General features: G+C 71.1%; 95 protein-coding genes and 4 pseudogenes (1 of these 99 cut by a window edge). 42 read left to right on the top strand and 57 right to left on the bottom strand.

What is annotated here, in order from left to right; translation table 11 throughout:
* The 9 genes and pseudogenes from AB0J06_RS01725 to deoC all read right to left on the bottom strand — a co-directional run.
* Positions 1-1,322: pseudogene (locus AB0J06_RS01725) on the bottom strand (transposase); the annotation flags it as partial.
* A 38-nt stretch (positions 1,323-1,360) separates the two neighbouring features.
* Positions 1,361-2,296: a DNA primase gene (locus AB0J06_RS01720; protein WP_357423440.1), complete on the bottom strand. Its 936-nt coding sequence runs from the start codon at positions 2,294-2,296 to the stop codon at positions 1,361-1,363.
* Between the two features lie 126 nt (positions 2,297-2,422).
* Positions 2,423-4,180 (bottom strand): annotated as a pseudogene (cydC, locus tag AB0J06_RS01715) (thiol reductant ABC exporter subunit CydC); the annotation flags it as partial.
* A 5-nt stretch (positions 4,181-4,185) separates the two neighbouring features.
* The gene (gene cydD / locus AB0J06_RS01710) at positions 4,186-5,856 is read right to left on the bottom strand and encodes a thiol reductant ABC exporter subunit CydD (protein WP_357423438.1); all 1,671 of its coding nucleotides are present in this window, start codon (positions 5,854-5,856) and stop codon (positions 4,186-4,188) included.
* 136 nt (positions 5,857-5,992) lie between these two features.
* Positions 5,993-6,913 carry a M48 family metalloprotease gene (locus AB0J06_RS01705; RefSeq protein ID WP_357423436.1) on the bottom strand — a complete coding sequence of 307 codons (921 nt, stop codon included), beginning with the start codon at positions 6,911-6,913 and terminating at the stop codon, positions 5,993-5,995.
* Positions 6,914-6,916: 3 nt separating this feature from the next.
* Complete coding sequence (locus AB0J06_RS01700; protein WP_357423434.1) at positions 6,917-7,324, bottom strand: BlaI/MecI/CopY family transcriptional regulator; 408 nt, start codon at positions 7,322-7,324, stop codon at positions 6,917-6,919.
* Between the two features lie 170 nt (positions 7,325-7,494).
* Positions 7,495-8,313: an aldehyde dehydrogenase family protein gene (locus tag AB0J06_RS01695; protein ID WP_357423432.1), complete on the bottom strand. Its 819-nt coding sequence runs from the start codon at positions 8,311-8,313 to the stop codon at positions 7,495-7,497.
* On the bottom strand, positions 8,306-9,736 hold the full coding sequence (locus AB0J06_RS01690; protein ID WP_357423483.1) for an aldehyde dehydrogenase family protein: 1,431 nt from the start codon (positions 9,734-9,736) through the stop codon (positions 8,306-8,308). Before AB0J06_RS01690 ends, AB0J06_RS01695 begins: the two co-directional genes overlap by 8 nt.
* 13 nt (positions 9,737-9,749) lie before the next feature.
* Complete coding sequence (deoC, locus tag AB0J06_RS01685; RefSeq protein ID WP_357423430.1) at positions 9,750-10,709, bottom strand: deoxyribose-phosphate aldolase; 960 nt, start codon at positions 10,707-10,709, stop codon at positions 9,750-9,752.
* A gap of 120 nt (positions 10,710-10,829) precedes the next feature.
* Between deoC and upp the strand changes: the two genes are divergently transcribed.
* On the top strand, positions 10,830-11,462 hold the full coding sequence (upp, locus tag AB0J06_RS01680; protein ID WP_357423428.1) for a uracil phosphoribosyltransferase: 633 nt from the start codon (positions 10,830-10,832) through the stop codon (positions 11,460-11,462).
* A 7-nt stretch (positions 11,463-11,469) separates the two neighbouring features.
* On the opposite strand, the gene AB0J06_RS01675 is transcribed toward upp, so the two are convergent.
* A complete protein-coding gene (locus tag AB0J06_RS01675) occupies positions 11,470-11,958 on the bottom strand; it encodes an 8-oxo-dGTP diphosphatase (RefSeq protein WP_357423426.1) in 489 nt (162 codons plus the stop codon).
* Positions 11,959-12,037: 79 nt separating this feature from the next.
* On the opposite strand from AB0J06_RS01675, the gene AB0J06_RS01670 reads away from it, so the two are divergent.
* On the top strand, positions 12,038-12,715 hold the full coding sequence (locus AB0J06_RS01670) for a GPP34 family phosphoprotein (RefSeq protein WP_357423424.1): 678 nt from the start codon (positions 12,038-12,040) through the stop codon (positions 12,713-12,715).
* Positions 12,716-12,724: 9 nt separating this feature from the next.
* Here AB0J06_RS01670 and AB0J06_RS01665 read toward each other — a convergent pair whose 3' ends face one another.
* Both AB0J06_RS01665 and AB0J06_RS01660 read right to left on the bottom strand, forming a co-directional pair.
* A complete protein-coding gene (locus AB0J06_RS01665; RefSeq protein ID WP_357423422.1) occupies positions 12,725-14,392 on the bottom strand; it encodes a phospho-sugar mutase in 1,668 nt (555 codons plus the stop codon).
* Positions 14,393-14,441: 49 nt separating this feature from the next.
* Entirely contained in the window at positions 14,442-16,379 is a 1,938-nt protein-coding gene (locus AB0J06_RS01660; RefSeq protein ID WP_357423420.1) for a serine/threonine-protein kinase, read from the bottom strand.
* A gap of 204 nt (positions 16,380-16,583) precedes the next feature.
* Between AB0J06_RS01660 and AB0J06_RS01655 the strand changes: the two genes are divergently transcribed.
* Positions 16,584-18,167, top strand: coding sequence for a methylmalonyl-CoA mutase family protein (locus AB0J06_RS01655; protein ID WP_357423418.1), 1,584 nt, complete (start codon positions 16,584-16,586; stop codon positions 18,165-18,167).
* Positions 18,168-18,630: 463 nt separating this feature from the next.
* Positions 18,631-19,893, top strand: a complete 1,263-nt coding sequence (locus AB0J06_RS01650; protein ID WP_357423416.1) for an amidohydrolase — start codon at positions 18,631-18,633, stop codon at positions 19,891-19,893.
* Between the two features lie 3 nt (positions 19,894-19,896).
* On the opposite strand, the gene AB0J06_RS01645 is transcribed toward AB0J06_RS01650, so the two are convergent.
* Positions 19,897-20,799, bottom strand: coding sequence for a DUF4349 domain-containing protein (locus AB0J06_RS01645; protein WP_357423414.1), 903 nt, complete (start codon positions 20,797-20,799; stop codon positions 19,897-19,899).
* A gap of 139 nt (positions 20,800-20,938) precedes the next feature.
* Here AB0J06_RS01645 and AB0J06_RS01640 point away from each other — a divergent pair, with 139 nt between their 5' ends.
* The 3 genes from AB0J06_RS01640 to AB0J06_RS01630 are packed head-to-tail and all read left to right on the top strand — an operon-like array spanning position 20,939 to position 23,335.
* Positions 20,939-21,568 (top strand): MBL fold metallo-hydrolase, encoded by a 630-nt coding sequence (locus tag AB0J06_RS01640; RefSeq protein ID WP_357423412.1) that lies wholly within the window; start codon positions 20,939-20,941, stop codon positions 21,566-21,568.
* A 19-nt stretch (positions 21,569-21,587) separates the two neighbouring features.
* Entirely contained in the window at positions 21,588-22,556 is a 969-nt protein-coding gene (locus AB0J06_RS01635) for a hypothetical protein (RefSeq protein ID WP_357423410.1), read from the top strand.
* Between the two features lie 17 nt (positions 22,557-22,573).
* Positions 22,574-23,335 carry a hypothetical protein gene (locus tag AB0J06_RS01630; protein ID WP_357423408.1) on the top strand — a complete coding sequence of 254 codons (762 nt, stop codon included), beginning with the start codon at positions 22,574-22,576 and terminating at the stop codon, positions 23,333-23,335.
* Between the two features lie 48 nt (positions 23,336-23,383).
* Here AB0J06_RS01630 and AB0J06_RS01625 read toward each other — a convergent pair whose 3' ends face one another.
* Complete coding sequence (locus AB0J06_RS01625) at positions 23,384-23,836, bottom strand: gamma-glutamylcyclotransferase family protein (RefSeq protein WP_357423406.1); 453 nt, start codon at positions 23,834-23,836, stop codon at positions 23,384-23,386.
* A gap of 133 nt (positions 23,837-23,969) precedes the next feature.
* Here AB0J06_RS01625 and AB0J06_RS01620 point away from each other — a divergent pair, with 133 nt between their 5' ends.
* A complete protein-coding gene (locus AB0J06_RS01620) occupies positions 23,970-25,373 on the top strand; it encodes an NAD(P)H-quinone dehydrogenase (protein WP_357423404.1) in 1,404 nt (467 codons plus the stop codon).
* Between the two features lie 374 nt (positions 25,374-25,747).
* Here the strand turns inward: AB0J06_RS01620 and AB0J06_RS01615 are convergent, their stop codons facing one another.
* From AB0J06_RS01615 to AB0J06_RS01595, 5 genes are all read right to left on the bottom strand, one after another.
* The gene (locus AB0J06_RS01615) at positions 25,748-26,575 is read right to left on the bottom strand and encodes an ABC transporter permease (RefSeq protein ID WP_357423402.1); all 828 of its coding nucleotides are present in this window, start codon (positions 26,573-26,575) and stop codon (positions 25,748-25,750) included.
* Positions 26,572-27,588 (bottom strand): ABC transporter ATP-binding protein, encoded by a 1,017-nt coding sequence (locus tag AB0J06_RS01610; protein WP_357423400.1) that lies wholly within the window; start codon positions 27,586-27,588, stop codon positions 26,572-26,574. The genes AB0J06_RS01615 and AB0J06_RS01610 overlap by 4 nt, the downstream gene beginning before the upstream one ends.
* A complete protein-coding gene (locus tag AB0J06_RS01605; RefSeq protein WP_357423398.1) occupies positions 27,572-28,036 on the bottom strand; it encodes a MarR family winged helix-turn-helix transcriptional regulator in 465 nt (154 codons plus the stop codon). The genes AB0J06_RS01610 and AB0J06_RS01605 overlap by 17 nt, the downstream gene beginning before the upstream one ends.
* Positions 28,037-28,100: 64 nt before the next feature.
* Positions 28,101-29,540, bottom strand: coding sequence for a GuaB1 family IMP dehydrogenase-related protein (locus AB0J06_RS01600; RefSeq protein WP_357423396.1), 1,440 nt, complete (start codon positions 29,538-29,540; stop codon positions 28,101-28,103).
* Positions 29,541-29,688: 148 nt separating this feature from the next.
* Positions 29,689-31,446, bottom strand: a complete 1,758-nt coding sequence (locus AB0J06_RS01595) for a biotin carboxylase N-terminal domain-containing protein (protein WP_357423394.1) — start codon at positions 31,444-31,446, stop codon at positions 29,689-29,691.
* A 190-nt stretch (positions 31,447-31,636) separates the two neighbouring features.
* On the opposite strand from AB0J06_RS01595, the gene AB0J06_RS01590 reads away from it, so the two are divergent.
* The 4 genes from AB0J06_RS01590 to AB0J06_RS01575 all read left to right on the top strand — a co-directional run bounded on the left by AB0J06_RS01590 (position 31,637) and on the right by AB0J06_RS01575 (position 35,404).
* The gene (locus tag AB0J06_RS01590; protein ID WP_357423481.1) at positions 31,637-32,254 is read left to right on the top strand and encodes a PadR family transcriptional regulator; all 618 of its coding nucleotides are present in this window, start codon (positions 31,637-31,639) and stop codon (positions 32,252-32,254) included.
* A 130-nt stretch (positions 32,255-32,384) separates the two neighbouring features.
* Entirely contained in the window at positions 32,385-33,344 is a 960-nt protein-coding gene (locus AB0J06_RS01585) for an ATP-binding cassette domain-containing protein (RefSeq protein ID WP_357423392.1), read from the top strand.
* Positions 33,345-33,358: 14 nt separating this feature from the next.
* Complete coding sequence (locus AB0J06_RS01580) at positions 33,359-34,123, top strand: ABC transporter permease (RefSeq protein ID WP_357423390.1); 765 nt, start codon at positions 33,359-33,361, stop codon at positions 34,121-34,123.
* Between the two features lie 51 nt (positions 34,124-34,174).
* A complete protein-coding gene (locus tag AB0J06_RS01575) occupies positions 34,175-35,404 on the top strand; it encodes an MFS transporter (protein WP_357423388.1) in 1,230 nt (409 codons plus the stop codon).
* A gap of 9 nt (positions 35,405-35,413) precedes the next feature.
* On the opposite strand, the gene AB0J06_RS01570 is transcribed toward AB0J06_RS01575, so the two are convergent.
* The 6 genes from AB0J06_RS01570 to AB0J06_RS01545 all read right to left on the bottom strand — a co-directional run bounded on the left by AB0J06_RS01570 (position 35,414) and on the right by AB0J06_RS01545 (position 40,026).
* The gene (locus tag AB0J06_RS01570; protein ID WP_357423386.1) at positions 35,414-36,067 is read right to left on the bottom strand and encodes a class I SAM-dependent methyltransferase; all 654 of its coding nucleotides are present in this window, start codon (positions 36,065-36,067) and stop codon (positions 35,414-35,416) included.
* A gap of 9 nt (positions 36,068-36,076) precedes the next feature.
* Positions 36,077-36,718 (bottom strand): nucleoside triphosphate pyrophosphatase, encoded by a 642-nt coding sequence (locus AB0J06_RS01565; RefSeq protein ID WP_357423384.1) that lies wholly within the window; start codon positions 36,716-36,718, stop codon positions 36,077-36,079.
* A 29-nt stretch (positions 36,719-36,747) separates the two neighbouring features.
* Positions 36,748-37,878, bottom strand: a complete 1,131-nt coding sequence (gene mycP, locus AB0J06_RS01560) for a type VII secretion-associated serine protease mycosin (RefSeq protein ID WP_357423382.1) — start codon at positions 37,876-37,878, stop codon at positions 36,748-36,750.
* Positions 37,875-39,260 (bottom strand): hypothetical protein, encoded by a 1,386-nt coding sequence (locus tag AB0J06_RS01555; RefSeq protein WP_357423380.1) that lies wholly within the window; start codon positions 39,258-39,260, stop codon positions 37,875-37,877. The genes mycP and AB0J06_RS01555 overlap by 4 nt, the downstream gene beginning before the upstream one ends.
* On the bottom strand, positions 39,260-39,730 hold the full coding sequence (locus tag AB0J06_RS01550; protein ID WP_357423378.1) for a hypothetical protein: 471 nt from the start codon (positions 39,728-39,730) through the stop codon (positions 39,260-39,262). The genes AB0J06_RS01555 and AB0J06_RS01550 overlap by 1 nt, the downstream gene beginning before the upstream one ends.
* Before the next feature lie 80 nt (positions 39,731-39,810).
* Positions 39,811-40,026 (bottom strand): acyl-CoA carboxylase subunit epsilon, encoded by a 216-nt coding sequence (locus tag AB0J06_RS01545; protein ID WP_357423376.1) that lies wholly within the window; start codon positions 40,024-40,026, stop codon positions 39,811-39,813.
* Between the two features lie 132 nt (positions 40,027-40,158).
* Here AB0J06_RS01545 and AB0J06_RS01540 point away from each other — a divergent pair, with 132 nt between their 5' ends.
* Together AB0J06_RS01540 and AB0J06_RS01535 are read left to right on the top strand one after the other, a co-directional pair.
* Entirely contained in the window at positions 40,159-42,372 is a 2,214-nt protein-coding gene (locus AB0J06_RS01540; RefSeq protein WP_357423374.1) for a protein kinase, read from the top strand.
* A 51-nt stretch (positions 42,373-42,423) separates the two neighbouring features.
* Positions 42,424-42,663: a hypothetical protein gene (locus AB0J06_RS01535; protein ID WP_357423372.1), complete on the top strand. Its 240-nt coding sequence runs from the start codon at positions 42,424-42,426 to the stop codon at positions 42,661-42,663.
* 57 nt (positions 42,664-42,720) lie between these two features.
* Here the strand turns inward: AB0J06_RS01535 and AB0J06_RS01530 are convergent, their stop codons facing one another.
* On the bottom strand, positions 42,721-42,960 hold the full coding sequence (locus tag AB0J06_RS01530; protein WP_357423370.1) for a hypothetical protein: 240 nt from the start codon (positions 42,958-42,960) through the stop codon (positions 42,721-42,723).
* Positions 42,961-42,972: 12 nt separating this feature from the next.
* Positions 42,973-43,176 carry a hypothetical protein gene (locus tag AB0J06_RS01525; protein WP_357423368.1) on the bottom strand — a complete coding sequence of 68 codons (204 nt, stop codon included), beginning with the start codon at positions 43,174-43,176 and terminating at the stop codon, positions 42,973-42,975.
* Between the two features lie 228 nt (positions 43,177-43,404).
* On the opposite strand from AB0J06_RS01525, the gene AB0J06_RS01520 reads away from it, so the two are divergent.
* The 3 genes from AB0J06_RS01520 to sigJ all read left to right on the top strand — a co-directional run bounded on the left by AB0J06_RS01520 (position 43,405) and on the right by sigJ (position 45,426).
* Entirely contained in the window at positions 43,405-43,626 is a 222-nt protein-coding gene (locus AB0J06_RS01520; protein WP_357423366.1) for a winged helix-turn-helix domain-containing protein, read from the top strand.
* Positions 43,627-43,718: 92 nt separating this feature from the next.
* Entirely contained in the window at positions 43,719-44,468 is a 750-nt protein-coding gene (locus AB0J06_RS01515) for a M50 family metallopeptidase (RefSeq protein ID WP_357423364.1), read from the top strand.
* Positions 44,469-44,484: 16 nt separating this feature from the next.
* Entirely contained in the window at positions 44,485-45,426 is a 942-nt protein-coding gene (sigJ, locus tag AB0J06_RS01510) for an RNA polymerase sigma factor SigJ (protein WP_357423362.1), read from the top strand.
* Here the strand turns inward: sigJ and AB0J06_RS01505 are convergent.
* Positions 45,380-45,997 carry a carboxymuconolactone decarboxylase family protein gene (locus AB0J06_RS01505; protein ID WP_357423360.1) on the bottom strand — a complete coding sequence of 206 codons (618 nt, stop codon included), beginning with the start codon at positions 45,995-45,997 and terminating at the stop codon, positions 45,380-45,382. The genes sigJ and AB0J06_RS01505 overlap by 47 nt on opposite strands.
* Positions 45,998-46,056: 59 nt before the next feature.
* A complete protein-coding gene (locus tag AB0J06_RS01500) occupies positions 46,057-47,649 on the bottom strand; it encodes an acyl-CoA carboxylase subunit beta (RefSeq protein WP_357423358.1) in 1,593 nt (530 codons plus the stop codon).
* Between the two features lie 86 nt (positions 47,650-47,735).
* On the opposite strand from AB0J06_RS01500, the gene AB0J06_RS01495 reads away from it, so the two are divergent.
* Complete coding sequence (locus AB0J06_RS01495; RefSeq protein ID WP_357423356.1) at positions 47,736-48,602, top strand: biotin--[acetyl-CoA-carboxylase] ligase; 867 nt, start codon at positions 47,736-47,738, stop codon at positions 48,600-48,602.
* Positions 48,603-48,774: 172 nt separating this feature from the next.
* Positions 48,775-49,344 (top strand): PH domain-containing protein, encoded by a 570-nt coding sequence (locus tag AB0J06_RS01490; RefSeq protein ID WP_357423353.1) that lies wholly within the window; start codon positions 48,775-48,777, stop codon positions 49,342-49,344.
* A gap of 9 nt (positions 49,345-49,353) precedes the next feature.
* On the opposite strand, the gene AB0J06_RS01485 is transcribed toward AB0J06_RS01490, so the two are convergent.
* The 4 genes from AB0J06_RS01485 to AB0J06_RS01470 form a co-directional block, all read right to left on the bottom strand.
* A complete protein-coding gene (locus AB0J06_RS01485; RefSeq protein WP_357423351.1) occupies positions 49,354-49,848 on the bottom strand; it encodes a MaoC/PaaZ C-terminal domain-containing protein in 495 nt (164 codons plus the stop codon).
* Positions 49,849-49,858: 10 nt separating this feature from the next.
* On the bottom strand, positions 49,859-50,548 hold the full coding sequence (locus AB0J06_RS01480) for a GtrA family protein (RefSeq protein ID WP_357423349.1): 690 nt from the start codon (positions 50,546-50,548) through the stop codon (positions 49,859-49,861).
* A gap of 70 nt (positions 50,549-50,618) precedes the next feature.
* The gene (locus tag AB0J06_RS01475) at positions 50,619-51,155 is read right to left on the bottom strand and encodes a GtrA family protein (protein WP_357423347.1); all 537 of its coding nucleotides are present in this window, start codon (positions 51,153-51,155) and stop codon (positions 50,619-50,621) included.
* A gap of 77 nt (positions 51,156-51,232) precedes the next feature.
* Entirely contained in the window at positions 51,233-51,859 is a 627-nt protein-coding gene (locus AB0J06_RS01470; protein ID WP_357423345.1) for a sigma-70 family RNA polymerase sigma factor, read from the bottom strand.
* 386 nt (positions 51,860-52,245) lie between these two features.
* On the opposite strand from AB0J06_RS01470, the gene AB0J06_RS01465 reads away from it, so the two are divergent.
* The 4 genes and pseudogenes from AB0J06_RS01465 to AB0J06_RS01450 all read left to right on the top strand — a co-directional run bounded on the left by AB0J06_RS01465 (position 52,246) and on the right by AB0J06_RS01450 (position 56,055).
* Positions 52,246-54,081, top strand: coding sequence for a phosphoenolpyruvate carboxykinase (GTP) (locus AB0J06_RS01465; protein ID WP_357423343.1), 1,836 nt, complete (start codon positions 52,246-52,248; stop codon positions 54,079-54,081).
* Positions 54,082-54,164: 83 nt separating this feature from the next.
* Positions 54,165-55,058 (top strand): hypothetical protein, encoded by an 894-nt coding sequence (locus AB0J06_RS01460; protein ID WP_357423341.1) that lies wholly within the window; start codon positions 54,165-54,167, stop codon positions 55,056-55,058.
* A gap of 56 nt (positions 55,059-55,114) precedes the next feature.
* Positions 55,115-55,249, top strand: a pseudogene (locus AB0J06_RS01455) (geranylgeranyl reductase); the annotation flags it as partial.
* 35 nt (positions 55,250-55,284) lie between these two features.
* Positions 55,285-56,055, top strand: coding sequence for an isoprenyl transferase (locus AB0J06_RS01450; protein ID WP_357423340.1), 771 nt, complete (start codon positions 55,285-55,287; stop codon positions 56,053-56,055).
* Positions 56,056-56,155: 100 nt separating this feature from the next.
* Here the strand turns inward: AB0J06_RS01450 and otsB are convergent, their stop codons facing one another.
* From otsB to AB0J06_RS01435, 3 genes are all read right to left on the bottom strand, one after another.
* Positions 56,156-56,980 carry a trehalose-phosphatase gene (gene otsB / locus AB0J06_RS01445; RefSeq protein ID WP_357423337.1) on the bottom strand — a complete coding sequence of 275 codons (825 nt, stop codon included), beginning with the start codon at positions 56,978-56,980 and terminating at the stop codon, positions 56,156-56,158.
* A gap of 52 nt (positions 56,981-57,032) precedes the next feature.
* The gene (locus AB0J06_RS01440) at positions 57,033-57,401 is read right to left on the bottom strand and encodes a hypothetical protein (protein ID WP_357423335.1); all 369 of its coding nucleotides are present in this window, start codon (positions 57,399-57,401) and stop codon (positions 57,033-57,035) included.
* 163 nt (positions 57,402-57,564) lie between these two features.
* Positions 57,565-58,005, bottom strand: a complete 441-nt coding sequence (locus AB0J06_RS01435; protein WP_357423333.1) for a helix-turn-helix transcriptional regulator — start codon at positions 58,003-58,005, stop codon at positions 57,565-57,567.
* Between the two features lie 264 nt (positions 58,006-58,269).
* Between AB0J06_RS01435 and AB0J06_RS01430 the strand changes: the two genes are divergently transcribed.
* The 7 genes from AB0J06_RS01430 (at position 58,270) to AB0J06_RS01400 (ending at position 65,349) form a co-directional block, all read left to right on the top strand.
* A complete protein-coding gene (locus AB0J06_RS01430; RefSeq protein ID WP_357423331.1) occupies positions 58,270-58,614 on the top strand; it encodes a hypothetical protein in 345 nt (114 codons plus the stop codon).
* Between the two features lie 54 nt (positions 58,615-58,668).
* The gene (locus AB0J06_RS01425) at positions 58,669-58,995 is read left to right on the top strand and encodes a hypothetical protein (protein ID WP_357423329.1); all 327 of its coding nucleotides are present in this window, start codon (positions 58,669-58,671) and stop codon (positions 58,993-58,995) included.
* 416 nt (positions 58,996-59,411) lie between these two features.
* A complete protein-coding gene (locus AB0J06_RS01420; protein WP_357423327.1) occupies positions 59,412-60,827 on the top strand; it encodes a PhoH family protein in 1,416 nt (471 codons plus the stop codon).
* A gap of 296 nt (positions 60,828-61,123) precedes the next feature.
* Complete coding sequence (locus AB0J06_RS01415) at positions 61,124-61,804, top strand: lytic transglycosylase domain-containing protein (protein WP_357423325.1); 681 nt, start codon at positions 61,124-61,126, stop codon at positions 61,802-61,804.
* 129 nt (positions 61,805-61,933) lie between these two features.
* Positions 61,934-62,593, top strand: a complete 660-nt coding sequence (locus AB0J06_RS01410; RefSeq protein WP_357423323.1) for a rhomboid family intramembrane serine protease — start codon at positions 61,934-61,936, stop codon at positions 62,591-62,593.
* Positions 62,594-62,716: 123 nt separating this feature from the next.
* Positions 62,717-63,685, top strand: a complete 969-nt coding sequence (locus AB0J06_RS01405) for an NAD(P)/FAD-dependent oxidoreductase (protein WP_357423321.1) — start codon at positions 62,717-62,719, stop codon at positions 63,683-63,685.
* Positions 63,686-63,756: 71 nt separating this feature from the next.
* Positions 63,757-65,349, top strand: a complete 1,593-nt coding sequence (locus tag AB0J06_RS01400; protein ID WP_357423319.1) for a hypothetical protein — start codon at positions 63,757-63,759, stop codon at positions 65,347-65,349.
* Positions 65,350-65,355: 6 nt separating this feature from the next.
* Here the strand turns inward: AB0J06_RS01400 and AB0J06_RS01395 are convergent, their stop codons facing one another.
* On the bottom strand, positions 65,356-66,339 hold the full coding sequence (locus AB0J06_RS01395; RefSeq protein WP_357423317.1) for a DMT family transporter: 984 nt from the start codon (positions 66,337-66,339) through the stop codon (positions 65,356-65,358).
* Complete coding sequence (gene glpX, locus AB0J06_RS01390) at positions 66,336-67,367, bottom strand: class II fructose-bisphosphatase (RefSeq protein WP_357423315.1); 1,032 nt, start codon at positions 67,365-67,367, stop codon at positions 66,336-66,338. Before glpX ends, AB0J06_RS01395 begins: the two co-directional genes overlap by 4 nt.
* Before the next feature lie 137 nt (positions 67,368-67,504).
* On the opposite strand from glpX, the gene AB0J06_RS01385 reads away from it, so the two are divergent.
* Positions 67,505-68,116: a DUF4245 domain-containing protein gene (locus tag AB0J06_RS01385; protein WP_357423313.1), complete on the top strand. Its 612-nt coding sequence runs from the start codon at positions 67,505-67,507 to the stop codon at positions 68,114-68,116.
* Positions 68,117-68,261: 145 nt separating this feature from the next.
* Positions 68,262-69,071 (top strand): hypothetical protein, encoded by an 810-nt coding sequence (locus AB0J06_RS01380; protein WP_357423312.1) that lies wholly within the window; start codon positions 68,262-68,264, stop codon positions 69,069-69,071.
* A gap of 49 nt (positions 69,072-69,120) precedes the next feature.
* On the opposite strand, the gene AB0J06_RS01375 is transcribed toward AB0J06_RS01380, so the two are convergent.
* Both AB0J06_RS01375 and xseA read right to left on the bottom strand, forming a co-directional pair.
* Complete coding sequence (locus AB0J06_RS01375; protein WP_357423310.1) at positions 69,121-69,360, bottom strand: exodeoxyribonuclease VII small subunit; 240 nt, start codon at positions 69,358-69,360, stop codon at positions 69,121-69,123.
* Positions 69,361-69,396: 36 nt separating this feature from the next.
* On the bottom strand, positions 69,397-70,617 hold the full coding sequence (gene xseA / locus AB0J06_RS01370) for an exodeoxyribonuclease VII large subunit (protein ID WP_357423308.1): 1,221 nt from the start codon (positions 70,615-70,617) through the stop codon (positions 69,397-69,399).
* Positions 70,618-70,864: 247 nt separating this feature from the next.
* On the opposite strand from xseA, the gene AB0J06_RS01365 reads away from it, so the two are divergent.
* Together AB0J06_RS01365 and AB0J06_RS01360 are read left to right on the top strand one after the other, a co-directional pair.
* Positions 70,865-71,887, top strand: coding sequence for a 4-hydroxy-3-methylbut-2-enyl diphosphate reductase (locus tag AB0J06_RS01365; RefSeq protein ID WP_357423306.1), 1,023 nt, complete (start codon positions 70,865-70,867; stop codon positions 71,885-71,887).
* A 77-nt stretch (positions 71,888-71,964) separates the two neighbouring features.
* Positions 71,965-72,357: a hypothetical protein gene (locus AB0J06_RS01360; protein ID WP_357423304.1), complete on the top strand. Its 393-nt coding sequence runs from the start codon at positions 71,965-71,967 to the stop codon at positions 72,355-72,357.
* A 96-nt stretch (positions 72,358-72,453) separates the two neighbouring features.
* Here the strand turns inward: AB0J06_RS01360 and AB0J06_RS01355 are convergent, their stop codons facing one another.
* A complete protein-coding gene (locus AB0J06_RS01355; RefSeq protein ID WP_357423302.1) occupies positions 72,454-75,714 on the bottom strand; it encodes a S8 family serine peptidase in 3,261 nt (1,086 codons plus the stop codon).
* A gap of 258 nt (positions 75,715-75,972) precedes the next feature.
* Positions 75,973-77,184 carry a DNA recombination protein RmuC gene (locus tag AB0J06_RS01350; protein ID WP_357423480.1) on the bottom strand — a complete coding sequence of 404 codons (1,212 nt, stop codon included), beginning with the start codon at positions 77,182-77,184 and terminating at the stop codon, positions 75,973-75,975.
* A gap of 79 nt (positions 77,185-77,263) precedes the next feature.
* On the opposite strand from AB0J06_RS01350, the gene AB0J06_RS01345 reads away from it, so the two are divergent.
* Positions 77,264-78,061: a hypothetical protein gene (locus AB0J06_RS01345; RefSeq protein ID WP_357423300.1), complete on the top strand. Its 798-nt coding sequence runs from the start codon at positions 77,264-77,266 to the stop codon at positions 78,059-78,061.
* 226 nt (positions 78,062-78,287) lie between these two features.
* Here the strand turns inward: AB0J06_RS01345 and AB0J06_RS01340 are convergent, their stop codons facing one another.
* The 7 genes and pseudogenes from AB0J06_RS01340 to AB0J06_RS01310 form a co-directional block, all read right to left on the bottom strand.
* A complete protein-coding gene (locus AB0J06_RS01340; RefSeq protein ID WP_357423298.1) occupies positions 78,288-79,229 on the bottom strand; it encodes a hypothetical protein in 942 nt (313 codons plus the stop codon).
* Between the two features lie 171 nt (positions 79,230-79,400).
* Positions 79,401-81,989: a valine--tRNA ligase gene (gene valS, locus AB0J06_RS01335; protein ID WP_357423296.1), complete on the bottom strand. Its 2,589-nt coding sequence runs from the start codon at positions 81,987-81,989 to the stop codon at positions 79,401-79,403.
* Positions 81,990-82,087: 98 nt separating this feature from the next.
* The gene (locus AB0J06_RS01330; RefSeq protein ID WP_357423293.1) at positions 82,088-83,953 is read right to left on the bottom strand and encodes an ABC transporter ATP-binding protein; all 1,866 of its coding nucleotides are present in this window, start codon (positions 83,951-83,953) and stop codon (positions 82,088-82,090) included.
* Positions 83,950-85,761, bottom strand: coding sequence for an ABC transporter ATP-binding protein (locus tag AB0J06_RS01325; RefSeq protein WP_357423291.1), 1,812 nt, complete (start codon positions 85,759-85,761; stop codon positions 83,950-83,952). Before AB0J06_RS01325 ends, AB0J06_RS01330 begins: the two co-directional genes overlap by 4 nt.
* 37 nt (positions 85,762-85,798) lie before the next feature.
* Positions 85,799-86,290: a methylated-DNA--[protein]-cysteine S-methyltransferase gene (locus AB0J06_RS01320; RefSeq protein ID WP_357423289.1), complete on the bottom strand. Its 492-nt coding sequence runs from the start codon at positions 86,288-86,290 to the stop codon at positions 85,799-85,801.
* A 134-nt stretch (positions 86,291-86,424) separates the two neighbouring features.
* Positions 86,425-87,882, bottom strand: a pseudogene (locus tag AB0J06_RS01315) (AlkA N-terminal domain-containing protein); the annotation flags it as partial.
* A gap of 78 nt (positions 87,883-87,960) precedes the next feature.
* The gene (locus tag AB0J06_RS01310; RefSeq protein WP_357423287.1) at positions 87,961-88,485 is read right to left on the bottom strand and encodes a helix-turn-helix domain-containing protein; all 525 of its coding nucleotides are present in this window, start codon (positions 88,483-88,485) and stop codon (positions 87,961-87,963) included.
* Positions 88,486-88,564: 79 nt separating this feature from the next.
* Here AB0J06_RS01310 and AB0J06_RS01305 point away from each other — a divergent pair, with 79 nt between their 5' ends.
* The 3 genes from AB0J06_RS01305 to AB0J06_RS01295 are packed head-to-tail and all read left to right on the top strand — an operon-like array spanning position 88,565 to position 90,875.
* Complete coding sequence (locus tag AB0J06_RS01305; RefSeq protein WP_357423285.1) at positions 88,565-88,903, top strand: hypothetical protein; 339 nt, start codon at positions 88,565-88,567, stop codon at positions 88,901-88,903.
* A 42-nt stretch (positions 88,904-88,945) separates the two neighbouring features.
* Positions 88,946-89,878, top strand: a complete 933-nt coding sequence (locus AB0J06_RS01300; protein ID WP_357423283.1) for an alpha/beta fold hydrolase — start codon at positions 88,946-88,948, stop codon at positions 89,876-89,878.
* 25 nt (positions 89,879-89,903) lie between these two features.
* Entirely contained in the window at positions 89,904-90,875 is a 972-nt protein-coding gene (locus AB0J06_RS01295; RefSeq protein WP_357423281.1) for an ADP-ribosylglycohydrolase family protein, read from the top strand.
* A 190-nt stretch (positions 90,876-91,065) separates the two neighbouring features.
* On the opposite strand, the gene AB0J06_RS01290 is transcribed toward AB0J06_RS01295, so the two are convergent.
* Positions 91,066-91,983 carry an EamA family transporter gene (locus AB0J06_RS01290; RefSeq protein ID WP_357423279.1) on the bottom strand — a complete coding sequence of 306 codons (918 nt, stop codon included), beginning with the start codon at positions 91,981-91,983 and terminating at the stop codon, positions 91,066-91,068.
* Between the two features lie 96 nt (positions 91,984-92,079).
* On the opposite strand from AB0J06_RS01290, the gene AB0J06_RS01285 reads away from it, so the two are divergent.
* From AB0J06_RS01285 to AB0J06_RS01275, 3 genes are all read left to right on the top strand, one after another.
* Positions 92,080-92,589: a MarR family transcriptional regulator gene (locus AB0J06_RS01285; RefSeq protein ID WP_357423277.1), complete on the top strand. Its 510-nt coding sequence runs from the start codon at positions 92,080-92,082 to the stop codon at positions 92,587-92,589.
* A gap of 73 nt (positions 92,590-92,662) precedes the next feature.
* The gene (gene ychF / locus AB0J06_RS01280) at positions 92,663-93,748 is read left to right on the top strand and encodes a redox-regulated ATPase YchF (RefSeq protein WP_357423275.1); all 1,086 of its coding nucleotides are present in this window, start codon (positions 92,663-92,665) and stop codon (positions 93,746-93,748) included.
* A 17-nt stretch (positions 93,749-93,765) separates the two neighbouring features.
* Positions 93,766-94,410: a pentapeptide repeat-containing protein gene (locus AB0J06_RS01275; protein ID WP_357423273.1), complete on the top strand. Its 645-nt coding sequence runs from the start codon at positions 93,766-93,768 to the stop codon at positions 94,408-94,410.
* Positions 94,411-94,427: 17 nt separating this feature from the next.
* Here the strand turns inward: AB0J06_RS01275 and AB0J06_RS01270 are convergent, their stop codons facing one another.
* Together AB0J06_RS01270 and AB0J06_RS01265 are read right to left on the bottom strand one after the other, a co-directional pair.
* A complete protein-coding gene (locus AB0J06_RS01270) occupies positions 94,428-94,790 on the bottom strand; it encodes a PH domain-containing protein (RefSeq protein WP_357423271.1) in 363 nt (120 codons plus the stop codon).
* 153 nt (positions 94,791-94,943) lie between these two features.
* Complete coding sequence (locus AB0J06_RS01265; RefSeq protein WP_357423269.1) at positions 94,944-95,255, bottom strand: 4a-hydroxytetrahydrobiopterin dehydratase; 312 nt, start codon at positions 95,253-95,255, stop codon at positions 94,944-94,946.
* A 184-nt stretch (positions 95,256-95,439) separates the two neighbouring features.
* Here AB0J06_RS01265 and AB0J06_RS01260 point away from each other — a divergent pair, with 184 nt between their 5' ends.
* A complete protein-coding gene (locus AB0J06_RS01260; protein WP_357423268.1) occupies positions 95,440-95,856 on the top strand; it encodes a (deoxy)nucleoside triphosphate pyrophosphohydrolase in 417 nt (138 codons plus the stop codon).
* Positions 95,857-95,924: 68 nt separating this feature from the next.
* On the opposite strand, the gene AB0J06_RS01255 is transcribed toward AB0J06_RS01260, so the two are convergent.
* The 5 genes from AB0J06_RS01255 to AB0J06_RS01235 form a co-directional block, all read right to left on the bottom strand.
* Complete coding sequence (locus AB0J06_RS01255) at positions 95,925-96,956, bottom strand: succinate dehydrogenase/fumarate reductase iron-sulfur subunit (protein WP_357423266.1); 1,032 nt, start codon at positions 96,954-96,956, stop codon at positions 95,925-95,927.
* A complete protein-coding gene (locus AB0J06_RS01250) occupies positions 96,956-98,890 on the bottom strand; it encodes a fumarate reductase/succinate dehydrogenase flavoprotein subunit (RefSeq protein ID WP_357423478.1) in 1,935 nt (644 codons plus the stop codon). Before AB0J06_RS01250 ends, AB0J06_RS01255 begins: the two co-directional genes overlap by 1 nt.
* Before the next feature lie 5 nt (positions 98,891-98,895).
* On the bottom strand, positions 98,896-99,702 hold the full coding sequence (locus AB0J06_RS01245) for a hypothetical protein (protein WP_357423264.1): 807 nt from the start codon (positions 99,700-99,702) through the stop codon (positions 98,896-98,898).
* A gap of 239 nt (positions 99,703-99,941) precedes the next feature.
* Positions 99,942-100,607, bottom strand: coding sequence for a hypothetical protein (locus AB0J06_RS01240; protein WP_357423262.1), 666 nt, complete (start codon positions 100,605-100,607; stop codon positions 99,942-99,944).
* A gap of 101 nt (positions 100,608-100,708) precedes the next feature.
* Positions 100,709-101,965, bottom strand: the 3' portion of a protein-coding gene (locus tag AB0J06_RS01235) for a metallopeptidase TldD-related protein (RefSeq protein ID WP_357423260.1). It continues 135 nt past the right edge of the window; the window shows 1,257 of its 1,392 coding nt (coding positions 136-1,392); its start codon lies off the right edge, out of view; it ends in the stop codon at positions 100,709-100,711.

Below are 101,965 nucleotides of genomic sequence, written 5' to 3'. Positions count from 1 at the left end.
GGCCAGATCTCGTCCGCCGGGACGCCCCGGTTCTCCAGCCCGAACGCGACGTCGTCGCCGGAGCGGGCCATCACCAGCTGCGTCGCGGGAGCCGGCGGCGCCGCGAGCGTCGACGGGCCCGAGACCGGCTCGAGCGACGCGGCGGGGGCGACCGGCCTGGGTGCCACCGGCGGCGGCGCTATGGGCGCGGGCGCGACCGGTGGCGCCGTCATCGGCTGCGGAACGACCGGTTCGTTGGTCGGGGCGGCCGGCTCCGGGCGGGCCCGACGTCCGACCGTCGGCACCCGGGGCGGGGCCGGCTCGGCGATCGGTGAACGCACCGAGTGCAGACCACCGACGGGCGGTGCGGAGATGGGGGTCGAGGTGCCGCCGGGTCCCGAGCGTCGTACGGCGCGGCGGCCGGCGACCGGTGGCGGGGTGGTGACTCGCGCGGCCAAGGTGGCCATCAGGGCGTCACAGCCCGCGTCACAGGCCCGTACGGCGGCGACGGCGTGCCGCACGGTTTCGGCGGTGGCTGAGGTCAGGGCCTTCGTGGTGCCCCGGCGGGGCGTCTCCGCGATGGCGACGCGTAGCGCCGTCACCGCGTCGGCGATCGTGTCGGCGTCGGCGACTCCGTCCGCGGCCAACTGCGCGGCCACCGCGTCCGCCGCCACGGCGCTGTCGCGACCACGGCCGCCGACACCGAGCATGCCGGGTTCGGGCAGCGCGTCGAGCACCGCGAGTGACAACGGCTCGGCCGGATCGGGGTAGGCGCGCAACGCCGCCGGGTAGAGCTCGCGAAGCACCTCGCGCAGCGCGACCGCAGCCGCGTGCCGGCCGTTTGCCAGCGCCGCGTGGGCGGCGAGGACCGGCTTGAAGGGAGCGAGGTCCCGTGGCGCCGGGAGGGCCACCGCGGAGAGCGCACCGGCCTGCAGCGCGCGGGCCAGGCCGACGGCACGCCGCTCGGCGGGCGGCGACTCCATCTCCTCCAACGACTCGTCGTCGGCGAACCGCTCGGCGTAGTCGTCGACGGCGTCATCGTCGGCGATCGCGAGAGGACGGCCGGCCGCCGTCAGCAGCGACGTCACGACGTGATCATCGCTGTCTGCGGCAGTTGCCGCACCGCTCGGCCCGCTCGATCGTTCTACAAGTAGCGCGCCGAGCCTGGCATAGCCAGCAGGGTCGTCACTGATCTCGCAGACGTCGAGCAGCCGGCCTGCGTCGTCGACCACGGCGGCCGTCAGCACCGATCCGACCGAAGTCGATCGTGCTGTCGAATCCGCCGACGCCAGACCGCAGTACACCCGCACGAGCGCCACGGCGTCGTCCTCCCTCCGGGACACGAGTCGTGTGCCAAGGACTGATGCTCCCTGGTAAGGGGTCAGTCGCGCCAGTCCACAGCAGCAGAGATCTTGCCGATAATCGTCCGCCAGCCAAGACTTGCGGTTTGTGCCCCGATTTTCTTGAGTCGACGGCGTCCCATGAAACCACCGATGCCGCCGTCGACGGTCGACCGGAGCGCCTCGTCGAGGTCATCGAGGCTGGACCCGGCGGAGAGCATGTCGAGCACCGAGGGGAGTCGGAGGGCGTACGCGAGGTCGCGTGCCACCTCGCCGGCCTCGATCAGCAGCGGCGCGTCCCAGGTGTCGTGCCCGCCGCGCAGGTTTTCCACCACGAGGTCGAGCTCGTAGGAGTCCTCGTCCAGCGGCGTCACGTCCGCCGGCTGGATCCGCTCCGTGAGGTCGGCCCAGGTGTCGAGCTGAGCCAGATCGTTGGGGGCGCCCGAGCGGACGAAGCCCACCAGCGATTCGGGGGTCTTGAAGAGCAGCAGCCTGCCGCGGTGGGTGAGGAAGACGGGCACCTCTTCGGTGTCGACCTCGTCCTCGTCCGCTCGGGCGTCCGCGTCCGTCTCGTCCTCGTCGTCGCGGGCGTGCTTGCCGGGCCGTTCGCCCCGATCCGTCTCGTCGTCCTCGGCCGCCGCGAGGAACTCCTCGTCGAGGATCACGACGGTCTCGTCGTCGTCGTCCTCCTCCGCCGCCACCGCGTGCCGCGACTTCGCGGCGAACAGGTCGTCGTCCTCGCGCTCGGCGATGTCGGTGGGGGTCACCTCGTTGGCCGGGCGGTATGCGCGGAGGGTGAAGCCGGCGCCGGCGGGGAGGGCGATCTCGACGGGATCGATTCGCACGTCCTCCCACAGCCCACGGTCGCCGCTGGCGGCGGGGGCTTCGTCGACGGCCTCCTCACCCGGGCCGGCGAGATCGTCGGTCTCGGCCGCGGGCTTGTCGGCGTCGGGCCGTTGGGGCGACTGGCGGGCCACGCTGACCTCCGTGTGGACTCAAGATGCGGCGCCGACCCGGCGAGGGCTGCCGGGTCGGTGACTCTGCGCACACCCTAGTCGGCGACGGCCGGGTGGGAACGCCCGCACCCCGGTGAAGCTCCGGGCTCAGGGTGCGAGCGCGAGATAACCCCGCTCGGCGGCCTCCTGCATCTGCCACTGGTCCCGGTACCAGCCCGGAGAGCCTGCCAGTTCCACGGCGGATCCGCGCTGCGCGATCCGGCCGCCGTCGAGGACCAGGATCTCGTCGAACGCGTCGAGGCCACGTAGCCGATGGGTCACCAGCACCAGTGAGCGGTCCGGCGCCAGGCTGGCCAGGACCGCGACGAGGACCCGGTCGGCGGCTGCCGGGTCGAGGCCCTCGGTCGGTTCGTCGAGGACCAGCACGCCGGGGGCGGCGAGCAGGGCGCGGGCGAGCGCCAGCCGTTGCCGCTGACCGCCGGAGAGCTGCGCGCCGTCCTCGCCGACGATCGTGTCCCATCCCGCCGGCTGTTCCCGCACCCAGCCGTCGAGTCCGGCGGTGGCGGTCGCCGCCGTGAGCTCCTCCGCGGTGGCGTCGGCGCGGCCGAGCAGGAGGTTGTCCCGGACCGTGGCGTGGAAGACGTACGCCTCGGCGAGCAGCCCGCCGACGAGGGCGGCCCGCTGCTCCGGCTCGTACGCCCAGAGCGGCACCCCGTCGAGGATGGCAGTGCCGGCGGTCGGTCGGAGCGCCCCGGTGAGCACACCGAGCAGCGTGCTCTTGCCGGCGCCGCTCGGCCCCACGATCGCGAGTCGACGTCCGGCGGGGAGATCGAGGCTGACACCGTCGAGCGCGGGTGCCGCGTCGTCGCGGTACCGCACCTCCACCGCGTCGATCTCGCACGTGTGCCCCGGGTGTTCCACCGCGGAACGGTCCGGATCGGCTGCCACGACCGCGGGATCGGTGGCGGGCGGGTCGGGCAGCAGGAGCGCGGTGACCCGGTGCAGGGCGGCCCGGAGCTGGCTCCACTGGCGCGCCGCGCCGACCAGGGCCAGGGTGGCCTCCACCGCGGTCAGTGTGCCGACCGCGAGCACCGCGACGAGTACACCGTCGACGTCGGCGCGGAGTGCGGTGATGACCACCGCTGCCGCCGTCGCGCCCGCGACGAGCGTTCCGCACCCGTCCAGCGCCCAGCCGGCGACGGCCAGCCGCCGCTCCAGCCGCGCCAGCTCCCGCGCCCGCCCGGCGGCCCGGTCGAGCGCGGACGCGGTGGCCCCGAATGCCGCGAGCTCGGCGGCGCCCTGGGTCAGGTCGACGGCGTCGGTGGCGAGCGCCCCGCGCAGCGGCGCGATCCGGTCCGCGGTGTGCCGGGTGAGCGCGGTCGCCGCGGCCGGAAGCAGCACGCCGGCGACGAGCAGCCCCACGGCGAGCGGGAGAGCCGCCGCGGGGGAGATGGTCGCGGTGCCCGCGATCGCGAGCAGCGCCACGGCCGTGGCGCCCGTCGCCGGCACCAGCACCCGCAGCAGCAGATCCTGCACGGCCTCGACATCGGAGACCAGCCGGCTCAGCGCGTCACCCGAGCGGTGGTCGGCGGGTGGGGTGGGTCGGCCGATGAGCGTGCCGAAGACCCGGGCCCGTACGTCGGTGATGATGCGTAGCACCGCGTCGTGCCCGGCGAGCCGCTCGGTGTATCGCAGGACGCCCCGGCTGATGGCGAGCGCCCGTACGGCGACGATGGCGACGGTGAGCGCGTCCAGCGGCGGTCGCTGCGCGGCGGTGACGAGCAGCCAGGTCGCGGTCGCCATCAGGGCGAGGCCGGCGAGTTCGGTGCCGGCGGCGAGCAGGCCGGCGCCGACCAGCCGACCCAGATAGGGACGGGCCAGCCGGAGGACGGTCCGTTCGGGGGCGGGTGTCATATCGCCGCCGCCGCCGGGACGGACGTGAGCTCGGTGACCCGGCCGCCGTCGACCCGCAGCACCCGGTCCGCGTCGCGCAGCAGTGCCGGCCGGTGTGCGACGAGCAGCGCGGTCCGGCCCGCGACGAGTCGTCGGGTGGCGTCGAGAACGGCGGCCTCGGCGGCGCCGTCGAGCCGGGCGGTGGGTTCGTCGAGCAGAACGATCGGGGCGTCCCGCAGGAAGGCGCGGGCGAGGGCGACGCGTTGGCGCTGGCCGCTGGAGAGACCGTGCCCGCGTTCGCCGAGCAGTGTGTCGAGCCCTTCGGGCAGCTGCCGGACGACGTCGTCGAGGGCGGCGGTCCGGAGCGCCGCGTGGACTGCCGCGAGCGGCGCGTCGGGCCGACCGAGGCGGATGTTGTCGGTGAGCGAGGCGGCGAAGAGGTGCGCCCGCTGGGGCACCCAGGCCAGCTCCCGCCGCCACGCGTCCAGCTCGACCGTGGCGAGGTCGACGCCGTCGACGAGGACCCGGCCCTGGGTCGGGGTGACGAAACCGAGCAGGAGCCCGAGCAGGGTGCTCTTGCCGGCGCCGCTCGGGCCGATCACGGCGATCCGCTCACCGGCGCGGATCGTCAGTGAGACGTCCCGCAGCGCGACGGTGCGGTCGTACTCGACGGTCACGGCGTCGAACCGCAGCTCCGACGGCGCGGACGGGGGGATCCGCCGGGCCGGGGCGGGCGCGGACGCCGGCGCGGTCACCGTGAACGCCTCGTCGAGCGCGGTCAGCCCTTCCATGCTGGCGTGGAACCGGCTGCCGGCCGCGCGCAGCGGCAGGTAGGCCTCGGGGGCCAGGAGGAGCACCAGGAGCGCGGTCTGCAGGGTGAGGCCGCCGCCGAGCAGCCGCAGGCCGACCGGGACCGCGACCAGCGCCACGGAGAGCGTGCCGACCAGTTCGAGGACGAGCGCGGAGAGGAACGCGATGCGCAGGGTGCGCATGGTGGCGACCCGGTGGCCGTCGGCCATCCTGCGCACCACCTCGACCTGGGCGCGGGCCCGGCCGAACGCGCGCAGCGTCGGGAGGCCGGCGACCATGTCCAGGAAATGGCCGCCGAGCAGGGAGAGACGACGCCACTGGCGTTCCGTCGCGGCCTGCGCCTGCCACCCGAGGAGCGCCCCGAAGATCGGGATGAGCGGCAGGGTCACGCCGACGATGAGCGCGGTGCTCCAGTCGGCGAAGGTGAGTCGGGCCAGCACGGCGACCGGCACGGTCACGCTGAGCACGAGTTGGGGCAGATAGCCGGTGAAGTAGGCGTCGAGCGCGTCCAGCCCGCGCCCGGCGAGCGTGGCGATCTGCCCGGCCCGCTGTCCCGAGAGCCAGGCGGGTCCGCGCGTGCCGACCGCGCCGAGCAGTTCGGTGCGGAGCGTGGCCTTGACGGTGGCGGCGGTGCGGGCCGCCACGACCCCCTGCGCCCAGAGCAGCAGCGCCCGGGCGGCCACGGTGGCGACGAAGGCGGCGAGCGCGGGTCGGTCCAGGCGCCCGCCGGCGGCGGCGGCGAGGAGCGTCGCCAGCGCGGTGGCCTGCGTGATGATCAGGGCGGCGGCGATCACCCCGAGCGATCCGAGCGCGAGGAGTTGGCGCCGGGTCGCGGGGACCCGGCGCAGCAGTCGCGGGTCGAAGGGGCGGCGGCTCACCGGCGCACCGGTGCCCTGCCGTCGACCCGCCCGCGGAACACCCACCAGCACATGAGCTGGAAGCCTAGTGGTGCCGGCAGCAGGGGGGCCACGAGCGGAATGGTACTACGAGAGGTAGTAGACCGTCGGTGAGTGGTCAGCCCAGGAAGAGCGAGACCGGCAGGGTCACCAGGAGCGCGGCCATGCCGAGCGCCGCCGCGACCCGCAACCGCGGCGGCCGGCTGGTCACCAGCAGCCGCTGCACCCGCGCGTCCAGGTGGCTGTCGGCGATGCCGAGCGCGCCCGCGGGAGTCACCCGGGCCGGCGCCGTGGCGAAGCGCAGCAGCGCCGCCGCGAGCGGGGCGTCGGCGTGCAGCCGGCGCGCCCGGTCGTCGGCCCGCATCTCCACCAGCAGGGCGACCCGCTCGTACGCCGTGTGCACCCAGGCGGCCCGGGGCAGCGCCCGGCAGAGCGCGGTGAAGGGGAGCAGCACGAGATCGTGGCGCTCGTCCGCGTGGGCCCGCTCGTGGCTGAGTACGGCGGCGAGTTCGGCGCCGTCGAGCAGGCTCAGCGTCCCGGCGCTCACCACCACCTGCGGTCGCACGCCGGGCAGGCAGTACGCGGCCGCGCTGGGGTGGTCGAGGACCAGCGCGCCGGGGGCCGCCGGGTCGTTCCGGGCGACCAGGTTGAGCAGGTCACGATGGCGACGCTGGGCGCGGACGGTGCTGAGCACGCTGCGCGTGGTGGCGCCGAGCAGCAGCGTGGCGACGGTCGCGCCGATCGCGATCAGCGCCAGGTGGAACGTGCCCAGGGACGCGGGAAGCTCACCGGCGATCAGATCGCGGGCGAGGCGGCGCAGGGCGGTGCCGGTGGGGGCGTCGTAGGGCGCGAGCCCCAGCGACAGCGGCAGGCCGATCGCGGAGAGCCCGAGGGCCAGTCCCACCGCCTGCCAGCAGACGATTGCCACCCGGGGGCTCTGCCACGCCCACGCCTGCCCCCGCCAGCCGGGATGGGTCAGGACCCGGGCGGTGAGATAGCACGCCAGCGCCGTCGCGGCGAAGTGGGCGGCGTACACCATGGGTCAGCCCTGCCGGTCCGGCGCCTCGTCGGAGAGCGCGGCCCGGAGCACCTCGGCCTCCGTGCCGGTCACCGACCGGGCGAAGCGGACCAGGGCGGCGTCCCGGCCGAGGCTCCGGCGGGCGCGTCCGTCCGGTTCGGAGCTGCCGGCGAGGTCGAGCGCGTCGAGCATCAACTGCGCGACGTACGCCTCGCGGGTCGCGGCCGGCCGGTAGCGCCAGGCGCGCCCCTCACGCTCCCGCTCGACCATGCCCTTGCCGGCGAGCCGGTCGAGCACGGTCATCACGGTGGTGTACGCGAGGTCGCGTTCCTCGAGCGCCTCGGCGACCTCGCGGACGGTGACGCCGCCGCCGGGGGACCGGTCCCACAGCACGTCCATCACCGCACGTTCGAGATCACCCAGTCGCATCACGGGGCCAATCCTACCCCGCGTAGTAGACCCTTCCGAGGGCAGCGCCACTGAGCTGACCATCCCCGCGGACCAGGCTGGGGACGGTTTTCCGGGGGAGCCCGCCCGCGGAGGGATCAAGCCTGACCGCCCGGAGCGGGTGGCTCCCCCGGAAAACCCCAGAGCAGGCCCCGTCACACCCCCTTGGGGTGCCAGACCGTCTTGGTCTCCAGGAACGCCGTCATCCGACGGATGCCGGGGTCCGCGGTCCAGTCCGGCGTCGATGGACGCAGGACCCGCTTGAGGTTGCCCGCCGCGGTCTCCTCCAACTGGCGCGCCAACTCGGTGTCGGCGACCCCCGTCAGGTCGAGCGCGTTGACATCCATGTGCGCGGCGAGCCACGAGGCGGTCTCGGCGATCCGACCGGTCAGCAGGTTGACCACCCCGCCGGGCAGGTCGGAGGTGGCCAGCACCTCGGCCAGCGTGACCGGGGCCAGCGGACGCTCCTCGGAGGCGAGCGCCACGACGGTGTTGCCGGTGACGATCGCCGGCGCGACGACGCTGACCAGACCGAGCAGCGACGGCTCGGCCGGCGCGATCACGCCGACCACACCGGTCGGCTCGGGCGCGGACAGGTTGAAGTAGGGGCCGGCCACCGGGTTCGCCCCGCCGTACACCTGGGACAGCTTGTCGGACCAGCCCGCGTACCAGACCCAACGGTCGATCGCCGCGTCCACCTCGGCGGCCGGCTCGCCCAGGGCGATGAACTGGTCGCGCCGTCCCTCGAGCATCTCGGCGACCCGGTAGAGGATCTGGCCGCGGTTGTAGGCGGTCGTCCCGGACCAGCCCTTGACCGCCGCCCGGGCCGCGACGACCGCGTCCCGGACGTCCTTGCGGGAGGCGAGTGCCACGTTGGAGTTCTGCACCGGATACGACCGCCCCGACTCGCTACGCGGGAACTTCCCGCCGATGAAGAGCTTGTAGGTCTTGCGTACCGCCACGCGCTCAGACATTGAGGTACGCCTCCAACCCGTGCCGGCCGCCCTCGCGGCCGTAACCCGACTCCTTGTAGCCACCGAACGGCGAGGTCGGGTCGAACTTGTTGAACGTGTTGGCCCACACCACGCCGGCGCGGAGCCGGTCGGCCATCCAGAGGATCCGTGAGCCCTTGTCGGTCCAGACTCCGGCCGACAGCCCGTACGGCGTGTTGTTGGCCTTCTCGATAGCCTCCGCCGGCGTGCGGAAGGTCAGCACGGAGAGCACCGGCCCGAAGATCTCCTCGCGGGCGATCCGGTGCGCCTGGCTGACGCCGGTGAAGATCGTCGGGGCGAACCAGAAGCCGCGGTCGGGCAGGTCGCACGGGGGCGACCAGCGCTCCGCGCCCTCCTGTGCGCCGATGTCGGTCAGCGTCCGGATGCGGTCGAGCTGAGCGGCGGAGTTGATCGCGCCGATGTCGGTGTTCTTGTCGAGCGGGTCGCCGACGCGCAGCCGGGCCATCCGCCGCTTCAGCGCCTCCAGCACCGGCTCGTAGACCGACTCCTGCACGAGCAGCCGGGAGCCGGCGCAGCACACGTGGCCCTGGTTGAAGAAGATGCCGTTGACAATCCCCTCCACCGCTTCGTCGATCGGAGCGTCGTCGAAGACGATGTTCGCGGCCTTCCCGCCGAGCTCCAGGGTGAGCTTCTTGCCGGTGCCGGCGATCGCCTTGGCGATGCCCCGGCCGACGCCGGTCGAGCCGGTGAAGGCCACCTTGTCCACGCCCGCGTGTTCGACCAGTGCGCGGCCGGTCCCGCCGGCGCCGGTGACGATGTTGACCACGCCCGGCGGCAGCTCCGCCTGCTGGCAGATCTCGGCGAAGAGGAGCGCGGTGAGCGGCGTGGTCTCGGCCGGCTTGAGCACGACGGTGTTGCCGGCGGCGAGCGCGGGGGCGATCTTCCAGGCCAGCATCAGCAGCGGGAAGTTCCACGGGATGACCTGTCCGGCGACGCCGAGCGGCTTCGGGTCGGGCCCGAAACCGGCGTAGGGGAGTTTGTCGGCCCAGCCGGCGTAGTAGAAGAAGTATCCGGCGACGAGCGGGATGTCCACGTCGCGCGACTCGCGGATCGGCTTGCCGTTGTCGAGCGACTCCAGCACCGCCAGCTCGCGGCCGCGTTCCTGGATGAGCCGCGCGATCCGGTACAGGTACTTCGCCCGGTCGCGGCCGGGCATCGGGCCCCACACCTTCTCGTACGCCTTCCGCGCGGCGCGTACCGCCCGGTCGACGTCCTGCGGGCCGGCCTCGGCCACCTCGGCCAGCACCTCTTCCGAGGCGGGGTTGATCGACTTCAGTGCGCCGCCGTCGGTCGGGTCGACGAATTCGCCGTTGATGAACAGGCCGTACGACGGCTTGATGTCCACCACCGACCGGGATTCGGGCGCGGGAGCGTACTCGAACAGAGCCATCGTGAGATCAGTCCAGCGTGAAGTAGTCGGGACCGGCGTAGACGCCGGTAGTGAGCTTGGTGCGCTGCATCAGCAGGTCGTTCAGGAGGGTGGAGGCGCCGAAGCGGAACCAGTCCGGGTCGAGCCAGTCCTCCCCGGCGGTCTCGTTGACCGTCACCAGGAACTTGATCGCGTCCTTGGTGGTGCGGATGCCGCCGGCCGGCTTGACCCCGACCTGGCGGCCGGTCGCCGCGCGGAAGTCGCGCACCGCCTCCAGCATGACCAGCGTCACCGGCAGCGTGGCCGCGATCGGCACTTTGCCGGTGGAGGTCTTGATGAAGTCGCCGCCGGCCAGCATGGCCAGCCAGGAGGCGCGTCGCACGTTGTCGTACGTGACGAGTTCGCCGGTTTCCAGGATCACCTTGAGGTGCGCGTCGCCGCAGGCCTGCTTGACCGCGACGATCTCCTCGTAGACCTCGGAGTAGCGGCCGGAGAGGAACGCGCCCCGGTTGATCACCATGTCGATCTCGTCGGCGCCGGCGGCCACCGCCGCCCTGGTGTCGGCGAGCTTGACCTCCAGCGGTGCCTGCCCGGACGGGAAGGCGGTCGCCACGCTGGCGAGGTGCACGCCGGAACCGGCGAGCGCGGCCGCCGCGAAGGGCACCATCGAGGGGTAGACGCAGACCGCGGCCACGGTGGGGCAGGTCGGGTCCGCGGGGTCGGGGCGCTGGGCCTTGGCGCAGATCGCCCGCACCTTGCCCGGGGTGTCCGCGCCTTCGAGGGTGGTCAGGTCGACCATCCGGATCGCCAGGTCGATCGCCCAGGCCTTGGCGGTGGTCTTGATCGACCGGGTGGAGAGCATGGCCGCGCGCTGTTCCGCGCCGACCTGGTCCACGCCGGGCAGCCCGTGCAGGAAGGTCCGCAGCGTGGCCTCGGAGCGTGCCACATCGGACAGGCCGGACCGCGCCGACGTCGTTGTCGCCGTCATGCCTGCGAGTCTACGCACGCCACCCGCGGGTGATCTTGACCACGCCACCGAGCCGCCCGCGACATCCGTACCCCTGGGGGCGGGCCCGGCCGCGGCGGGGTGCGAGTAGGTTGGGCGACCGTGGACGTACTCGTCGTTGATCATCCCCTCGCCCAGTCGCGGCTGACCGCCATGCGCGACGCCCGGACCGACTCGTCATCGTTCCGCGCCGCGCTGCACGAGATCACCACGATGCTGGTGTACGAGGCAGCGCGCTCCTTCCCCATCGAGCGCTACCCGGTGCAGACGCCGGTGGTCGCCACGGAGGGCACCCGGCTGGCCAACCCGCCGCTGCTGGTGCCGGTGCTCCGGGCCGGGCTGGGCATGGCCAACGCCGCGCTCGGGCTGCTTCCCGAGTCGTCGATGGGCTTCGTCGGGCTCGCCCGCGACGAGCGCACCTTCGAGCCGCGCGCGTACATGGAGTCGCTTCCGGCCAATCTGTCCGGCATCCCGGTCCTGGTGCTCGACCCGATGCTCGCCACCGGCGGCTCGCTCGAACACTGCTGCCGACTGCTCGCTGACCGCGGTTGCACCGACATCACGGTCCTCTGCGTCCTGGCAGCGCCGGCCGGCATCGAGCGGTTGGAGCGCTCCGGCCTCCCGCTGCGCCTGGTGATCGCTTCGATCGACCAGGGCCTCAACGACGAGATGTTCATCGTGCCGGGGCTCGGAGACGCGGGCGACCGTCAGTTCGGCGGCATGCCCCGCTTCTAGCGCCGGTTCACGCGACGGTGTAGCTCCAGCCGACGGCGCGGCCGCCGGCGAAGGGCATCGCGCCGTGGAAGACCCGGGGCTCGGCGGCGAAGACCAGCGGCAGGAAGTGCCGGTCGCTCTCCCACATCGGCACCCGCCCCGCGAGGATGTCGGTAAGGTCGGTCCAGACCAGCGTCCCCTCCGGACAGGTCTGCCGCGGCTCGCCCGTCCAGGCCGGCACGCGGAACAGGAAGCCGAACCAGTTCTCGCCGTCGCGCCCGAAGCCGGGCCACGAGACGGTGCCGGCCAACTCCACGGCCGCGCATTCCAGGCCGGCCTCCTCGCGGATCTCCCGCCGCATCCCGGCCACCACGTCCTCGCCGGGCTCCACCTTGCCGCCGAGGCCGTTGTAGTAGCCGAAGTGGAGGTCGTCGGGGCGGGCGTCCCGACGGATCATCAGCACCTGGCTGCCGTCGGGGGAGAGGACGTAGCCCAGCGTCGCGAGAATGGCCTGCATCGGCGACACCTTAATCGGCCGGCCGACCGCCCCCGGGAGCGGATGCGTGACATGCGGGGACCCGCTACCGTTCCGGGCCATGACGTCTGTTGCTCTCGCGGAAGAGCTGCTGCTGTTGGCGTACGACGACGAGTCCGGCAAGGCGACCGGGTCACGGATCGGGCTGGACCTGGGCATGGCGGCCGCCGTGCTGGTCGACCTGGCGCTGGCGGGTCGGATCGCCTACTCCGACGGCTCGATCGTGGCCGCGGACCCGACGCCGACCGGTCAGCCGATCGCCGACGAGGTCCTCGCCCGCATCGTCGCGGACACCCCGCACACCCCGGCGTCCTGGCTGCAGCGGCTGCGCCACGGCCTGCGGGGCCGAATCCTCGCCGATCTGGTCGCCCGGGGGGTGGTGCGCGACGTCGACGAGACCGCACTGGGCTTCATCCACGTGCACCGCTACCCCCTCGTCGACCCGACGCTGGAGGCGGAGTGCCGCTCGCGGCTCGCGTCCGCACTGACCGGGGACGCCGCCCCGGACGAGCGGACCGCCGCGCTCGCCACACTGGTGGCGGGCGTGCGGATGGAGCCCACGCTCGGGCTGACCGGCCCCGCCGTGGAGGAGGCGCACCAGCGGCTGGAGCAGATCGCCGGCGGAGCCGGCTTCTCCGGCACGGTCAGCCTCGAGGAGTCGACCGTCCGCCCGTCCGTGGCCCTGGTGATCGCCGCCCTGAGCCGGGCGATCGACGCCGCGTTGGGCGCCCGCGCCTGAGCCGCGCCGCTACCAGATGCCGAGCGCCGCGGCGGTCTCGGTGCGGAGGGCCTGCAGCGAGGCGGCCGCCCGCTCACGCGCCGCGGCGACGTCGCCGTCGACCACCGGCTCCACCACCTCCAGGTACGCCTTGAGCTTCGGCTCGGTGCCGGAGGGGCGGACCACCACCCGGGCTGTCGCGGTGCGCAGGATCACCACGTCGGCCTCCGGGAGCAGGTCGTCGGCCGAGGTGACCGGCTCGTCGAGGAGCGAGCCGGGCGTCTTCGACCGCAGGTGACTCATCGCGGCGGCGATCTCGGCGAGGTCGTCCACCCGGACGGAGAGCTGGTCGGTGAGGTAGACGCCGAACTCGGCGGCCAGTTCGTCGAGCCGGTCGGTGAGGGTGCGCAGTTGCGCCTTGAGCCCGGCGGCGAGCTCGGCCAGGATCAACGCCGCCGAGATGCCGTCCTTGTCCCGTACGAGGTCCGGCGCGACGCAGTAGCCGAGCGCCTCCTCGTAGCCGAAGACGAGCGGCTCGCGTCCCGCGCCCGCACGCATGATCCACTTGAAGCCGGTGAGCGTCTCGTCGTACGGCAGGCCACGCGCGGCGCACATCGCCCGCAGCAGCGACGACGACACGATCGTGGTCGCGTAGAGGCCCCGCACACCGCGGCGCATCAGGTGGTCGGCGAGGAGCACGCCGAGTTCGTCGCCGCGGAGCATCCGCCAGCCGCGTACGGGATCGGGAACGGCGACCGCGCAGCGGTCGGCGTCGGGGTCGTTGGCGATGGCGAGGTCGGCCCCGGTCGCCTCGGCGAGCGCGATCACCCGGTCGATCGCCCCGGGTTCCTCCGGGTTGGGGAAGGCGACGGTCGGGAACTCCGGATCCGGCTCCGCCTGCTCGGCGACGACCGCCGGGGCGGGAAAACCGGCGCGGGCGAACGCGGCGGTGAGCACGGACGCGCCCACTCCGTGCAGCGGCGTGTACGCGGTCGCCAGGTCGCGGGGCCCGTCGGGATCCACGACCCGCGCCGCGCTCTGCACGTAGGAGGTCACGATCTCCTCGCCGAGCATCTCACCGGGGGCGCCGAGGGGCACCGCGGAGAGCGGTCCGACCGCGCGGATCGCCGCCTCGATCTCGGCGTCGGCCGGCGGGACGATCTGCGCGCCGGCGCCCAGCGGACCGCCGAGCTCCGTACCGAGGTAGACCTTGTAGCCGTTGTCCTGGGGCGGGTTGTGGCTGGCGGTCACCATGACGCCCGCCGCCGCGTCGAGGGCTCGGACGGCGTACGCCAGCACCGGGGTGGGGAGCGGGCGGGGAAGGAGCACCGCGGCGCGGCCCGCTCCGGTGGCGACCCGCGCGGTCTGCTCGGCGAAGGCCTTTGAGCCGTGCCGGGCGTCGTACCCGATGACGAGCGGTCCGGACGCGGCCCGCTCGGCGAGCCAGCCGACCAGCCCGGCGGCGGCCTGCGTGACGACGGCGAGGTTCATGCCGTTGGGGCCGGCCCGTAACGGACCGCGCAGCCCGGCGGTGCCGAAGGTCAGTGGTCCGGCGAAACGGTCGGCCAGCTCGGCAGTGCTGTCGGGCAGCCGGTCGAGGACCGCGCGCAGCTCATCGCGGCTCGCCGGGTCCGGGTCGTCATCGAGCCAGCGTCGGGCGCGCTCGTTCAGGTCGTTGATCTCGGTGTCGGCCGCCATGCCGTTTTTGATAGCACGGCGGGGCGGCCGGCACCGACCCGACCCGGCTTCAGCCGGCCGCGGTCAGCTGGAAGGACCGCACCATCTCGTCGAAGACGGGCTTGCTCTCGGCGAATTTGCTGTCCGGCGTGGAGAGGTAGAACGAGTAGGCCCGGCCGCCCTGCACGACGGCGCGCCAGATGCCGTGCCGCTTGGCGTCGCCCTCGCCGCAGGTGTATTCGAGCTCGGCGGCGGGCTTGCCCCCCGCCTCGACGTCTCTGAGCCCGACCTGCTGGTACGGCTTGGCGCAGGACTTCGAATCCTTCTTCTTCAGACCGCTCTCGGCGACCTGCAGGAAACGCTTCGGCTCGGCGGTGGCGTTCTCGACCAGGATCCGCACCCGCCGGCCGCCGTCCTGTGGGTCGACGTAGTCCGTGAAGACCCCGCCGGAGGTCTTCTTCTCCCAGTCCTGCGGCACGTTGACCGAGACGCCCTTGCCGGCGTGCGACTGCACCGCGAACGCGGGCCCCGCCGGGGCGGTGGCGGGCGGGGCGGCGATCCGGGGGCCGGGGGTGGACGAGTCGGACGTGCTGAGCAGCACCGTGCCGAGGAGCAGCACGGCGGCGATGCCGGCCGCGGCGCCGATCTGCACGTTGCGCGGCCAGCCCTTGACGGTGTCGACGATCCGCGTGCCGGTACGGCGGGCTCCGCCCAGCGCGTGGTCCAGCTTCGCCCCGGGCGTGGAGGCGCCGGGAGCGGAGGTGCGGGGGGTGGAGGCGCCGGCGGCGGGCTGGCCCCATGCCGCGGCCGCGGTCGGGTCGTCCCAGCGCTGGTCGGGCTTCGCGGCGGGCGCGGCAACGAACGGGGCGGCGGAGGCCGGGAGCGCGCCGGTGGGGGCGCCCAGGGCGCCGGTGGGGGCCGAGAGCGCGGCCGGCGATCCGGCTGCCGGCGCCTGCTGTGCCTTGCGGAGTTCGGCGAGACGGTCGGTGAGTGACTCGTCGGGCCCGATCATCGCCCGGCCGCCGATCTGGCCGGTGGGCTGCGGCTGTGGCGGGGTGGGCGGCTGCCAGGGGGCGCGCTGCGCGGGGACGACCGCGTACGGGTCGGTCATCAGGGCGGCCGGCGCCTTGCTCGCCAGCGGGCCGGCGAGGAGCTCGCGGAGCACGGTCCGGGAGGTGAGCACGTCGTAGCGGCGGGCCGGGTCCTTCTCCAGCAGCCCCATCAGCACATGCGTCAGCGGGCCGGAGCGCACCGGCGGCGCGGGCGGGTCCTCGACGACCGAGTGCATCGTCTCGATCGGGTCGCCCTTGTCGAACGGCGGCCGCCCCTCGACGGCGGTGTAGAGCGTCACGCCGAGGGAGAACAGGTCGCTCGGCGGCCCGAAGTCCTGCCCCATCGCCCGTTCGGGGGAGATGAAGTGCGGTGAGCCGAGCACCATCCCCGGGGTGGTCAGCTGCACCTCGGTCGGCATCCGGGCGACGCCGAAGTCGGTCAGCACGCAGCGGCCGTCGGAGCAGATCAGCACGTTGGCCGGCTTGACGTCGCGGTGCAGCACGCCGTTGGCGTGGGCGACCTCCAGCGCGCCGAGCAGCGCGATGCCGATCTTGGCCACCGCGCGCGGGGCGAGCGGGCCGTCCTCGATGACCATGTCGGCGAGGCTGCGCGCGTCGAGCAGCTCCATCACGATCCAGGGGCGGCCGGCTTCGGTGACCACGTCGTAGACCTGGACCACGGCGGGGTGCTGCAGGGCGGCCGCGGCGCGGGCCTCACGCAGCGTGCGCTCGTAGAGGGCGTCCCGGTCGCTGGGCGCGAGGCCCGCCGGCAGGATTACCTCCTTCACCGCCACGTCTCGGCGCAGCAGCGTGTCCGCTGCGCGCCACACGGTGCCCATGCCGCCGTGGCCGACGGCGGCACGCAGCGCGTATCGTCCGCCGATGGTGGCGCCGGGTGCTGCACGTCCGCTGGTGGGGCTGACTGTTCCGCCACTCCACGTCGGGATCTGAGTCACAGGAAATGCCACCGAGAAATCGAGGGGCCGGGAAACCAACCCCCCTATCTTGCGGTCTATCCCCTCCTGAGCAAAAGTCACCGGGCGAGGGTTATCCAGAACTCGACGTTAAGTAGTTGATGCGTAACGCTTTGTGCCCGTTTTTCCGCCTGATGTGCGGAATCCCTCACCCGACTCACGTGTTCTCCGGCCTACCATCCGCGTATGAGTGAACGGCGGTTAAGTGAGTCCGGTTTTCCGATCAAGACCGTGTACGACGCGGCCGATCTCCCCGCGGATCTGGACTCGCGGCTCGGTCAGCCGGGCGACCACCCGTACACCCGCGGGGTCTACCCCTCGATGTACACCTCGCGGCCGTGGACCATGCGCCAGTACGCCGGGTTCGGCACCGCCGCCGAGTCCAACGCCCGCTACCACCAGCTGCTGACCGCCGGCACCATGGGCCTGTCGGTCGCGTTCGACCTGCCGACCCAGATGGGGTACGACTCCGACGACCCGATCGCGCACGGCGAGGTCGGCAAGGTCGGTGTCGCGATCGACTCCGTCGAGGACATGAAGACGCTCTTCGACGGCATTCCGCTCGACCGGGTCTCCACCTCGATGACGATCAACGCGCCCGGCTCCGTGCTGCTCCTGCTCTACCAACTCGTCGCCGAGTCGACCGGGGTGGCCGGGCCGGCGCTGAACGGCACGATCCAGAACGACATCCTCAAGGAGTACATCGCCCGCGGGACGTACATCTACCCGCCGAAGCCGTCCCTGCGGCTGGTCGCGGACACGTTCGCGTACTGCCGCAAGGAGGTGCCGAAGTGGAACACCATCTCCATCTCCGGCTACCACATGGCGGAGGCGGGGGCGACTCCCGTGCAGGAGATCGCGTTCACGCTGGCCAACGGCGTCGAGTACGTCCGGGCGGCGCTCGCGGCCGGCCTCGCCGTCGACGATTTCGCACCCCGGCTGTCGTTCTTCTTCGTCGCCCGGACCACGCTGCTGGAGGAGGTGGCGAAGTTCCGCGCGGCGCGGCGGATCTGGGCGCGGATCATGCGGGACGAGTTCGGCGCACAGGACCCGAAGTCGATGATGCTGCGTTTCCACACGCAGACCGCCGGGGTGCAGCTCACCGCCCAGCAACCCGAGGTCAACCTGGTCCGGGTCGCGGTGCAGGGGCTCGGCGCCGTGCTCGGCGGGACGCAGTCGCTGCACACGAACAGCTTCGACGAGGCGATCGCGCTCCCCACCGAGAAGGCCGCCCGGCTCGCGCTCCGCACCCAGCAGGTGCTCGCCTACGAGACCGACCTGACCGCCACTGTGGACCCGTTCGCCGGGTCGTACGTCGTGGAGGCCATGACCGCCGAGATCGAGGCCGCGGCGGACGAGCTGATGGCCCGGGTTTTCGCGCATGGTTCGGCGGTGGACGCGATCGAGGTGGGCTTCCAGAAGCGGGAGATCGAGGCGTCGGCCTACAAGGTCGCGCAGGAGATCGACAGTGGCGAGCGGGTCGTGGTGGGGGTCAACCGCTTCACCATCGACGCCGAGGAGCCGTACGAGCCGCTCCGGGTCGATCCGGCGATCGAGGCGGCCCAGGCCGACCGGCTGGCGCGGCTGCGGCGGGAGCGGGACGGGGGCGTCGTGGAGCGGGCGCTGGCCGATCTGCGGGCCGCGGCCGAGGGCACGGAGAACGTGCTCTACCCGATGAAGGAGGCGCTGCGGGTCCGCGCCACCGTCGGCGAGGTCTGCGGAACGCTGCGCGCGGTGTGGGGCACGTACCGTCCCGTTGAGCGCTTCTGACCCGTCGCCCGCGTCGGCGGGCGAGGGTGTGGCCCTCGGCAATCCGGGTACGGGGAGACGGTGCCCGTAGATGATTCACGTCCCACCGTCTCTGCGGTGACGGGGAGCAGACGATCGGATGGCCGACACGGAAGGTGTCTGCCGCCCTTGGTCCGCCCTCCCCTCGGAAGTCCCGTCGCCGGCCGGCGCTGCCATGTGGATAAGTGCAACTCCTCATAGATAGTCCGGTTTTGTCGACAGGAATACGTGACTCGCGTGACCGTTACGCGTTGTAGGAGGTGTGGGACTGATGTCAGCGTCTGACGATGTGGGTGAGTCCGTCCTGCAGTATTCCGGGCGCTCCTACCAGGGATTACGTGACGCTACGCGATCCGACCGCTACCAGAACGAGGTTGCGCAGCGTCACCGGTCCCGGTCTAGGCTGTCCGAGTCCCATTCCATTAACAGTGATCGAGATTCCGACGTGACGAGTGCGTTGACGCTGCCGAGCGGCAGTCACCTGGCGTCGTCCTGGCCCGAAACACCGCCCGGGGCCGATCCGCTCCCCGGTCAGCTCGACCGGTGGCTCGCCTCCCGGGGCGCGGAGCTGGTAGCCGTACGCCGTCACATCCACGCGCACCCCGAGCTCTCCAACCAGGAGTTCGAGACCGCCGCCCTGATCGCCCGTGAGCTCGCGGTCGCCGGTCTGACCCCGCGCTTCCTGCCCAAGGGCAACGGCGTGATCTGCGACATCGGCGAGGGCGACCGCGTGGTCGCGCTCCGGGCCGACCTCGACGCACTGCCGCTGCCGGACCTCAAGGACGTTTCCTACCGCTCCACTGTGGAAAACGTCGCGCACGCCTGCGGGCACGACGTGCACACCACGGTGCTGCTCGGCGTCGGCCTGGCGCTGGCCCAGCTCGCCGAGCGCGGCGAGCTGCCCGGCCGGATCCGGCTGCTGTTCCAGCCGGCCGAGGAGACCGTGCCCTCCGGCGCGCCCCAGGTGATCGCCGCCGGTGGCCTGAAGGACGTCTCCGCGATCTACGCGCTGCACTGCTACCCGCAGCTCCCGGTCGGCCTGGTCGGGGTGCGCTCCGGCCCGTTCACCGCGGCGGCGGACACCGTCGAGGTGACGCTGACCGGCCGGGGCGGGCACACCGCCCGTCCGCACCTGACCGCCGACCTGGTGCACGCCCTGGGGCGGGTGATCGTCGACGTGCCGGCCCTGCTCGACCGTCGGGTCGACCCACGGGCCGGGATCTCCATGGTCTGGGGCCGCGTGCACGCGGGGGAGGCGTACAACGCGATCCCCGGCGAGGGGAGCGTCAAGGGCACCGTGCGCGTGCTCAACCGCGACGCCTGGCGCGAGGCGCCCGACCTGATCACCCAACTGGTCAAGGACGTGGTGGCCGGCACCGGTGCGACCGCCGAGGTGACGTACAGCCGCGGCGTGCCGCCGGTGATCAACGACCGGATGGCGTCGGCGATCATCGCCGGTGCGGCCGGTGCCGCGCTCGGCCCCGACCGGGTGGTCGAGGCCGAGATCAGCATGGGTGGCGAGGACTTCGCGTTCTACCTTGAGCAGGTGCCGGGCGCGATGATCCGGCTCGGCACGGGGATCCCGGGGTCGGATGTCAGGGTCGACATCCACCAGGGGAGCTTCGACGTGGACGAGCGCGCGATCGGCTACGGCGTCCGCGTCATGGTCCACACCGCGCTCGCCGCGCTCGCCGCGGGAGCCTTCTGAGGGCTAGGCCGGGGGCGGCAGCGGTCGCCGGCGGCGGTTGAGGCGCAGAGCGAGCCAGACCACCCCGGCCACGGGTACGCCGAGCGCCACGAGCCACGGCAGCAGCGCTCCCAGCACGGTCAGCAGCACCGCCAACGAGGCGACCAGCGCCTTCCACCCGCCCTTCACGCCGGCCACGAAGCCGGGCTGCCCCTCGTCGCCGGCCCCGTGCGTGCCGGGTCCGAGCAGCACCGCCGTGATCGTGGAGAGCGCGGTGAGGTCGGCCAGCCGGCGCTTCTTCGCCTCCAACGAGGCCAGGTCGGCTTCCCGCTTGGCCAGCTCGCCTTCCAGCATGACGAGGTCGTTGAGGTTTTTCGCCTGCGCGAGCAGCCGCCGCCCGCTCTCCACCCGGGCCCGCTGCGTGGCGATCCGGGCGTCCAGGTCCAGGGACTCCTCGGTCACGTCCTGCGTGGCGATGTCCCGCCGCTCCGGGTCCCCCAGACCGGCGATCTCGTCCACCACCTGGCCGAACTTCGCCGCCGGCACCCGCAGCTCCAGAGACGCCTCGGCGTCCGAGTCGCCGCTGGTGCGCTTGTCGCCGCCGACGAACCCGCCCGCCCCGGTGACGATCGTGGCCGCCCGGGCCGCGGCCCGCTCCACGTTCTCCACCCGTACGGTCATCGAGCCGGTGTAGATGATCGCGCGCTCGTCGGCGCGGTAGCGGACCGGATCGCCGGCCGCCGGCTGGCCCTGCTGCTCCGCGACGCCCGGTCCCGCTCCGGCGGGCGCCTTCGCCGCCGAGTCGGCCCGATCCGCGTTGCCCGCCTCCTCCGTCGGGCCGGCGCTGCAGCCCGCGAGCGCCAGCGCCACGACGAGCGCCACCGCGCCGGACCTGACGGTCGACCGCGATCCCCGTATGCTGCCCATCTCTTCTCCGATCTCCGTGCCGACTGGTCGGACGATCGTTCAGACGCGCCGCGACCACGTCCCGTTTCCGGCACACTGGCCGGGTAGCGTCACGATTTGACAGCGACACCGGAACGCTCCGGGAGCGAGGGGGTCACGAATGCGGATCACCAAGTACGGCCACTCCTGCGTCCGCGTCGACCACGACGGAGCCGTGCTGGTCATCGATCCCGGCGTTCTGACGGAGTCGGCGGCGCTCGACGGCGTCGACGCGGTGCTGATCACTCACGAGCACACCGACCATCTCGACGTCGACGCGCTCGCCGAGGCGCTGGGCAAACGGCCGACCGTGACCGTCCACACGCATCCGTCCGTGGCGTCCAAATTGGACGCGCTGGCGGGAGTGGTCACCTCGGTCGAGTCGGGCCAGACGTTCGAGGCGGCCGGCATGACGGTGCGGGCGTACGGCGGATGGCACGCGGAGATCCACCCCGACGTTCCCCGCATACCCAACCTCGGCTTCCTGGTGAACGACACCGTCTACCACCCCGGTGACTCGTTCGACGTGCCGACCGAGGTGCAGGTGGACACCCTGTTCGTCCCGGTCTCCGCGCCGTGGCTCAAGCTCGCCGAGTCGGTCGACTTCGTCCGGGCGGTCGCCCCACGCCGCGCGTTCGCCCTGCACGACGGGGTGCTCAGCGACGCCGGTCACACGATCACGGACGGGATGATGGGAAAGCTCGCCGGCTGCGACTACGCCCGGCTCCTGCCCGGCTCCTCCATCAACTGACCGCGTCGGCGGCGGCAGAATGGCACGCATGCCCCATGATGTCGTCGAACGTCTCTACGCCGCACCGCCGGACGGGTTCGTGGCGGCCCGGGACGAGGCCGTCGCGGCGGCTCGCAAGGCCGGTGACGTCGACACCGCCCGGGAGATAGCCAAGCTCCGCAAGCCCACCGTTTCCGCCTGGCTGGTCAACCTGCTCGCCCTCCGGCGGCCGGACCTCGTCGCTGAGCTCGTCGAACTCTCCGCCGCGCTCCGGTCGGCCCAGCGCGAGCTGCACGGCCCGCAGCTGCGTGAGCTCTCCGCCCAACGGCGGGCCGCGGTCGGCGCGCTGGTCCGCGAGGCGGGGGAGCTCGCGCGGGCCGCCGATCCGGCGGCGGCGAGCGGCAAGCTGCCGATGGCCGAGGTGGAGGCCACGTTGACCGCGGCGCTCTCCGACGAGGAGATCGCGGCCCAGGTTCAGTCCGGTCGGCTGGTGCGGGCGGTGACGTACGCCGGGTTCGGCGAGGTGCCCCGCCCGCGGCTGCGTCTGGTGACCGGAGGCGCGGCGGAAGCGGCCGAGGAGTCCCCGGCGACCGGCGGCGGTGCGAAGGAGCGGCCCGGCGTCACCGGGGCGGACGACGGCACGGCGCGGCACAGGGCGGCGAAAGCCGAACGGGCCGCGAAGGCGCAGGAGGCGGCGCGCGCCGCGCAACGCCGGGCGGTCAGCAAGGAGCTGGCGAGCGCCCGTACGGAGCAGAAGCGTGCGGAGGCCGAGCTGGAGCGGGCCGCGGCGGCGGAGCGGGAGGGCGTCGGCGCGCTGACGACGATCGAGGCCCAACTGGCCGAGCTGGAACGGCGTCGTACGGCGGCGGAGGAGGAGCTCGGGCGGCGCAAGCTGGCCCGCAAGACGTCCGAGCGGGGTGCGGTCGCCGCCCGTCGGCGCGTCGGCGAGGTGCAGGCCGTATGGGAATCGATCGACGCGGAGTCCGGGGCTGTCCCGGAACGCGACTGAGGGGCAGAATCACAGGGATGACCCCAGAGCAGGCCGCCAACGCGGCCAAGCCGGGCCTGCTCGAGTTGGGCGGCGCGTTCAGCGAATGCCCGCAGACGCTGCGCCGCGCGCGTCGGATGGGGCTCTCCGGCTGGGCTTTCTACGTCGCGGGCCGGGGCGGGGCGCTGGGCGACGTGCCGGCGGAGACCGCCGCGGCCGCCCTCGGCTTCATCGCGCCGGAGGCCGTGGCGGACGGGTGGGACGTCGTCCGTCAGATCACCACACCGGGCGAGGTCGCGGCGACCGCCCTGCAGGAGTGCTGTCGCTGGGGCGCCGAGCAACTCGACGGGTTTCCGCGGGTGACCCGTCTGGTCGAGCTGGCCCGACGGATCGTGCAGGCCGCCGACCCGGCCGGGATGCCGCTCTTCGCGGCCTGGCGCGGTATGCCGACGCCCGACGACGCGCCGGGCGCCCGGGCCGCCGTCCTCCTGCACCATCTCCGTGAATACCGTGGCGGGGCCCATCTGCTGGCCGTCCGCGCCAGCGGCCTGACGCCGCTGGAGGCCATCGTCGCCGGGCCCGAGGGGGAGGCGGGCGCGGTCGCGTTCGGCTGGCAGCCGCCCTATCCGCCGATCGGCCCGCTGGTCCGGCGCCGGCTCTGGGCCGAAGCGGTGACCGACCGGATCACCGGGAGCGCGTTCGCCGCCCTGGAGGCTCCCGAGCGCGCCGAGTTCGTCGGGCTGTTGGAGAGCGCGTCCGCCCGTGTCCGGGCCGCGGCCGCACCCGCCTTACGGGCCTAGCGCGAAAAATTGAGCGGCGCGGGTGACGACCGCCAGCGCCGGCCGGGGTTACGAGGCGGGGTGCGTGGGGCGGGACCGCAGTTCGGCGACGTAGTCGTCGGGCGCGCCCGCCTTCTCGGCCGCGTTGGCGATCTCGGAGAGATACCACGCGGTCGGCATGCCCCCCTCGTAGCCCGCGAAGACGTAGACCCAGGCGGTCACCTCGCCGTCCAGGGTGGCGACCCGTACGTGCAGCTTCTGGTAGGTGCCCGAGGTCACCCCCTCCACCTCATCGAGTTGCGACGCGTCCCAGGGATGGACGTCGTAGAGCGCCACGAAGACGCGGTCGCCGGGGGATTCGACGATCGTTGTGACGGATCCCTCCCGGCCGACCACCTCCTCCCCGGCGAACGTGAGCCGCCAGCCTTCCAGCCAGCCGGTGCCCACCATTGGCGAATGCGGACAATAAGCACGCATCCGGGCAGGATCGAGGTTTGAGCCGTACGCGGCGTAATGACGCACGGCGATGACGATAGCCCGCCGGCCGGGTAGTGGAGAATACGACGGTGCGTGTCGCGCGCCGGAGCTCCTCACACGCCGCAGCTCCGCCGCCGTCCGCCCGAACCGAAACGCCCAGGTGGGGGAGAAATTCGCTGTGAGCCGTATCGTGATCATCGGTGGTGGGCCGGCCGGCTACGAGGCCGCGCTCGTCGCCGCCCAGCTGGACGCCGACGTCACCGTCGTGGAGGCCGAGGGCGCCGGGGGCGCCTGCGTGCTCTCCGACTGTGTGCCGTCGAAGACCTTCATCGCCAGCTCCGACGTCGTCACCGGCTACCGGGACACCGAGGAGTTCGGCGTGCACTCCGACGGCCTGGAAGCGGTCACGGTGGACGCCCGGGCCGTCCACGGCCGGGTCAAGCGGCTCGCCCTGGCCCAGTCCGCCGACATCCACGCCAAGCTGGTCAAGGCCGGCGTCACCTTCGTGCACGGCACCGCCCGGCTCGGCGAGGACGCGCTCGGTCACACGCACCGCGTCGTCATCACGCCCGCGCACGGCGCCGACCCGTACTCCGTGGAAGCGAGCATGGTCCTGCTCGCCACCGGCGCCACTCCCCGCGTGCTGTCCACCGCGGTCCCGGACGGGGAGCGGATCCTCACCTGGCGGCAGGTCTACGACCTGCCGGAGCTGCCCGAACATCTGATCGTCATCGGCTCCGGCGTGACCGGCGCCGAGTTCGCCAGCGCCTACCAGGCGATGGGCGTCGAGGTGACGCTCGTCTCCAGCCGCGACCGGGTGATGCCGCACGAGGACGCCGACGCGGCGATGGCGATCGAGCGTGTCTTCCGCTCTCGGGGCATGACCATCCTCAACAACTCCCGCGCCACGGGCGTGCGGCGCACCCCGGAGGGCGTCGAGGTCGAACTCGCCGACGGGCGGAAGGTCACCGGCTCGCACGCGCTGATGGCCGTCGGCGCGGTCCCGAACACCGCCAGCCTGGGTCTCGCGGAGTACGGCGTCGAGGTGGCCGCCGGGGGCTACATCACCGTCGACCGGGTCTCCCGCACCAACGTGCCGGGCATCTACGCCGCCGGCGACTGCACCGGGGTGCTCCCGCTCGCCAGTGTCGCGGCGATGCAGGGCCGGATCGCCGTCTGGCACGCGCTGGGCGAGGCCGTCTCGCCGCTGCGCCTGCGCACCGTCGCCGCCAACGTCTTCACCGACCCGGAGCTCGCCACGGTCGGCGCCTCGCAGAACGAGGTCGACGCCCAGACGACGCTCGCCCGGCAGGTCATGCTCCCGCTCGCCGGCAACGCGCGGGCCAAGATGGCCGGGCTCGAGGACGGCTTCGTCAAGCTCTTCTGCCGTCCATTGAGCGGCCAGGTCATCGGCGGGGTGGTGGTGGCGCCGAACGCGAGCGAACTGATCCTGCCGATCACCATGGCCGTGGAAAACCACCTGACCGTGGACCAGCTCGCCCATACCATCACGATCTACCCATCGTTGTCGGGATCGATCACCGAGGCGGCGCGACAGTTGATGTTGCACGAGCAGGATTAGAGGTTTCCCCCCATCGGGGGAACGACACAGCGGCAATGCGCGGGCTTGCCGGCGATGCGGCTGTACGGTTGACGCCGGTGCGCCCCTGCCGCGGCCTCGTGCCCCGGTGGGTGCGGCGCGCCGCGGGCCGTCGGCAGGTCCCGTGCCGACGGCCCGCCCCATCCTTGTCGATCAAGGACGTATTCACATGGTTTGATCTCTGATCACGTGAATACCTCCTTGATCGACGTAGAAGTCCTTGATCGACGGGGGCGGCGCAGCGCTACTGCGCTGACCGCAACCCACCCCATGATCCGGGTGATCAGGGACCAGTTCGCGCGTGCCGCCGGGTGCGCGGCCGGAGCCGCCTGATCACGCGGATCATGGGGGTTGGGTCAGGTCAGCGCGCGGCGGCGGAAGCCGAGCATGGCGGTCACCGTGAAGACGACGCCGAAGCCGGTGAGCGCGGCGACCGAGATCCATGGCCGCACGTGCGGGATGTGCGGAACGAGGGCGGCCCGCACCCCCTCGGAGCAGTAGGTCAACGGATTGAGGGCGCTGACCACCTGGAACCATCGCAGGTCGCCGAGTTCGGTGAGCGGGTACTGGGTCGCTCCGGTGAACATCAGCGGTGTGAAGATCAGCCCGAACATGATGCTGATCTTGGCGGGCGGGACGATCGTGCCGACCGTCATGCCGATCCCCGCCCCGACCCAGGCGCCGAGCACCAGCACGGCGACGAGCAGCGGGAAGCCGGCGGCCCGCCACGGCGCGGTGCCGAGCACCAGGGCGCCGATCGGAAACATGAGCACGGCGGCGAGCAGCCCGCGGATGGTCGCGATCACCATCTTCTCCACCGCGACGAGATTCGTGGCCACCGGCGCCAGCAGGCGGTCCTCGATCTCCTTGGTCCAGCCGAACTCCATCACGAGCGGGAACGCCACGCTCTGCAGCGCGGTCAGGAAGGCGGCGAGCGCCACGATGCCGGGCAGCAGCAGGTCGCCGAAGTCGGCGCTCACGTAGTTGAGGCTGCCGAGCACCTTGGCGAAGATGAACAGGGTGAAGACCGGCGTCAGCGCCACCTGCACGAGCAGGACCCAGAACTCCTTGCCGGTGACGAAGATGTCCCGCCACAGGATCGCCAGGAACGCGCGCCGGGCGGAGGCGCGCAACGGCGCCTCGGTCACGGCCGGGGTCGTGGCCCCTTCGGTCACCGCGGTCATCGCAGGCCCCTCCCGGTCAGGTCGATGAAAACGTCCTCCAGGCTCGGCTCACCGAAGTGCACGTCGGTCAGTGTCGCCGACCGGGCGGCCAGGGCGGCGACGGCCGGCGCGAGCAGGGTGGCCGGGTCGCCGGTGACGTAGAGCCGCAGTTTCGCGGTCCCGTCGCCGGCCGCGCCGCCCTCGCCGCCCGGCCCACCCCGCGGCGTGGCGTTCGCGCTGATCTGTTCGCCGCGCTCGACCCCGGCGATCTCGCTCAACGCGACCAGCAGTTTGTCGGCGTCGTCGCCGGTGGCGGGTACGACGCTGAGATCGAGCACGGTCTGCCCGGTGAGCCGGCGGGTGAGCGCGGCGGGCGTGTCCAGCGCGAGCAGTCGCCCGTGGTCCACGATGCCCACCCGGTCGGCCAGGTCGGCCGCCTCGTCCATGTCGTGCGTGGTCAGCATGATGGTGACGCCACGTCCGCGTAGCTCCTGGATCCGTTCCCAGACGAAGAGGCGGGCCTGCGGATCGAGCCCGGTGGTCGGTTCGTCGAGGAAGAGCACCTGCGGCTCGTGCATCAGGGACCTGGCGATCATGAGCCGCTGCGCCATGCCGCCGGAGTAGAAGTCGACCTTCGTGTCGGCCTGTGCCGCGAGGCCGAACTCGTCGAGCAGGGTCGCCGCGCGGGCGTTGCGCTCCGCGCGGGAAAAACCGTGGTACGCCGCGTGGAAGGTCAGATTCTGGCGCGGGGTGAGCGACCGGTCCAGATTGCTGCGCTGCGGTACGACGGCGAGCCGCGCCCGCGCCCGTACGGGATCGCGCAAGACGTCGACGCCGCCGACGTACGCCGCCCCGCCCGTTGCCCGGACCATGGTGGTCAGGATGCCCACGGTGGTCGTCTTGCCGGCGCCGTTCGGCCCGAGCAGGCCGAAGACCTCTCCCCGCTCCACCGTGAAGCTGAGCCCGTCGACAGCGTTGACGTCGCGTTTGGGATAGCGCTTGATCAGCTCGCGTACTTCAACCGCGTGGCTCATCGGACGTCCTCTCCCGGGACAGGTTGCTGATGAGTTCGAGGAGAAATTGGCGGATCACCGCCGCCCGGGCGGGATCGGCGTCGACCGAGGTGAGCGGCCGGCTGCGATGCGTCAGCGCGATGATCTCGCGCGCGTGCGCGGCGCCCACCTCGGTCAGGGCGAGCCGGACGGCCCGCCGGTCGCCGTCGCCGCGTTCGCGGCGCACGTATCCGGCCTTTTCCAGCGTGTCGACCACTCCGGTCAGGGTCCCCGGGCGGATGAAGCAGCGGTCGGCGAGCAGTCGATGGGTGATCTCACCCTCGCGGTCCAGCACCAGCAGGACCCGCATGCCGGCGGGGGTCAGCCGGTACCGCTCGGCGAGCAGCTGACTCCAGCGCTGCGTCGCGAGGTGTCCGGCGACGGCGACCAGCCGGCCGAGGGGCTCCTCGCGACTCCCGTCTTCGTCCATCGCCCATGACGTTAGCAGCCTTAGTGTTAGGCCCCAAACGTTTTTTCCGAGTCGCTCCCGCGCCTCACCAACTCGTCGGCAGCGGCATGCCCTCCGCGTAACCGGCCGTGCTCTGCACCCCGATCAGCGCCCGCGCGTGGAACTCGGTGAGGCTGGCTGCGCCCGCGTACGTGCAGGCGCTCCGCACCCCCGCCACGATCTCGTCGATCAGATCCTCGACGCCCGGCCGGGCCGGATCGAGGAACATCCGCGCCGACGAGATGCCCTCCTCGAAGACCGCCTTGCGGGCCCGGTCGAAGGGGCTGTCGTCGGCCGTGCGCGCGCTGACCGCCCGCGCCGAGGCCATGCCGAAGCTCTCCTTGTACCGCCGTCCGTCCGCGTCGGTGTACAGGTCGCCGGGGGACTCGTAGGTGCCGGCGAACCACGATCCGATCATCACGTTCGACGCCCCCGCCGCGAGCGCGAGCGCCACGTCGCGCGGATGCCGGACGCCGCCGTCCGCCCAGACGTGCGCGCCGAGCCGTGCCGCCGCGGCGGCACAGTCCAGCACCGCCGAGAACTGCGGTCGTCCGACTCCGGTCATCATCCGGGTGGTGCACATCGCGCCCGGGCCGACACCGACCTTGACGATGTCGGCGCCGGCCTCGACCAGGTCCTGCACGCCTTCCGCGGTGACCACATTGCCCGCGGCGACCGGCACGCCCGGATCGAGCGCACGGACCGCCCGCAGCGCGGAGATCATCCTTTCCTGGTGGCCGTGCGCGGTGTCCACGACGAGGGTGTCCACGCCCGCGTCGAGCAGCGCGGCCGCCTTGCCGGCGACGTCCCCGTTGATGCCGATCGCGGCCGCCACCCGGAGCCGCCCCTTGCCGTCCAGCGTCGGACGGTAGAGCGTCGCGCGGAGCGCGCCCTGCCGGGTGAGCACGCCGACCAGCCGGCCGTCGACGTCGACCACGGGCGCGAGCCGACGCCGCCCCTCGGCGAGTCGTTCGAAGCCGGTGCGCGGATCCGCCTCGGCGGGCACGGTGAGCAGTTCGGTGGTCATCACATGCCGCAGCTGCGCGAACCGGTCCACTCCGACGCAGTCCGCCTCGGTCACCACCCCGATCGGGCGGTTGCTGTCGTCGATCACCACGACCGCGCCGTGCGACCGCTTCGGCAGCAGGTTGATGGCGTCGCCGACGGTGTCCGTCGGAGCGAGCGTGATCGGGGTGTCGTGCACCAGATGCCGCTGTTTCACCCAGGCGATCACGTCGGCGACGACCTCGATCGGAATGTCCTGAGGGATCACGGCGATCGCGCCGCGCCGGGCGACCGTCTCGGCCATCCGGCGACCGGCCACCGCGGTCATGTTCGACACGACCAGCGGGATGGTGGTGCCGGTGCCGTCGGAGGTGGCGAGGTCGACGTCGAGACGCGAGGCCAGGTCGGAGCGGGCCGGTGCCATGAAGACGTCGTTGTAGGTCAGGTCGTGCGCGGGGGCCGCGCCGGAGAGAAACCGCACCCAGCCATCATGGCCGCCGCTTTGTGCCGGCCCCACGCCGGCCCCGCGCGCGCTCCCTGCCGGCCCCGCTCCCTGATCACGCTGATCAGGGCGTACGCGCCGACGACACCCGGGAGTTACTGCCTGATCACGGCGATCGTGGGAGTGGTCAGGCGATGGTGCAGATGGCGGCGCCGGCGGTGACCACGGCGCCGACCTCGGCGGAGAGGCCGGTCACCACGCCCGCCTTGTGGGCGTTGAGCGGCTGCTCCATCTTCATCGCCTCCAGCACCACCACCAGGTCACCCTCTTCGACCCGGTCACCCTCGGCGACAGCGATCTTGACGATGGTGCCCTGCATCGGCGAGGTTAGCGCATCGCCTCCGGCCCCGCCGGAGGCCTTCGATCCGGAGCCCCGGCGGGCCGGCTTACGGGCGCCCGCAGCGGCGGCGCTGGTGGCCGTACCCGCGCCGAAGCCGGCGGGGAGACGGACCTCCAGCCGCTTGCCCCCCACCTCGACCACGACGGTCTCGCGCTCCTCGGCGTCGGCCGGTGCGCCGGCGGCGGCGGTGAACGGCGGCACCGTGTTGTCGAACTCGGTCTCGATCCACCGGGTGTGGATGGTGAACGGCTCGGCGGTGAACGCGGGGTCGCGCACGATCAGCCGGTGGAAGGGGAGCGCCGTCGCCATCCCGTCCACGATCATCTCGTCGAGGGCGCGGCGGGCCCGCTCGATCGCCTCGGTGCGGGTCTCTCCGGTGATGATCACCTTGGCGAGCAGCGAATCGAAGTTGCCGCCGATGACGTCGCCGGCCGAGATGCCGGTGTCGACCCGGACGCCCGGCCCGGTCGGCAGGCGCAGCGCGGTGATCGTGCCGGGCGCGGGAAGGAAGCCGCGACCGGGGTCCTCGCCGTTGATCCGGAACTCGATCGAATGGCCGCGCGGCGTCGGGTCGGCCGGGAAGCGCAGTTTCTCGCCGGCCGCGATCCGGAACTGCTCCCGGACCAGGTCGATGCCGGCGGTCTCCTCGGTGACCGGGTGCTCGACCTGCAGCCGCGTGTTGACCTCCAGGAAGGAGATCGTGCCGTCCTTGCCGACGAGGTATTCGACGGTCCCGGCGCCGTGGTAGCCGGCCTCCCGGCAGATCGCCTTGGCCGAGTCGTGGATCTGCGCCCGCTGCTCCGGGGTGAGGAACGGCGCGGGCGCCTCCTCGACGAGTTTCTGGTGGCGGCGCTGCAGCGAGCAGTCGCGGGTGCCGACCACGATCACGTTGCCGTGCTGATCGGCGAGGACCTGCGCCTCGACGTGGCGGGGCTGGTCGAGGTAGCGCTCGACGAAGCACTCGCCCCGACCGAACGCGGCGACCGCTTCGCGGGTGGCGGACTCGAAGAGGGCGGGGATTTCGTCCATGGTGCGGGCGACCTTCAGGCCGCGTCCGCCACCGCCGAAGGCCGCCTTGATGGCGACCGGGAGGCCGTGCTCGCCCGCGAAGGCGACCACCTCGTCGGGGCCGGCGACCGGGTCGGGGGTGCCGGGCACGAGTGGGGCGCCGGCGCGCTGCGCGATGTGCCGGGCGGTGACCTTGTCGCCGAGGTCGCGGATCGCCTGCGGAGTCGGGCCGACCCAGGTCAGGCCGGCGTCGATGACCGCCGCGGCGAAGTCGGCGTTTTCGGAGAGGAAGCCGTAACCGGGGTGGACCGCGTCGGCTCCGGACTTCGCCGCGACCTCGATCAGCTTGTCGATGCGCAGGTAGGTCTCGGCGGCGGTCTCGCCGTCCAGCGCGTACGCCTCGTCGGCGAGCGTCGCGTGCAGCGCGTCGCGGTCGGAGTCGGCGTAGACGGCCACGCTGTCGAGACCGGCGTCCCGGCAGGCGCGGATGACGCGTACGGCGATCTCGCCCCGGTTTGCGATGAGAACCTTGCGCACGGCCCGTGGTCTCCTCTGCTCGCGATGTCGCTGGTTTTGCTCGCGCTGTCTGAGGCGGAGTGTATCGGCGCGCCTGATCGGCTTAACCATCGCCAAGTGTGGGATGTCGCACTGCCCCCGCGCGACGCGAGCGGATCTGCGGCTAATAGTCAAGTTTGGTTATTACGCTTTCCCCGTGTCAGCCACTCGCATGATGATTCTCGGCCTGGTCAGGTGGATGCAACCGGTGCACGGCTACGACGTACGCCGTGAGCTGCTGAGCTGGAGCGCCGACAAGTGGGCCAACGTGCAGCCCGGTTCGATCTACCACGCGTTACGCAAACTGACGGAGGAAGGGCTGCTCCGCGAGGTGGCGACCGAGCAGGTCGGGGCGCGCCCGGCGCGGACCACGTACGAGGTCACGCCCAAGGGCGAGGACGAATTCCAGAACCTGCTGCGCGGCTACTGGTGGGACGTGTCGGAGGTGGCCGATCCGTTCTTCGCCGCCTTCTCCTTCCTGCCCGCGCTGCCCCGCGAGGAGGCGTCGGCCGCGCTCCGCAACCGCGCCCAACTGCTGCGCGCCGGCATCGAGAGCCTGCGGAGCGCGATGGACTCCGGGTGGATGAAGCAGGGCAAGCCGACGCACGTGGCGTGGATGTGGCAGTTGTCGATCGCCCGCGCCGAGGGGGAGATCGCCTGGTGCGAGCGGATCGCGGGGCTCATCGACGCGGGAGTGTCATACCTACCTGATGGATTTGAACAGCTGGAGGGCTGGGACCGGTTCGGCGAACTCGTCGACGAGGCCGATGGGCGACGCGAAAACGAGTAATAATCAAGCTTGACTAGTTGAGCTATATCGCGTTACCTTCAGCGCGAGCGTTGGGGTGGGCGCCGCTCTGGCGTGGCCCCGGGGGAATGCGGCCGGCAGGACGCCGGCCCGGCCGACCAGGAGCTTGAAGATGATTGAGACCAAGGGACTGCGGAAGTCGTTCCGCTCCCGACAAGGCCGCGAAACCAAGACCGTCGAGGCGGTGCGCGGGGTCGACCTGGTGGTCGAGGAGGGGGAGATCTTCGGCTTTCTCGGCCCCAACGGCGCCGGCAAGACCACCACCCTGCGGATGCTCGCCACCCTCATCGAGCCCGACGGCGGCGAGGCCACCATCGCCGGTGTCGACCTGCGTAAGGACCCGGGCGAGGTGCGTCGCCGGATCGGCTACGTCGCCCAGGGCGGCAGCACCTGGGACGAGGTGACGGCGCGCGAGGAACTCGTGCTGCACGCCCGGATGTACGGCCTCGGCAAGGCCGAGGCGCACCGGCGGGCGGTCAAGGCGCTGGCCGCGTTCGAGCTGACCGAGTACGCCGACCGCAAGTGCAAGACCTACTCCGGCGGCCAGCGCCGTCGGGTCGACATCGCGCTCGGCATCATCCACGAGCCGAAAGTCGTCTTCCTCGACGAGCCGACCACCGGGCTCGACCCGCAGAGCCGCGCGCACATGTGGGACGAGATCCGCCGGCTGCGCGCCGAGGGGATGACGGTCTTCATCACGACGCACTACCTCGACGAGGCGGACGCGCTCTGCGACCGGATCTCGATCATGGATCACGGCCAGATCGTCGCCGAGGGCACGCCCGCCGAGCTCAAGCGCGAGATCTCCGGCGACGTGGTCACCGTCGGCCTGCCGACCGGCGTCACACCGACCGCCGCGGAACTGCTCGACACGCAGCCCTACGTCACCAAGCTGGAGACGCTCGAGGAGGGCGGGCTGCGCCTCTTCGTCGACGAGGGCGCCACCGCCATCCCGCAGATCCTGCGCACCCTCGACGGATCCTCGATCGCGCTCACCTCGATCGAGCTGCACCGGCCCAGCCTCGACGACGTCTTCCTCACCAAGACCGGCCGCTCGCTGCGCGAGTCCTGAACAGGAGATCCCCGATGAAACTCGCCCGCGACACCTGGCTGATCTTCCAGCGGCAGACCCTGCTGCTGCTCCGCAACCCCGTCTGGATCTTCGTCGGCGTCTTCCAGCCGATCATGTACCTGCTGCTCTTCGCCCCACTGCTCAAGCCGGCCCTGGCGCCGATGGGCGCGACCACCGACGCCCAGGTCTACCGCGTCTTCGTGCCCGGCCTGCTGGTCCTGATCGCCATCTTCGGCGGCCTCTTCCAGGGCTTCGGCCTCATCGCCGAGCTGCGCGCCGGGGTCATCGAACGCTCCCGGGTCACCCCGGTCAGCCGCCTCGCCCTGCTGCTCGGGCGCTCCCTGCGGGACGTCGTGTCACTGCTCGCCCAGGCCGTCATCATCACCCTGTTGGCACTGCCGTTCGGGCTCAGCGTGCACATCGGCGACCTGCTGCTCGCGTACCTGATGCTCGGTCTCATCGCCCTGATGACCTCGGCCGTCTCCTATGGCGTCGCGCTCCTGGTCAAGAGCGAGGACGCGCTCGCGCCGCTGATGAACACCGTCGCCCAGCCGGTGCTGCTCCTCTCCGGCATCCTGCTGCCGCTGGCCTTCGCGCCGGCCTGGCTGCAGCGGGTCGCCGACTGGAACCCGTTCGCCTGGGCCGTCGACGGCACCCGGGCGCTCTTCGCCGGCGACATCGGCAACGACGCCGTCTGGCAGGGGCTGCTCATCACCGTCGTACTCGCGTCGCTCGCGGTCATGTGGGCGGCGCGGGCCTTCGCCCGCAGCGTCCGTTAGTTCTGTCTCACGTCGACGGGGCGCGGTCCGATCGCTTGTAGCGTGAGGGCCGTGCCCCGCCTTGTTCATGACCGGCTGACCTGGTTGATCTACGCGCAGCTGGGGGTGTGGGGCTTCTTCCTCTACGGGTTCGGCCCGATCGTTCCGCTACTGCGCGACGAGCAGCAGACCAGCGCCGCCCTCGCCAGCCTGCACAGCACGGGCATCGCCGCCGGCGCACTGATCGGCGGCTTCATCTTCCCGCGGGTGACCGGCCGGATCGGCCGCGCCCGCACGCTCTGGCTCGCGCTCGCCGGGGTCGCCGTCGGGGTCCTCGGGCTCTGCCTCTTCCGCCCGCTCCCCGCCACCATCGCCGCGGCGGTCGTCATCTCGACGTTCGGCACCATGCTGGTCAGTGGCGTCAACGTGGTGCTCGCCGACCACCACGGCCCCGCCTCATCGGCGGCCATCAGCGAAGCGAACGCCGCCTGCGCCGGCATGGGTTTCCTCGCGCCCGTCGTGATCGGCCTCGCCGTCGGCGCGGGCTACGGCTGGCGCCCGGCGCTCGCCGTCGAGATCGCCCTGATCACACTGGTCGCGCTCGCCGCGGTCGTCTTCCGGGTACGCCTGCCGCGCGGCACCGCCACGCTGACCGCCGCCCACAGCCGGCCCGGCCGGCTGCCCAGGACGTACTGGATGGCCTGGGTCCTCATGGGCGTGACCGGCTCCATCGAGGTCTGCCTGTCGCTGTGGACCGCCGACGTGCTCCGCTCCCACGCCGGCATGACCCCCGGTGGCGCGTCCGCGGCCGTCGCCTCGATCGTCGGAGGCATGTTCCTCGGCCGGCTCGCCGGCGGGCGCGTCGCACTCCGGATCCCACCGGTTCCGCTCCTGCTGGGCGCGCTCGCGGTCAGCGCCGCCGGGTTCGCGATCTTCTGGGTGGCCACCGCGGGCTGGCTCGCCGTCACCGGCCTCGTGATCGTGGGGATCGGCAACGCCATGCACTACCCGCTCTCCATCTCGATGGCGCTCGCCGTCGCAGGCGGACAGGCCGACCGGGCCGCCGCCTACTCGTCGTACTCCGTCGCGATCGGGTTCGGGATCGCGCCGGTCGCGCTCGGCTGGGTGGCCGACAGCATCGGCTCACACCGCGCGTTCCTCCTCATTCCGGTGTTCATCGCGGTCGCCGCGGTGCTCGCCGGCCGGCTCGGCCGGTCGATCCGGATGCGCCCGGTGCCCGTACTCCCGCTCGACGCCCGCCCGGACGGCCCCGCCGCCCCCGCGGTCGAGGCCGCCCTCTGAGGACGCGGCTCAGCGACGACGCGCCAGCGTCAGGCCGTCGGCGACCGGCAGCATCACCGCGTCGACCCGGTCGTCCTTGACGACCGCCTCGTTGAACGCCGCGATCGCGCGATCGCCCTCGTCCTCCGGCGCCAGCACCCGCCCGCCGCGCAGCACGTTGTCCACCGCGATCAGGCCGCCGCGCCGCATCCGCGGCACCAACTCCGCCCAGTAGACCGGGTAGCCGGTCTTGTCGGCGTCGATGAAAGCCAGATCCAGGTACGGCTCCGCCGGCAACGCCCGCAGCCCCTCCACAGCCGGTCCGAGACGCAGCTCGATCCGGTCATCGACCCCCGCCCGCGCCCAGTAGCGCAGGGCCATCGCGGTGAAGTCCTCGGAGATGTCGAAGCAGGTCAGCCGTCCGCCGGGGACGAGACCACGGGCCATCGCCAGCGCCGACAGGCCGGTGAAGGTGCCCACCTCGACGGCCTGCCGCGCACCCACCAGCTGAGCCAGCAGAGTGAGGAAGGCGGCCTGGTCGAGCGCGACCTGCATCTCCGCGAACTCCGGCAGCACCGTGTGCGTCTCCGCCGCGAGGTCCCGCATCACGTCGTCCGGCGGCGAGCCGTGCGCTACGACGTACGCCTGCAGTTCGTCTGTGACACGAATCGACCTTGTAGTCATGCAGTGACGTTAGTCCTCATCGACGTCTGTATCCCAGAGGTCGGTGATCTGCCGATCAAGTTGGGCGAGAAGTCGGCGCAGCAACGGAAGCGAAAGCCCCACCACAGTGCCCGGATCGCCCTCCACGCGCTCCACGAACGGGCCGCCCAACCCGTCGATCGTGAAGGCGCCCGCCACGTGCAGCGGCTCACCGGTCCCCACGTACGCCTCGATCTCCGCGTCCGTGACGTCCGCGAAGTGCACCGTGGTCGACGCGACCGCCTCCGCCCGGCCGCCACCCGACACATCGATCACGCAGTGCCCGGTGTGCAACACGCCCGAGCGCCCCCGCATCTCCCGCCAACGGGCGACGGCATCGTCGGCGCTGACCGGCTTGCCGAAGATCTCCCCGTCGAAGGCCAGCAGCGAATCGCAACCCAGCACCAGTAGATCGCGCCCGCTGGCCGCCTCCGGACGCAGCCGGTGAGCGACCGACTCCGCCTTCATCTGAGCGAGCGTCAGGCAGAGCGTCTCCGCGTCTTGTGCCTTCACGGCCGACTCGTCCACCCCGCTGACCAGGACCTCAGGGTTGATGCCGGCGGCCTGCAGACTCTTGCGCCGGGCAGGGCTCTGCGAAGCGAGCACCAGCCGGAATGGATTAGGCGTACGCACGACGGATCACGCTACCTGGACGGCCGTGCCTATGTGCTGTTCCGGCGGCGCGAGCGCAGGACCAGCAGGGTGATCACGATCCCGATGACGACGAGGACACCGACCGTGACCAGCACGATCGTCGCTTTGCTGCCGGCTTCTTTCGGCTCCGGCAGCGCGGTCACATCGACCGCCGTCGGGCGAGGGCTGGGGCCGGTGCTCGCGCTGGCACCCGCCAGTGGCGGCACGTCCGCCGTGAGCGCCGCCACCAGATCGAGTACGCCGTACCCGTACTCGGGGTCGCGGCCCGGAGCCCCCTTGTCGACGGCGGTCGCGGTCAGCCGGTGGATGACTTCCTTCGCCGACATCTCCGGATACTTACTCCGAATCAGAGCAGCCGCCCCCGAAACGATCGCGGCAGAGTCTGATGTGCCGGTGCCGACTCGGTAGCGGCCACCTCGTCCGGTGCTGGAGATGTTCTCACCGGGCGCGCTGATCATCATGGCTTTACCGGTGACCGATACCTTTGCAAGGTTCCCCCTGCGGTCCGTCGCGCCTACAGCAATGACGCCGTCGTACATCGCTGGGAAACCAATTGAGTAGAACGCGGGCCTATTGCCAACGCCAGCCACGACGATAACGTCTGCCGCAAGGGCCGCATCTACCGCGCGTGCCATTGCAGAAGAAGGGCCGCCGGCAGAGGAAATGTTGATTACCTTCGCTCCATGGGCTACCGCCCATTCAATTCCGCTTGCAATCTTGTCCGCGTCGCCTTTGTCATCGCGCGCCGACACCTTGTACCGGATGGGCAGGACTTTAGCTTTTGGCGCGATGCCAAGTGCGCCGTTGCCAGTACCACTTCCGTGCCCAGCAATCAGGCCAGCCATGCCTGTCCCATGGCCATCCTGATCTTGAAGACCGTCACCTGGACCGTTTTGCCCCAGATCTTTCCCAGGTATCAGGTTGTTGCGCAGGTCTGGGTGAGGCTCGACGCCGCTGTCAATTATCGCGACTGTGACACCCTCGCCTTGGCTGATGATGTGCGCCTCAGCCACTTTTAAGAATTGCAGGTGCCACTGGTCGTTCCGGATCTTGTCCGCGTGAGCCGGCGCTGCTGGCGTTACGGTCACGGCTGCGGCGCATAAAAGCGCCGCAGCCGTCCGCACTGCGCAGAACTTCACCGATCGAAGCCGATCGCCGGCCCCGGATCGATGCGCCCGTTCTCCCTCGACGGCATGACGACCGGCGCCACGCCCTCGTCGGTCTCCCACGGGTTGTCGTTGTCCCAGCGTCGACCCTGCTCATCGGTGTCTCGTCGTTGACCGGGCCGAGTTCCGTGTGGCGCGAACGGCTGGCCGGCGCCGGGCTGCATCGGCCCGCCCCCGCCAACACCGGAACGCTGACCACCGATTACGCCGCCGACAGGGTTGACTCGGCGAGCTGCCTGAGGAGGCGTTCCGGGCTGGCCGAGACCGGCACCGGGAGCGCCTCCGATCATGCCGCCGGGCGGCATCGCACGAGGCAGTCCACCCGCGACTCCGCCAGCACCCGGCTTGGTGAGCGCACCCGCGCCCGGTCCCGTTCCGCCAGGGCCGAACGGGGAGTTGAGCGGTGAGGAACCGCCGATCTTGCCCCCGCCGGGCAGGCCGCCGGACTTGGCCGGCATGGTCGGTGGAAGGACGATGCCCGGGGTGGGAGCCGGAGTTGGCGTGATGACCCCCGCCGGCGGGGGTGGTGCGACCGGCGGAGGTGGCGTGGCCACCGGCGGGCCGCCACCAGTGAGGATCGGACCGAGCCCGGGCGGCGCCGGGGTCGGCACGGCCTGCACAGGCGTGGGCGCCGGCCCCGATCCGGGTACATACGACGCGGGAGTGCCTGGTGGCGGCCCCGGAATCGGAACCATCGGCGGAATCGCGGGTGGAGGGGCACCTCCACCGCCTGAAGACGGGTTGCCGCCTGGTTCATCTATGAAGCCTGAGGGCTTGTACGGCGGGGGCTTTTGCATGGTCACGCGGGCTTCGACGAGTGTGCCGCCCAGACCGAACATGATGGACCGGGCCTTCCAGTTCAGCCTGTCCAGCTCGTCGTTGCTGACCGGCGGGTCGCCCAACGCCACACCGGGTAGCAGAGAAGCTTTCTCGGCCTCGACCCGCTCGTCGTAGTCCTGCTTTGCCTTCTGCTTCTGGACGTACTCGTCGTACACCTTCTTCAGGTCATGCCGAGCAGTCGAGAGCGCGTTCGTCGCGCTGCTGAACGTCGTGTAGTTCGCGATCGCGACGTCGTACGTGGCCTGGACGTGACTGATCAGGTAGTCGAGTCGGTCGATAAATGCGCGCGACGCCTGACTCTTCTCGGGTGGCCAGGCGGCCGCCAGGTTTTCCCGGTATTCCTTCAGCCGGTAGAGGTGAGTCGAGGTCAGCTCATACGTCTTGCGCCAACCCGAGACGTGCGTCCAGTGGGTGTCGGTCTCGTGGTGCTCGATCAGCTTCCACATGGATTCGACGTTGAGCCCGTAGAAGTTGGTGCTGCCGGCGTAGCCTCCGCCGCCGCCCGCGTCGTGCATCAGGACACCCCCGCCGGGTCGGTCGGAACGTCGGGCACGGTGCGGTCGGTCGTCGTCGCCGGTTCGGTGCCCTGGACGTTGGGTTTTGCGACGGCAGTGCCGTGGAACGCCGCCTCGATGTCGCGCACGCGGGCGGCGGAGAACGCGTCGGACTGACGGTACTGCTCGCTGACCTTGGTGGCCGCGGTGGCGAATCCGCCGGTCGCGTTCTGGTAGAAGTGCACGAAGTCAGCGGTTTCGCGCTCCGCCGCGTTATGGACGGTGAGGAACGACGAGAGTTCTTCGAACATCGCGTAGGGGCGGGGGATCTCGGTGCGCATGTCCTCGTAGAGGGACTCGGCATGGGGCCCGTAGTTGTTGCGTACCTCGGCGTCGAGCTTGGCGGCGAACTCCTCCATCTTGCTGATGTCAGCTTCGATGTCTCCGTAGTCGCGCAGCCAGGCTGGCGGACGGTCTTCCTCCGGCAGCATCGCCCCTCCCCAGGTACTCCGAACCCACTACGTCAGTGAGGCTAGCGAATCAACGCCAGCGAGGCAGCCCTCGGACAGCGTCATCGGGGCAGGCCGGAGGTGCGCCAGGCGCCGGGACCGCGCCAGTCGATGCCCGCAGTGGGGCGTGCGCTGCGTACCCAGGTGGAGGGTGCGGGCGGCGGCGCGGTGGTCGCCACCGGATGCGACCGGGCGACGATCACGCCGACGAGGGCGGCCAGCTCTTCGGCGGTGGGCGTGCCGCGGACAACCCGGAACGACGGCTCTGCGTCAGACATACGAAGAGAGTACGACGCGCCGCGCGAGCGAAAGGTTGCCTCGACTCGCCGGCCGTCACGTCAATGACGTACGCCTCACAGTGGCACATGCCGCAGGTGTGACGCCGAGCGCATACGGGTAGGTTTTTCGAGATGTCCACAGCACACCCGCAACTTGTCGCTGACCGTTACCGGCTGATGCAGCCGCTCGGTCAGGGCGGCATGGGTCGTGTGTGGAAGGCCCGCGACGAGGTTCTGCACCGCGATGTGGCCATCAAGGAGTTGGTGCCGCCGCCGGGCCTGACGCCCGAGGAGCGGCAGGAGATGCGGGAACGGTCGCTGCGCGAGGCGCGCGCGATCGCCCGGCTCAACCACATCAACGTGGTCCGTGTCTTCGACGTGCTGCGCACCGAGGCCGATCCGTGGATCGTCATGGAGTACGTGGCGTCGCGTTCGCTGCAGGACGTGCTCGCCAGTGACGGCCCGGTGTCTTCGGTGCGCGCGGCGGAGATCGGGCTGGGCGTGTTGGGCGCGCTGCGCGCGGCACACCGGTCGGGGGTCATGCACCGCGATGTGAAGCCGGGCAACGTGCTGCTCGGTGACGACGGCCGGGTCGTACTCACCGATTTTGGTCTGGCGACGGTGCCGGGCGATCCCAACGTGACCCGGACGGGCCTGGTCCTCGGATCGCCCGCGTACATCTCGCCGGAGCGGGCGCGGACCGGCAGCGCGGGTCCGGAAGCCGATATGTGGTCGTTGGGCGCGACGCTCTACGCCGCGGTGGAGGGTCACTCTCCGTACGCCCGGCCGTCCGCGATCGCCACACTCTCCGCGCTGGCTACCGAGCCGCCGCCGCCGCCGAAGAACGCCGGCCAGCTCAAATCGGTGCTCAATGGACTGTTGCGCAAGGATCCGGTTGCCCGGATGAAGGCGGACGAGGCGGAGCGTCTGTTGCTGCGCGCGTCCGGCAAGCGGCCACCGCGCGTGCGCAGGTCACTGCTTGACGGGGTACGTCGACCGAGCCCCCTGGGTAAGCCGCGTGAGCCGCGCAATCCGGTCGTGCCGGTACAGCGCCCGCCCGCGGACGTTTCCGGGATCGCGCCGGTGTCGCCTCCGCCGATCGCCGCGATGGTGAGTCCGCCGCCGCGTCTCGTCCCGCCGTCGCCGCCGCGGCCCGCCCCGGTCGAGCCACCACCACCCGTGACGGACCCGGCGGCGGAGGAACCGAGCCAGCAGTCTGAGCCGGCCGTTGCGGACACGGCGGTGGACGCCGCCCCGGTGGATCCGACGACTGAGCCGTCGTCCGAGGCCGCTCCGACGATCGTGGCCCCCGTCGCCGACCCCGGCCCGTCCGACTCGGCGCCGGCTGACCCGGCTCTCGCTGATCCGGTCACGTCCGACTCGGCTCCTGTGGATGCGGCTTCCGCGGCCGGGACCGCGACGGCCGATGCCCCGACGGCTGAACCGGCTTCCGCGTCGGCGGCGGATGACTCGACTCCCGCGCCCACGGCCGCTGAGCCCGCGTTGGCGTCGACCATGGTTGAGCCTGCTGTCCCGTCGACCGCGACTGACTCGCCGCCGAAGGCGGTCGCTGTCGCGGCGGTTCCAGCCGGACCCGCCGTCGTCGCGGCGCCCGGGTCTGCCCTTCGCGATAAGCGCACGCTCTGGATCGCTGCGGCCGTCCTCGCCCTGCTCGTGCTGGCCATCGTGGTGATCGTCGCGTCGCGCGGCGGGGACCAGGGCGGTCAACGGGGCGGCGGGCCGGGCGCGGCGAAGCCCACCCCGACCGCCGGAGCCAGCGGTGGCGCGCCGCAGTCGTCCGGTTCGCCGCAGGGCGACGGCAGCGGTCCCGCGCCGAGCAGCGTCCCGCCCACGCAACCGTCCGCGCAGCCGACTGGTGCCGCGCCGTTCGTGCTGCCTGCCGGCTGGGAGATGTACAAGGATCCGACCGGCTTTTCCGTGCCGATCCCGAAGGGCTGGCAGGTCAGCACGGACGAGGGCGGCCGGGTGCAGTTCGTGGACGCCCGCGGTGGCCGGATGCTCATGATCGACCAGACGGATTCGCCGCAGCCCGATCCGGTGGCGGACTGGAAGTCGAAGGAAGAGTACCGGCGGTCCACCGAGAGCAACTATCAGCGCGTCGGGCAGATCCACGCCGTCGACTACGGGGTGAAGGCCGCCGACTGGGAGTGGCTGCACACGAACGGCGGGACCCAGATGCACGTCCGCAACCGCGGCTTCATCGCGGCAAAGGACAAGGCGTACGCGCTGTACTGGGAGACCCCCGCATCGACGTGGGAGCAGAGCCTCGCCGACTACGACGTGATCGCCAGCGGGTTCCAACCCGTTCGGGGGAAGGCTGCATGACTTTCCCGTAGCAGGGGTAGTAACCCCTCTACGACGGAAAGGAGGTGCGACGTGAGTTTCCGACTGCATACGGCAAAGCCGAAGCTGGCGCTGTGGATGCTGGTGGCAGCGGCCGACGTGGTCCTGCTCGTGGCGAGCCTGGGCCTGATGACGATGCTGCTCGCGATCGCCGGAGTCGCCACCGTGGCCGTCGCTGCGGCTGGGACCTGGATGCTGCTTCGCAGGGGAGTGCCCGAGCGCCGGGTGCCCGCGCGGGTGGCGGTGCCGGTTTCGAACCGCCGGCGAATGTGACCCCGGACGAGTTTCAGCACGACGCGAGTGATGGCGGCAGCAGGACCAGTTATCGACCTACGGGTGATAGCCGATCCCGCTGCCGCCACTGTGTCTTTCATTGACCTGCTCGGCGAACTTTGCCATCAGCTCGGCGAGCCGCCGGGTGGCGTGTAGGTCATTCGCGCCGACCTGATCGGAGGCGAGGACGAGACACAACTCGGTGTCCCCGGTTTCGATCACCAGGATGGGTGGACCGTCCCGCACGGTCTCGAGCCAGCTGTCGAGACCGGGCGTGAGTGTGACGGTGACCTGCACAGTCGGCGGCATTCACACCTTCCAGCTGCGGGTATTCCGGCGTACGAGGTTGGCCACGTCGTGCCGGTCGTGACTGAGCACCGCCGTACGTGCCTCCAGATAGCGCGCGCACGGCCAGCGCCGCCGGCAGGTGGCGCAGCGGAGGATGCGTAGCAGCCGCCAGAGCGGGGACGGCTGATGTCGCTCGACCATGAAGATGGCTCGTTCGCGTTCCACGTCTCACCTCCTGAGCAGCAGGAACGGGGTGCGCGGCGACCGGCAGCCGGGGGAGAGCCGGCCGCCGCGCGTTGGCCGAAACCGCCGGTTGCGGACCAGGGAATCGACGTCGTTGAAGCTATCTCAGCCTTATGCATAAAGCAACACATGGTGCCGCTACATGCCTACTGAGGCTTGTAGTTGGAGGTCAGCCCGTGATCAGATGGTTTTGCGGACCAGGGAGAAGACGTGGCGACCTCGAAGACCCAGAAGATCATCGATGACATCAAGGGGCAGATCGCATCGGGTGAGCTGCGCCCGGGCGCGCAGTTGCCAAGCACGGCTGAACTACGTGAGCAATACGGCGTTTCGATAACCGTCGTCCGTGGTGCCATCAACTGGCTCAAGGCGACCGGCCTGATCGAGGGTGTGCCGGGCGTCGGGGTGTTCGTCGCCGAACGGAATGGGTGAGGCCCTGACCGGTGCGTCGTCCGCTATCCGGACGCTCTTACCGTGTTTCAAGATCAGATGAAATGCCGCCAACTGGGCTAGGCTCGTTCGCTGTGTCGATCAATGGGCTGACTGAACTGTGGGACCGGCTATTCGGGGCGCAGCCGGATCCGCCGCCGCTGCTGGTCCTGATCACCGCCGCCCTGGCCGTGCTGGTGGTCGCGACCCGGCTGCCATGGCGGATCGGCCGCAATGCGATCACGATCGCCCATGAGGGCGGCCACGCCCTGGTCGCCCTGCTCACCGGCCGGAAGCTGCGCGGCATCCGGCTGCACTCGGATACGTCGGGGCTCACCCTCTCGGCGGGTCGGCCCACCGGGCCCGGCATGATTCTCACCCTGCTCGCCGGCTATGTCGCGCCGTCGCTGATCGGGTTGGCCGGCGCCTGGCTGCTCGCCGGGAACCGGATCACGATGCTGCTCTGGATCGCCGTCGCCCTGCTGCTCGCCATGCTGGTGATGATCCGCAATGTCTTCGGCATCGTGTCCATTGTGGTCACCACGGCGGTGGTCTTCGTCGTCTCGTGGTACTCCCCGCCCGACGTGCAGGCCGCGTTCGCGTACACGGGGGTGTGGTTTCTCCTGATCGGAGGGGTGCGGCCGGTCGTTGAGCTGCAGACTCAGCGCAGCCGGGGGCAGCAGCCGGAGTCCGACGCGGACCAGTTGGCGCGGCTGACCGGCGTGCCCGGGCTTTTGTGGGTCGCGCTCTTCGGGTTGGTGAACATTGCCGCGCTGGGATCTGCGGTGGGGGCGCTCGCCGGCCCGATCCTGGCCGACTTCCCGCTACCCGGCGTCGGCGGGTAGGCGGGAGGATGCCGCGGTGGACGCGGTGACGGAGTTCGAGGGGGAGCGCGACCGGCTGCTCGCCGTGGCCTACCGGATGCTCGGCTCCCGCCCCGAGGCGGAGGACGCGGTACAGGAGGCGTGGCTGCGCTACCAGGCCGCCGATCGCGCGGCGATCGAGGAACTGCCGGCGTGGCTCACCACGGTGACGGCGCGGATCTGCCTGGACGTGCTGCGCTCGGCGCGGACGCGCCGGGAGGCGTACGTCGGGCCGTGGCTGCCGGAGCCGCTGGTGTCCCGGCTGCCGGGGCCGGGTGGGCTGGCGGGGTTCGCCGGGGATCCGGCCGACCGGGCGGCCCGCACGGACGAGGTGAGTTTCGCGCTGCTCGTGGTGATGGAGCGGCTCACGCCCGAGCAGCGGGTGGCATTCGTGCTGCACGACGTCTTCGCGGTGCCGTTCGAGGAGATCGCGCAGATCCTCGGCACGACCGGCGCGGCGGCGCGGCAGTTGGCCTCCCGTGCCCGCCGCGCGGTCACCGCCGAGGGCGCGCCGCAGCACCGGGCGGACCGCGCCGAGCAGCGGCGCGTCCTGGCGGCGTTCGTCGTCGCCGTCGAAGCCGGCGACCTGAACGGGCTGCTGGCCGTGCTCGCCCCCGACGCGGTCATGATTGGCGACGGCGGCGGAGTTGTCTCCGCCGCCCGCCACCCGGTCGTCGGCGCCGCCCGGGTCGCCCGGTTCGTCGCCGGGATCTTCCGGAAGGCGGTCAAGGAGGCGACGACCATTCTCGTGGAGCCGGTGCTGATCAACGGCGACCTGGGCCTGCTGACCGAGGCCACCCATCCGGACGGTCGGGCGATGCGCTTCACCATGGCGTTCGCCGTGGCCGACGGGCGGATCACGGGGATCTTCGACCAGCTCAACCCGGCCAAGCTCACCGCGGTGCCGACGCCCGCCCCGGAGCGGGCGCTGCCGCGCTGATCTGCACGTCCCACGGCACCGGGCAGGAGTCCCCGTTCGTGTAGCCCTGCGCGGTCAGCCCGAGCGCGTGGTTCGTGCGCGCCCGTAGGTTCTCCAGCGATATCGCGTACGTCAGCTCGATCAGCTCCGCATCACCGAGCCGCGACCGCAGCCCCGCCACCTGCTCGTCCGTGACGGTCATCGGCAGGTCGGTCATGGCGTCGGCGTACGCGAGGGCCAGCTTCTCCAGCTCCGTGAACGCGGGTGAGCTCGCGTAGTGGGCGAGTTCGCGGTGCCGTTCTACGGAGAGCCCGGCCCGCACCGCGAGCATGGTGCCGAAGTCGACGCACCATGAGCAGCCGATCCGGGTGGCGACCCGGTGCACGACCAGGTCGCGCAGCTCAGGCCTGAGCCGGGTCGCCGCCCGCTCGTACGCCGACTCGTGGATCGCGTACGTCCACATCAGCCCCGTATGGTGCGCCGCGGCGCGGAAGGGCTCCGGCACCTCGCCGAAACGCCGCCGCGCGAATCGGAACGCGATCCGGGTGAACCGGCCGACCTGCTTTTCACCGAGCAACGGAATACGTGTCATGTGAGGAGGACGGGCCGGCCCACCCGGATGTGACCGCGTGTGGCCCGGACCACAAGGGCCTACAGCGGGATGTTGCCGTGCTTCTTCGGCGGCAGTGTCTCCCGCTTCGTCCGCAGCATCCGCAGGCCCCGCACGATCTGTGCGCGCGTCTCCGACGGCGCGATCACCGAGTCGACGTAGCCGCGCTCCGCCGCCACGTAGGGGTTCGCCAGTGTGTCCTCGTACTCCTGGATCTTTTCCGCCCGCACGGCGGCCGGGTCGTCGGCGGACCCCAACTCGGAGCGGTAGAGGATGTTGACCGCGCCCTGCGCGCCCATCACCGCGATCTGCGCCGTCGGCCAGGCGAAGTTGAGGTCCGCGCCGAGGTGCTTGGAGCCCATGACGTCGTACGCGCCGCCGTAGGCCTTCCGGGTGATCACGGTGAGCTTCGGGACCGTCGCCTCGGCGTACGCGTAGATCAGTTTCGCGCCGCGCCGGATGATGCCGTCCCACTCCTGGCTCGCGCCGGGGAGGAACCCGGGCACGTCGACGAAGGTGAGCACCGGCAGGTTGAAGGCGTCGCAGGTGCGCACGAAGCGCGCCGCCTTCTCCGAGGCGGCGATGTCGAGGCAGCCGGCGAAGTGCATCGGCTGGTTGGCGACCACGCCGACCGGTCGTCCCTCGACCCGGCCGAAGCCGACCACGATGTTCTGCGCGTACAAGGGCTGAACCTCGAGGAACTCCCCGTCGTCGAGGACGTGCTCGATCACCCGGTGCATGTCGTACGGCTGGTTCGCCGAGTCGGGGATGAGCGTGTCCAGCTCCCGGTCTTCGTCGGTCACCTCGGTCGACACGTCGACGGGGAAGACCGGCGGCTCGTCGAGGTTGTTGCTCGGCAGGTGCGACAGGAGCGCCTTGACGTATTCGATCGCGTCTTCCTCGTCCGTGGCGAGGTAGTGCGCGTTGCCGCTCTTGGCGTTGTGGGTGCGCGCCCCGCCCAGCTCCTCGAAGCCGACGTCCTCACCGGTGACCGTCTTGATGACGTCCGGGCCGGTGATGAACATGTGCGAGGTCTGGTCGACCATCACGGTGAAGTCGGTGACCGCGGGGGAGTAGACGGCGCCGCCCGCGCAGGGCCCCATCACGAGCGAGATCTGCGGGATCACGCCGGAGGCGCGCACGTTACGGAAGAAGATCTCGCCGTACAGGCCGAGGCTGACCACACCCTCCTGGATGCGGGCGCCGCCGGAGTCGTTGATGCCGACGAGCGGGCAGCCGGTCTTCATGGCCAGGTCCATCAGCTTGACGATCTTCTCGCCGAAGACCTCTCCCAGGGAGCCGCCGAAGACGGTGAAGTCCTGCGCGAAGACGCAGACCTGCCGTCCGTCGACCGTGCCGTAGCCGGTGATGACGCCGTCGCCGTACGGGCGGGTCTTCTCCAGCCCGAAGTTGGTGGACCGGTGCCGGGCCAGCTCGTCGAGCTCGACGAACGAGCCCTCGTCGAGGAGCAGCTCGATCCGCTCGCGGGCGGTCTTCTTGCCGCGGGCGTGCTGCTTCTCCACCGCGCGCGCCGAACCGGCGTGCACGGCCTCGTCGACCCGACGCTCCAGGTCCGCCAGCTTGCCGGCGGTGGTGTGGATGTTGATCTCGGCCGCGTTCTGCTGTGCAGTCACGCCAGGATCGTAACGATGGTTCAGTCCGGTCGCGGATGGCGGTGGTGTGTGGAGTTTCCCTCAATCGCCGGCCGTAGGCTGGCCGGATGCCGGCGTCCCCGTACAGCGATCTGGACCGTCCGCCGCTCAATCCCCGCAACCTCGAGCGGGCTTTGATCACGGCGGATGGGCTCTGGACCCGCCTGGACCTGCGTCGCGAGACGGCGTCGACCAATGCGGACGCCGCCGCGGCGGCGCGGGCCGGCGAGCCGGAAGGACTGGTCGTGGTCGCGGAGCGGCAGACCGCCGGCCGTGGCCGGCTGGGCCGCGCCTGGTCGTCGCCGCCGCGCGCAGGGCTCGCGACCAGCGTGCTGCTCCGCCCGGGCGTGGCCGTCCCGGAGCGCGGCTGGCCGCCGGCACCCTTGACCGGGTACGGCTGGCTGCCGCTGCTCGCCGGCGTCGCGCTCGTCGAGGCGGTGGTCCGGCTGGCCGAGCTTCCCGCCGGGCTGAAGTGGCCGAACGACCTGCTGATCGGCGGGGCGAAGTGCGCGGGGATCCTGGCCGAGGCCGTGCCGGACGGGGAGGCGCCGGCCGTCGTGCTGGGCATCGGGCTCAACGTGACGCTCCGCGCCGACGAGTTGCCGGAGAATCCGACCGGCCTGCCGGCCACCTCGTTGCAGTTGTCCGGTGCCGCGGCCACGGACCGCGATCCGCTGCTGCGGGCGCTGCTGCGCGCCGTCGCCGACTGGTACGGGCGGTGGCGTGAGGCGGGCGGCGACGCGCAGGCGTGCGGTCTGCGGGAGGCGTACGTGCAGCACTGCGCCACGCTCGGCCGGGAGGTGCGGGTTCTCCTGCCGTCGGGGGAGGGGTTGACCGGGCTCGCCACGGCGGTGGACGCCGATGGTCGCCTCGTCGTCCACACGGCCGGTGTCGATCATCCGATCGCCGCCGGCGACATTCTCCACCTCCGCTGACGGCGACGCCCGCCGTCGCGCACACCCGGTCGGCACGGTAGGGCGGGAACGTGTGGGGCGACGCGGCGCGGGGTGACAGCGCCGATGGCGGCGAGCCGCTACGGTCAGCGCGGATCGATTCCGATCCACCGGCCGGACGCCACCGGCCGTACCGGTCCAAGAGGAGGCTGGCGTGGCATTCCCCGATGACGTGCTCACCGCAGACGAGCACGTCGTGTTACACCTGCACCCGCACTGGAAGACGATGATCCGACCGATCCTGGTCCTGGCCGTCGCCCTGGCCGCGGTCGTCGCCGGATTCATGCTGCTGCCCCAGGGCAACGCCGGGACGATCGGGCTCTACGTGATCGCCGCGATCGCGCTGCTCCTCGGGCTCTGGTTGACCCTCTGGCCGTTCCTGGTCTGGCGCACCACGCACTACGTCTTCACCAACGAGCGGGTCCTGCTGCAGCACGGGGTGCTCTCCCGCGACCGCCGCGACATTCCGCTGGGCCGGGTCAACGACCACTCCATGAGCCAGCACTTCGTCGAGCGGCTGCTCGGCTGCGGCACGCTGACGATCGAGTCGGCCGGCGAGCGGGGCCAGTCGGTGCTCACCGACATCCCCCACGTGGAGCGGGTGCAGACCACGCTCTACGAGCTGATCGAGGCCAACCAGGACAAGCACACCCTGGGTGACGAGGAGATGCGCGAGATCATGCACGAGGTCCGCGACGGCGCACCGCGCGCCGCGGGGGCGTAACAGCAGCGCCTAGGCCGGTGGCCCGACCTGCATCGCGAACCAGCCCCGGAACCTCGTCCGCATGACCTCCTGCTCCGGACGGTCCCGCGCGTCGAGCCGGGTCATCGTGCCGCCGAGGGTCACCGTGCCGAGCCCCGGCCGGGCGGTCGACGGCTTGCTGCCCAGCACGTCGAGCCGGGCGGCGAGCCGGTCTCCGCCCCGCACGGGCGCGAGCCAGCGCAACTCCTCCAGCCCGGGTGACGCGTCGGCGGCCGCACGGGCGAGCACGTGATCGACGTAGGCGCGCATGAACAGACTGACGGTGAAGTATCCACTGGCGATCAGGCCACCGTGATGGCTCTGCCGGGCCAGTTCCGCGTCCACGTGGTACCACTGCGGGTCGAAGCGTCGGGCGAACGCCACCATCTCGGCCTCGACGACCGTGGTGATCCCCAGATCGAACGAACGTCCGGGCGCCAGATCCTCAAAAAACAGCTCGGCGTCGGAGCCCGTGCCGGACCGCACCGTGGTGGCGTCAGCGGGCGGCGGGACGGCGGCGGTTGGCAATCTCGACCTCGAGCTCGACGTCGATCGGGTCCACGAGTTCGGCCTCGAGACCGTTGGTCAACTCATCGAAGTCGGGGCGGCCCTGCTTCGGCGAACGTCGCTGGGGGGTCGCGTCCGCCGACCGCGGCTGCTCCTCGTGCTCGGTCGTCGCCTCGGCCAGGTCGGCGACCGGGTCCAGTTCGGAGACGACCGCACCGTCCACGGTGGCGGTCGCGGCGTCGGCCGGCGCGGACCGGAACACGAACGTGCGGTAGGCCCAGAACCGGAAGACGGTGCCGACGACGAGGCCGAGGGTCTTCACGATGTTGAGGGCGAGCAGGCTGTCCATGCCCAGGCCGTACTTCGCGAGCCCCAGCATGCCGACCTCGATCAGCACGCCGGTCGCGTTGAACAGGAAGAAGAGGAAGTATTCGCGCCGCAGCGCGGACTTCGGTCGGTCCCGGTAGGTCCAGTGCCGGTTCATGAAGTACGACGTGATGGTGGCGACGACGGCCGCGATCACGGTCGCCTTCAGCTGACCGTCGGCGAAGATCGTCAACGCCAGGGCGTTGAACACCGCGTAGTTGATGACGGTGTTGATGCCGCCCACGACGCCGAACTTGAGCGCCTCGTGCAACAGCTTCTGCCAACGTTCGGGTAGCAGGCGGACAAGACGCATTCGGCCACCATACGATAGTCAGGCGATCGGCTCGTGCCGACCGGGTACGGATGGGGTGGAGGTCACGCCCTCAGTGACTCTTCGTGACCGGAGTCCGCGCATCCCGTGTAGTTGCGCCAACGAACACGAAGCGGCGGTAGGCCCAGAACCGGAACAGGGTCCCCAGGGCGACGCCGACGACGTTGGCGGCGATGTTGTCGGCGAGCGGCGTCTGGAACGAGCTCCAGGCGCTGCCGAGCCCGTAGTGGCTGATGGCCAGACATCCCAGGCCGATACCCAGCCCGATCGCGTTGAAGACAAAGTAGAGCAGGTATTCACGGCCGAGCCCGGAGCGCTCGCGGTGCCGCCAGGTCCAGAACCGGTTGCCGACGAAGGCCACCGACGCGGCGACGATCGTCGACAGCGTCTTGGCCGCCAGGACTTCCATGTCGAGCCCTGAGCGGAAGAGGTTGAACAGCGTGATGTCGACGATGAATGAAATACCGCCAACCGTGCCAAACTTGCCCAACTCTTGAAAGAGATGGCCGAAACGGTCTCGAAGGGCATGCAGCAGCCCTTGCTTCAGACCAGAGGACACGGGTGGCTCGCCGGTGGCGGTCGCAGGCACGACGTTGAGCGTACCGGCTCTATTGCACGAGCATTGTCCGCACGGACGACTGTTAAGAACCTGGGGTGCTCCGGGCGTCATCCATCCAGCTGGCCCCGCAGCAGCGGTCGTCGACAGCTGGCCGCCCGGTGCCATGCCGCGTCGCCGGCGCCCCGCGAACGTTCCTGCAGGTACATCTGCCGCAGGCCGGCGCGCGCCCGGAAGGCGAGCGCGGCCACGGCATTGGGGGTGAGCCCGAGCAGGGGCGCGACCCGGGCCAGCGGCTCACCCTCCACGGCGGTGTGCCAGAGCACCTGCTGCCAGCGCTCGGGCAGCTGCGCGAACGCGCGCGCCGCGTAGGAGCGCTCCACCTGGTCGAGCACGGTGTCGTCGAAGGGCACCCCGGACTCGTACCGGGTGAGGTCGTCGGTGAGTTCGAGCTGCCGCTCGTGGCGGATCCGGTCGTACCGGAGGTGGCGCAGCGTGGTGCACAGGTAGGCGCGGAAGGCCAGCTGCGGCCCGCGACCGGCCCGGAGCGTGGCGAGCACCTTCGCGAAGGTCTCCGCCACGAGATCCTCCGCGTCCGCGGTGCGACCGACCAGGGCGTACGCGAGGGCGCGGGCGGCGCCCGCGTGCCGCAGGTAGAGCGCCTCGTACGCGCCGGTGTCACCGGCACGCACGGCATCGAGAAGATCCGTGTCGCTCAGGTCGATCTCGGTGGGCACCGGCCGCCTCCAGAGGTGGCGAGGGGGAAAATTTATGGCGGTTGAACCGTAGAAGTACCTTTTGCGCTACCTTAGGGCACCTCGCGGGGGGACGGAAGAGGCGTGCCCAGTCGATTGATCAACGGCCGAAAGCGTGATCGGCAACGGCTCCCTGTGATCTCTCTGAAACATTTGCGCGAAAGTGCGCACTGAGCCGGCCAATAAATCGCCTTACTGCAGCTTGGCCGGACCTTGTGCAGTTCTTCACAACCACTCCCGGTGCCCTGAACGGTGGTTCCGTTTACGCTGAGCCAAACCCCCCGGATTTCGTACAGGCGTGGCGACATTCGCCCGCTGGCGCTGCGTATCCCACAAACCGGTCAACGTCGACCACAAGGAGATATGTCATGACTGCTCCGGCCACTGTCCGCGGGTCGGCGGACACTCCGACGTCCCACCCGAAGCTGCTCTCCTGGGTCAACGAGGTCGTCGAACTGACGACCCCGGACCGCGTCGTATGGGTCGACGGCTCCGAGGCTGAATGGCGCCGGCTCACTGACGAGCTGGTCGACGCTGGCACGCTCGTCCGTCTCGACCCCGAGCGCAAGCCCAACTCGTTCTGGGCGCGCACCGACCCGACCGACGTCGCGCGGGTCGAGGAGCGCACCTTCATCTGCTCGGTCGACGAGGCGGACGCCGGTCCCACCAACAACTGGATGGCGCCGGCCGAGATGAAGCGCACCATGACGGAGCTCTACCGGGGCTGCATGCGTGGGCGCACGATGTACGTCATCCCGTTCTGCATGGGCCCGATCGAGGCCGAGAACCCGATGTTCGGCGTCGAGATCACCGACAGCCCCTACGTGGTCGCCTCGATGCGCATCATGACCAGGATGGGCGCCACCGTCCTCGACGCGATGGGCGACGACGCCGAGTTCGTGCCCGCGCTGCACTCGATCGGCGCGCCGCTCGCCCCCGGCGAGCAGGACGCGGCCTGGCCGTGCAGCCAGACCAAGTACATCTCGCACTTCCCGGAGACCCGTGAGATCTGGTCCTACGGCTCCGGCTACGGCGGCAACTCGCTGCTCGGCAAGAAGTGCTACTCCCTGCGTATCGCGAGCGCCATGGCGCGCGACGAGGGCTGGCTCGCCGAGCACATGCTGATCATGAAGCTGACCTCCCCCGAGGGGGCGGTGCGCTACGTCGCCGGGGCGTTCCCGTCGGCCTGCGGCAAGACGAACCTCGCGATGCTGGAGCCGACCATTCCGGGCTGGAAGGTCGAGACGATCGGCGACGACATCGCGTGGATGCGTTTCGGCGAGGACGGCCGCCTCTACGCGGTCAACCCGGAGTACGGCCTCTTCGGCGTCGCCCCCGGCACCGACTGGAAGACCAACCCCAACGCCATGCGCACCCTCGACCGCGGCAACTCGGTCTTCACCAACGTGGCGCTCACCGACGAGCGGGACATCTGGTGGGAGGGGATGGGTGAGCCGCCGGCGCACCTGACCGACTGGCACGGCAACGACTGGACGCCCGACAGCGACCGGCCGTCGTCCCACCCGAACAGCCGCTTCTGCACCCCCATCACCCAGTGCCCGATCCTCGCCGACGAGTACAACGACCCGAAGGGCGTGCCGATCGACGCGATCCTCTTCGGCGGCCGCCGCAAGACCACCATCCCGCTGGTGACCGAGGCGCGCGACTGGGTGCACGGGGTCTACTTCGGCGCCACCCTCTCCTCGGAGACGACCGCGGCCGCCGCCGGCCAGGTCGGTGTGGTGCGCCGCGACCCGATGGCGATGCTGCCGTTCATCGGTTACAACGCCGGCGACTACTTCCGGCACTGGATCGAGATGGGCAAGGGGGCCGACGGCGACGCCGCCAAGCTCCCGAAGATCTTCTACGTCAACTGGTTCCGCCGCGACGAAGACGGCGGCTTCCTCTGGCCGGGCTTCGGCGAGAACTCGCGGGTGCTCAAGTGGATCGTCGAGCGGCTCGACGGGCGCGGCGCGGCCGTGGAGACGCCGATCGGCCTCGTGCCCACCGCCGACGCGCTCGACGTGTCCGGCCTGGACATCACCCGCGAGCAGCTCGAAGCTGTGCTGCGGGTCGACGTCGAGGAGTGGAAGGCCGAGATCCCGCAGGTCACCGAGTGGTTCGAGAAGTTCGGTGACAAGCTGCCGGGCGTGCTCTGGGCGGAGCTCGACGCGCTGAAGGCGCGACTCGACGCCGCCAGCTGACCCAACGCCACGGGCGGTCCCGCACTGCGGGGCCGCCCGTGGCGCAGGCGTGTCGCCCCCCGTCACCGGGGTACATTCGCGGCGTGCCCGCGCCCGCCGCGACCCCCGCAACGGCCGGCCGGCCGCCGGCCGTCCGCGCACTGACCGGGTTGCTCGTGGCGACGGCCGTCGCGACCGCCGCCGCCGACCTCCTCAACTGGGGGTACGCGCGCGAGCAGGGTTTCGGGCTCGCGGTCCGCTCCGGGTGGGCCCTGCTGCGGTGCCTCGGATTCCTGATCCTCATCTGGCATGTCCGGCGCGGCCGGGCCGGCGCCAGACCGTTCGGTCTGATCCTCTCGGTGACCACCGTCTTCGCCGTCGCGCGGTTGATCGTGCCGCGCACCGGTGCGCCGACCTGGCCGGGCGTGGTCGGCTTCGCGCTGGTCGCCGCCTTGTGCACCACGGTCGTCTGGCTGCTCTACCGGTCGCCACAGGTCCAGGCGTTCCTGGTCCGGAACCCCGCGCGCCTCGTCGTCGACCGGCGGGGGATCAGCTGGCGGCAGGTCGCGCCCCGCCGACCGCCCCTTGCGGCCTGGTTGCTCACGTCGCGGGTGGCCGCGTTCACCTACAGCCCGCTGATGCTGGTGCCCTGTCTCGTCGCCGTCGGCACGATCATCGACGGCCGACTCGCCGCCGTACCGGCGGTGGTGCTCTGGTTCGCGGCCGGGATCGCGGCGAGCTACGCCGTACTCCTCGCGACCTTCTTCGCGCTGCGCGGCCGCCGGTGGGCGCGCGGGCTGCTCGTCGTCGTGACCCTCCTGGTGCTCCTCATCGACCTGCCGCTCTGCTGGCTCCTGCTCGGCGTCGACGGACTGGTCCGCGACGGTGGCCCGCTGGTCGCCGCCGCCTGCGTCGCCCTCTACGCGCTGTGGCGCGCCGACCGCGCCGACCCCGTCGTGCCGGCCTCCCACCCGACGGCTGTCCCGTCCGGGAGGTGAGCCGGATGGAGCGGTTCGACGTGGTGGTCGTCGGGGCGGGAGCCGCGGGCTCGGCGGCCGCCGCGCGTGACCAGCGGATCTTCGAGTCGGTGGTCGAACTCGGGCTCGGCGACGGCCGCCTCGACGGACGGACAATCGCCATGATCGCCAGCGGACTCGTGGTGCATCCCGCAATGCGCGGTAGCCGCTAGGGATCACCGTCGGTGGAGTCGCTAGTCTGCTGGGGATGACTCTGCGGGACCTGCTGTATTCGGTATATGAGCGGCGGCTGACGGCAAGGCTGGCCGGCAAGCCGGTGCCGCGTCATGTCGGCGTCATGTGCGACGGCAACCGCCGGTGGGCCAGGGAAATGGGGTACGTGGACCCCAACGACGGCCATCGCGTCGGCGCCGCCAAGATCAAGCATGTCCTGAACTGGTGCGACCAGGCCGGCATCGGCCACGTCACGCTCTACCTGCTCGCCACGGACAATCTCCGGCGACCGGCGAGCGAGCTCGACCCGCTCCTGCAGATCATCGAGGACCTCGTCACCGAGCTCGCCGAAGAGGGCAACCCGTGGCGGCTGCGGATCGTCGGCGCGCTCGACCTGCTCCCCGGGCAGACCGCGGCCGCGCTGAAGGCGGCCGAGGAGCGTACCCAGGAGCGTGCCGGCGGCGCCCAGGTCAACATCGCGGTCGGCTACGGCGGGCGGCGGGAGATCGCCGACGCCGTGCGCTCGCTGCTGCACGAGCACGCGGCCGCCGGCGGCACGCTCGAGGAGTTGGCGGAGGTGCTCGACGTCGATCACATCGCGGAGCACCTCTACACGCGTGGCCAGCCGGATCCGGATCTGGTCATCCGGACGAGCGGTGAGCAGCGGCTCTCCGGTTTCCTGCTGTGGCAGTCCGCGCACTCCGAGTTCTACTTCTGTGACGTCAACTGGCCGGACTTCCGGCACGTCGACTTCCTCCGCGCGCTACGGTCCTACGCCGACCGGCAACGCCGCTACGGCGCCTGACGGCGGCGGGATCAACGGCGGGTTCCCGCCTCCGCGCCGATCGCCCTATTCGCATTCTGCATTGATCAAGGAACTGCGACCAACGGCGGAGCGGGATGCACTAGGTCAGGGTGTGCACGGCGGAGGTCAGGAAATCGCCCAGGGCTTCGGGGGACTCGACCGTGAGGTCGGCGGCGGAGGCGACCTCGTGACCGGTCTCCAGATTGGTGACCGCCACGCACACGCCGAAGAACTCCGGATCGGCCTGCTCCCGCGCCCGGAGTGCCGTGAACGCCTTGATGTCCGAGACGTCGTCGCCGAAATACCATGCGCAGCCGGCCGACTCGACGGCCTCGCCGATCACCAGGCCCTTGTCACGGTCGACCGGCGGCTTCAGCTCGATGACCATGCGCCCGATCTGGACGCGCAGCCCGAGCCGCTCCGCCTGGGCCAGCCCCCACGCCTCGACCACACCGGACATCTCAGGCGCGGTCCGGTAGTGCAGGGCGACCGACAGCCGCTTGTATTCGACCAGGGTGCCGGCGGGCAGCTCGGCGCGGGCCCGTTCGGCGAGTTCCGCCATGGCCGGCACCCAGGGCAGGGCCGCCGGCTCGGTGACGGTCGGCCCGGCGTCGTGGCTGTGTTCCAGTCCGTAGAGGCCGTAGAGGTCGACGTGGGGCACTGACGAGAACTGTTCGCGGAGAAACTCGACCGGTCTGGCCGACACGATCGCGATCCGCTGGACGACCCCGGCAAGGGCGTCGATCGCGGCGAGGACCTTGGGTGCTGGCCGCACCGCGGTCGGGTCATCCAGCACCGGCGCGAGGGTGCCGTCGAAGTCGAAGAACAGGAGACAGCGTCCTACCCGGTCTCTGGTCGCCCGCCACGCCTGGTCGGCAGTGAGGGGACGGGTCAGGCTCGGGTTGCCTGGATCGAACGGCCGCACGGGCGTCAGCGTACTCGCTTGTCACCTCGCGTTCCGAAGGATCGGCGGCGTGTCAGTCGTCGCCTCCGGTCATTGCCCGGCGGCCGTGCATCCGCGGCGCCATCTGGACCACCGCGGCGTCCTGGCCGTGGCTGAGCAGGTAGCCCTCGACGAACCCAGCGTTGCGGTCCCCGGTGTGGGTGTCGAGCTCGTTGAGCCGGGCGACGAGGAACTCGGTCAGGGCGGTGACCCGAACATCGAGCCGATCGTGGAGATCGGCGATGACGGCCACCAGAGTGCCGACCGCCGCACAGGCGATGGCGAACATGTTGACCACGGCCGGCACGGGGCCGGCGTGGAGCACGGCAACCAGAACGTTGGCGGTTCCGCAGAGCGTCACCGCGACGGACGACACCACAATTGCTGTCCACTTCAGGGCCATGGACGAGACCCCTCCTTCTGTCCCGCAGGGCTGTGTTCGGCCTTGTCCCGTCCCCCCGCCGTCGACGAGCCCAAGCAGTACGGAGAGGGACGCTAGCGTGACTGAGCGGTGAAACGCCCGGGAACCGGGTGTCTCCGCCGGGGTTCTTTCGCCATCTGCGCAACTACCCGGCGCGCTTGGGGCCTTTGCGGGGTTCGGCGGGAAGTGGTGGCCGGTAGGCCAGGTACCGGATTGTCTCTCGAATGTGGAACTTCTCCGCCTCTGAGACGTTCGGGTCGACAAGTCGGCGTAGTAGCGCCTCTACGTCGGGGTCCATCGGGGGCGCGGCCGGCACGGGCCGGGCGGGCGCGGCCCGATCCCAGCCGAGGACGCCGAAGGCCACGATCGGATTGATCCCGAGGCCCTCGCAGAACGCGACGACGCGTTCGGCTTCGGGGTCGCTGGCCCATTCACCGCGTACCCAGCGGTTGATCGTCTGGCGGGAGACGCCGGTGCGACGGGAGACCTCGGAGCCGGTCCAGGCCCGCGTTTCCCGTGCGTCTTTGAGCGCTTTGCGTACGAAGGCGGCAAAAGCGATCTTGCGCCCCGCAGAGCTGTCCGGCATCGGGTGACGGTACGGCGGGTTCTCGCGATCGCCCGCGTCATGATCGAATTTGTACTGCGCACGTGACAGTTGCTCGCGAGCGTCGGATAGCCGTGTCTTGCTTGAAATGAGGGGTGTCACACGGACAGACTAGTTGGACTTAGGGCCTGCGCTAATCATCCGAAAAGCTGATGCTGTCACGCATATGTGACGCTCTAGGCTCTGTCACGTGCTTGAGACGATCTGTGGTCAGAATCGTCACTCCTGCGGGACAGGGGTGACGCGGTGACGGAGCTTGCGACCCGTGCCCAGGCATTCGGGTTGATCGCCGAAGGGGTGGCCGCCGGACTGAGCGCCCCGTGGCGGATGTATCTCGCCCGTGGCTGCCGGTACCTCTCGCTCAACGTGGGTGACCGGACGGAGTGGAACTCGTGGCGGGCACACCTGGGCTGTCCGGAGCTCAGTGTGCGGGTGTACGACGCGGGCGGGGAGATCCGGCGCGCCTCGATCGCCGAGGTCGTCCTCGACGGCTGCCGGATCAGTGTCGAGCTGGTCGAGGAGGTGAGCACCGAGGATGTGGATCGGCTGCTCACCGACGATCCGACCTCCTTCGAGTCGGAGGAGACATGAGCGGCGCGTCGCGCGACCGGCGGGGCACGTCCCGGACCGGAGCGAGGTGATGGCGTGAGCCCTTTCTTCGCGGTGTTTCTGGTGTTGCTGCTGGGCTCGTCCAGCTATGCGGCCGGCCGGCTGCATGGACAGCTCAGTTATCGGATCGGGTACCGCTTCGGGTACCGACAAGGTTATTTCGACGGCGACCGGGGGGCCTGGAACCGCCGGCGTCGAGAGGCGCAGGCGGCTATCGCCTCGGTGTTGGCGGTGCCATCACCCACGACACCCAACAACGCCCACACCGCCGTACGTCGAGGAACGACGTACACGGGCGCCTCTTTCGCGGGGGCTGCGACCAACGGCGGACGGCACTCCACCGAAGCGCTCGCCGGCCGGTAGTCACAGCCGGCGGCGTGGTGGAGTGAGCGGCCACCCGCGATTGCGGTGCGTTGTCCGCGGCGGACACGCACCGTGTGGGATCACCGTCAGACCGGTGATGGTGATCCCCTCGGCCGGGATGCGCGCAGGGGGCACGCATCCCGGCCGGTCCCTCCCGGCCGGCCGGGGATCCACTGGGTCCCCGGCCGGCCTCTCGTTGTCGCCGGGGTGAACTGTTCGCACCGCAACGCGTTCGTACTAGCCCGAATCGGTGTCCGGCCGCTAGCGTCTACGCATGGCACGGGGTCATCCCGCGCCAGCCGGCCGGCCCGGACCTGCGACGTTGACGCCACGGGGCCCGCATCCGACCCCGTGCACCGGGCTCCGGACGTGGCGGAACGCGGGCGGTCCGGGTGCACGTCCGCCGGAGCAGGCCTGTGACGACTCGCCGTACCAATTCTCGGGCCAATCAGGACCCGACCGCCCCTTCCTCGACCGGTCGTGCCAGAAATGGACGCCGGGCTTCGTCCGCCTCCGGCGACGACGGCCGGGAGCCCGCACCACCGGCGCGGGCCTACGTCCTGGACACCTCTGTCCTGCTCTCCGATCCGGGAGCGTTCCACCGCTTCGCCGAGCACGAAGTGGTCGTGCCGCTCGTGGTCATCTCGGAGCTGGAGGGAAAGCGGCACCACCCCGAACTGGGCTGGTTCGCCCGGCAGGCCCTGCGCATGCTCGACGATCTGCGTATCAAGCACGGCCGACTCGACCAGCCGGTGCCGACCAATGAACTCGGCGGCACGCTGCGGGTGGAGCTCAACCACTCCGACGACGGGGTGCTGCCGCCCGGGTTCCGCAACGAATCCAACGACACCCGCATCCTCTCCGTCGCGTTGAACCTCGCCGCGGAAGGGCGTGACGTCACGCTCGTCAGTAAGGACATGCCGTTGCGGGTCAAGGCCGCCTCGGTCGGCCTCACCGCCGACGAGTACCGGCACGGGCAGGCCAGCGACCCGACCTGGACGGGCATGGCCGAGTTGGAACTCGGCGAGGAGCAGATGACCCAGCTGTACGGCGGCGGGGCGCTGGACCTGGACGAGGCCGCCGGTTTGCCGTGCCACACGGGCCTCGTGCTGCACTCGCCGCGCGGGTCGGGGCTCGGGCGGGTGCTGCCGGACAAGACGGTCCGGCTGGTGCGCGGTGACCGGGAGGCGTTCGGACTGCGCGGACGTTCGGCGGAGCAGCGGGTCGCGCTCGATCTGCTGCTGGACGAGTCGATCGGGATCGTGTCGCTGGGCGGCCGCGCCGGCACCGGCAAGTCCGCGTTGGCGCTCTGCGCGGGCCTGGAGGCCGTCATGGAGCGCCGCCGACACAAGAAGGTCATCGTCTTCCGCCCGCTCTACGCCGTCGGCGGGCAGGAACTGGGCTACCTGCCGGGTTCCGAGGCCGAGAAGATGTCGCCGTGGGCGCAGGCGGTCTTCGACACGCTCGGCGCGGTGGTGCACGAGAACGTCATGGACGAGGTCACCTCGCGGGGGATGCTCGAAGTGCTCCCGCTGACCCACATCCGGGGGCGTAGCCTGCACGACGCCTTCGTGATCGTCGACGAGGCCCAGTCGCTGGAGCGCAACGTGCTGCTCACCGTGCTCTCCCGGATCGGGCAGGGTTCGCGGGTCGTGCTCACTCACGATGTGGCGCAGCGCGACAACCTGCGGGTGGGGCGGCATGACGGTGTGACCGCGGTGATCGAGGCGCTCAAGGGGCATGCCCTGTTCGCGCACATGACGTTGACGAGGTCGGAGCGGTCACCGATCGCGGAGGTCGTCACGGATCTGCTGGAGGACATTCCTCGTTAGAGACCGTTGGCACGCCGCTTAGTCCGGATTCGTCCGGATAAGCGGCGTGTCTAACGTCACAATGGACCGGTACCGTTTTCCATCAGCCACACTGTGCGCGATGGTGTCTTGCGAGCGCCCACGCGTCAACGACATCGATTCTGATCGTTGTTGACGTCGATCCCCCCGGGGATCGGGCGCTCACGGCGTGACCAACAATGCCGGGCCGCCCTGTCATGGGGTCGGCCCGGAGGCGTGGGTCCGAGGTGGACCCGATGGTCGCGCCGTGTCCTTGCCCCCGACGAAGGGACCACCTCGTGAGTCGGCTGTTGAGCCGGTTCGGTATCCGGGCGCTTGCCGTCACCCTGCTCCTCGTGGGCGTCGTGGGCGGCTACTACCTCGGAGACGACCGGAAGATCCAGCAGCAAGCGATCCACGCTCAGTTGGCCTCCGAGGCCGACGAGGCCGAGCTCCAGCTGGTCAAGGAGCATCATCGCGCGCAGATGGTGGCCGGTGCCGAGCGCCGCGCAGCCGAATACGAGGCGGTCCGCAAGGCCGCCGAGGTGGCGAAGGCCGAGGCGCAGCGCGCCAAGAAGGCAGAGCAGGCCGCCAGCCGCAAGAAGCGCGCCGCCGCCGAGAGCGCCAGCACGGCGACCAAGCCCTACACCGGGCCTATCCCGGCCTCCTGCAAGGAATACAGCGGCAACCGCGCGATCGGTTGCGCCGTCCTGCTCGACAGTGGCTTCGGCTTGGACCAGATGCCCTGCCTGGACAAGCTGTGGAACAAGGAGAGCGGCTGGAACCACAAGGCCCGCAACTCCTCGTCCGGCGCCTTCGGCATCCCGCAGGCACTGCCCGGCGGCAAGATGGCCTCCGCCGGCGACGACTGGCAGACCAGCCCCGCGACGCAGGTCAAGTGGGGGCTGGGCTACATCAAGGACCGGTACGGCTCGCCCTGCAAGGCGTGGTCACACTCGCAGAGCGTCGGCTGGTACTAGGCGCCTGACCGAACCGCGTGAAAGAGGGGCACGAACCGACGGTTCGTGTCCCTCTTTTCGGCCCGCAGAACGTGGTGGCCGTCCTCGGGCGGGTGGCGGTGACCCGACAGACCTGATAGCTACTTGAGGATGGATTTCGACGCGGCGTCGCGAGGTGGCGATCCGAACCGGTTCGGCACCGACGCCTTCTACGCCGCGCTCGGCCGGGCCTTCGTGGCGATGTGCGCGGTCATCCCGGTGCTCTTCGCGATCGAAGCGCTGGATGTCTGGCTGGCGGCGAATTTCGACGTGACGGTCGGCATCATCCCGTGGGACATCCAGGGGCTCGACGGCGTCTTCTTCGGGCACTTCCTCCACGACGGCTTCGACCACCTCTACGGCAACAGCATGCCGCTGATCCTGCTCGGCACGTTCGTGCTCGCCGCCGGGGCGCGCCGTTTCCTCTTCTCCACGCTGGTCATCATGTTCATCAGCGGGCTCGGCGTCTGGTTCACCGGCTTGCCGAACACGGTCGTCGTCGGCGCCAGCGGCGTGGTCTTCGGCTACCTCGGGCTGCTGCTGATGCGGGGCATCGTGGAGCGCAACTGGTGGAACTTCGCGGTCGTGCTGCTGGTCGGCCTCCTCAACGGGTGGCAGTTGATCGGCATCCTCCCCACCGACGCGCGCATCTCCTGGCAGGGGCATCTCTTCGGTTTCCTCGGCGGCATCGTCGCGGCGATCCTGTTCCGCCGCCGTCGGCCGCGTCACGACGACCCGTACGCGCCGGAATCCACGCTCTCGCTGCCGTAGCCCGCACGTTGGACCGACCGGGTGAGCGGTCGCAACCGGGAAGCGTCTTGTCCGCCGGCTGGCGACCACCTAGCGTCTGCACCAACGAACGCTGATCCATGAGCGAGAGGCGACGGTGAGCAGATGCGTGAGGTCGATGTCGCGATAGTCGGGGCCGGCCCGGCCGGCCTGTTCGCGGCCTACTACGCCGGTTTCCGTGGTATGTCGATCGCCGTCATCGACGCGCTGCCCGAGGCGGGGGGCCAGGTCACCGCCATGTACCCCGAGAAGGTCATTTACGACGTCGCCGGTTTTCCGTCGATCAAGGGGCGGGACCTGGTGGCCAATCTCGTGGCGCAGGCCGCGCCCTTCTCGCCGGAATACCTGCTCGGCACGCGGGCCGAGAAATTGTCGTACGTGGACGGCAGGCCGCTGCTCGGTCTCGCCACCGGCGAGGAGCTGCACTGCGGGTCGATCATCATCACCGGCGGGCTGGGCAGCTTCACCCCCCGTCCGCTGCCGGCCGCCGACGCCTTCGTCGGCGAGGGGATCGTCTTCTTCGTGCCCCGCCTGGCCGACCTCGCCGATCAGGACGTGCTCATCGTCGGTGGCGGCGACTCCGCCTTCGACTGGGCGCTGGCCCTGGAGCCGCTCGCCCGGTCGGTCACCCTCGTGCACCGTCGGGAGAAGTTCCGCGCCCACGCCTCGACCGTGGCGCGGGTGCGCGACCTGCCCGTGCGCATCATGGTCAACGCCGAGGTGACCACCATCCACGGCGACGGCCGGGTCGCCGGCGCCGACATCACCGTCAAGGGCGGCGGCACGGAGACGGTCCGCGCCGACAGCGTGGTCGCCGCGCTCGGGTTCACCGCCGACCTCGGCCCCCTTGCGGAGTGGGGCCTGGAGCTGGACAAGCGACACATCATGGTCGACAGCACGATGGCCACCAACCGACCGCGGATCTTCGCGGCCGGCGACATCACCGAATATCCGGGCAAGGTCCGACTGATCGCGACCGGCTTCGGCGAGGCGGCCACCGCGGTCAACAACGCGGCGATCGTGATCGACCCGGCCGCCCACCTCTTCCCCGGTCACTCCTCCGACGCCGGCTGACGCTCGTCTCCGTACCGGAAACATCGCCTACCCGTGTCTCGGTCGTTATCGGTGGCTGCGACCGTCACCAGATGATCCATTGCAGAGGTGAGCGGCCGGCCCCCGGCGGCGCCGGCGCGCCCCTGGCATGGCTCGGGCATCCGGTAACCGTGATCGCGCTCGTCGTACTGGTGGTCAATGACCACGTGCTCAAAACCGCTTTTCCTGGATGGGCGACCGGCAAGCTCAGCGACGTGGCCGGCATGGTGCTCGCGCCGCCGCTGGTGGCGGTGGTGGCGACGCTACTCGTGCCGCGGCTGCCGTCGCGGATCGCCGTCGCGGCAGGGCTGGCCTCGGTCGGAGCCGCGTTCACGGCGGTAAAAGCCACCGGGTACGGCGCGGGCGTCGCCTCGGCCGCCTGGAGCGTGGTGAACGGGCCCTCGGTCGTGCTGGCCGATCCGACCGACCTCCTCGCGCTGCCCGCCCTCGCGGTGGCGTGGTGGACCTGGTCGCAAGCCCGGCTCCGTCCGGCTCCCACGCGGGTGGTCCGGGTGCTGCGGGTCGCCGTGGTGCTGCCGGTCGCCCTGCTCGGCGTCGCGGCAACCTCCGCGCCCAGCTATCCGGACGCTCGTGGCGCCGCCGTCCTCGACGGCAAGCTCGCCGTGGGGGAGGTCAATGCCTACCACGATCCGGCAGGGCGAGACATCGGGTGGTCGATCAGCGACGACGCCGGTGCGACCTGGCGCCCGTTGACTCCGGGCGAGGCCGGGGTGCTGGACGCCGACCGCCAGCCCGTGCGCTCGGCCTGTTCCAGAGCGCAGCCGGCCCGGTGCTACCGCATCATCCCGGGGCGGATCCGGGTCGAGGAGAGCCGCGACGGCGGTGCGAGCTGGCGGCTGAGCTGGGAGGTCACGGATGACCAGCGGTTCATTCTCTCCCGGTCGTACCCGGACCTAGCTGATCCCGACAAATACCTGGTATCCCACGAGCTGGCCGTGCTCGACGCCACTGCCGGCCACCTCGTCGTGGTCGCGAATGGCCGCGACGGCTACGCGGTCCGCCGTGCGGACGGCCGGTGGGACAGGGTCGGGTTCGGCGTCAAAAACCGGTTCGCCGGCGAGGAGATGCCGTTGCCGCCGTTGGACGGAGGTGACACGTCGTTCCGGGCGCTGGATTTGCTCGTGGGGATCGTCCTGGCGATCGTCCTCGCAGCGCTGGTGGTGATCGTGGCGGGCGATCTGATCGGCCGGCGCAACGGCCTGAACCGGTGGTTCGCGTTCCCCTTCTACCCCTTGCTGGCGACCGCGGCCGGTCTGGCCGCCCTCGTCGGCGTCGCGCCGATGGATTTGTTCACCCCGTTCCTGCTGCTGCTGACCGCGCTCTTCGTGATCGGGCTCGCGGTGGCCATGCCGATCATGATCGTGTCGGCGAGCCCACCGCCACGCTGGTACGGCGAGGTTCTGCTCGCCGCCGTTCTGACGCTCGTCCTGACCCTGGTGGCGTTGGTCGGCTGGGCGAACGGCACCCCGGTCCGTCCCGCGACCGCCGCGTTGGCCGCGTTGGCGGGCACCGTTCCGGGCCTGTTCATGGCAATATCGGCGGCCCGGTTGGGGAAGCCGCGCCAGCGCGTGATGCTCGGCGATCCGCCGTGGCCGAGGCCGATCCACATACCGCCGTTGTCGTGATGCCGGTCAGGGGCCGATCTTCTGCCGGCCGCTCCAGGCGGCCGCGACGGTCACCGCCACCAACGTCAACGCCGCGCCGAGCAGCGTATTCAGGCCGGGACGCCCGGCAGCCGGCGGCGCGATCAGGTCGAGCCCGACCGCCCCGACGATCTGGCCGGCGATGGTGGCCAGTCCGAGCAGCAGCACCCCGGTCAACGGGACAACGGCGGCGGCGATCGCGATGAAGACGATGCCGATCGGGCCACCGAGGTAGAGCCACGGCTCGGTGGGCCAGGAGCCGGTCGGCCAGCCGCGCGCGGCCACGTCCACGGCGTACGCGGTCAGCAGCGCCCCGGTGCCCACGGCGAAGTTGACCAGCGCGGCGGTCAACGCGCTCCCCGAGGCGACCCGCACCCGGCCGTTGACCGCCTGCTGCCAGGCGACGGCGACCCCGGCGAGCGCGGGCAGCACCGCGAGGGCCAGCGCCGTCGGGCTGCCCAGGCGGTGACCGACCGCCAGGAGTACCGCGAGCACGGTCAGCGCCGCTCCGGCGAGTCGGGGCCCGGTGACCGCCTGCCGTCCGGCCGGGCCGATGCCGGCCCGGTCGACCGCCAGGCTGCTCGCCGACTGCCCCGCCACCACCGCCACGGTGAAGACCGCCACGCCCAGCGCGTGCACGGTCAGCCCTTGGGAGGCGACCAGGAGTGCGCCGCACAGGCCGCCGAGACACTGCCACGGTCGCAGCGACCCGTCACGCAGCGCGGTACGGACGGCAACGAGGCCGCGCCGGCCGACCGGGGTGGCCGGTACCAGCACGAGCAGTACCAGCAGCCCCACGCCGAAGGAGACGGTCGCGGCGGCGACGCCGTCGCCGAGCCGTACGCCCAGCTCGCCGTTGATGCGCGACTGCACCGCCACCGCGCCCCCGGAGACCACCGCGAGCGCGACGCCGACCGCCCGCCGGGATGTCGCGGTCCTCCGACGGGACGTGCGGACGTCGGCCGCGGTCATTCCTGGTCGGCCAGGGGCCGGCCGTCGAAGTCGACGGCCGAGTAGCGGGCCAGCTTCTCCAGACGGTGGTAGGAGTCGATGACCCGGATGGTCCCGCTCTTGGAGCGCATCACGATCGACTGGGTGTAGGCGCCACCCGAGCGGTAGCGGACGCCGCGCAGCAGGTCGCCGGAGGTGACTCCGGTGGCGACGAAGAAGCAGTTGTCGCCGGTGACCAGGTCGTCGGTGTTCAGCACCCGGTCCAGGTCGTGCCCGGCGGCCAGCGCCCTCTCCCGCTCGGCCTCGTCGTGCGGCCACAGCTTGGCCTGCATGGCCCCGCCCATGCACTTGAGCGCACAGGCGGCGGTGATCCCCTCGGGGGTGCCGCCGATGCCCATCAGCACGTCGACATCGGATTCCTCCCGCGCGGCGGAGATCGCGCCCGCGATGTCGCCGTCGGAGATGAACCGGATCCCGGCGCCGGCCTCGCGTACCTCGCGGATCAGCGACTCGTGTCGCGGCCGGTCGAGGATACAGACGGTGACGTCGGAGACGCTGGACTTCTTCACCTTGGCGATGCGGCGCAGGTTCTCCCTTACGCCCGCGTTGATGTCGATGACATCCGCGCAGTCGGGGCCGACCGCGAGTTTCTCCATGTAGAAGACGGCGCTCGGGTCGAACATCGCCCCCCGCTCGGCCACGGCGAGCACCGCGAGGGCGTTGGGCATGCCCTTGCTCATCAGGGTGGTGCCGTCGACCGGGTCGACGGCCACGTCCACTTCGGGGCCGGTCCCGTCACCCACCTGCTCGCCGTTGAACAGCATGGGCGCGTTGTCCTTCTCGCCCTCGCCGATGACGACGACGCCACGCATCTGGATGGAGTTGATCAGTTTGCGCATGGCGTCGACGGCTGCGCCATCGCCGCCCTCTTTGTCGCCGCGGCCGACCCAGCGGCCGGCGGCCATCGCGGCGGCCTCCGTGACCCGGACCAGGTCCAGGGCAAGGTTGCGGTCGAGGTCCTGCGGGATACGGGTGGTTGTGGCGGTCATGACGGATCCTCCTCGCGACGGTGCGGGGCGGGTCGGCGGTGGCGGCGTCCGCCGTCTCCAGCTTTGTCAGAAATCCTGACACGACCGCCGACTTAAGGCCCGTTCGGGTCGACCGTGGTCCAAAACACGGCACAGAAGTGGGCTGCGAAAATGGGTACGTGGAACCCGCCCAGCGTGCCGCCCAGTCGCCCACCGACCCCCGCGTCGACGTGCCGCCGACCGCCGTCGTACCCGAGAAGCACCGGCTGATGCGATCGCCGAAGGACATCGCGATGTCCCTGCTCGTGCTCCTGGTGCCGATCGCGGTGCTGCTCGGCTTCTACCGGGTCGTCCTCGACGCCGACGCGCCGGTCGTGGTCGACCCGGCCCCCGTGGTCGCCGAGGCCCGGTCCGCGAACGCGTTCCCGGTCAGCGAGCCGACGGGGCTCGGGGACGGCTGGCATCCGACGAGCGCGGGCTTCCGTCAGGTCGACGGCGCACGGACGCTGCGGATCGGGTACGTGACACCGAGCGGCGGCGGTCTGCAGCTCGTGCAGAGCAACGTGCCGGTGGAGAAGCTCCTGCCGGCCGAGTTGACCGACGCCGCCCAGTCCGAGGGCAGCGCGCAGGTCGGTGGGCGCGCCTGGCAGCGGTACACGGCGCGCCGTGGCGAGCAGGCGCTGGTGCTGCTCGAACCGACCCGGACGGTGTTGATCGTCGGTGGCGCTTCCGAAGCGGAGCTGACCACCCTGGCCGGCGCGGTCAGGTGACGACGCTCAAGTCCTTGATCGGGCAGCGGTATCGTGAGCTGGGCGAAACGGAATGAAGTCTCCGTTCGTCGCAACCGGACGTTAAGCTGCGTCGCCACCCGATCGCTGCCGGCGATGACGCCGGTGCAGTCATGGAGAAAATCACGTGAAGAACCGACGGTGGTCCGCCGCCGCCCTCATCACCGCGTCTGTCCTCACCCTGGGCCTTGCCGCATGCAACGGGGACAGCGGAGCCGCATCGTCTGCCGGTGCGTCCCCGACCCCGGCGATTCCGGCCGACCCGAAGCAGGCGCTGCTCGACTCCACCAAGGAGATCGAGAAGGGCCACTTCAGCTTCACGATGAAGGATCACGAGACGAGCGGGAACGGCATCATGCACCTGCCGACCCGCAGCGCGTTGATGGTGATCAAGTCCGAGGACCCCGAGATGTCGATGAACATGGAGATCGTCCACGTTCAGCCCGAGACCTGGGTGAAGCTCACGTTCGGCGGTGAGCTCGCCAGCCTGCCGGGGATGGAGAAGCTCTCTTCCGGCAAATACCTGCACCTGGACCAGAGCAAGGCCAAGGATCTCAAGGACCTGCAGTTCGAGGAGCAGGACGCGGATCCGGCCGGCGCTGACGAGATCTTCAAGGCGATCGTCGACGCCACGAAGACCGGTGAAGGCGCCTACAGCGGCACGGCCGACCTCTCGAAGGCGACCGAGGCGGGCATGGTTGACGAGGACCTGGTGAAGGAACTCGGCGCGCAGGCCAACGCGGTGCCGTTCGAGGCGACCCTCGACCCGCAGGGCCGACTGACCTCGCTGACGCTCAAGATGCCGGCGGCGGGCAAGACCAAGGCCCACGACGTGCAGGTGGCGTACGCCGACTACGGTTCGGCCACCCCGCCGCAGAAGCCGGCCGCGAGCCAGACGCAGGAAGCGCCGGCCGAGGCGTACGAGATGTTCAAGTAGAAAACGCGCGTCGTGGGGCGGCCGGACGGCCGCCCCACGGGCGGTGTCGCTACGAGGCCTGCCCGGTGTCCCGCGACTGCCGGGCCGCGTCGAGTCGCTCGCGCGCGCCGTCGAGCCAACGCTGGCAGATGTCGGCGAGCCGCTCACCCCGCTCCCACAGGGCCAGCGACTCCTCCAGCGAGCTGCCGCCGGTCTCCAGCCGCTCCACCACCGAGGCCAGTTCGGCGCGGGCCTGCTCATAGCTGAGCTGTTCGTCCGGGGCGGTCACCTGGTTCTCCTTCTCAGCCATGTCGTGTCATCTCAGCACACCGGTCCGCACTGCCCGCTAGCCGTCCACCGTCGCCGTCAGCTCGCCTTCGGCCAGCCGTACCCGCAGCGGGTCGCCCGTCGAGACGTCGTCGGCGGCGCGCAGCACGTGCCCGTCGGCGCGCTGCACGATGGCGTACCCCCGTTGCAGGGTCGCGGCCGGCGACAGCGCCCGAAGCCGGGCCAGCGTGTGCCGCAGTTCGGCCGAGGCGGCGCCGAGTCGATGGTTCAGGGAGCGCGCGGCGCGGTCGCGCAGCGCTGCCATGTCGCTGGCCCGCTGGTCGAGCATCACGTGCGGACGGGCGAGCACCGGCCGCGACCGCAGCGCCTCGATGCGGTGGGCTTCCCGATCGAGGAGTCCGGTGACCGCGCGGTCGAGTCGTTGCCGGGCCAGCCGGATCAGCCGCAGCTCCTCGGTCAGGTCGGGCACGATCCGCTTGGCGGCGTCGGTCGGGGTGGAGGCGCGGACGTCGGCCACGTAGTCGATCAGCGGAGTGTCGGTCTCGTGGCCGATGGCGCTGACGACCGGCGTACGGCAGCCGAAGACCGCCCTGCACAGCGCCTCGTCGGAGAAGGGCAGCAGGTCCTCTACCCCGCCGCCGCCCCGCGCCAGGATGATCACGTCAATGGTCTCGTCATTGTCGAGAACCTTGAGCGCGTCGATGATCTGCGGCACCGCGGTCGGTCCCTGCACGGCCACGTTGACGACCCGGAACTCCACCGCCGGCCACCGCCGCCGCGCATTGGTCAGCACGTCACGTTCCGCCGCCGACGACCGCCCGGTGATCAGGCCGATCCGGGTGGGCAGGAACGGCGGGCGCCGCTTGCGTGCCCGGTCGAAGAGCCCTTCGGCGGCGAGCAGCTTCTTCAGCTTCTCCAGCCGCGCGAGCAGTTCGCCCAGTCCGACCTGGCGGATCTCGTCGGCACGCAGGCTGAGCGTGCCCCGCGCGGCGTAGAACTCGGGCTTGGCGTGCAGGACCACCCGGGCGCCCTCGGCGAGTTCGGGGGCGCCGGCGTCGAGCACGTCGCGGTTCGTCGTCACGGTCAGGCTCAGATCGGCCGCGGGATCGCGCAGCGTGAGGAAGACGGTGGCCGCGCCGGGGCGGCGGCTGATCTGGGCCACCTGCCCGTCCACCCAGACCCAGCCAAGCTTGGCGATCCACGCGCTCAGCTTCTGGCTGACCACGCGGACCGGCCACGGCTCCTCGGACGTGCTGCGCGGTGCCTCCGGTTGCGTCACCCGGCCAGCCTACGGTCGCCCGTGGCGCACCCTCCGGGCCCGCCGCGCGCCACGCCCCGATCCCTTCCGACCTCACCCGGTCCGGCGCGACCTGCCCGACCCGGTTGATCATGAAGTTGTCCCGATGGAGAGTGCCTCCGTCCGGGGACAACTTCATGATCGACGCTGGGCCACCGGCGGGCGTCCTTTCGCTGTGGTGCGGGTCGCAGTCGATGGCCTGTTGTCCGGGGGCACGTACGATGGCCGGGTGACCGAGGCTCAGGCGACTCCCGAGACCCGCAAGCGTGTGCTGCTGGCCAAGCCGCGCGGCTACTGTGCCGGCGTTGACCGTGCCGTGCAGACCGTGGAGGAGGCGCTGAAGCTCTACGGCGCCCCGATCTACGTCCGCAAGCAGATCGTGCACAACAAGCACGTGGTCTCGACGCTGGAGCGGCAGGGCGCGATCTTCGTGGAGGAGAACGAAGAGGTGCCCGAGGGCTCGACCGTGATCTTCTCGGCGCACGGGGTGGCGCCGGAGGTCTACGCGCAGGCCCGGGAGCGTTCGCTGAAGGCGATCGACGCGACCTGCCCGCTGGTCACCAAAGTGCACCAGGAGGCCAAGCGGTTCGCCGCCGACGACTACGACATCCTCCTGATCGGGCACGAGGGGCACGAAGAGGTCGTCGGCACGGCCGGCGAGGCGCCCGCGCACATCCAGCTGGTCGACGGCCCGGACGGCGTGGACAAGGTGACCGTGCGCGACCCGTCCAAGGTGGTCTGGCTCTCCCAGACGACGCTCTCGGTCGACGAGACGCTGGAGACGGTCGCCCGGCTCAAGCAGCGGCTGCCGCTGCTGCAGTCGCCGCCCAGCGACGACATCTGTTACGCGACGTCAAACCGTCAGCACGTGGTGAAGGAAATCGCGCCGGAGTGCGACGTGGTGATCGTCGTCGGCTCGCGGAACTCCTCCAACTCCGTGCGGCTGGTCGAGGTGGCGGTCGACGCCGGCGCTCGCGCCGGCTATCTGGTCGACTACGCCCACGAGATCTCCGACGAGTGGCTGACCGGCGCGACCACGGTCGGCGTGACCTCGGGGGCGAGCGTTCCCGATGACCTGGTCATGCAGGTGCTCGACTACCTCGCCGCCCGTGGCTTCACCGACGTGGACGAGGTGACGACCGCCGACGAACGGCTCACCTTCTCACTGCCGCAGGAGCTCAAGCGCGACATGAAGGCGGCAGCGGCCGCCCGGGACGCCGCTGCTCTCGCCGCGACGGCGGCGGACGCCTGAGCGCCGGCCGGACCGCTGACGGGGACGCATCGGCCCGGGCGGGGAACGGATCTCCACGCGGCGACGTCATAAGCCGCATGAGAACGATCCGGATCGCAGTGCCCGTGCTGGTGGCATGCATCGCCCTGAGCGCCTGTGCACAGGCGGGGCCCGCCACGCCTCCTTCCGCAACCGAGCCCGGAGGTCCGACCGTGACCACATCGCCCAGCGAGCCGACGCCGAGCAATGTCGACCCGTCGCAGAAGGGTGCCCCGGGGGCCTCTGCCGCCCCGACGACGCTGACCGGCACCATCACGCCCGGTGTCGAGCCCGGCTGTCTGCTGCTCGACGGCTATCTGCTCATCGGCGGGCCGACCGACGTGCTCCGCAGCGGTGCCCGGGTGACGGTCACCGGGCGGGTGCAGCCCGATGTGATGACCACCTGCCAGCAGGGCACACCGTTCACGGTGGAGAGCGCCAGGACATCCTGACGCCCCGGACATCCTGACGCCCGCGACCCGAAGCCCGAAACAACAGAGCCCGCCCCCCCGATCAGGGGGCGGGCTCTGTTTCTTAGAGACCGTTCGTCAGCTGACCGCGCCGATCGACACGGCGCCGCGACCCACCACCGCGCCCTCGTCGGTGACGACACTCATCTCACCGAAGAGCTTGCGGCCCGCGGGCGGGACCGACGCTGCGGTGACCGTACCGCTGATCGTCGCCGTGCCGCCGCTGCCCAGTGCCGTCGTCGTGCTCGGCACCGACACGGAACCGAGCGCCGCAGAGAAGAACGCGTCGCGGTAGTCGTACTGGGTGGTGCCGCCCGGCACCTCGTACGCGATGACCCGCACCTCGTAGACACCCGGGGCGGGGTTGTTCACCGTGACGGCTTCCTCGGAGTCACCGTCCGCGGCGCGCCCGACCTCCTTGCCGTTGAGGAACACGTAGAGGTCGAGGTCGGCGGCCAGATCACTCGGGCTGCCGATCGCGACGTCGAGCCGGGTCGCCCCCTCGGGGACGGTCACCTCGGAGGTCTGCGTCACCTTGTTGGGGATGGTCGGCCGGTTCGTCAGCACGCTGGCGAGCGGGCCACCCTGGCCGGAGACCTTGACCGGACCGAACGTGTTCTTCAAGGTCCAGTTGACCGTGCTGGGCTGACCAGCGGTGACGCTGGGCAGCTCGACGGTCGCGGGCTCCACCGTGACGCCCTGCACCCGTGCCTGCAGCTGGAACGGGTTCTCCAGCGCCGGCGAGGTCCGCCGCGACTCCACCTCGATCTCCCAGACACCCGGCATCGGGTCCTGATAGTCCCGCTCCTGCGGCTTGCAGACCGCCTGGTCCGAGAAGTTGGTGAAGCAGGCGAGGCTCGAGGTGCTCTCGACCGGGACGCCGTACGGGTTGAACGCGATGAACCGCGTCTGCGACCCGGTGGCGATGCCGGAGAGGTTGACCTGCAGCGCCGCCGCCCCCTGCGGGACGGTGACGAAGAAGGACTTGAAGTTGTTGCGGTCGACCTTGCCCTCGGTGGAGAAGGAGTAGGCCGGCTTGGCCAGCGACTCCGCCGCCACGACCGTGTTGAGGACCTCGAAGTCCACCGTCGAGGTCGACGGGTCATCGATCCGCATGATCGCGCTGTGCACGCCCGCCCGCGGCTTCGCCTGGACGGTGATCTCGACCGTCTTGTTCAGCGGCAGGACCACGCTCTTCGGCGCCTTGAAGGTGCCGTCCTCACCCCGCCAGCTGATGGCGTGGATGACCGACCGCGCCGGACCGCTGGTCCGGGTGACCTTCACGGTGTAGGACTTCGCCTCGCCGACCTTGTGGCCGCCCGCGTCGGCGGCGCAGCGGTTGTAGACGCCGGTGCCACGGTGCGGGGTCGCCAGGAACTCCGAGATCGGGGTGCAGACCGGGGCGTCGGCCGTGTAGCTGCGCGTCTCCACGCCACCCTTGAGGAGCTTCCAGGCGCCGTTCACGTTGAACATGCCGTAACCCTGGCCGTGCGCCGGAACCCCGTCGATCCACTCGGCCGAGGTGTAGATCGCGCGGCGCAGCGCGGCCGGGGTGACGCCCTTGTCGCTGGCCTTGGCGGCCGACAGCAGCAGCGCGGCAGCACCGGTGGCCTGCGGCGACGCCATCGACGTGCCGTTGAGCATCTGGTAGCCCGGCGGCAACTGGTAGCCCGCCTCGGCGGCCGGGGCGCCCGGCTGCCACATCGGCGTGGTGGAGATGGCCGAGCCCGGGGCCGTGATGGTGGGCTTGAACCCGCCGTCCTCGCGAGGACCACGCGACGAGAAGTTGAACAGCGCGTTCTTCGTCTTCACGACCGAGCCGTAGTTGGCGAGCCAGGTGTCCTTGCTGATGCTGGCCGCGACGCTGACCACATCGGGGGCGACCGACGGGTCGCCGACCGTGTTGATCCCCGGACCGCTGTTACCGGCGGAGATGAACATCTGCACGCCGTAGTCGTTGATCAGTCGCTGGTAGAGGACGGCCCGGACGTTGTTGCCGTCGTTGAGCGCAGGCAGGCCGCCGATCGACATGTTGACCACGTCGACCTTGCGGTTGACGACCAGGTCCACCATGCCGTCGGTCAGCGCCGCGAAGGTGCAGCCGCCACCCCACGAGCAGGCACGGGCGGAGACGAGCTTCGCGCCGGGGGCCGCGCCGTCGAATTGGCCGTTGCCGAGCATGTCGTTGGCGGCGGTGATGCCGGCGACGTGCGAGCCGTGGGCGCTCTCGAGGATGCCGATGTTGACGAAGTCGTAGAACGGGCCGGGCTGGCCGTCAGCCGGCGCCACGTCGACGTTCTTCCGGTATTCCACGACGAACGGCATCTGCTCGCGCACCGCGGTGGCCGCGTTGTCCGTGCCGAAGTGCCCGACCTGGAACTTCTCCTTGTACGGGCGCATCACCTCGTCGTCGGTGAAGTCAAGGTTCTGGTTGACGTCCACCCGCACGTCACCCGTCGTCGCGTTGTAGAGGATGCCGAACGTGTCGGTCTTGTCCCCGTCGCGGTTGACGTCGCCACCGGGCGCGCTCGCTGCGGTGATCGACTCGGAGAAGCGGTTGATCCGCCAGGCGCCGGCCGGGGCCGTCCAGGTGGCGCCTGCGTAGCTGAACGACGGTCCACTGACCTCGGTCGCCATCGCGCGCCAGGTCGCGTCCTCCAGCGGATCGGTCGCGGTGAACCAGTCGACGATCTTGCGCTCGCCCGTCGTGGTGGTCTGCAGCGCCGGGTTGTCCAGGTCGACCCCGGAGTCCATGATGCCGATCGTCACGCCGCGGCCGTCCCAGGTGGGGTGGCTCTTGGTGAACGACACCGCACCGGTCTCGTTGGTCGGCATGTAGGGGTTGGCCGCCCCGGTGTTCGCGCCCGGGCCGGGCAGCGTCTGCTGCTTGGCGGCGCGCACGCCCGGCCGCGACTCCGGCTCCGGGTCGGGGAGCGGGATCGACTCGTTGAGGTCCATCGCGGCGATGCCGGGGATCTTGGCCGCCTTGCGTACGGCGGCGGTGGGCACGCGGGCCCGCACGTAGCCGACCACGTCGACCTGGTTGGCGACGGTCGCGCCGAGCTTGGTCAGCTCGCCGGCGACATCTTTCGTCTCACCCTTGTCGGTCGCCACCATGACCGTGACGCTCTGCTCACCCTTGGCCTCGGCCTCGGCGAGCAGTTCGAGGTCGCGGGACCCCAGCGTGTCGGTGGGGGTGCCCTTGAGAACGTCGGCCTCGGTCGACGGCGGGTCTGCGCTCGCGGGCGCACCACCCGTCAGCGTCATGGCGCCGGCCGCCATGACCGATGCCAGGAGCGCGGCGGAAGTCCGCCGGCTCCAAATGGGGGATTTACTCACGTTCTCGTCCTCCGGAGAACTGGGCCCTGGATGCAGGGCAACTGTGACCGCATCTTTCGCGCTGAAGGCAATCGCTGTCACTAATCTGCGGGCGCTTGTAATCAGGCCGTGACATAGAACAATGTGCATTCATGAGGCGACAGGCGATCATTTAACTACTGAGCGTTACGGCAATTATTGCCCGTAATGGCTTGCTTGATTGTGCAGTCGCAGATGGTGCGAGGGCATCGGCCATTGAGTCAGTGACACCGCAGTTTTCTACCTCGTTTGCGCGCCGATGTCGCGCGCGCCGATCGGTTCGGAGAGGGCGATCAGCATCGGCTGCTCGACCAGCTCGGGCGCCTGCGGCTGACGCGGGGCGACCTCGACCTGTGCCGGCGTGGGCAGCTCCTCCCCGGACACGCCGAGATCGGCGAGTTTGCGGGCGCTCACCAGAACCCGCGCCTCGAGCGAGCCCACCGCCTTGTTGTAGGCGGTCACCGCGCCGCCCAGCGCGCCCCCGAGCTTGCTCACGTGCTCGCCCATCGTGGAGAGCCGTCCGTAGAGCTCGCGGGCCAACGTGTGCACCGCCGCGGCGTTGTGCGCCAGCGCTTCCTGCCGCCACGCGTAGGCCACGGTGCGCAACAGCGCCACCAGCGTGGCCGGTGTCGCGAGCACCACGTTGCGGGCGAAGGCGTGCTCCAGCAGGGTCGGATCGCGTTGCAGCGCCGCGTCGAGGAACGGGTCGGCCGGGACGAAGAGCACCACGAATTCCGGGGTCTGGTCGAACGCCGCCCAGTAGGACTTGGCGGCGAGCGCGTCGACGTGACCACGCACGTGCCGCGCGTGCGCGTCGAGGTGGTTGTCGCGGGTGCGCTCGTCGCGCGCCTCCATCGCCGACAGGTAGGCGTCGAACGGCGCCTTGGCGTCCACGACCACCGACCGTCCACCGTGGAGCCGCACCACCAGGTCGGGGCGCACCCCCTGATGATCGGTGCTCGCCGTCACCTGCTCGGAGAAGTCGCAGTGCTCCAGCATGCCCGCCGCCTCGATGATGCGGCGCAGTTGATGCTCGCCCCACCGGCCGCGCACCTGAGGTGCGCGCAACGCCGCCACGAGCTGCTTCGTCTCCGTGCGCAGCTCGCCCGAGACCGCGCTCATCGAACGCACCTGCTCGCGCAGCTCGGAGTAGGCGTCGACGCGGTCGCGCTCCAACTCGGCCACCCGTATTTCGTAGCGGCGCAGCGTCTCGTGCAGCGGCGCCACCGCGCGCGCCACCGCCTCCTGCGACTGGGCGGTCGCCTCGTAGGAGAGCGCGCGCAGCGACTGCTCGAGCCGCCCCTCACCGTCGCGGGTCGCGCGCAGCGTCGCGTCCAGCCGGGCAATGTCCGTCGCGGACTTGGCGCGGGCGGCGAGCCACCCCAGAGCGCCGCCCGCACCGAGGCAGACGACCACCACGGCCAGCGTCGAGAGATCCACGTGCGGAAGCATGCCAAACAGGTACGACAAGAGGCTGACCTCACACGCCGGTCACCAGGCGCTCTTTTGCGGCGGCGCTAGTCTCGTACCCATGGAGCTCTTCTTGGTGATCGTGCTGGTCGCACTGGTCGCAGCCGCCGCGCTGTGGTGGCGGCGGGAGAGCGCGGCACGGCGGGAGCGGGCGCTCGCGGACGCGCGCGCCGAGGCGCAGCGGTGGTACGAGCGCCTCGGCGGCCAGGTGATGAACCTGCACGGCGACGACCCGGCGGTGCGCCAGGCGCTGGTCGACGCGGGGGAGCGGTACAACGCGGCCGGCAGCCAACTGGAGCAGGCGCGCAGCGTCCGACAGTACGAGCTGGCCCGGGAGACCGCGCTCGAAGGGCTCGCCTACGTCCGGGCCGCGCGGAGCGCCCTCGGCATCGACCCCGGCCCCGAGCTGCCCCCGCTGGCTGCCGCGCGCGGCGCCGGAGAGCTCACCCGGGAGCGTGAGGTCAACGTCCAGGGACAGAGTTTCCGGGCCGGCCCCAACCCCGGCGCCGGCACTCCTTATTACTACCCGGGCGGGCGTTACCAGGGCCGTCCCGTGCCGGCCGGGTGGTATTCGCAGCCGTGGTGGAAGCCGGCGCTCGCCGGCGCCGCGGGCGCGATCGGTGGTCTGCTCATCGCCGACGCCCTTTTCTCGCCGGCCTTCGCCGACCCCGGGTACGGCTTCGAGTCCGGTTATGACCAGGGCTTCGCCGACGGGGCCGATGCGGGCGGGGACGCCGGCGTCGATGACGGCGGTGGCGGCGATTTCGCCGGTGGCGATTTCGGTGGCGGTGATTTCGGTGGCGGCGACTTCGGCGGTGGCGATTTCGGTGGTGGCGATTTCGGCGGCGGCGACTTCTAACGGGACGCGTCGCGTCCCGTTAGCGCAATGATCGCGAAGACTTCGGCTCGCTCCGACGAGCCGGAGTCTTCGTCATTTCCGGGTACCGCTGACTGCCGTGCCGCTGGTTGTCGGTGCCGCTGAGCTCGACACGGGCTGGGTCGACGTCGGTCGGACGCGGTGGTGCGGCGACCGCCGCCTTCCTCCTCGGGCTGCGCATCCTCCGCGGCTGGCCGTAGACCGCCGGTCAGGTCAGGCTGGGTACGCCGGCGGCGAGGATCAGCCGCAGCCGGTCGTCGAAATCCGCCGGAAAGTCGTGCCCGAGCCCCGGCACCAGGTCGAGCCGGGACGCCAGACCGGCCTCGCGCAACTCCTCCAGCGCCGCGAGTGCCTCGTCGCGTACGTCGTCGTCCGCCTCGCCGAGAATCACGTGCCCGGTCAGTCCGCGTTGGGCAGCCGCCGACGCGATCGCGTAGTCGATGTGATCGGGGTCGATCGCCGGGGCGACCGCGATGAATCGTCCCGGCTCGCCGGGCCATCCCGCGAGCGCCCACCGCATCGCCTGCCGGCCCCCGGCCGAGAAGCCGGCAACGACCAGCGGAAGCCGTCGCACATCGGGGGGCAGGGTCCCGAACGCGGTCGTGATGTCGCGGGTGCCGACAGCGGCCTCCGGCCAGGAACGGTAGGTGGGGGTGTTGCGCTGCGACGATTCAAGGGCGACGAGTACGTAACCCGCGTCCAGCGCTCCCCGCCACTGCTCCATCGCGTCGTCCGCGTCCTGTCCCGCCCCGTGCAGCGCGACCAGCACGCCGATCGGCGGTCCGGCGGGCCGACGGAGTACGGGCGGCCGGGCGTCCCCGCTCGCGCGCACCGCGCGGGCGTGCGAGTCCTCGACGAACTCGGCGAACCCGTCGAGCTCCTGCAGGCTGGCCAGGTCGTCATCGTCGACCAGGATGCGCCGGTGCCACCAACCGCCGGCCCGGAAAGCCGCGCGCAGCTCGGCCAGCGCCTCGTCCGGATGTCCCGAGACGGCGAGCAGGCAGGCGGCCAGGTGGGCCAGGTCCGCGTGCCACGCGGGAAGCTCCGGGATCGCCGCTCGAACCAGCGCGACGCCGTCCGCGTAGCGCTCGCCGACATAGAGTTCGATCACTTCGTCGGTGATGGCGCGGTAACGAGCACGATCAGTCACCGCTTCATCACACCACACCGAACGGCTGCTCCGGCTGATGGGGTGATCTTCGGAAGTCGAACCCGGAACCGGCTTGTGCACGGTCCAACACGGACGGCGCGCATAGCGCGACCCGCGGCGCGCGCCGATCAAGGAAAGCCCCGGCAGGGAACGCCCACGCCGGCGGGTGCGCTAAAAGGCGCAGGCGATGACCAACTCCGGGGTGCGGTCGGGGAGGTAGTCGAGTTTTGCGATCCGGCCGGCCGACCGCACGTCGTCGGCCACCATCGCCAACCGCTCCAGCATCGCGGCCGGGCCGAGCGCCTCGGCGAGCGGCACATCCGTGCGCATCGAGAGCTTCCGCTCCGACTTGGCCCGGCGCACCTGCGTCAGCGCGCCACCGGCCAGCCGCAGCAGCGTCGGGTCACCGTCCTGCGCCGCCCGGTCCACCTCGTACGTCGTCGGCCACGGGGCGCGATGCACGGACCCGTACCGCCACCAGGACCAGACCTCCTCGGTGACGTAGGGCAGGAAGGGCGCGAAGAGCCGCAACTGCGCCGAGAGCGCGGTCGCCAGGGCGGCGCGGGCGGAGTCGGCGGCCGGCCCCGACCCGTACGCCCGCTCCTTGACCAGCTCGATGTAGTCGTCGCAGAACGTCCAGAAGAAGGCCTCGGCGGCCTGCAGCGCGGCGGTGTGGTCGTACCCGTCGAAGCCGTTCGTCGCGGTCGCGACCACCTGGGAGAGGCCGGCGAGCATCGACCGGTCCAGTGGCTCGGTGACCGGCGACCGCAGCGCGTCGGCTGCCCCCAGCCCCAACGCGAACTTCGACGCGTTGAGCAGCTTGGTCGCCAGCCGGCGACCGATCTTGATCTGGTCGGGGTTGAACGCCAGGTCGGTGCCGGGCCGCCCGCTCGCCGCCCAGTAGCGCACCGCGTCCGAGCCGTGCTGCTCCAGCAGCGCCATGGGGGTGACCACGTTCCCCTTGGACTTCGACATCTTCTTCCGGTCGGGGTCGAGGATCCAGCCGGAGAGGACGGTGTCCCGCCAGGGCAGGACGCCGTGCTCAAGGTGCGCGCGGACCACGGAGGAGAACAACCAGGTACGGATGATCTCCTGCCCCTGCGGCCGCAGATCCATCGGGAAGACCCGCGCGAAGAGGTCGGGGTCGGTTTCCCAGCCGGCGACGATCTGCGGGGTCAACGACGAGGTGGCCCAGGTGTCCATCACGTCGGGGTCGGCCACAAAGCCGCCCGGGCGCCCCCGCTGCGACTCCTCATATCCGGGCGGACACTCCGAAGAAGGATCAACCGGCAGCAACGACTCGTAGGGCGTGAGAGGCTGGGAGTGGTCCGGCTCGCCAGCGTCGTCGAGCCGGTACCAGACCGGCACGGGCACGCCGAAGAAGCGCTGCCGGCTGATCAGCCAGTCGCCGGTCAGGCCCCCGACCCAGTGTTCGTAGCGGTGTCGCATGTGCGCCGGCACCCAGTTCAGCTGCCGTCCCCGCTCGACGAGCGCGTCCCGCAGCTCGGCGTCGCGACCGCCGTTGCGGATGTACCACTGCCGGGTCGACACGATCTCCAGCGGTGAGTCGCCCCGCTCGTAGAACTTCACCGGATGCGTTACGGGTCGCGCCTCGCCGACCAGGTCGCCCGTCTCCGTCAGCAGCTCGACGATCTGCCGTCGGGCGGCGTTGACGCCCTTGCCGGCGAGCGGCGCGTAGCGCGCCGGGTCGACACCGGCCGGGGCGTCGGGCAGCAGCCGGCCGTCCCGGCCGATCACCACGCGGGTGTCGAGCTGCAGCTCACGCCACCACGTCACGTCGGTCAGGTCACCGAAGGTGCAGACCATCGCGATGCCGGTGCCCTTCGCCGGGTCCGCCAGCGGGTGCGCGTGGACCGGCACCTCGACGCCGAAAAGCGGGGTACGGGCGGTGCCGCCGACCAGGTCGGCATAGCGCTCGTCGTCCGGGTGGCAGACCAGCGCCACGCACGCCGGCAGCAGCTCCGGCCGGGTGGTGTCGATGAGGATCTCCGGCTCGGGCAGGCCATGACTGCCGGGAGCGGTGGCGGAGCCGCGGAAGCGCAGCGTGTGGTAGGCGCCGGGCCGTTCCCGGTCCTCCAGTTCGGCCTGCGCGACGGCGGTCGCGAAACCTACGTCCCACAGCGTCGGCGCCTCCGCCGTGTACGCCTCGCCCCGCTCCAGGTTCCGCAGGAACGCCCGCTGGGAGGTGGCGCGGGCCGTGCGGCCGATCGTCGTGTACGTCAACGACCAGTCGACCGAGAGCCCGAGCCGCCGCCACAGCGCCTCGAAGATCTGCTCGTCCTCGGCGGTGAGCCGCTCGCAGAGCTCGACGAAGTTGCGGCGGGAGATCGAGACGGGGTTCTTGCGCGCCTCGGCGCTGATCGGCGTGGCGGGCGGCCGCCACGCCGGGTCGTACGGCAGCGACGGGTCGCAGCGCACCCCGTAGACGTTCTGCACCCGGCGCTCGGTGGGGAGGCCGTTGTCGTCCCAGCCCATCGGGTAGAAGACGGTGCGCCCGCGCATCCGCTGGAAGCGCGCGACCGTGTCGGTGTGCGTGTACGAGAAGACGTGACCCATGTGCAGCTCGCCGGATACGGTCGGCGGAGGCGTGTCGATCGCGTATACGTTCGACCGGCTCTTCGACCGGTCGAACGCGTACGTGCCCTCCTCCTGCCAGCGGCGCGACCAGGTCTCCTCGATGCCGTCCAGGCTGGGACGCTCGGGGATACCGGCGCGCTCGTAACGCTCCGTATCAGCCATTGGCCGATCGTACGGCCGGCGCATGACGCCAGCCACGCGTTAACGCCCGTGCCGCGCCAGGTCGTAGCGGAGTCCGCGTCGCGCCCCGTGCCGCTTGTTCAGACGAGGCTGTCCCGCCACTGCCGGTGCAGGGCGGCGTAGCGGCCGCCGCCGGTGATCAGCGACTGCGGGGGCCCGTCCTCGACGATCCGCCCGCCGTCGAGGACCAGCACCCGATCGGCGATCTCGACTGTGGAGAGACGGTGGGCGATCACCAGTGCGGTACGGCCACCCGTACCGCCCCCGTTCGCGCCGTCGGCGGGGGAGCGCAGGATGGTGCGGAGCGCCCGCTGCACGAGTCGTTCGCTCGGCACGTCGAGCGACGAGGTCGCCTCGTCGAGTACGAGCACCGCGGGGTCGGCGAGGAACGCCCGCGCGAACGCGACGAGCTGCCGCTGCCCGGCCGAGAGCCGGCCGCCACGCCGCTGCACGTCGGTCGCGTACCCGTCGGGAAGGTCCGCGATGAACGCGTGCGCCCCGATCGCCCGCGCCGCCGCCTGCACGTCGGCGTCGCTCGCCTCCGGCCGGCCGAACCGGATGTTGTCGGCGACGGTGCCGCCGAAGAGGTGGTTCTCCTGGGTGACCATGACGATTTCCCGGTGCAGCTCGGCCTCCGTCAGCTCGCGCAGGTCGACCCCGTCGAGCGTGACGGCCCCGGTGACCGGGTCGTAGAACCGGGCCACCAGCTTGGCGATCGTCGACTTGCCGGCTCCGGTCGCGCCGACGAGCGCGATGGTCTGCCCGGGCGGCACGCGCAGCGTCATCTCGGGCAGGACCAGTTCCTCGGGGCGGTAGCCGAAGGTGACTCCGCGAAGCTCCAGCGCGCCCCGGCCTGCGGCCGCGTGTGGCCGGGGTCGCGCCGGCCGCTCCGGCTCGGGCACGGCGGGCTTCTCATCGAGTACGCCGGAGAGCTTCTCCAACGCGGCCGTCGCCGATTGCAGCGCGTTGTAGAACTGGCTCAACTCCTGCATCGGCTCGAAGAAGCGGCGCAGATAGAGCAGGAAGGCGGCGAGCACGCCGATGTCGGTCTCCCCGCGCAGCACCCGCCAGCCGCCGTACGTCAGCACCACGGCGATCGTGACGTTGCCGATCACCTTGATCCCCGGCGAGTACGTGGCGATGAGGCGGAACGCACGCAGGTTGGCGCGGCGGTAGTCGTCGTTCAGGTCGGCGAAGATCTGCTGGTTGCGCGGCTCGCGGCGGAAGGCGTGCACGGCACGGATGCCGCCGAGTGACTCGACAAAGTGGACGATCACCAGCGCGACCGCCTCGCGGGTGCGCCGGTAGGCCAGCGCCGACGCGCGTGCGAACCAGCGGGACAGCCACAGCAGGAACGGGAACGCCAGCAGGGTGACCGCGGCCAGTGGGGGATCCAGCCAGAGCAGGATGCCGGCCACGGAGATGACCGACAGGCCGGCGAGCACCAGATCGTCGATGCCGCCGTCGACCAGCTCGGCGATCGAGTCCATGTCACTGGTGAGCCGGGCGACGACCCGTCCGGAGGTGTAGCGCTCGTGAAAGCCCACCGAGAGACGCAGGAAATGTTCGTACACCCGCTTGCGCAGATCGAGCAGGACGGCCTGGCCGATGCGCGCGGACAGGGTGAGGAAGCCGCGCGTGCCGGCGTATTCGGTGGCGGCGGTGAGGATGAACGCGGTGGCGACGGCGGCGAGCACCGTCGGGTCGTCGCCGCGGCGCAGCGGCGGAATGCCCCGGTCGATGCCGAGCATCACCAGGTAGGGGCCGGCCATGGCGGCCCCGTTCTGCAGCAGCAGGAGCAGCACGGTCACCGCGATCAACCGGCGGTGCGGGCGCAGCAGCGAACCGAGCAGCGCGCGACTGCGGGTGCGGAGCCGGGCGAGGGCGGGCGCGGACGGCTCGCCCTCAGTGGCGATGCCGCGCCAGCCCCCGTCGTCCGCCGTCACGACCGGACAAGCCCGACGTCGTCCGGATCTTCGGCCTCCGCGGAGAGCGCCGCCCGGTAGGCCGGCACGGTGGCGAGCAGGTGTGAATGGGTGCCGACGGCGGCGATCCGGCCGTCGGCGATCAACGCCACCCGGTCGGCGAGCGCCACGGTCGACGGCCGGTGCGCCACGAGCAGCGCGGTCGTGCCGCGCAGCACCCGCGCCAGCGCCCGTTCGACCAGCGCCTCGGTGTGCACGTCGAGGGCCGAGAGCGGGTCGTCGAGCACGAGCACGCGGGGGCGGCCGAGCACCGCGCGGGCCAGCGCGAGACGCTGCCGCTGCCCCCCGGACAGCGACATGCCCTGCTCGCCGATCCGCGTCTCCAGGCCCCACGGCAGGTCGTACACGAAGTCGCCCTGCGCGAGGGCGAGCGCGGCGCGCACGTCGTCATCGGTGGCGTCGCTGCGGCCCAGGGTGAGGTTTTCCCGCACCGACATGGAGAAGAGCGTCGGATCCTCGAACGCCACGCCGACGACCCGGCGCAGATCGGTGAGGCGGAGATCCCGGATGTCGTGCCCGTCGAGCGTGATCCGTCCGGCCGACACGTCGTAGAGGCGGGGCACGAGCGACACCAACGTCGTCTTGCCGCAACCGGTCGCGCCGACGACGGCGAGGGTCTCGCCGGGCCGGACCGTCAGGTCGACGTCGTTCAGCACGCGGCGGCCGACATCCGGATAGCTGAAGGCGACGCCCTGAAAGCAGAGCTCGCCGCGGATGGTCTCGACACTCACCGCGGCGGCGGCACGTCGGTCTACGATGGACGGCTGAGCGTCGAGGACCTCGTGGATGCGGTCGGCGGCCGTCATCGCCTCCTGTGCGTTGGCGATGATCCAGCCGAGCGACTCGATCGGCCAGACGAGCGTCAACTGCAGCGTCACGAAAGCCACCAGTTGCCCGATGGTGAGCCGGTCACCCGCTACCGCGACCGCGCCGGTGACCAGCACCACCGCGAGCGTCAGGTTGGGTACCAGGTCGAACTCCGCCGAGGTGCGGGACAGCAGGCGCCCCTTGCCCACGGCGGTGTCGTGCAGCCGACTGGCGCGGGCGGCGAACCGGGCCACCATGTGTCGCCGCCGTCCGAACGCCTTGATGGTGCGCAGGCCCTGCGCCGACTCCTCGACCAGCGTGGCGACGTCGCCCTGCTCGTCCTGCATCCGCCGGGACGCCACCAGATAGGCGCGGGTGAACCGGCGGCTGAAGACGAAGAGCGGCACCGCGCTCGCCGCGACGAGGAGCCCGAGCGGCCGGTGCAGGTGCAGCAGCAGGGCCACCACGGTCAGGTAGGTGGCGCTGTTGACGATCAGGAAGATGAGGCCGAAGGAGAGGAACCGCCGGATCACCGACAGGTCGCTGGTGACCCGGGAGAGGAGTTGCCCGGACTGCCACCGGTCGTGAAAGGAGATCGGCAGCCGTTGCAGGTGGGCGTAGATCTCGTCGCGGATGGTGGCCTCCATGCCGACCGCCGACGCGGACTGCACCCAACGACGTACGAAGATCAGCCCTGCCTCGGCGAGCCCGAGCAGCAGCGCGAGTGCGCCGAGGCGCAGCAGCCCGGCCGGGTCGCCCCGGGCGATGGGGCCGTCGACGACCCGTTGGATGACGAGCGGCACCGCGATGGACGCCGCGGTCGCCCCCGTCGCGGCGAGCAACAGTCCGCCGAGCTGACCCTGGTAGGGGCGGAGATATCGCCGCAGGCGCCACAGATTCCTCAGTGGATGCGATGTCGTCCCGCCGCCCCGGGCGCGGTGTTGCTCACTGTCAGCAGCCACTCAGTGACGTTATCGGCCGGGGCTGACAATTCACGGGTTAGTGCCGCTCATGACCGAGAAGCCACTTCTTCACCTCCAGGCCCCACCGGTAGCCGCCGAGAGACCCGTCGGTGCGCAACACCCGGTGACACGGGACGAAGAGCGCGGCGGCGTTGCGGGCGCACGCCGCCGCCGCGGCCCGTACCGCGAGGGGGCGGCCGGCCAGTTCGGCGAAACCGGTGTAGGTGAGCGGCTCGCCCGACTTCACCCGCCGCAGCACCTGCCAGGCATGGGTCATGAACGCCCCACCCGTGTGCTGCTCGACCGGCACCGCGTCGATCGCCGTCAGATCGCCGTCCAGATAGGACCGCACCGCGTCGGTCACCGCACCGAGCTCGGGTCGCGACCGCACCGGACCGCGCAGAGTCGGGTGTACGACGGCGAGCACCGCCTCGACCTGCGCGGTGAAGCCGGCGCCGCGCACCGCCCCCGACTCGCTCACGATGATGGTGAGCGGCCCCGCCGGCGTATCCATGGTCGTGCTGTTCATGCCTGCTCCTTCGGCGTCGAGCTGACAATGCTGCCTTTCCGCTCGCGACTGCGGGGCTCGCTGCGCTCACTCCTCGCGCTCGCCGTGCCGGCTTTTCGCTCGCGACTGCGGGGCTCGCTGCGCTCACTCCTCGCGCTCGCCGACCAGAGGCGGACCACAGCGTACGAGCGCCAGGGGCGCCACCGCGCCGCGTGGGCGTCGAGGGTCTTCGGGTCATCGGGGAGGCCGAGCGCCCGCGCGCCCCGGCGTACGGCCAGATCGGTCGCGAGGAAGACGTCGGGGTTGCCGAGCGCGCGCATCGCGACGTACGCGGCGGTCCACGGGCCGATCCCCGGCAGCGCGGCGAGTTTCCCGACCAGCTCGTCGGAGTCGGCGCCGGGATCCAGGTCGAGCAGCCCCTCGGCGACGGCCCGGGACAGTGCGCGGATCGTCTCCCGTCGCGCGGCCGGCATCCCGAACGCCCCGTCCGGCAGCGCCAGCATCTGCTCGGCGGTGGGGAACGCGCGGAATCCCGCCCCGCCCTCGGTCGTCGCGGTCGCGCTCGTGGCGGCGGCCAGGTGGGACAGCGTGGTGCGGGCGCCGGCCACGGAGACCTGCTGGCCGACGATCGCCCGGAGCGCCATCTCGAAGCCGTCGACCGCCCGCGGCACGCGTACCCCGGGGTCCTTCGCGACCACGGCGGTGAGCGCCGGGTCCGCGGCGAGGGTCGCGTCGACGGCCTCGGGGTCGGCGTCCAGGTCGAGCAGCCGGCGGCAGCGGGCCACGGCCGGCGCCAGGTCGCGCACGTCGGCCAGGCGCAGCGTGGCCGCGACGTGGTCGGGGAGCGGTGTCAGCGCGACGGTCGCGGCACCGTGCGGCAGCAGCAGACCGCGCCGGTACGTGCCGTCGGCCACCTCCTCGACGCCCGGTACGGCGCGCCGGGCCAGAAACTCCAGTAGCGCGTCGACGTGCAGCGGCGGCCGGTACGCCAGCCGGAGATTGATCGTGCCGCCCTCGCTGTCGCCGCCCCCGGTGTCGGGGCGAGCCCGTCGGCGCACCGAGTCGCGCAGCTGGGATGGCGCGGAGCCGTACACCTCGCGCATCGTGTCGTTGAACTGCCGCACGCTGCCGAAGCCCGCCGCGAACGCGATCCCGGCGAGGCCGAGGTCGGTCGTCTCGACCAGGATGCGGGCGGTCTGCGCCCGTTGCGCGCGGGCCAACGCGAGCGGCCCGGCGCCGAGCTGCGCGGTGAGCATGCGGTGCAGGTGCCGCTCGGTGTAGCCGAGGCGGCGGGCCAGGCCGGGCACACCGTCCCGGTCCACGACGCCGTCACCGATCAGCCGCATCGCCCGCCCGGCGAGGTCCCCGCGTTCGTCCCACTCGGGCGAGCCGGGGGAGGCGTCGGGGCGGCAGCGGCGGCAGGCGCGGAAGCCGGCGCGCTGGGCGGCCGCGGCGGAGGGGTAGAACCGGACGTTGACCCGCTTCGGCGTGGTGGCGGGGCAGGACGGGCGGCAGTAGATGCCGGTCGAGGTGACGCCCGTGTAGAACCAGCCGTCGAACCGCTGGTCACGGCTGTCGACCGCCCGGTAGCACCGCTCGAAGTCAAGTTCCACGCCACCGATCCTGCCTCGCCGCCCACCCCGTTGACTCGCGGGATTCGGACGCGACCGTCCGGGTCACTGCCAGCGGCTTTACTCGCCGGGCATCAGGATGGTCGACAACAGGCGTCGCGTGCGCCCCTCGCCGGGCCGCTGGGCCAGCCGCGGCGCGAAGACGGCGCCGAGTTCGGCGAGCAACTCCCGCAGCTCGTCGTCCGTCAGGTACATCGCCGCCTGCCGGTAGCCCACCAGGTCGCGGTCGAAGTCGATCTCGTCGCGGGTGAGGTAGCGGTCGAAGTCGGCGAGGAGCGCGGCGACGAAGGTCATGAACCCCCGCCGGTGCTCCTCGACCCCCATGGTGGCCGTTTCCGTGCCGGTGACCGACGCGTTCGCGCTCTGCAGCCGGTAGGTGCGTTCGACCGCACCGCGCACCCGACGCTCCGCGACCACCTCGAGCACCTCGCCGTCGGCGAGGGCGCCGACGTGCCGGTAGAGCGTCGCGGGAGGCACCTCCGGAAGCTCGTCGCGGAGCTCCGCCGTGGTCAGCATGCGATCGCCGAGGAACGCCTGGACGATCCGCAGCCGCACCGGATGCAGAAGGAGATCGGCACTCGCCATGCCGTTAATGTTCTCATACTTGACATCGTTATCAAAGACGATAATGATGGGAACACAACGAGCTATCAGAGGAGCCACCATGAGCACCGTGACCATCACCGCCGACGCGATCGAAGTGCGGCTCGACACCGCCGAGAAGATCGGCAGCCTCCGCGGCGACCTGCGTGTTCCGCGCACCGCGGTCACGTCCGTCGAGATCGTCGAGGACGCGCTCGCCGCCACGGAAGGGCTCCGGGTCGGCCTCGGCGTGCCCGGTCACCGCAAGCTCGGCACCTGGCACACGCTGCACGGCAAGGAGTTCGTCGACGTACGCAAGGGGCAGCCGGCCGTACGGATCCGTCTCGACGCGGAGACGTTCGACTCCCTCCTGCTCGGCGTCGACGACCCGCAGGCCGTCGTCCGGTCGCTCGGCGCCTGACCGGACACACTCGAACTCCCACCCACGATCGAGAGAGACCCCGTGCGCGACATCGCCCTCCGTTTCACCGCCGCGGACCAGACCCTGGCCGGCACGCTCACGCTGCCTCCGGGCACCGGCCCGTTCCCGGCCGTCGTGCTGATCTCCGGCTCGGGACCGCTCAACCGAGACTCCGACCATCGCAAGGGAGCGTTCGGGGTGTCCCGGGAGCTCGCGGTGGCGCTGGCCGGCGCGGGTGTGGCCTCGCTGCGCTACGACAAGCGCGGCGTGGGGGAGAGCACCGGGTCGTTCCTCACCGCCGGACTCACCGACAACATCGGCGACGCGCGGTCGGCGCTCGGCGCGCTCGCCGCCCGACCGGAGGTGGACGCCGCCCGGCTCTTCCTCGTCGGGCACAGCGAGGGGGCGCTGATCGCCACGGCGCTCGCCGGCGAGCGCGCTCCGGTCGCCGGAGTGGTGCTGCTCGCCGGGGCGGCGAAGCCCGGGGCGGCCATCCTGCGCTGGCAGGCCGAGATGCTGCTGCCGAGCCTGCCGGCGCCGGTCCGGTTCCTGCTCCGGCTCACCCGCACCGATCTCGTCGCGAAGGTGCTCAAGAACCACGACCGGCTCCGGGCGACCACGACCGACGTCGCGCGCCTGGGCGGCGTACGCGTGAACGCCCGCTGGTTCCGCGAGTTCCTCGACCACGACCCGTCGGCGGATCTCGCGGCGATCCGGGTGCCGGTGCTCGCCATCACCGGCGGCAAGGACCTGCAGGTCGACCCGGACGACCTGGACGCGATCGCCGGACTGGTCCCGGCGCCGGTCGAGACCTGGCGCCCGGACGACGTGACACACACGTTGCGCCGGCAGCCGGGCGAGGCGTCGCTGCGGAAATACCGCGCCGAGCTGCGCGGACCGGTCGACGCGGAGCTGATGGGTCGGGTCACCGGGTGGCTCACCACGCACGCCGAGGCGCGGCGGAGCGCCGTCTGACGGTGGCGCCTGCCATCCTTGGCGCGTGACAGAAAGTGGATCACGTCAGGACAGGGTCGCCGGCGCGTTGCTCGGGGTGCACGCCGGAGACGCGCTCGGCGCGACGGTGGAATTCTCCTCCTGGGCGAGCATCCGCGCCCGCTACCCGCGGGGGCTCAGCGAGATCGTCGGCGGCGGCCCGTTCGACTGGCCGCCGGGGCACGCCACCGACGACACCGACCTGACCCGCGCCGTGCTGCTGGCCTACCTGACGCCGTCGGACGACGTCGTGCGCGTCGCCGCCGACCACATGCTGGCGTGGCTCGAAGGCGACTGGCCGGACCGGAGACCGGGATCGCGTCCAGTCGACATCGGCGGGGCGACCTCGACCGGGCTGGAGCTTTACCGGCGGACGCGTGATCCGCGCGCCGCCGGGTCGGGCGCCGGCCGCGCCGGTAACGGGTCGCTCATGCGGTGTATCCCGACGGCGCTCGCCGTGGCCGAGCGGGAGCGGCGGATCCGGGAGTCGGTGGAGATCTCCGCGATCACGCATGACGACGAGCGGTGCACCGTGGCCTGCGCCGCGTACAACGAGATCGCCGCGGCCCTGGTGGCCGGCACGAGTCCGGAACGGGCGGTGAAGCTCGGCGTGCGGACCGCGTCCGAGCTGGGCAGCCGGCCGGTCGCGGACGCGATCGGGTACGGGTCGCGGCTGGCCCCCGCGACGATGGCCACCACCGGCGAAACCGGCCTGCTGGACAACGCCGCGGGCTTCGTCCTCGATTCGCTGAGCCTCGCCGTCGCCGCTCTCCTCGACCCGCGCCCGCTGCCGGCGGTCCTGATCGACATCGTCCGGGTCGGTCACGACACCGACACCAACGCCGCGATCGCCGGCGGACTGCTCGGCGCGCGGGACGGAGCGGCGGCGATCCCGCCCGCCTGGCGCGCGTTGCTGCAGTTCGGCGATGAGTTCACCGCGGCGGCGCAACGGCTCATCCCTCCGGTTGCGTGGCCCTGACGCGCTCAGCCGCTGAGCGAGCCGGCCCCCGCACCCGAGAGACGTCCACTGCGCGGCTGGCCGTCACCGAGCCACCGGCGCGTCGCGCTCGTGGCGCCGCGGGCGTGCCTCGCCCTGCTCTGGCTGACCTGGGCGCTCCTGGCCTGGTGGTGGTGGCCGCGCCCCGTCGACCCGGACCAGGCCGTGCTCCTCAGTCCCCGACCAGCACAGCGCGCCGCTTCGGCTCGCGTACCGCGGCTCGGACACGACCGGGGCGAGCGGGCAACTGCCCGAGGGCGGTGGCGGCCAGGGCCACGGCGAATCCGGCTGCTTGCGCGAGGGTCAGCCCCTGGTCGAGGGCTATCCAGCCCAGGATCGCGGCGGTCAGTGGGCTCAGCACGCCGAGCAGCGACACCTGCATGGCGGGGAGGCGCTGCGCCCCGCGGAACCACAGCGCGTACGCGACCGCGGTGCCGGCCAGCGTGAGCCAGGTGTAACCGCCGACCGCCCGGCCGTCCAGCGCCGGTGGTAGGCCTTCCGCCGCGAGCGTGAGCGGGGCGAGCAGGAGTCCACCCGCGGTCAGTTGCCAGCCCGTGAGCGTGAGCACGCTGACGCCGTCCGGCCGCCCCCATCGTCGGGTGAATACGAGGCCGGTGGCCATCACGGCCGCTCCCGCGAGACCGGCGACGACGCCGAGCGCGTCGAGGCCGGCGCCGGGGCGGACGACGACCAGCGCCACCCCGGCGACCGCGGCCAGCGCGGCGAGGATGCGGCCCGGCCGTGGTCGTTCGGCGAGAACGGCAGCGCCGAGGACGGCGACCAGCAGCGGTTGCGTCGCCCCGAGCACGGCGGCGACTCCACCCGGCAGCCGGTAGGCGGCGAAGAAGAGCAGCGGGAAGAACGCTCCGATGTTGAGGAGTCCGAGCATCGTCGCCCGCCACCACCATCGTCCGCGCGGCAGTTGTCGGGTCACGGCCAGCAGCAGCAGGCCGGCTGGCAGCGCCCGTGCGGTGGCGGCGAGCAGCGGGCGGTCCGGCGGCAGCAGCTCCGTGGTGACGAGGTACGTCGTGCCCCACGCCACGGGGGCCATGGCGGTCAGCGCCACGTCGGCGGCGGTGCGGTGCGGCATCGTGGATCTCGCATTCGTCTTAGTTCTAAGTAGCTTAGTACTAATATAATCATGAGAAAGATGCTCGTGGGGAAGTGAGTGAGGCACAATACGGTCGTGGCCGAGGGAGAGACAGACAGCGACGCCGTTGACCGCATCGTCGAGCAGTGGCGGCACGAACGCCCCGACATGGCTCCCGAACCGATGGCCGTTTTCGGCCGCGTCTACCGCCTGGCCCGCATCGTCGGGGACGGGCAGGAAAAGGTGTACGCCCGCTGGGGCATCACGCGTGGGGAGTTCGACGTCCTCGCGACCCTGCGCCGCGCCGGCACCCCGTACACCCTCTCGCCGAAGGCGATGACCGCTGCCCTCATGCTGACTTCGGGCGGCATGACCGGGCGGCTCGACAAGCTCGAACGCGCCGGGCTGGTCACGCGCTCCCCGGATCCCACCGACCGCCGCGCCCTTCAGATCGCGCTCACCGAGCGCGGCAAGCGCGTCGTGGAGGAAGCGGCGGACGCCGGTCTCGAGCTCCAGCGACGGGCGCTCGACACGCTCTCCGCCGACGATCAGGCCCAGCTCGGCGACCTGCTGCGCAAGCTCCTGGCTGCCGTGGAGGAGGCCTGACGGCAGGCGTGGTCGCTGCGCGGCACGAGCGCCAGGGCAGACCCCCGCCGGACGCCGCGTAGACTGGCCGCCCGTGAGTCTCAGCATCGGCATCGTCGGCCTGCCCAACGTCGGCAAGAGCACCCTGTTCAACGCTCTGACCAAGAACAACGTGCTCGCGGCGAACTATCCGTTCGCCACCATCGAGCCCAACGTCGGGGTGGTCGGTCTGCCGGACCTGCGGCTTCCGCAACTCGCCGAGATCTTCGACTCGCAGAAGATCGTCCCGGCGCCGGTGTCGTTCGTCGACATCGCCGGCCTGGTCCGTGGTGCCTCGAAGGGGCAGGGCCGGGGCAACGCGTTCCTCGCGAACATCCGTGACGCCTCGGCCATCTGCCAGGTCGTCCGGGTCTTCTCCGACCCCAATGTGGTGCATGTCGACGGCAAGGTCTCGCCCTCCGACGACATCGAGACGATCAACACCGAGCTGATCCTCGCCGACCTGCAGACGCTGGAGAAGGCGCTGCCGCGGCTGGAGAAGGAAGCAAAGCTCAAGAAGGACCGCCTCCCGGCCGTGGCCGCCGCGAAGAAGGCGGTCGAGCTGCTCGACGGCGGCACGACGCTCTACGCGGGCGCGGCCACGGCCGGCATCGAGCTGGACGAGCTGCGCGAGCTGCACCTGCTCACCACCAAGCCCTTCCTCTACGTTTTCAACGTCGACGAGGGGGAGCTGGCCAACGAGGAGCTGCTGAACGAGCTGCGGACCCTCGTCGCACCCGCCGAGGCCGTGTTCATGGACGCCAAGGTCGAGTCCGAGCTCATCGACCTGCCCGCCGATGAGGCGCGCGAGCTGCTGGAGTCGATCGGGCAGGCCGAGCCGGGCCTCAACCAGCTGATCCGGGTCGGCTTCCGCACGCTCGGGCTGCAGACGTACCTCACCGCGGGCCCGAAGGAGACGCGGGCCTGGACGGTCGCGGTCGGCGCGACCGCGCCGGAGGCCGCGGGTGTGATTCACTCCGACTTCCAGCGCGGCTTCATCAAGGCCGAGGTCGTCTCCTTCGACGATCTCATCGCGGCCGGCTCGATGGCCGCCGCCAAGGCGGCAGGCCGGGTGCGGATCGAGGGCAAGGAGTACGTGATGCAGGACGGCGACGTGGTGGAGTTCCGGTTCAACGTCTGAAGCAGCCCCGTGCGCCGATGAAGCCGAAACCGCCGCCCTCACTCGACCTGGCCGTCATGCCCGATCACGACCTCGAGTCGGAAGGCGTCTATCGGAGACTGGGTTTCTTCGACACGGACCTCAGTGGCCGGGTGGCGGAGTCGGTCGACTTTTCGCAGTGCCGGTTCAAAGGCGCCGACCTGTCCGGGGTGAACCTGGGGCGGGCGGAGGTCACGGACTGCCTGTTCGAGAAGAGCAACCTGGCGAACCTGCGGGCCGGGCGGTCGTCGCTGATCCGAACGCGGCTGTCGATACTCCGCATGACCGGGTTCACCTGGCTCGACGGTGTCGTCAGAGACGTGACCTTCGAGGAATGCCGGCTCGACCTGTCGGGATGGCGGTTCACCGATTTCAGGTCGGTCATCTTCACGAAGTGCAACCTGAGCAAGGCCGACTTCACCGGAGCCGACCTGACCGGTGCCCAGTTCATCGGCTGTGACCTCACCCGCGCGCAGTTCTCCAACGCCAAGATGAGCGGTACGCGGTTTGACGACTGCACGTTGCTCGACGTCGGCGGAGTCACCAGCTGGGAGGGGGCGGTGCTGCGCAACCAGGACCTGGTGGCGCTCTCCTACACGCTGGCCGCGGCACTGGGCATCCGTATCGACGACGACAGCGAGTGATCGACTGCGCGCGGTGATTACGAGATGTAGTGCAGGATGACGTTGTGGACGTGGTGGCTCTTCTGGTCGCCGCGGAATTCGATCTCGTAGCTGTGCGTGCCCACGTGGATGGCGATCGTGCCGGTCGAGAAGAACGAGCCTCCCCATGACTTGTTGCTGACCACACTGACGCTCGTGATCTTCGAGTAGGGGATGCTCGTGATCGCGACCTTCTTGCCGACGAACGACTTGTCCTGGATGATCACGCGACGGTTGGTAAGGCCGATGAAGCCGGTCCCTGCGCCGATCGCGTCGTAGACGGCGATCACCTGCTCGCCCTCGAGCAGGCCGCTCTGGATCTGCTGGAACTGCTCACGGCGGTCATAGGTCGCGTTGGCCATGACCCGACGGTAGGGCCGCGGCGCAACGGGGCGGTGCGTGCCCGATCCGGGAGGATCGCGGTGGCTCCTGATCCGGAAGGATCGCGGTGGCTATAGCCCCCGGAATCCTTCGCGATCACTGTGGCCGCGGCGGCGGCGGCGCGCGACGCGCGGTCAGTGGCCGCTGATTACCGTGCGGTACGCGTCCTCGATCCGGGCGGCCAGTGTAACGTCACTTTCGGTGATCCCGTCGTTCTCCTGCGAGCCCAGTTTGATCTGCGTGTGCCCGTCGAGCCGCCGGATCTCCGGACGCAGATGCAGCGCGTCCGCGACCACCTTGATGCGCTCGGTGAGCGCGGCGTGTTGGCTTTCGTCGAGCAGAAGGGTGCGTTTGAGCTGTCGACCTTCCCGGCTCCAGCCCGTCAACACCGTCAGGGCGTCGCTGAGGTAGTCGCGACCGCTTCGCCCAGCCCACAGAGCACGCATAGCCACACCTCCCAGGCGTCGTTGCCGGCTTGTGGCCAAATCGTCGCCATCCCGTGTCCTCGTCGGTGACCTTAGTCTTCCCGCTGAGCGGCTGGTGTGTCGACATCCACATTTCCGGGTTCTGCTGCACTACAGGGCGGTGGCTGCACCCGAATTCCTGATTGATCTGGCACCCTGGAGCGCCGTGCAGACCGAACGGCCGTACCAAAGGATCATCGTCGGTGCCGCGATCGTCGAAGCCGGCCGCGTGCTCGGCTGCGCCCGGGCGCATCCACCCGAAGTAGCCGGAATGTGGGAGTTCGCCGGCGGAAAGGTGGAGCCGGGCGAGACGGAGACCGCGGCACTGGCCCGGGAATGCGTCGAGGAACTCGCCGTACGCGTCGAGGTCGGTGCCCGGGTCGGCCCCGACGTGCCGCTCGCGCACGGGCGGGCCCTGCTCCGGGTCTATCAGGCGCGCCTCGTTGGCGGCGACGAGCCGCAGGCGCTGGAGCACGCGGAGATCCGGTGGCTGACGCCCGACGAACTCGACGACGTGACCTGGCTCCCGGCCGACCGGCCGATCGTGGCGGCGCTGCGCCCGCTCCTCGCCGCGCACCACTGAGCGCGTCACGGACGCACGGCAGAAGGGGCCGCCGGCAGCGCCGGCGGCCCCTGCCACGTATACCCGCGTTAGTGCGGCTGGTCGGGGTGGCTGTAGTTGAGCGCCTCGCCGCGGAGCGGGAAGCGCACGTCGTCGCCGAAGGGCGACGGCGCGGCCGGACGGTCAGCGGTGAACTCGCTGATCGCCAGCTTGCCGTTGTCACCGACCGGCGGCGCCACCGGCGGCGGCACCACCCGGTGCCAGTTGACCGCGCGCTCGGCGTCGGCCTCGGGGGAACGTTCGTCGGGCGGGGGGACCGGAGTCACAGTCGGCAGCGGCTCTACGCGAGCCGTGCTGGGAGCGGCGTCCTTGTCCCGTCGGAAGATCTTGCTACCAAGCCACACCAGAGGATCGTAACGCCGGTCCACCACGCGTTCCTTCATGGGGATGATCGCGTTGTCGGTGATTTTGATGTGCTCCGGGCAGACCTCGGTGCAGCACTTGGTGATATTGCAGTAGCCGAGCCCCTGTTCCTGCTGCGCGTGCTCCTTGCGGTCGGTCCTCGCGTCCAGCGGATGCATGTCCAACTCGGCCGCGCGGATGAAGTAGCGGGGGCCGGCGAACGCCTTCTTGTTCTCCTCGTGGTCCCGCACGACGTGGCAGGTGTTCTGGCACAGGAAGCACTCGATGCACTTGCGGAACTCCTGCGAGCGCTCGACGTCGACCTGCTGCATCCGGTAGTCACCGGGCGCGATCTGCTGCGGGGGAGCGAACGCCGGGGTCTCCCGCGCCTTCTCGTAGTTGAAGGAGACGTCGGTGACGAGGTCACGGATGACCGGGAAGGTCCGCAGCGGCGTGACCGTGACCGTCTCGGTCTCCTCGAAGGTGGACATCCGGGTCATGCACCCCAGCCGGGGCATCCCGTTGATCTCCATCGAGCAGGAACCGCACTTGCCGGCCTTGCAGTTCCACCGGCAGGCGAGGTCGGGCGCCTCGGTGGCCTGCAGCCGGTGGATCACGTCCAGCACGACCTCGCCCTCGTTGACCTCGACCTGGTAGTCCTGCAGGTCGCCGCCGGCCTCGTCGCCCCGCCAGACCTTGAAGTGGCGCTTGGTGGCCATTATTTCGCCTCCTCAGCGAGAGCGTCCCCGGCGAGCGCGTCGAACTCCGCGAGCTCCTCGTCGGTCAGGTACTTGCCGAGCTCCGCCCGATCGAAGAGCTGGGCGAGCTCACCGCGCATCTTCGGCAGCGGCTTGTGCTCCAGCCGCACCTGGTCGGACTCCAGGGAACAGACCAGGTTGACCCGCCGCCACGACGGCTGCATCCGGGGGAAGTCCTCGCGGGTGTGACCGCCACGCGATTCCTCCCGCTCGAGCGCCGCCTTCGCGGTGCACTCCGAGACCACCAGCATGTTGCGCAGGTCCAGCGCCAGGTGCCAGCCGGGGTTGTAGCGGCGACCGCCGGCCGCGCTCACCTTCGCCACCCGCTCGCGCAGCTCCCCGAGACGCACCAGCGCGTCCTCCAGTTCGCCCTTGCGCCGGATGATGCCGACCAGGTCGCCCATCACGGCCTGCAGGTCCTGCTGCAGGGTGTACGGGTTTTCCCCGGTGTCCCGCGACAACGGCGCCAGCGCCATGTCCACCGCGGCCTCGACGTCGGCGGTGGCCACCTGCGGGTGCTTCGTCAGCCCCTCGGCGTACGTGGCCGCGTGCTCGCCGGCCCGCTTACCGAAGACCAGCAGGTCCGAGAGGGAGTTGCCGCCGAGCCGGTTGGAGCCGTGCATGCCGCCGGAGACCTCACCGGCGGCGAAGAGCCCGCGCACGCGCCCCGCCGCGGCGCCGCTGTCCGGGTCGACCTCGACGCCACCCATGACGTAGTGGCAGGTCGGACCGACCTCCATCGGCTCTTTCGTGATGTCGACGTCGGCCAGCTCCTTGAACTGGTGGTACATCGACGGCAGGCGGCGACGGATCTCCTCCGCGGGCAGCCGGCTCGCGATGTCGAGCAGGACGCCCCCGGCCGGCGTACCGCGACCGGCCTTGACCTCGCTGTTGATGGCGCGGGCGACCTCGTCGCGCGGGAGCAGCTCCGGCGGACGCCGGTTGTTGTCCGGGTCGCTGTACCAGCGGTCCGCCTCCTCCTCGGTCTCCGCGTACTGCTTCCGGAAGACGTCGGGGACGTAGTTGAACATGAAGCGCTTGCCCTCGGAGTTCTTCAGCACCCCGCCGTCGCCGCGCACCGACTCCGTGACCAGGATGCCCTTCACCGACGGCGGCCAGACCATGCCGGTCGGATGGAACTGGAGGAACTCCATGTTGATCAGGGTGGCCCCGGCGCGGAGCGCCAGCGCGTGCCCGTCGCCGGTGTACTCCCACGAGTTGGAGGTCACCTTGTAGGACCGGCCGACGCCGCCGGTCGCCAGCACCACGGCGGACGTCTGGAAGAGCACGAAGTCGCCCGACTCGCGGTAGTAGCCGAACGCCCCGGCGACACGGTCGCCGTCCAGCAGCAGTTCGGTGATGGTGGTCTCGTCGAAGACCTTGATCCGGGCCTCGTAGTCGCCGTACGCCTGCTTGTCCTCCTGCTGCAGCGAGACGATCTTCTGCTGCAGCGTGCGGATCAACTCCAGGCCCGTGCGGTCACCGACGTGGGCGAGGCGCGGGTATTCGTGGCCGCCGAAGTTGCGCTGCGAGATCTTGCCGGCCTTGGTGCGGTCGAAGAGCGCCCCGTACGTCTCCAGCTCCCAGATCCGGCTCGGCGACTCCTTGGCGTGCAGCTCGGCCATCCGGAAGTTGTTGAGGAACTTGCCGCCCCGCATGGTGTCGCGGAAGTGCACCATCCAGTTGTCGCGGCTGTTGACGTTGCCCATCGCGGCGGCCGCGCCGCCCTCGGCCATGACGGTGTGCGCCTTGCCGAACAGGGACTTGGAGATGATCGCGGTCTTCCTGCCGGCGAGCCGCGCCTCGATCGCCGCCCGTAGCCCGGCGCCGCCGGCGCCGATCACGACCACGTCGTAGTGGTGTCGTTCGATTCGGGTAGTCATGTCAGTCGTCAGGCCCTCTAGTTGATGAACCGCAGGTCGGGGAACCAGTCGGCGGCCAGCGCCATGATGTAGAAGTCGGTCAGGGCGAGGGTGCCCAGCGTGATCCAGGCCAGCTGCATGTGTCGGACGTTCAGCTTCGAGACGAAGGTCCAGAAGCGGTAGCGCACCGGGTGCTGGGAGAAGTGCTTGAGCCGGCCGCCGGCGATGTGCCGGCACGAGTGACAGGAGAGCGTGTACGCCCAGAGCATGATCACGTTGACCAGCAGGATGATGTTGCCCAGGCCGAACCCGAAGCCCTTGGGGCTGTGGAAGGCCAGGATCGCGTCGTACGTGTTGATCAAAGAGATGATCCCGGCCGCGTAGAAGGCGTAGCGGTGCGCGTTCTGGAAGATCAGCGGGAAGCGGGTCTCGCCGGAGTAGGTCTCGTGCCGGTCCGGCACGGCGCAGGCGGGCGGTGACAGCCAGAACGCCCGGTAGTACGCCTTGCGGTAGTAGTAGCAGGTCAGCCGGAACAGCAGCAGGAACGGCAGGGTCAGCGCGGCGTCCGGAATGATCCACCAGCCGGGCAGGATCCGCCCGAAGTGCGCCGCCTCCGGCAGGCACCGCTCGGTGACGCAGGGGGAGTAGAACGGCGTCAGGTAGTGGAAGTCGTCGACCCAGTACCACTTGTGCATGAACACCCGGACCGTGGCGTACGTGACCCAGGCGCCGAGTCCGATGAAGGTGATCAATGGCGGCAGCCACCACCGGTCGTTGCGCAACGTCTTCGCCGCGATGGCGGCGCGTGATCGCCCCTGCCCCGGCCTCGTTGCCGTAGTCGTCATCGCTGTCTCCCTGAAGGGCCCGATCGCTGTGACGGACCCGGATGTGTTCGGCCTACCAGCACACTCGCTAAACACGCCCCCAGGTGGGGACGAATTTTGTTGCACACGTTACGCCGAGTGGCGTACGACACATGCGCAAGGGAGTGTCGCGTGTGTCCGGCCATGACGAAAGAGCTTCCGCACATCGATCAATCTGATGTGCAGAAGCTCACTCGTTCCGCGGGAGCCAGCTGTTCGGGTTACAGGTCAGGGGCGGCCAATCGGCGCAGCACTCCGGCGCAGGTGTCGGGGCCGTCCTGCAGCACCTCCAGCACCGGTGCGCCGTCGCGTCCCTGCGGAGCCAGGAAGAAGGCGCGCTGTCCGCCGGCGAGCTGCCGGTCCAACGCGTCCGCGTACGCCGTGCGGGCATCGATCAGCTGTCGCCAACTCTCCGACCAGGCCCGCCGGTCGTCGTCGCGCTCGTGCCGATCGCCCCGCGCGTTCCCGACCTGATCGATCTGCGGCAGGAAGGGACGGACCGCGGCGTTCTCGGCCCGGATCGCGGCGGCCCGCTCAGCGGGGTCGACGGCGGCACCGGGCGGCACCAGCCGGTTGAGTCGCTTCTCGAGATCGAGGCAGGCGGCGGATGCGCGCGCCTTCCCCTGCCGTGCGTCGTCCGCGTCGCGTCCCATCTGCTGCACTCCGGACGCGAGCGCGGCGATGCCGCCACAGACCAGAAGCGCGAGCACGAGCGGGATGGCGATCGCCAGCGCGATCAGCCAACGCCGCCGCTGCGACCCGGGACGCCGCTCGTCGGTGTCACCCGGTTCACCGGGCTCGGTCGAGGGGTCGGACAGGGGGGTCGTGGTGGTGGAGCCGGCCCAGATGGGCGGGGTGTCGCCGGGGGTGGTCGCGTCGTCCGTCACGCCCGACAGTCAAGCACCGTCCGGCCGCGCCGGCATGTTGCGCGCGTCCGCGTTTCGTGCCGCCGAGATCACGCCGACCCGCGGAGTGTCGGGCCCGCCGGTCAGCCCGACGCGCCGCCGGTGAAGTTCCATCCGGCGAGGCGGAGCGCGGGCGCCGTCCACCAGGCGCTGCCCCAGCTGTCCGGCAGCGTGGTCGCGTGCCGGCCGACGCCGAGGACCGCGCCGGGGGCGAGCGCCTGCGGGTACGACTGGGTGAAGCGGAGGTTCTGCACCGCCGACGTGATCTCGCCACCTTCGACGAGCCACACGCCGTTGCGGGTCAGACCCGTGATCACGAGACTCTTCGGATCCAGCACCCGGGTGTACCAGAGATCGGTGACCAGCAACCCGCGCTCGACGTCCGCGATCAGCGCGGCCGTCTCGGCGTCGACCGGTGGACCGGGGACCTCGGCCGGCGGCGACCCCGACGGTGGGCCGCTCGGCGCCAACCGCAGGTTGAGCGGAGTCCCACCCCCTGACGTGCCGCCCGGCACCGCGTGCCCGGTCGACTCCGTGCCCGCCTCGGCCGCGGTCCGCCGGTCGTGCGCCACCGCGGCGGTCACGCCGCCCTCGACCAGCGCCACCCGACGCTTCGGCGTCCCCTCCGCGTCGAAGGGCAACCCCAGGTCGGTGGCGCCGAGCGGGTCGTCGACCAGCGTGATGGCGGGATCGAACTGCTGCGCGCCCGGCTCGGCGAACGAGCGCCGCTCGTTGTACGCCTTGCCGTTGAACCCGAACATCGCGAAGTTCTGGAGCATGTCCGCCACGGCCGTCGGCTCCAGCACCACCTCGTAGCGGCCGGGTGGCAGCTCGACGGGAGCGGCCCCGGCCCGGGCCTTCGTCGCGGCGCGGGCCCCGAGGACCGCCCCGTCGAGATCGGCGAGACGACCGGTGGCCAACCGGGCCGTGCCGTCCAGCCCGCCCGCGCGGGCGATGCCGTCCATCGCCGCCTCCGCGGTGCGGCCGCTGGCCGACTGTCCCGCAGTGTTGGCGAAGCCACCGGCCGTGTGCAACGTACGGCAGTAGCCGGCCGCCTCCAGGCCACCGGCCGCGTCGACGAAGGCCCGTACCCGCGCCGCCCGTTCGTCCGGGCTCGCCTGGGCGGTCGCCTCATCCCAGTTGCCCGTGCCGGTGACCGGCGCCGGTGGGGCCAGGCCCGGCCAGGCGGGGTCCGGCGGGCAGAGACGGGCCGCCGACAGGGTTCGCTCGACCAGACCGCGCAGCCCTTCGTCGGTGACGATCGTGGTCGAACCGGTCGCGGTGCGGCCGTCCACGTGCAGCCGAAGTCGTACGGTCGTGGTCGCCTCGGCGACGTTCTG

The organism is Micromonospora sp. NPDC049679, from assembly GCF_040659735.1.
GTDB lineage: Bacteria > Actinomycetota > Actinomycetes > Mycobacteriales > Micromonosporaceae > Micromonospora_I.
The sequence above is the reverse complement of the archived record's forward strand: the minus strand, read 5'-3'. Positions and strand labels throughout refer to the sequence as shown.

Bases quoted from the DNA above. Each gene is read 5' to 3' on its own strand.
- AB0J06_RS01705 (WP_357423436.1), bottom strand. From the start codon at position 6,913: ATGGTGTACGCCGCCCACTTCGCCGCGACGGCGCTGGCGTGCTATCTC.
- AB0J06_RS01695 (WP_357423432.1), bottom strand. From the start codon at position 8,313: ATGTCTGAGCGCGTGGCGGTACGCAAGACCTACAAGCTCTTCATCGGC.
- deoC (WP_357423430.1), bottom strand. From the start codon at position 10,709: ATGACGGCGACAACGACGTCGGCGCGGTCCGGCCTGTCCGATGTGGCA.
- AB0J06_RS01675 (WP_357423426.1), bottom strand. From the start codon at position 11,958: ATGCAGGCCATTCTCGCGACGCTGGGCTACGTCCTCTCCCCCGACGGC.
- AB0J06_RS01670 (WP_357423424.1), top strand. From the start codon at position 12,038: ATGACGTCTGTTGCTCTCGCGGAAGAGCTGCTGCTGTTGGCGTACGAC.
- AB0J06_RS01665 (WP_357423422.1), bottom strand. From the start codon at position 14,392: ATGGCGGCCGACACCGAGATCAACGACCTGAACGAGCGCGCCCGACGC.
- AB0J06_RS01655 (WP_357423418.1), top strand. From the start codon at position 16,584: ATGAGTGAACGGCGGTTAAGTGAGTCCGGTTTTCCGATCAAGACCGTG.
- AB0J06_RS01645 (WP_357423414.1), bottom strand. From the start codon at position 20,799: ATGGGCAGCATACGGGGATCGCGGTCGACCGTCAGGTCCGGCGCGGTG.
- AB0J06_RS01640 (WP_357423412.1), top strand. From the start codon at position 20,939: ATGCGGATCACCAAGTACGGCCACTCCTGCGTCCGCGTCGACCACGAC.
- AB0J06_RS01635 (WP_357423410.1), top strand. From the start codon at position 21,588: ATGGCACGCATGCCCCATGATGTCGTCGAACGTCTCTACGCCGCACCG.
- AB0J06_RS01630 (WP_357423408.1), top strand. From the start codon at position 22,574: ATGACCCCAGAGCAGGCCGCCAACGCGGCCAAGCCGGGCCTGCTCGAG.
- AB0J06_RS01615 (WP_357423402.1), bottom strand. From the start codon at position 26,575: ATGACCGCGGTGACCGAAGGGGCCACGACCCCGGCCGTGACCGAGGCG.
- AB0J06_RS01610 (WP_357423400.1), bottom strand. From the start codon at position 27,588: ATGAGCCACGCGGTTGAAGTACGCGAGCTGATCAAGCGCTATCCCAAA.
- AB0J06_RS01605 (WP_357423398.1), bottom strand. From the start codon at position 28,036: ATGGACGAAGACGGGAGTCGCGAGGAGCCCCTCGGCCGGCTGGTCGCC.
- AB0J06_RS01590 (WP_357423481.1), top strand. From the start codon at position 31,637: ATGATGATTCTCGGCCTGGTCAGGTGGATGCAACCGGTGCACGGCTAC.
- AB0J06_RS01585 (WP_357423392.1), top strand. From the start codon at position 32,385: ATGATTGAGACCAAGGGACTGCGGAAGTCGTTCCGCTCCCGACAAGGC.
- AB0J06_RS01580 (WP_357423390.1), top strand. From the start codon at position 33,359: ATGAAACTCGCCCGCGACACCTGGCTGATCTTCCAGCGGCAGACCCTG.
- AB0J06_RS01570 (WP_357423386.1), bottom strand. From the start codon at position 36,067: ATGACTACAAGGTCGATTCGTGTCACAGACGAACTGCAGGCGTACGTC.
- AB0J06_RS01555 (WP_357423380.1), bottom strand. From the start codon at position 39,260: ATGCACGACGCGGGCGGCGGCGGAGGCTACGCCGGCAGCACCAACTTC.
- AB0J06_RS01550 (WP_357423378.1), bottom strand. From the start codon at position 39,730: ATGCTGCCGGAGGAAGACCGTCCGCCAGCCTGGCTGCGCGACTACGGA.
- AB0J06_RS01545 (WP_357423376.1), bottom strand. From the start codon at position 40,026: ATGTCTGACGCAGAGCCGTCGTTCCGGGTTGTCCGCGGCACGCCCACC.
- AB0J06_RS01540 (WP_357423374.1), top strand. From the start codon at position 40,159: ATGTCCACAGCACACCCGCAACTTGTCGCTGACCGTTACCGGCTGATG.
- AB0J06_RS01505 (WP_357423360.1), bottom strand. From the start codon at position 45,997: ATGACACGTATTCCGTTGCTCGGTGAAAAGCAGGTCGGCCGGTTCACC.
- AB0J06_RS01495 (WP_357423356.1), top strand. From the start codon at position 47,736: ATGCCGGCGTCCCCGTACAGCGATCTGGACCGTCCGCCGCTCAATCCC.
- AB0J06_RS01480 (WP_357423349.1), bottom strand. From the start codon at position 50,548: ATGCGTCTTGTCCGCCTGCTACCCGAACGTTGGCAGAAGCTGTTGCAC.
- AB0J06_RS01465 (WP_357423343.1), top strand. From the start codon at position 52,246: ATGACTGCTCCGGCCACTGTCCGCGGGTCGGCGGACACTCCGACGTCC.
- AB0J06_RS01450 (WP_357423340.1), top strand. From the start codon at position 55,285: ATGACTCTGCGGGACCTGCTGTATTCGGTATATGAGCGGCGGCTGACG.
- AB0J06_RS01440 (WP_357423335.1), bottom strand. From the start codon at position 57,401: ATGGCCCTGAAGTGGACAGCAATTGTGGTGTCGTCCGTCGCGGTGACG.
- AB0J06_RS01435 (WP_357423333.1), bottom strand. From the start codon at position 58,005: ATGCCGGACAGCTCTGCGGGGCGCAAGATCGCTTTTGCCGCCTTCGTA.
- AB0J06_RS01410 (WP_357423323.1), top strand. From the start codon at position 61,934: ATGGATTTCGACGCGGCGTCGCGAGGTGGCGATCCGAACCGGTTCGGC.
- AB0J06_RS01405 (WP_357423321.1), top strand. From the start codon at position 62,717: ATGCGTGAGGTCGATGTCGCGATAGTCGGGGCCGGCCCGGCCGGCCTG.
- AB0J06_RS01400 (WP_357423319.1), top strand. From the start codon at position 63,757: ATGATCCATTGCAGAGGTGAGCGGCCGGCCCCCGGCGGCGCCGGCGCG.
- AB0J06_RS01395 (WP_357423317.1), bottom strand. From the start codon at position 66,339: ATGACCGCGGCCGACGTCCGCACGTCCCGTCGGAGGACCGCGACATCC.
- glpX (WP_357423315.1), bottom strand. From the start codon at position 67,367: ATGACCGCCACAACCACCCGTATCCCGCAGGACCTCGACCGCAACCTT.
- AB0J06_RS01375 (WP_357423310.1), bottom strand. From the start codon at position 69,360: ATGGCTGAGAAGGAGAACCAGGTGACCGCCCCGGACGAACAGCTCAGC.
- AB0J06_RS01360 (WP_357423304.1), top strand. From the start codon at position 71,965: ATGAGAACGATCCGGATCGCAGTGCCCGTGCTGGTGGCATGCATCGCC.
- AB0J06_RS01350 (WP_357423480.1), bottom strand. From the start codon at position 77,184: ATGCTTCCGCACGTGGATCTCTCGACGCTGGCCGTGGTGGTCGTCTGC.
- AB0J06_RS01345 (WP_357423300.1), top strand. From the start codon at position 77,264: ATGGAGCTCTTCTTGGTGATCGTGCTGGTCGCACTGGTCGCAGCCGCC.
- valS (WP_357423296.1), bottom strand. From the start codon at position 81,989: ATGGCTGATACGGAGCGTTACGAGCGCGCCGGTATCCCCGAGCGTCCC.
- AB0J06_RS01320 (WP_357423289.1), bottom strand. From the start codon at position 86,290: ATGAACAGCACGACCATGGATACGCCGGCGGGGCCGCTCACCATCATC.
- AB0J06_RS01310 (WP_357423287.1), bottom strand. From the start codon at position 88,485: ATGGCGAGTGCCGATCTCCTTCTGCATCCGGTGCGGCTGCGGATCGTC.
- AB0J06_RS01305 (WP_357423285.1), top strand. From the start codon at position 88,565: ATGAGCACCGTGACCATCACCGCCGACGCGATCGAAGTGCGGCTCGAC.
- AB0J06_RS01290 (WP_357423279.1), bottom strand. From the start codon at position 91,983: ATGCCGCACCGCACCGCCGCCGACGTGGCGCTGACCGCCATGGCCCCC.
- AB0J06_RS01275 (WP_357423273.1), top strand. From the start codon at position 93,766: ATGAAGCCGAAACCGCCGCCCTCACTCGACCTGGCCGTCATGCCCGAT.
- AB0J06_RS01270 (WP_357423271.1), bottom strand. From the start codon at position 94,790: ATGGCCAACGCGACCTATGACCGCCGTGAGCAGTTCCAGCAGATCCAG.
- AB0J06_RS01265 (WP_357423269.1), bottom strand. From the start codon at position 95,255: ATGCGTGCTCTGTGGGCTGGGCGAAGCGGTCGCGACTACCTCAGCGAC.
- AB0J06_RS01255 (WP_357423266.1), bottom strand. From the start codon at position 96,956: ATGGCCACCAAGCGCCACTTCAAGGTCTGGCGGGGCGACGAGGCCGGC.
- AB0J06_RS01245 (WP_357423264.1), bottom strand. From the start codon at position 99,702: ATGACGACTACGGCAACGAGGCCGGGGCAGGGGCGATCACGCGCCGCC.